The organism is Nocardioides sp. URHA0020, assembly GCF_000620705.1.
Lineage (GTDB): Bacteria > Actinomycetota > Actinomycetes > Propionibacteriales > Nocardioidaceae > Nocardioides.
Map to the genome: position 1 here is coordinate 166,274 of NZ_KK211166.1, position 105,810 is coordinate 272,083.

Consider the following 105,810-nt stretch of genomic DNA (forward strand, 5'->3'; position numbering starts at 1 on the left):
GGGGGCGTCGACGACGGTCGCCTCGGTCAGCACCGGGCTGCCCGGTGCGGCCGTCTGCTTGGCTCCTCGAGCCGGGTCGCCCACGAGGTAGACGTCCACGACCGACCCGGAGTGCACGGCCGGCGGGACCTGCTCGGACTCGACAGCCACCGGCAGCTCCACCGTGTCGGCCTGCTGGTCGGCAGCACCCACCGCTCCGCGCGGGAGCAGCTCGCCGGCGCCGACCCCGCGGACCAGCCGCAGCTCGCCCGGCAGGGTGTCGTCGACGCGGTAGTAGCCGGCGAGGTCGGAGGACTCGGCGAACCGCACGCGGTGCACCACCAGGTCGTCCTCGCTGAGTGCGGCGCCCGGCCCCGCGTCGGCGGCCACCGCCCACACCGCGACGGTGTCGTCGGCGGCCGCCAGCAGCCGCGCACCGGCCACGACCGAGACGGCGACGATCAGGAGACCCACCCAGAGCCGGAGGTCACGCCACCCCGGCGTCGTGGCCCGTGCCGCCGGCGGCACGGGCGTCGCCGCCCGAGCACCGGCCCGGCGACCGGTGTCCGGGTCGTCGTGCCTGACCCCGAGACTCACGACGACATGATCACCCCTGGGCGCTCGACCGAAACCCGCTCCTCCACAGGCGCGCGAGGCGCCGCGCGGGCCACCCAGCGAGGTGCGACGATGGGACGCATGTCCGCGTCGCCCCGCTTCCTCACGCTCGCCGACGTCGCGGAGGTGCTCAACACCTCCAGCGCGCAGGTCTACGCGCTCGTACGCCGGGGCGAGCTGGCGGCGATCAAGATCGGCGGCCGCGGCCAGTGGCGGGTCGAGGCAGCGCAGCTCGAGGAGTTCATCCAGCGGATGTACTCCGAGACGCGCACCTTCGTCGACGAGCATCCGTTCGTCGACGCCGAGCCCGAGGCGTAGCTGCCCTCAGGCTCAGGCTCAGGCTCAGGCGCAGTCGCGGCAGAGGTCCACGCCCGGAGCGTCGCGCCGGGAGTTGTGCTGCACGAGGAAGCACGACGTACAGGTGAACTCGTCGGCCTGCTTGGGCGTGACCTCGATCGAGAGCGTCTCGTGCGAGAGATCCGCACCGGGCAGCTCATACGTGTCCGCGAGCTCGGCCTCGTCCTCGTCCACCTTGCCCGAGGTCTTATCCTGCTCGCCCGAGGTGAGGCGACGTGCCTCGAGGCTCTCTTCCTTCTGCTCGTCTTCAGTCTTGCGGGACGCGTCGTAGTCCGTAGCCATATGCAGTTCCTTCCGGGGCAGAGCGCGAACCATAGCCCCGTCCGGTGCAACAACCTGCAATCGCGGCGACGTCGACCCGTCCGCAGGCGTGCCGGCGTCGTACTCGAGAGCACCTCAGGCGGCGTACTCGAGAGCAATCTGGCTCAGGTGGATCTCGGCGGTGCTGGTGGGTCGCAGGGTGCTGGGTCGTGGTGTCGGTGGCGCCGACGTGGTGATCTCGTGGCCGGTCGGGAGGATGGTGCGGATGGTGTGGGGCTGTTGAGGTGGTCCGTGGATGGGTCCGGCGGCCCAGCCGGGCGCCTGCTTGGCGTGGTTGCAGTGGGCGCAGAGGCCTTGTCCGTTGGTGGCGGTGGTCGGTCCACCGCGGGAGTGGTCCTGGGCGTGGTCGCGGTGCCGGACGGGTGCGTCGCAGTAGGGAGTGCGGCAGGTGCGGTCGCGGAGCTCGATGAACCGGGCCAGGGCGGTGGGGAACTCCCGGGCGGTGGACTCCATGGTCACCAGGGTGCCGTTGGTGGGCTTCGCGTAGAGCCTGCGGATCGCGGTCATGGAGTCGGGGCTGATGGTGTCGGCGGGGACGGGTCCGTAGCTCTGGAGCCAAGCGGGTTGGTGGTCACCGTCGAGGAGGGCTTGGTCGGAGATCACGACGTTGACGGTGACCGGGACGTTGTCGGCGTGGGCGAGTCCGGTGATGCGCTCGACGAGGGTGTCGGCCATGACCTGGCCCCGGCTTCTGGGGTCGCCGGTGGATCGGGCGTGTTCGGCGGCTCGGGTGAGGGTGGCCCACACGGCGACGCCTTGGGCGGCGGGCAGCAGGACGGAGAGCCGGGCCATGGTGTCGGGGGCGGGGCGCATGGTGACGTGCCGGTCAGCCTCGGCCCTGGCCCGGCGGTTGACGACCGCTTCGGGGTCGAGGGCGATGACGTGTCGTTGGGTCTCGGCGACCAGGCGTTGGTCGCCCCACCCCTCGAAGGGGTAGGTGCCGTCCGGCCGGCGCGCGCTGATGTGGGCGTCGACGACGGCGCGGTCCTGACGCGAGAGGCAGGAGGTCTCACGGCTGATGAGCGTCGCCCGCCACTCCGACAACTCGCCGGCGGCCATCGCGGCGTGGGTGTGGGGCTGCTCGGTCAGGGCGTGTGCGAGGCCGAGGAGGCGGCGTCCTCTGGCCGGTGACTCGCGTCGGGCGTATCCAATCAGGCCGGCGACGTCGCGGCCCTGCTGGGCGGCAGGGACCCGGGCTGCGGCGTGACGGGCGCGGACGGCCTGGTCGAGGCGCACGGTGACGGTGGCCTGGGCGGCGCACAGCGTGGCTTTGACGTCCTCGAACAGCCGGAGGGTGTCGACCAGCTCGCGTTCGGAGAGCTCGGACTGAAGCGGTGCGAGCAGCTGCTCGAGGCCCTGGCGCGCGGCCGCGGTCGGCACCGTACGAGGCGCGTCAGGTGCGGAGTGCTGGGCCATGTCTCATTGTATCGAACGTGTGTTCGAACCGCAATGGTCCAAGCGCGGGTTCCGTGCCTCCCCCGTGGTCGAACAGCGAACGTCGTCGAGACCCGGCCCGCGACCAACCCGGTGGTCGAGCAGCGAGCGCCAGCGAGCGCCGTCGAGACCCCCTCGGCGTACGCGCGTTTTCCACCCCATTGCGCGCAGAACGACGATCCGCGGGCCGCCGTCGGCCTTCCGGGGTTTCGAGGCTCGGGCCCGGCGGCCCTCACACCTCAACCACCGGTGCGCCGTACGCCTTCTCCGCCTGTTGGCGCGCGACAACCGCCCGGCCGCAGGCCGCGCTCGGCCTTCCGGGGTTTCGAGGCTCGGGCCTGGCGGCCCTCACACCTCAACCACCGGTGGGCCGTACGCCTTCTCCGCCTGTTGGCGCGCGACAACCGCCCGGCCGCAGGCCGCGCTCGGCCTTCCGGGGTTTCGAGGCTCGGGCCTGGCGGCCCTCACACCTCAACCACCGGGGGGCTCAGGCCCGGGAGGCCGACCGGGGCCCCAGCTCGCCGTACCCGCCCTCGCTGCCTGTCGGCCTGCATCAACCGCCCGGCCGCAGGCCTCCGTCGGCCTTCCGGGGTTTCGAGGCTCGGGCCTGGCGGCCCTCACACCTCAACCACCGGAACGCCCGGCCCCGGCAGCCCTCACCCACACCCGGCGCCGGTGGGGCTAGCCGACCTCGCCGTCGAGCTTCAGGGTGACGGTGCGCTCGTCGCCGTCGCGGACGACGGTGAACTTCACGGTCTCGCCGGGCTGGTGGGTGCGGATGGCGACGATCAGGGCGATGCCGTCGGTGACGCGGGCACCGTCGACCTCGGTGATCAGGTCGCCCTTGAGGAGGCCACCGTCGGCGGCCGGGGTGCCGGAGCCGACGGAGTCGACGGTCGCGCCGGTGCCGTCGGACTCACCGGTCTGCACCTTGGCGCCGATGATCGGGTAGCGCGCCTTGCCGGTGCGCAGGATCTGGTCGGCGGTGATCTTCACCTGCTCGATCGGGATCGCGAAGCCGACGCCGATGCTGCCGGACTCACCCCCGATGGAGCCGCCGGTGGTCGCGATCGCGGAGTTCACGCCGACGACCTGGGCCTGCAGGTTGACCAGCGGACCACCGGAGTTGCCGGGGTTGATGGCGGCATCGGTCTGGACGGCGTTGATGTACGACGAGTCGTTGCTCGAGTCACCCGTGGTGACCGGGCGGTGCAGCGCGCTCACGATGCCTGCGGTCACCGTGGAGCTCAGCCCGAGCGGCGAGCCGATGGCCACCACGCCCTCACCGACCACGAGCCGGCGCGAGGTGCCCAGGGCAGCGGGCGAGAGCCCGCGCGCCTTCGGGACGTAGAGGACGGCCAGGTCGTAGACGGGGCTGCGCCCCACGATCGTGGCCTTGTAGCGGTTGCCGTCCTGGTCGACGACCTGGATCGGGCCGTCGTCCTTCGCAGCATCGGAGACGACGTGGTTGTTGGTGATCACGTGGCCCTGCCGGTCGAGCACGAACCCCGAGCCGGTCGCGCCGCCTGCCTTGCCGTCGTACTCCGCGATGATCTGCACCGTGCTCGGCAGCATCTTCTGGGCGACGGCCGCGATCGAGCCGTTGTCGGCCTCGAGGGGCGGCTCCGAGACGGTGTCCACGTCGTCGAGGCCCCCGCTCACGGTGCCCGCGTCGTCACGGAGGCCCTCGTACGCCGCGCCGCCGACCAGGCCGCCGAGGACGCCGAGCACCAGGGCCAGGACGCACACGACCGGCCAGAGCCAGCCGGGCACCCGGCTGCGCCCAGCGGGCGGGCGGTTCGGCGGGGGCGGCTGCGCGCCGAAGGGGGTCGGCTGCTGCCACCCGACGTACGGCGGCGGCTGCGTCGTCGGCGGCACCCAGCTCGGCGCGGGGCCGGCCGGCGGCGGGGGCGCGACCGGGAGGGGCTGGGTCGGCTCGGCGCCGGACGGAGGGGCGTCGTCGTGGCTCACGACACCATCATGTCCCGTGACCCGAAGGCTCATGCCTCCTGGGCTACTTGCGGGGGGTCGCTGAGACCGACGAGCGGAGCAGGTGCGGGTCGCTGGTCGCCGGAACCCGGGGAGCCTGACTCTGGTTGATCGAGGCGGGGGCGCGCCGGTCGTTGGTGGGCGCGTCGGCCGGCGCGAACCCGAGCGCGAGCACGCCCACGACCGCCGCGCCGACGGCGCCGCCACCGAGCGCGACCAGGCCGACCTGACGCCGGCGGTGGTCGCGGTCGCTCGTGAGGAAATCGTCGTCGGGCGTGGCCGGGAGGGCACCCAGCAGGGAGCCCTTCAGGCTGTCGGAGGCGCTGGTGGGACCGAAGGACAGCCCGGCCAGGCTGGTCTTCACCCAGCCCTCGCGCTCGACCAGGTCACGGCAGGCGTGACAGGTGTGCACGTGCGCCCACGCCCGCTCGGTGTCGTCGGCGGAGAGCCGCCCGTCGAGCAGGGCGCTGACCTTCGTGCCGAGGTGTCCGACCGGTCCGATCACTGCACCGACCCCCAGCCCGAGAGCAGCTGGCCCGAGGCGGGGCCGGCGTACCGGACCCGGCCGGCGCTGGGCGCGCGGTGGGCCAGCGCGGTGCGGAGCATGGCGCGGCCCCGGTGGATGCGCGAGCGGACGGTGCCGAGCTTGGTGCCGAGGATCTCGGCGATCTCCTCGTACGTCAGACCCTCGACGTCGCACAGCACGACGGCCGCGCGGAAGTCGGGGGGCAAGGTCGCGAGCGCCTGCTCGATGTCGTCGTCGAAGGTGCGGTCGACGTACGCCAGGTCGGGCGTCGGCGCCGCCGAGGTGATCCGCTCGGCGCGCTCGTCGGAGAGGGCGTCGAAGCGGATCCGCTGCTTGCGGCGGGCCTGGTCGAGGAAGAGGTTGGTGGTGATGCGGTGCAGCCAGCCCTCGAACGTCCCCGGGGTGTAGGTGGACAGCGAGCGGAAGACGCGGACGAACACCTCCTGGGTGAGGTCCTCGGCGTCGTGCCGGTTGCCGGTCAGGCGGTAGGAGAGCCGGTAGACCCGGTCGGAGTGGCGCTCGACGATCTCCTCCCAGGTGGGCACGCCCTCGGTGGGACCCTCGACCACCCGGTCCTGGGGAACGTCCACCGGAGCCTCCTCGACTCGCTTGCCACGCTTGCGCGTATCCGGGAACAACGCCTTGCCTTTCGTCACCGTAGGGACACGTACTGAGAGAATCCTGTGAGGCCAGTGTCCTCGTGCCGGGCTCGATGGGGAGAACGAGCGAGCCGCGGCCGGTGTTCCCGCCCGCGGCGTCGCTGTCGCGATACGTTGGGCCGGTGAAGCCTCCCAGCTGGTCGTACGCCGAAGAGTTCGTCGATGAGGACGAGGTCGTTGCCGCCGCCCGCGCTCGGGCGGTCGAGGTCGGCGTGACGCCGATCGGCTCCGGTGGCGGCGCGGCACTGCGCTTCCTGGCCTCGGTCCTCGACGCCCGCGCGGTGGTCGAGATCGGCACCGGCACCGGCGTCTCGGGGCTCTGGCTGCTGCGCGGCATGCGCGCCGACGGCGTGCTGACGACCGTCGACATCGAGACCGAGCACCAGCGCCTGGCCCGGCAGTCCTTCACCGAGGCCGGCTTCGCCAACCAGCGGGCCCGCACCATCTCCGGTGCCGCGCTCGACGTGCTGCCCCGGCTGACCGACGGCCACTACGACCTGGTCTTCTGCGACGGGGACAAGCGCGAGTACTCCGCCTACCTCGCCGAGGCGCTGCGCCTGCTGCGACCCGGCGGGGTCGTGGCCTTCGACAACGCCCTGTGGCACGACCGGGTCGCCGACCCGGCCCAGCGCGACGAGGAGACGGTCGCGATCCGCGACCTCGGGCGCGAGGTGGCCGAGCACGCGGGCCTGGTGCCGTTGCTGCTGCCCGTCGGAGACGGGCTGCTGGTCGCGAAGAAGGAGTGGAGCCCGGACGCCGAGTAGGCGCACGCAGGCTCAGCCGGTGACCGCGGCCACCGGGTCCGGCGAGCCGAGCCACTCGAGCAGCGCGCGGGCACCGAAGCCCGTCGGGCCGGTGGTCCACTCGTAGGACTCCTCGGGGGCGTCGCCCACCGAGGCGATGTCGAGGTGGGCCCACGGGGTCTCCCCGACGAAGTGCTGCAGGAAGAGCGCGGCCGTGATCGCGCCCGGGCCGCCCGCCGCGTTGTCGGCGTCGGCGACCGTCGAGCTGAGCTTGGGCTCGTAGGTGTCGCTCAGCGGGAAGCGCCACAGCGGCTCCCCCGCCGCCTCGCCGGCCCTCGCGATCACGTCGGCGAGCGCGTCGTCGTTGGCGAAGAACCCGCCGACCTGCTGACCGAGCGCGACCTTCATCGCCCCGGTCAGGGTGGCGACGTCGACGATCACGGCGGGCTTGATCTCGCTCACGGCGTAGGCGAGGGCGTCGGCGAGCACCACGCGGCCCTCGGCGTCCGTGTTGTTGACCTCGGTGGTGCGCCCGCCGAAGTGGCGTACGACGTCACCGGGGCGCAGCGCGTTGCCGCCGACGGCGTTCTCCGCGGCGGCCACCAGCCCGACGACGCGCACCGGGCAGCCGACGGCGGCGAGGGCCGCCATGGTCGCGAGCACCACGGCACCGCCGGTCATGTCGCGCTTCATGTTGACCATCGCCTCGCCCGGCTTGATCGAGAGACCGCCGGTGTCGAAGGTGATGCCCTTGCCGACGATCACGACCGTCGGCGTACGACGGGTCGCCTTCGGCGGCGCGTAGTCGAGGCGGATCAGCCGCGGCGGGGTGGCCGATGCCTGACCGACCCCGACGATGCCGCCGAAGCCCTCGGCGGCCAGCTGCTTCTCGTCCCAGACGGTGAGCTCGAGGCCGTGCTCGGTCGCGATCGCCCGGGCCTGGTCGGCGAGCCAGGCGGGGTTCTTGAGGTTGGAGGGCACCGTCGCCAGCAGTCGCGAGCGCCAGCCTGCGCCGCCGACGGCGACGGCGCGGGCCAGCACCGGCGACAGGTCGTCCGGCACGTCGGCGAGCACGACCCGTGCGACCGGCCGGTGCTCGGGCGCACCGGAGCGCCAGTGGAAGTGGAAGGAGCCGAGCATCGCGCCCACGACGAACGGCGTCACCGCGACGTCCGGGGCGATCGCCGGGATCGACGTGGCCACCGCATCGCGGTCGCGGGTCGCGCGCGCCAGCGCGGCCCCGGCCCGACGGAAGTCCTGGGCGCGCTGGGCGCCGACCCCCACGAGCAGCACGGAGACCAGGTCGGCGCCGTCGGGCGTGCCCAGCGGCACCGGCACCGACGTCACCTCACCGGCACGGCCGGTCGCCTCGGAGAGCTCGAGGACGCCGTACAGGTCGATCCCGAGCAGGTCCGAGAGCTCGGCCGCACCGGGCCCGAGCAGGACGGCGGAGCCGTCCTCCCCGGGCAGGACCGGCAGGGCCACGACCTCCACCCCCACCACGGCGTGCGGCAGGGCCGCACTCAGGGCGAAGTCGGGAGGTGAGGCCTGGCTCGGAAGTGGTGAGGCCTGGTGTGCCGACACGGCGTCAGCCGACGACATCCTTGAGGGCATTGCCGAGAGCACCGGCTTCCTCGGCATTGAGCTCGACAACGAGGCGGCCACCACCTTCGAGCGGGACGCGCATCACGATGCCTCGTCCCTCCTTCGTGACCTCCAGCGGACCGTCGCCCGTCCGCGGCTTCATCGCCGCCATCCGCGCACCTTCCTCTACCTGTCAGGGCCAGCCGAGCCTCCGAGCGTGCTCGCTGCGCCATCGCGCAGACCATTATCCCCCATGACGCGGTGACCTGGCGCACAGGGCACACACTTGCCGACGGGGAGGGCTGGCAGACTCAGCCTATGCAGGCCCGCTCGGCACTCTTCGACGTGTACGGAGACCACCTGCGCGCCCGCGGGAGCGAGGCCCCCGTGGCGGCCGTCGTCCGGATGCTCGACCCGGTCGGGATCGCCGCCCCCGCGGTGCGTACGGCGATCTCGCGGATGGTCATGCAGGGGTGGCTGGAGCCGGTGCAGCTCAGCGGCGCTCGCGGCTACCGGACGACCGAGCGCGCCAACCGCCGGCTCGACGAGGCCGGCCACCGCATCTACCGCCGGCGCGTGCCGACCTGGGACGGCCGCTGGCAGCTCGTCTTCATCCAGGCGCCGGAACGGCCCACCCGCGCCCGCCTGCGCGCCGACCTGACCTTCGTGGGGTACGCCGAGCTCGTGGACAACGTCTGGGTGAGCCCCTTCCCCCGCGTGGAGCTCGACTCGGTCCTCGAGCGCGCCGGGGCCACCGCGCGGACCGCGTGGGCCGACCGGTTCGACCCCGAGCCGACCGGCGCGTGGGACCTGAGCACGCTCCGGTCGTCGTACGACGGCTGGCTCGAGAGCGCCGACGGCCTGGTCGACCACCACCTCGACGCCCACGACGACGAGGACGAGGCGGCCTTCGCGGCCCGCTTCCACCTGGTCCACGAGTGGCGGAAGTTCCTCTTCGCCGACCCGGGCCTGCCCGACGAGCTGCTCCCCGACGACTGGCCCGGAGGGGACGCGGCCGCGTTGTTCGCGACCGAGGCGACCCGGCTCAAGCCCGGCGCCGACCGCTTCGTCGCACGATGCCTGGGCGCCTGACATCATGCGTCCATGACCGAGTCCCCCGTGCTGCTCGACGTCACCGACGGCGTCGGCACCATCACGCTGAACCGTCCGGCGGCGTACAACAGCCTCGACATCGCCACCAAGGAGCTGCTGCTCGAGACCGTCCGCCAGGTCGCCGACGACCCGGCCGTGCGCTGCGTCGTGCTGACCGGCACCGGCAAGGCCTTCTGCACCGGACAGGACCTCAAGGAGCACGTCGAGCTCCTCGAGAACGGCGGCAGCGACGCGCTCTTCACGACGGTCGACAAGCACTACAACCCGACCGTGACCCTCCTCGCCGGCATGGCGAAGCCGGTGATCGCGGCCGTCAACGGGGTCGCCGCCGGCGCGGGCTCCAGCCTCGCCTTCGCCTGCGACCTGCGCATCGTCGCCGACACCGCGGGCTTCAACCTGGCCTTCGCCAACGTCGCGCTCTCGTGCGACACCGGCGCCAGCTATCACCTCCAGCGGCTGGTCGGTCGAGCCAAGGCGATGGAGCTGCTCTACTTCCCCAGCACGATCAGCGCGGCCGACGCCCTGGAGCTGGGGCTCGCGACCAAGGTCGTCCCCGCCGACGAGCTGACCGCCGAGGTGGGTGCCCTCGCCGCCCGTCTCGCCGCCGGCCCGACCGTCGCCCTCGGCGCGATGCGTCAGTCGGTGGCGTACGCCGCCGGGCACTCCCTCGAGGAGGCCCTGGAGCTCGAGAGCGCGATGATGACCAAGACCGGCGCCACCGCCGACCACCGGGCCGCCGTCGCCGCGTTCGTCGCCAAGGAGAAGCCGGTCTTCACCGGGGAGTGATCCGGGTGCCGCCGAAGATCCGGAGCACCTGGCGCGGCGCCCGGGTCCGCATCTGCGTGCGGGAGGGGCGGGCGCCGTACTCGACGGTGACCGCGGCGCCGTCGAACCTGCGGTTGAACCAGCCGGTCATCGTCCCGTGGCACACGCCGCCGCACGTGAAGGACTTGAGCGGGAGACCCAGCTCCCGGGCGACGTGACGGGAGTACGACGGCCTCTTGGTGTCGGTGTCGACGCCGTGGAGCGGCTGGTGGAAGCTGAGGATCCGCGTGGGCCGCAGCTTGCGCAGGAAGCGCATCATCGCCCGGGTCTCCGGCTCCGAGCCCGCACGCGAGCCGGACTCGTACGACCCGTCGAGGTCGGCCCAGTGGTAGGGGAAGTTGCGGTTGAGGTCGACACCACGGGCGTTCTTGCGGGTGCCCCGCGCCAGGCCGTCGGGGTTGTAGACCGGCACGACCCACAGGTTGAGGTCGTGGATGCGGCGCCCGTCGCGCAGCGCGTTGAGGATCTGGCGCGGCCTGCCCTCGTCGCCGTGCATGGTCGCGACCAGCAGCACCCGCTTCCCGCGGGGCTCGCCGAGGTGCCAGGCGACGATCGGCCGGCCCTTCACCGAGTGGCCGATCACCACCTTCTCGATCACCGCCGGACGCTCCCGCGGCGCGGGTGCGGCGTACGACGTCGCGGTGGTCGGCGAGGCGACCAGTGATCCGGCGGCGAGCGCGGTGGCGGTGACGAGCAGGTGTCCGAGACGCATGCCCGGCACCCTGTCACACCCGGGCGACGATGCTCAGATCCGGGAGAAGAGATAGGCCCAGGTGAAGAAGCAGACCCCGCCGAGGAGGCCGATGTGCCCCAGGACGGAGAGTGCGGGACCCCACCACGGGCCGTCGTCGCCGGGGTCGGCGTGGCGGCCCCGGGGGCGGCGCCAGCGTGCGAGCAGCATCAGGCCGGCCACCACCGTGACCCACCAGCACGCCAACGAGATGATGCCGAAGGTCGAGCTGCCGAGGAAGCTGTCCTCCGGGGCGACCAGGAAGGCCACCCAGGACGCGAGCGCGAGCACCCCGACGACGGTGTGCACGTCGACCAGTCCCCGGCCCATCTGCAGGCGACCCGCGCCCCGGCGGTCGCGGCCCAGCCGGAGTCGCGTGACCACGACCACCACCGCGGCCAGCGCGGTGAGGACGTACACGACCCTCTCGGTCACCTCGGTCGACACGGTGCGAAGTGTGCCCTACAGCGCGGCGTCGTCGCCACGCCCGGGGTCGGGCGCGGGGTCGGGCGTGGGGTCGGACACGGGGTCGGGCGTGGGGTCGGGCGCGGCCGTCTCGTGCTGCTGGGCGAGCTCCTGGGCCAGTCGGTCGAGGAGGGCGTCGACCTCCGACATCCGGTAGCCGCGGAAGGCCAGCGAGAAGCGCACGCGGCGCAGGTCGTCGGCCGCGAGCGGTCCGGTCGCGGTGACGGTGGCGTCGGGGCGGTCGTCGTACACCTCGGCCAGCGGGGTGCCGCGGCCGGCGGCGAGCAGGGCGACGCCACCGAGCGCGAGGACCACCAGGATGGCGAAGAACCAGGTCACGAGCCGTGCGCCTCTCGTGCGGAGACCATCAGCTCGACGGCCTCGTCGACGTCGTCGGTGAGGATCAGCCGGTCCAGGTCGATCTCGCTGACGGTGCCGGTGGCCAGCGCGGTGTCGCGCAGCCAGCCGAGCAGGCCCTGCCAGTACGCCGTGCCGATGAGCACGATCGGGAAGTCGGTGATCTTGCCGGTCTGCACCAGCGTCAGCGCCTCGAACAGCTCGTCGAGGGTGCCGATGCCGCCGGGGAGGACGATGAAGCCCTGGGCGTACTTGACGAACATGGTCTTGCGGGCGAAGAAGTAGCGGAAGTTGACGCCGACGTCGACCCACTCGTTGAGGCCCGACTCCCACGGCAGCTCGATGCCGAGGCCGACGCTGACGCCGCCCGCCTCGCACGCGCCCTTGTTGGCCGCCTCCATCGCACCGGGGCCGCCGCCGGTGATGACGGCGAACCCCTCCTCGACCAGGCGTCGCCCGGCGACCTCGCCGGCGGCGTACCAGGGGCTGTCGGTGGGGGTGCGCGCCGAGCCGAAGACCGCGATCGCCGGGCCCAGCTCGGCGAAGGCGCCGAAGCCCTCGACGAACTCCGCCTGCATCCGCAGCACCCGCCAGGGGTCGGTGTGGACCCAGTCGGTCGCGCCGCGCGAGTCGAGCAGCCGCTGGTCGGTGGTGCCGTGGTCGACCTGGTCGCGCCGCTGCAGGATCGGCCCCTTGCGCTTGGACATCATGACGTCAGCCACCTGGTCAGCAGCGCCTCGCAGCGCTCGATGTGCTCCACGGGCACGTGCTCCTCCTGCTTGTGGGCGAGCATCGGGTCACCCGGGCCGAAGTTGACCGCCGGGATGCCGAGTGCGCTGAACCGAGCGACGTCGGTCCAGCCGAACTTGGGGAGGACCTCGCCGCCGACGAGGTCGACGAAGGCCCGGGCGGCCGGCAGGGCGAGCCCGGGCAGCGCGCCCGGCGCGGAGTCGGTGAGGGTCACGTCGTAGCCCTCGAAGAACTCGCGGACGAAGGCCTCGGCCTCCGCCTCGGAGCGGTCGGGCGCGAAGCGGTGGTTGACCTCGACGACGCACTCGTCGGGGAGCACGTTGCCCGCGACGCCTCCGCGGACGAAGACCGCGTTGAGGCCCTCGTGGTACTCGAGCCCGTCGATGACCGGCTTGCGGGGGACGTACTCCTCGAGCCGCCGGAGCACCGCGCCGGCCTTGTGGATCGCGTTGGACCCGCGCCAGGCGCGCGCGGTGTGCGCGCGCTCGCCGGTGGTGCGGACCTCGACGCGGAGGGTGCCCTGGCAGCCGGCCTCGACGCCGGCGTTGGAGGGCTCCATCAGGATCGCGAAGTCCGCGGCGAGCAGTCCGGGGTCGGTCTCGGCCAGCCGGCGCAGGCCGTTGTGCTCGGCGGCGATCTCCTCCGCGTCGTACAGGATGAAGGTGACGTCGCGGTTGGGCTCGGGCACGGTCGCGGCGATCCGCAGGATGACCGCGTCGCCGCCCTTCATGTCGCAGGTGCCGAGGCCGTGCAGGAGGGCGCCCTCGCGGCGGGCGGGCAGGTTGTCGTTGAGCGGGACGGTGTCGAGGTGGCCCGCGATCACGACGCGCTCGGAGCGGCCGAGATCGGTGCGGGCGATGACGTTGTTGCCCCGGCGTACGACCTCGAGGTGGCCCAGCCCGCGCAGCGCCTGCTCGACGGCGTCGGCGATCCGCTGCTCGTCGAGGCTCACGGACTCGATGTTGACCAGCTGCTCGGTGAGGGAGACGGCGTCGGTCGTCAGGTCGAGGATCGTCACGGGCACCATCCAACCAGCCGGGCCGGCGCGGGCACCGTGGTGGAGTCCACACCGCAGCTCCGGGTGGACTGCTGTCCAGAGAAGTGGAACACGTTCTAGTGTGGGCGCATGCGCAACGGACTCGTCCTCTTCACCTCCGACCGCGGCATCCGGCCGGCCACCCTCGCTGCGGCGGCCGAGGAGCGGGGCTTCGACACGTTCTACGTGCCGGAGCACACGCACATCCCGGTCAAGCGCACCGCCGCGCATCCCGGGACCGGCGACGAGACGCTCCCCGACGACCGCTACATGCGGACCCTCGACCCCTGGATCTCGCTGGCGACGGCCGCGCAGGTGACGTCGCGGATCAAGCTGTCCACGGCCGTCGCGCTGCCGGTCGAGTCGGACCCGATCACGCTGGCCAAGCAGATCGCGACCCTCGACCACCTCTCCGGCGGGCGGGTCGAGATCGGCGCGGGCTTCGGCTGGAACACCGACGAGCTCGCCGACCACCAGGTGCCGGCCGCGAAGCGGCGCACGGTGCTCAAGGAGTACGTCGAGGCGATGCGCTCGCTGTGGACGCAGGAGGAGGCGTCGTACGACGGGCAGTTCGTCTCGTTCGGTCCCTCGTGGGCGTTCCCGAAGCCGGCGAGCCACATCCCGCTGATCATCGGCGCCGGTGGCGGCCCGAAGACCTTCGCCTGGATCGCGGCGAACGCCGACGGCTGGATGACCACGCCCACCCAGTCCGACATCTCGGGCCAGATCGAGGCGCTGAAGAAGGCCTGGGCCGACGCGGGACGCTCCGGCGCGCCCGACATCCGGATCCTGATCGCCTTCAAGCCCGACCCGCAGGACCTGATGGCCTGGGCCGAGGCCGGCGCCACGGAGCTGATCTGGGGAGTCCCGGACAAGTCCGAGGACGAGGTCCTCGGCTCCCTCGACCGCCTCGCCGGCCGGCTGGGCATCTCCGGCTGACGGTGGTTGAGGTGCGAAGGCGCCCTGGCGCCTGAGCCTCGAAACCAGCTAGGCCTTGGTGACGGTCAGCGTCGGCTCGCCCTCCGGCCCCGCCGTGACGTCGTACGACGTGGCGAGGGTCTCGGCGGCGATCAGCCGCTCGTGGGTGCGGGCCGCCGCCTGGACGTCCGCTCCCCCGGCGATGGTCAGCGCGATCCGGTCGGAGACGTCGAGGCCGGCGTCGCGTCGGGCCTGCTGGACCGCGCGCACCAGGTCGCGGGCGAGACCCTCGGCCGCCAGCTCGGGCGTGACCTCGGTGTCGAGGACGACGAACCCGCCGCTGCGCAGCACGCCGGTCGCCGAGTCGGCATCGGCGGAGCCGGCGACGGTCTCGAGGGCGTACTCCCCCTCCTCCAGCGCCAGGCCTCCGGACGTGACCGTGCCGTCCTCGGCCACCGACCAGTCGCCCGACTTCGAGCCCTTGATCGCGAGCTGGACATCCTTGCCGAGGCGCGGACCCGCAGCGCGGGCGTTGACGGTGAGCTTCTGCTCGACGCCGTACGACGCCGCCTCGTCCGAGTCGGCCGCGAGCAGCCGGACGTCCTTGACGTTGACCTCGTCGCGCACGATCGCCTCGAAGCCGGCGAGCGCGGCCGGGTCGGCCACGACGACGGTGAGTGCGGCGAGCGGGAGCCGGTTGCGCAGGTTGCGGGCCTTGCGCAGCGCGGACACCGCCGAGCAGACCTCGCGCACCTGGTCCATCGCCGCGACCAGCGCGTCGTCGGCGGGCAGCTCGTCGACGAGCGGCCAGTCGGCGAGGTGCACCGAGCGAGCGCCGGTCAGCCCGCGCCAGACCTCCTCGGTCGTCAGCGGCATCAGCGGCGCCGTCGTCCGGCAGACGACCTCGAGCACGGTGTAGAGCGTGTCGAAGGCGGCCGGGCTGTCGCCCCAGAACCGGTCGCGCGAGCGCCGGATGTACCAGTTCGTCAGCACGTCGAGGAAGGACCGCGTCGCGTCGCACGCCTCGGCGACGGCGTACGCGTCGAGCGTCGTGGTCATCTCCTCGACGTAGTCGCGGCACTTGGCCAGCAGGTAGCGGTCGAGCGGGTCCGTCGACGCGGTCGAGACCGAGGCGTCGTACCCCTGCCCGCTCCGGGCGGCGTTGGCGTAGAGCTGGAAGAAGTACCAGCTGTTCCACAGCGGGATCAGCACCTGCCGCACCGAGTCGCGGATGCCCTGCTCGGTGACGACGAGGTTGCCGCCGCGCAGGATCGGCGACGACATCAGGAACCAGCGCATCGCGTCGGCGCCGTCGCGGTCGAAGACCTCCCGCACGTCGGGGTAGTTGCGCAGCGACTTCGACATCTTGTTGCCGTCGGAGCCCAGCACGATGCCGTGGCTGATGCAGTTCTCGAAGGCCGGGCGGTCGAAGAGCGCGGTCGCCAGGATGTGCAGCGTGTAGAACCAGCCGCGGGTCTGGCCGATGTACTCGACGATGAAGTCGGCCGGGAAGTGGTGCTGGAACCACTCCTCGTTCTCGAACGGCACGTGCACCTGGGCGAACGACATCGAGCCAGAGTCGAACCACACGTCCAGCACGTCGGCGACGCGGCGCATCGTCGACCGGCCGGTCGGGTCGTCGGGGTTCGGGCGCACCAGGTCGTCGACGTAGGGGCGGTGCAGGTCGGGCTCGCCCTGGTGGTTGCGCGGCAGCCGGCCGAAGTCGGCCTCGATCTGCTCGAAGGAGCCGTAGACGTCGATGCGCGGGTACGTCGGGTCGTCGCTCTTCCACACCGGCACCGGGGAGCCCCAGAAGCGGTTGCGGGTGATCGACCAGTCGCGGGCGTTCTCCAGCCAGCGGCCGAACTGGCCGTCCTGGATGTGGTCCGGCACCCAGTTGATCTCCTGGTTGAGCTCGAGCATCCGCGCCTTGATCGCGGTCACCTCGACGAACCACGACGAGACGCCCTTGTAGATCAGGGGCTCGCGGCAGCGCCAGCAGTGCGGGTAGCTGTGGTCGTAGGTCTCCCGGCGCAGCAGCACCGTGCCCGGCGACACCGCCCCGGTCTCGCCCGTGCCGGCGGTCGCGGCCTTGAGGTGGTCGATCACGTGCAGGTTGGCGTCGAAGACGAGCATGCCCTCGTACTCGACGACCGGGAACGTGAACCTGCCGTCCTTGCCGACCGGCATCACGGCCTCGATGCCCTCGCGGTCGGTGACGATCTTGTCGTCCTCACCGAAGGCGCCCGCGGTGTGCACCAGGCCCGTGCCGTCCGTGGTCGTGACGAACTCGGCCGGGACCACGCGGAAGGCGTTGTCGTGGCCGGCGTAGTAGGTGAACGGGGGCGTGTAGGTGAGCCCGAGCAGGTCCGCACCGGTGCCACGCCAGGTCACCTCCGGGTCGTCGCCCAGCTCGCGGGCGTACGACGCGACCCGTGCTGCGGCCAGGATGTAGCGCACGCCTTCGACCGAGACCACGACGTACTCGATGTCCTCGCCGACCATCACCGCGAGGTTGCTCGGCAGCGTCCACGGCGTCGTCGTCCAGACGAGCAGCTTGGCGCCCTGGAACGGGCCGTCCGTCGTCACGTCGTACCCGACGGTGACCGCGGGGTCCTGGCGCATCTGGTAGACGTCGTCGTCCATCCGCAGCTCGTGGTTGGAGAGCGGCGTCTCGTCGTTCCAGCAGTAGGGCAGCACGCGGAAGCCCTCGTAGATCAGCCCCTTGTCGAAGAGCTGCTGGAAGGCCCAGATCACCGACTCCATGTAGTCGGGGTTCATGGTGCGGTAGTCGTTGTCGAAGTCGACCCAGCGGGCCTGCCGGGTGACGTACTCGCGCCAGTCGCCGGTGTACTTCATCACCGAGGCGCGGCAGGCCTCGTTGAACTTGTCGATGCCCATCTCGACGATCTCGTCGGTGGTCTTGATGCCGTTGAGGCGCATCGCCTCGAGCTCGGCGGGCAGCCCGTGGGTGTCCCAGCCGAAGCGCCGCTCGACCTTCTTGCCGCGCATCGTCTGGTAGCGCGGGATCAGGTCCTTGACGTAGCCGGTCAGCAGGTGGCCGTAGTGCGGCAGCCCGTTGGCGAAGGGCGGGCCGTCGTAGAAGACGAACTCGTTCGCGCCGTCCTCGCCGGGGTCGCGCTGGTCGATGCTGGCCTGGAAGGTGCCGTCCTGCTCCCAGTACGCGAGCACCCGCTCCTCGATCTCGGGGAAGCGTGGGCTCGACGGGACACTGCCCGTGTCGGACGTGGGGACCTTCGGATAGGTCATCGGTGGCTCTCCTGCGCTGCGTCGTCGTCACGTGAGGACGACGTGTGCCGCGGTACCACCTCACTTGCCGCCCGGGGACGGCCACTCAAACGGCTGTGACGGGCCTACCCGTCCGGTTCTACTGGGCACTCGCGTGCTGTTCTTCCGGAGGCTCGCCGCTGATGACGGCTCGGACGCCTGTGCGCACAGCGTACGGCGCGCGCGTCGTGCGGAGCCAATCGGATTGCTTCGGCGCCCCGCGGGTGATCGGGTGGGCGCATGACCGATGACGACGTGCGCGGCGAGGAAGCCGTCCTGCGCGAGTACCTCGACCACTTCCGGACGACCTTCGAGCGCAAGTGCGAGGGCCTCGACGCCGAGCAGCTGGCGCGGCGCTCGGTGCCGCCGTCGACGCTGTCGCTGCTGGGCCTGGCCCGCCACCTCGCAGCGGTCGAGCTCTCGTGGTGGCGCCGCGTGATGGGGCGCAACCTCGACCTGCCCAAGATGTGGGGCAAGGACCTGCACCGCAACGCCGACTTCGACGGCGCGGTCGCCGACGACGACGTCGTGGCCGAGGCCTGGGCGGCCTGGCGCGCGGAGGTCGCGCACGGCCGGGCGTTCCAGGCCTCCCACCCGATGGACTACCTGGGCTCGCACGACGACGGCCCGATCGAGATGCGCGAGGTCGTGGTGCACCTGATCGAGGAGTACGCGCGCCACTGCGGCCACGCCGACCTGCTCCGGGAGTGCATCGACGGGCGCACCGGCTGAGCGGCGTACGGCGCCGACTAGGCTCTGCGCCTGTGAGCGCGACACCGACGACTGCCTGGGGCTTCGGCCTGGCCACCATCGACTCCGACGGCAATGTCCTCGACGTGTGGTTCCCGTCGCCGGCGCTGGGCGAGCAGCCGGAGGGTACGACGGCGCCGGCCGAGCTCGGTCCGCTCGCGGGTGCCGACACCGACCGTGGGGTGCACACCGAGGTCCGCCTGGTCGAGGTCGCCGACCTCCAGGCCGCGCCGACCTCGACCGAGGACGTCTGGCTGCGCCTGCACCTGCTGTCGAGCCGGCTGGTGGTCCCGCACTCGATCAGCCTCGACGGCATCTTCGGGCTCCTCACCAACGTCGTGTGGACCAGCGCCGGCGCGTGCGCGGTCCAGGGCTTCGAGGCCACCCGGCTCCGGCTGCGCGCCGGCGGGCGGCACATCACGGTCTTCGGCGTCGACAAGTTCCCCCGCATGGTCGACTACGTGCTGCCCACCGGGGTCCGCGTCGCCGACGCCGACCGGGTCCGGCTCGGGGCACACCTGGCCGAGGGCACCACGGTGATGCACGAGGGCTTCGTCAACTACAACGCGGGCACGCTGGGCGCGAGCATGGTCGAGGGAAGGATCTCGGCCGGCGTCGTGGTCGGCGACGGCTCCGACATCGGCGGCGGCTCCTCGATCATGGGCACCCTCTCCGGCGGCGGCAAGCAGGTCGTCTCGATCGGCGAGCGCTGCCTGCTGGGCGCCAACGCCGGCATCGGCATCTCGCTCGGCGACGACTGCGTCGTCGAGGCCGGGTGCTACGTCACCGCCGGCACCAAGGTCACCGTCGCGGACCCGGACCTGGCGCACAGCCGCACCAAGGTCATCAAGGCCGTGGAGCTCTCCGGCGCGAGCAACGTGCTCTTCCGACGCAACTCGGTCTCGGGCGCGATCGAGGCGGTGCCGTGGAAGAGCACCGGCATCGAGCTCAACGCCGACCTGCACGCCAACTGAGGATCGCGGTGGCCTTGGGTCGCGTCCGCACACTGTCTCCATGAAGCTCCGCACGGGCGTGGCCCTGGTCGGCCTCGCCAGTGTGGGCGTCGCCGCCGCTGTCGGCTACGGCCTGCTGCGCCAGGTCGCGCCGATCCTGCGACCCGACGGGTGCACCGCGACCGTCGACGGGCGCACCGTCTCGCTCGACGTGGAGCAGGCCGAGAACGCCGCGCTGATCACCGCCGTGGCGATCAACCGGGGCATGCCCGCCCGCGCGGCCACGATCGCCCTCGCGACGGCGTACCAGGAGTCCAAGCTCTACAACCTGGAGTCCGGCGACCGCGACTCGCTCGGTCTCTTCCAGCAGCGCCCGTCGCAGGGCTGGGGCTCCGAGGACGACATCCTCGACCCGTACTACGCGACGAACGCCTTCTACGACGCGCTCGCGAGGCTCGACGGCTACGAGGGCATGCGGGTCACGGTGGCCGCCCAGCGCGTGCAGCGCTCCGGCTTCCCCGAGGCGTACGCCGACCACGAGGCGGATGCCCGCGTGCTGGCGTCCGCGCTGTCCGGCAACTCGCCGCACGCCTTCAGCTGTCGCCTCGGCGGCACCCCCGACGCGGCGACGACCAGGCTGAAGAGGTCCGGGCTGACCCCGCGCGCCGACGTCGTGCGCCGCGAGGTCGACAGCGTCTTCGGCGACCCGCCCCTCGGCGGGTTCGCGCCCGGGGGCGTCCGCAGCGGCCACATGCGGGGATCGGCCCACTACGACGGCCGCGCGGTGGACATCTTCGTGCGACCGATCAGCCGGGCCAACAAGATCCGGGGGTGGGCGATCGCGCACTACCTGGTCGCCCAGGCCGACCGGCTGGACATCAAGACCGTGATCTTCGACGACCGGATCTGGACCGCGGGCCGCAAGTCGGGGCGCGGCTGGCGCGACTACGACCCGCCCGAGAGCTCCGGTGACCGCGCGATCCTCGAGCACCGCGACCACGTGCACGTCGACGTGTACTCCTGACGACTGTGGAGAACGGCTGCGCCGACGCGATGCGCGGCGCATGCTGGGAGGGAGCGGCCGGAACGACCTCCGGAACCACTCAGGCCCCACCGACGTCCTGCCGATGGAGACGTTGACCACGCGCCCCCTGGAGACGAGATGTGCACTCACTCACCCACCTGCCCCGACCTCGCGTCCGCTGACTGCTGCACGGCCCAGGTGGTCGCCGACCACAACGGCGACCAGGGCTGGTGCCGGCTGTGCAACGGCGTCATCCTCTTCGACGACGGCCACTACCTGACGCCGGACGGGCACGACGCCCCGATCACGCTGGCGAGCTAGCCGACGAGACGGGCCACCGCAGCGTCGACGCGCTCGTCGGTGGCCGTGAACGCCACCCGCACGTGCCGCGAGCCCGCGGCGCCGTAGAACGCCCCCGGCGCGACCAGGATGCCGCGATCGGCCAGCCAGGACACGGTCTCCCAGCAGTCGTCACCGCCGGCCTCCGAAGCACGCCGGGACCACAGGTAGAGCGACGCCTCGGAGTGCTCGATCGTGAAGCCGGCCGTCTCGAGCGCCTCGCGGAGCCGGGCCCGCCGGGCGGCGTACCGCGCGTGCTGCTCGACGACGTGCTCGTCGTCGTCGAGCGCCGCCGCCATCGCGACCTGCTGCGGCCCGGGCATGATCAGCCCGAGGTTCTTGCGCACGGCGAGCAGCTCGCCGACCAGCGCCGGGTCGCCGGCGACGAAGGCGCAGCGGTAGCCGGCGAGGTTGGAGCGCTTCGAGAGCGAGTGGACGGCGAGGATGCCCTCGTGCGAGCCGCCGCTGATGTCGGGGTGCAGCACCGACATCGGCGTCGCCTCCCAGGCGCACTCCAGGTAGCACTCGTCGGAGACCAGGACGGTGCCGCGCTCGCGGCACCAGTCGACGACCTTCTTGAGGTGCTCGGGGGGCAGCACCCGGCCGGTCGGGTTGGACGGTGAGTTGATCCAGAGCAGCGCGGGCGTCTCGGGACCGAGCGCCGTCAGCGAGTCGGTGGCGACGCCGCGGGCGCCGGCCAGCGCCGCGCCGACCTCGTACGTCGGGTAGGCGAGCTCGGGCCACGCGACCAGGTCGCCCGGGCCGATGCCGAGCTGGCTGGGCAGGGCCGCGACCAGCTCCTTGGAGCCGATGAGCGGGAGCACGCCGTCGAGGCCGAGGCCGGTGACGCCGTGGCGCCGGGCCAGCCAGTCGACACAGGCCTGCCGCGTGGCAGCGGTGCCGATCGTCAGCGGGTACCCCGGCGAGTCGGCCGCGGCGCGCAGCGCGTCCTGCACGACGGCGGGCGTCGGGTCGACCGGCGTGCCGATCGACAGGTCGACGATCCCGTCGGGGTGCGACCGCGCCCGCTCGGCGTGCTCGACGAGAGCGTCCCAGGGGAAGTCCGGGAGACGCGCGGAGACCGGGTGGAGCCGGCTGATCAGTGCTCCTGGGCCTGCGGCGGCAGCGCGGCGATCAGCGGGTGGTCGTGGTCGATCTCGCCCATCTTGGCGGCGCCGCCCGGCGAGCCGAGGTCGTCGAAGAAGTGGACGTTGGCCTCGTAGTAGCTCTTGGACTCCTCGGGGACGTCGTCCTCGTAGAAGATCGCCTCGACCGGGCAGACCGGCTCGCAGGCGCCGCAGTCGACGCACTCGTCGGGGTGGATGTAGAGCATCCGCTTGCCCTCGTAGATGCAGTCGACCGGACACTCGTCAACACACGCGCGGTCCTTGAGGTCGACGCACGGCTGGGAGATGACGTAGGTCACCGGTGCCTCCTGAGGGCAAGACTGGGAGTCGTTCGGACACAGCCTAGTATCCCGACCGTGCCGTCCGCAGACCCGCCTCACGATGTGACCGAGCACATGCTTGGTCCGCACGTGGTCGGGCAGCGCGTCGTGGTCCGCCGGGTGCTCCGCGGCGAGACCGGTCCCAGCGGGGGGCCGGCACTCACCGATCTCCTGGGCACCTGCCTGTCGTGGGCCGACGGGACCTGCGTCGTCCAGCCCGAGACGGGTCCGGCGGTCGCGATCCCGGTCGCCGACATCGTCTCCGGCAAGCCGGTTCCGCCTCGCCCCTCGCCGCGGCACCGCGCCACGCCGCAGCTGGCCCAGCGGCGCGCGCTCGCGCTCTGGCCGGACCTGTCGACCGAGCCGCTCGGCGACTGGACGCTGCGGCACTCCCCCACCTCGACGGCCCGCCGCGCCAACTCCGTGCTGGCCGTGGCGCCCTCGGGCGTGGTGGACGACGTCGCCCGCGTCGTCGACTTCTACGAGGCGCGCACCGGGCGGCCGATCGCCGCCGTGCTGCCGGACTCCGCCGAGGACGAGCTCTTCCGAGGGCTGGGCTGGGTCCTGGAGAGCCACGACGCGGACACGCTCTTCCAGATCGCGCCGGTGGCGCAGGCGCTGCGCTCGCTGCGGCGCGCGGTGGACCCGGGGCCCGCCGCGCTCGCACCGCCACCGCCGGAGACGACGTACGACGAGGTCGGCGACCTGGTCACGGTGCGGCTCGGTGAGTGGGCGAGCGGCGTGGCGGCGTACGGCGAGGACTGGGTGGGGTTCCGCGGCATCGAGGTCGCTCCGGAGCACCGCCGCCGGGGTCTGGGGCTGACCGTGATGGCGGCGCTGCTCGAGTGGGGCGCCGAGCGTGGCGCGACGACGGCGTACCTCCAGGTGATCGGCGACAACACGGCGGCGCTGGCGCTCTACGAGCGACTGGGGTTCACCACCCACCACGCCTACCGCTACCTGACACCCGGCCGGGCCAGCAGGTCCGACTGACGGCCGAGGACGCGCCCGAACCTCACCAGTCGTCGGGCCGGCCCGGACCCTCCTAGGCTCCTCCCATGACCGAACCGACGTGGCTCGAGGCCGAGGGCGACCGGCTGCTGGAGTTCGCCCGGGCTGCGGCCCATCCCGACGGCGGCTTCGCCTGGCTCGACGACGACGGTCGACCGCTGCTGGACCGGCCGGTCGAGCTGTGGATCTCCTGCCGGATGACGCACGTCTTCGCGCTCGCGCACCTCATGGGGCGCCCGGACGCCGCCGCGCTCGTCGACCACGGGATCGCCGCACTGACCGGCCGGCTGCGCGACGCGGAGCACGGCGGCTGGTACGCCGCGGTGGCGGCGGACGGTCCCGTCACGCGGGACAAGACGGCGTACGAGCACGCCTTCGTGGTGCTGGCCGCCTCGTCGGCGACCGCCGCGGGGCGCCCGGGCGCGGCGGAGCTGCTGACCGAGGCGCTCGACGTCTTCGACCGGCACTTCTGGGACGAGGGCGCGGGGATGGCCGTCGAGCAGTGGGACGAGTCCTGGTCCACGCTCGACGACTACCGCGGCGTCAACGCCAACATGCACACGGTCGAGGCACTGCTGGCTGCGGCGGACGTCACCGGCGACGCACGGTGGCGCGAGCGAGCGCGGCGGATCGTCACGACGGTCGTGCACGGCTTCGCGCGGGACAACCACTGGCGGATCCCGGAGCACTTCGACGCCCGCTGGCGCCCGCGGCTCGACTACAACCGGGCCGAGCCGGCCCACCCCTTCCGCCCGTACGGCGCCACCGTCGGCCACTGGTTCGAGTGGAGCCGGCTGGCGCTCGGGCTGCGTGAGGCGCTCGGGGCCGAGGCCCCGGACTGGCTGCTCGACGACGCTCAGGCGCTCTTCGACGCGGGCGTGCGCGAGGGCTGGGCGGTCGACGGCGCCGCGGGTTTCGTCTACACGGTCGACTGGGACGGGACGCCCGTCGTACGGCAGCGGATGCACTGGGTGGCCACCGAGGCGCTCGCCGCGGCGGCGACGCTGTCACAGGTGACCCACGACCCGGTGTACGCCGTCTGCGAGGAGGTCTGGTGGCGGTACGCCGAGCAGCACCTCATCGACCACGAGCGGGGCTCGTGGCACCACGAGCTCGACCCGCACAACCGGCCGACGGCCGGCACCTGGGCGGGCAAGCCCGACGTCTACCACGCGTTCCAGGCCACCCTGGCGCCGCGGCTCCCGGTCTCGCCGGCCTTCGCCCGTGCGCTCGCCGACGGCCGCGGTGGTTTCGAGGCTCGGCGCTAGCGCGCCTCGCACCTCAACCACCGTGTCGGCCCGCCGCCCGCGCGCCTCGCACCTCAACCAGCGTGTCGGCTCGCCCCTCGCGCGCCTCGCACCTCAACCAGCGTGTCGGAGCGTCAGCCGGTGGGGGACTTCTGCTTGGGCTTCTCGCACTTGACGTTGTCGGAGGCGATGTAGCTGGTGTGGAACTTCTCGCTCTTCACGGTCGCGCTCACGTCGGGCTTGTGGAAGTAGCGGGTCACGTCGACGTCGAAGCCGTCGTACCCGACGGCCGGGAGGCAGTCGGCCGTGGTGAGGGTCTGGGTCTTCGGGGACCGGAAGTTGTAGCGGTCGGAGGTCTTGCTCGTGATGTCCCACGTCTTGGTGGACCACATCGACACCGTGACGACGCCCTTGGCCGAGCCGTCGCTGGGCGTCACGTGGGCGTGGACCAGCACGCCGTACGGCGTGTCGTTCTTGAACCGCAGGTCGACCGATCCCCAGGCCACGGTGGCCTCGCGGCCCTCCGGGTAGCGGTCGATGTAGACCGAGTGGGGCTTGTGCTCCACGTCCTCGAGGCCGGCGAAGTACATCGCGTTGAAGGTCGTCGTCGCCATCTGGGACACGCCGCCGCCGAGGTCCTCCTTGAAGAGGCCGTTGCTGATGATGAAGCCCTCGGTGAAGCCGTTCTCGCGGGTGCGCTCGCCCACGATGTCGTTGAGCGAGAAGGTGTCGCCGGGCTTGAGGATCGTGCCGTCCACGAGCTCCGCGGCCCGGCCGATGTTGATGTTGCGGTACTCGGCGTAGGGGTAGTAGGTCGTGAAGGTCGAGACCTTCTCGTCGATCTTGAGGGCCTTCGCGTCGGCGGTGGTGAACTCGGGCTCGGCGACGGTCGCCTCGACCTTCATCCTCCGCTTGCCGTCGGGCTGCGTCACGAGCTTGAGGAAGGCGTCGCTGACGTCGGCGGGGTCGTAGGTGACGCCGGGCTTCGCGGGGACCACCCGGGGCTTGCCGTTGACGAGCCTGACCGTGGCGTCGACCGGCTTGTCGTCCTCGCTGACCTCCGAGTCGACCAGCGCGGTGAGCTTGTTGGTGTCGAGGTCGGGCACGAGCGTGCCGCCCGTGGCCTTCATGCCCAGGGCGGCCGCGAAGTCGGCCGGGGCGAGCTCCACCGGCGAGTCGCCGAAGACGAGCGTCACCGGACCCGAGAGCGCCGGGTTGGCGAAGGTGTCGAGGGCCTTCTGCACGTCGGCGTCGTCGATCTCGGGCTGGACCGCCGTGGTCTCGAGCTCCGCGACCGTGTCGTCCTCGGAGAGGTAGGCGTCGAGCAGCGCGGCCTTCGCCTCGGCGGGGTCCAGTCCCTTGCCGGGCGCCGGGTCGGTCGTGACGACCCGACCCTCCTTGAAGGCGACGGCGCCGTCGGTGGGGGCGGTGCCGGCGCTCGTGGTCAGCTCGTCGAGCGCGGCCGTGAACGACGCCTCGTCGACGGTGACGACGGGATCCTGCCGGTCGCCGCCGGTCCAGTAGTCCCAGAGCCGCGCCGGCGACCAGCTGCGCTCCCCGCCGGCCTCCGCGACGGTGGCGTCGAAGTCGACCGCCAGGCCGGCGTCGCTGGGGGTCACGCTCACGGTCTTGCCGTCCACGCTCGCCGGGATCGGGCGGTCGACCCGGCCCTCGAGACCCGAGCGGAGCGCCTCCTCGGCCTGCGCGGGGGTCTTCCCCCCGATCGCGACGCCGGCGACCGTGGTGCCGCGCGGCACCTTGTCACCGGCCGCGACGTACGCCGCGGCGTACGCCCCTCCAGCGAGCAGCAGCAGGCCGCCGATCAGCAGGACCACGACCTTGCCGCCGGCGGACTCGCGGTCACTGGGTCGCTTCGTCACCCGGTCATCCTAGGGAGCGCCGGTCGCCGGACCGCGCGGGCGGGGCAGCGTGGCGAGTCCCACGACCAGCAGCACCATGCCGAGCCCGAGCACGGCGTACCCCTGCCAGTCCTGGCTGACCAGGTAGTCGCCCTCGGGCCGTGGGACCGTCAGCCAGCCGACCATCGCGACCCAGCCGACGACGAACGCGAGCCGGGACCACCAGCCCGGCGGCAGTGCGAGGACCGTCATCGAGGTCGCCGCCACGGCGAGCACGAAGCCCCAGACCAGCTCGTGGACCGCGACCGTCGCGACCGCGGTGACCGCGCCCGCGAGCAACAGCCCGAGGGCCGCGAGCAGCCTCACCCCGGATCAGACGCCGGAGAACAGGTCGGTCTCGAGCCCGTCCTCGCCCAGCTCGCCGCGGGTGCCCTTGACGATCCGGTAGTACTCGATGCCCCAGGCCGTCGTGCCGACGTTGTTGGACAGCGCGAAGAACGGCCCGTCGGTGGTGACCTGGGTGGGGTAGGCGCGCAGGGCGTCCAGCTTCTGCTCGACGTGGTCCTGGGCGTCGATGGCGGCCGACAGGTTTTCGTCGGCGGTCACGAACGGCGGCAGCGGACCGTCGGGGTCCATGCCCTCGAAGCTCGTCGAGTCGCCGGCATCGCGCAGGGACCTGAGCCCGGCCCGCATCCGGCTCTCGGACATCGCGTTCCAGTAGATCTTGGCGATGTCCCACGGCTCGCCCAGGTCGCGCCGGTACGACGGCACGGCGGCCAGCTGCGCGGCGTACATCGCGACGCGGTGGGCCTGGATGTGGTCCGGGTGGCCGTAGCCGCCGAACGGGTCGTACGTCGCCAGCACCTGCGGGCGGACTTCGCGGATGATCTCGACCAGGTAGTCGGCGGCGACCGTCAGGTCGGCGTGCCAGAACGCGTTGTCGTGGATGTCGTCGGCGGGGATCGCGTAGCCGTCCTCGTGCCACTTCATCCCGGAGTCCCGGAACCGCTCGAAGCCGCCGAGCCAGCGGTGGTCGGTCACCCCGAGGACCTTCATGGCGTCGGCGATCTCGCCCTTGCGGTGCTCGCCGAGGCGGTCCTCCTTGTCGGCGGCGAGGTGCTCGAGCTCGGGGACCAGGATCTCGCCCATCTCGCCCGCCGTGCAGGTCACCAGCGTGACGCCGCGCCCGTCGGCGACGTACTTGGCCATCGTGGCGCCGTTGCCGATGCACTCGTCGTCGGGGTGCGCGTGGACGAGGAGGAGGCGCTGGTCAGAAGACATGGGGTGATCCTAGGGAGAGGTGGCAACGGCCCGACGCCGGGACGCCACACCCCTCAACCACCGGAGGGGCGCTTGATCTTCCGCGGGCCGGTCGGCAGCTCGAGGGGTGGGACCTCGACCGGCTCGACGACCGAGCCGTCGGCGACGTCGAGCCAGCCGTCGTACTCGTCGACGAGCAGCTCCAGCACGAGCTCCGGCGCGTCGGTCAGCACGGCCCACGGGTGGTCCTCGTCGTCGTCCTCGCCGGCGAGGCGCTCCCGCTCCACCCGGGCGTCGTACCCCGACGACCGCAGCCGGCCGACGACCGTCGCCGCGTCGTCCTCGTCGAAGAAGATGCCCCGCACCTGGTCATCCTCCCAAGTGGGTGCGCAGGTGCGCGAGGAAGGGCCGGTCCGGGTCGAGCCAGTCGACGTCGTCGAGCTCGGTCACCGTCAGCCAGCGGATCTCGTCGTGCTCACGCGGGTCCGGGTCGCCGGCGGTGAGCTCGGCGACGGCGACGCTCAGCAGGTGCCGCTCGCCGATCGGCACCTCGCCGGGCAGCCAGCCGGTGACCTCGACGGCGCAGCCGAGCTCCTCGTCGATCTCGCGCGCCAGCGCCGCCTCAGGGGTCTCTCCCTGCTCGACCTTGCCGCCCGGGAACTCCCAGCGCCCCGCAGCCTCCGGCGGCGTCGTGCGACGCGCCGCCAGCACCCGGCCGTCCCGGACGATGGCGGCGCCCACCACCGCTTGCCGGGTCCCTGTCACGGTGCCGACGCTACCGTCGGCACCGTGCACCTGCGGAGGAGTCGGGACCTCAGCCCGGAGATCGACGCGCTCGCGCAGCGTGCCGGAGGTCGGGTCGGACTCCCGACCGTGCTGGGTGACCTCGACCGTCGGCTGCGGCGGACCTGGGCGCCCGGCCTCGCCGTACGACGCGCGTGGACCTGGTCGGCGGCGGACCGCCGCGACCCCGCGTGGTGGCCGCAGGGCATCTCCCCGTCGCCGGGCCCGGAGCGGGTGCTGGCGGTCAGCTGGTATGCCGCGAGCGGCGGCTCGCGGCTCAGCCTCCTGGACCTCGACGCGCGGCGCTACCGGCACGTGACGCTGGTGCGTCCGGACCGCGACGGCAACCACGTGCCGCTCCAGATCCATGCCGGCGGCATCGCCTGGCACGGTCCGTGGCTCCACCTCGCCGCCACCCGCGGCGGCTTCTGGAGCTGCCACGTCGACGACGTCGTGCGCGTGGCGGACGACTACCTGCTGCCGGTGCGCTTCCGGCACTCCGCGCCGGAGCGGCGCGACGACGACGTGCGGTTCTCCTTCCTGACGATCGACGGGGAGGAGCTCGTCGCCGGCGAGTACGGCGGCCGGAAGCAGTCGCGCCGACTCGCCCGGGTGGCGCTCGACCCCGAGACGCTGCTGCCGGTCACCGACGGTGAGGACCAGGTCGTCCCGGTCGTCACCGACCACGGCGTCGTGCGCGCCCAGGGCGTCGCGCGCGTCGACGGCCGGCTCTACCTGACGGCATCCCACGGGCCGTGGGGGCTGGGGTCGGTCTGGGCCGGGGACTCCCCCGACCTCCACGAGCACCGCTGGGCAGCGCCGATGGGACCCGAGGACCTGGCGTACGACGAGCACGGCGACTGGCTGTGGACCGTCACCGAGCACCCCCGCCGCCGCTGGGTCATCGCGATGCGGCGATCCTCCTTCGACTGACGCCGTGTGAGCACTGCCCGGTGGTCGAGGTGCGAGGGCAACCGGTGGTTGAGGTGCGAGGCGCCCAGTGGGTCGCGGCCATCCGGTGGTTGAGGTGCGAGGGCCGCCAGGCCCGAGCCTCGAAACCCCCGCAGCGTAGGCAGGGCAATGAGCGTGACCTTCGGGTCGGCTGGGCTCGGCCGCCGACAGGCTGGATACGCGGGTACGGCGAGCAGTGGCTGCGGTCGCCTCCCGGGTCCCCGGTGGTTGAGGCGTGAGGGCCGCCAGGCCCGAGCCTCGAAACCCCCGCAGCGTAGGCAGGGCAATGAGCGTGACCTTCGGGTCGGCTGGGCTCGGCCGCCGACAGGCTGGATACGCGGGTACGGCGAGCAGTGGCTGCGGTCGCCTCCCGGGTCCCCGGTGGTTGAGGCGTGAGGGCCGCCAGGCCCGAGCCTCGAAACCCCGGCAGCGAACCCAGGGCGATGAGCACGGCTCGCGGGTCCGCTCGGGTCATCCGCCGACAGGCAGCGACGCGGGTACGGCGCGCACGGGCCTGCGGCCGCTGCCGGCTTACCGGTGATTGAGGTGCGAGGGCCGCCAGGCCCGAGCCTCGAAACCCCCGCAGCGAACGCAGGGCAATGAGCGTGACCTTCGGGTCCGCTCGGGTCGGCCGCCGACAGGCTTGATACGCGGGTACCGCGAGCGGTGGTTGGGGCCGCCGGTCTGGCTGAGGGTCCCGGTGGTTGAGGTGCGAGGGCCGCCAGGCCCGAGCCTCGAAACCCCCGCAGCGAACGCAGGGCAATGAGCGTGACCTTCGGGTCCGCACGGGTCGACCGCCGAAAGGGCGATTACGCGATACGGCGCGCAGTGGTTGGGGTCGCCCGCTGGCCTACCGGTGGTTGAGGTGCGAGGGCCGCCAGGCCCGAGCCTCGAAACCCCCGCAGCGAACGCAGGGCAATGAGCGTGACCTTCGGGTCCGCACGGGTCGACCGCCGAAAGGGCGATTACGCGATACGGCGCGCAGTGGTTGGGGTCGCCCGCTGGCCTACCGGTGGTTGAGGTGCGAGGGCCGCCAGGCCCGAGCCTCGAAACCACCACCCAGAGACACGTCGTTCGCGTGGTCCGAACGCTGATGGATGCCCCTCCACAGGCACTCGATCCGGGTGTGGATGAACCCCTCGGATCGTGACCTCTTCGTGACCCAGAACCCTGTGAAAACAGGGGTTCTGAGCCTCTGACTGTCGGTGGTCAGTGCTTGGCTAGAACCATGACCACGATGACCACACCCCACCACCAGGTGGCATTGGCGACCGCGCAAATGCGTGCTGTTGCCGACGCCCTGGTGAATGCGTCGGTGTGGTCGATGAGCGCTTCCGAAGCCGCCTCCACGCTGGTCGAGCTCACGCGCCTGGAGGCCCAGGTTGTGGAGCTCAAGACCCGCGTCGCCACGCACGCCGACGAGGTCCAGGTCGGCACCGATGTCGGCGCCACGAGCACGGCGAACTGGCTGGCGCACCAGACCAGGCAGACTCGTCCGGCAGCGGCGCGCACGGTCCACCTCGGCCATGACCTGGCCACCTACGAACTGGTCCGGACAGCGCTCGCCCGCGGGAACCTCCGCCTGGAGCAGGCCGACGTGATCATCCGGTCGATCAGGGCGCTCCCGGCCGGTCTGGACCCGGAGCTGCTGATCAAGGCCGAGGAGCATTTGGTCACCGCCGCGGAGGAGCACGACGCGAAACGCCTCACCATCCTCGGGCGCCGGCTGCTGGAGGTCATCGCCCCGGACCTCGCCGACCAGCACGAGTCCGACCTCCTCGAACGTGAAGAAGCCAAGGCTGCCCAGGCGTGTCGGCTCACGATGAGCGACGACGGGCACGGGAAGGTCCACGGACGCTTCACCCTCCCCGCGTTGCAGGGAGCAGAACTGAAGAAGATGCTCCTCGGCCTCGCCGCACCCAAGCACCTCGCCGCCACCCACGGGCCCGGGATGGAGAGGCGGCCGGGTCCGGAGCGGATGGGCACGGCCTTCTGCGAGCTCATCGACCGCATCAGCGCGAAGGACCTCCCGCAGGTAGGAGGCAGGGACGCGACGATCGTGGTCACCATCGACCACGACACCCTCCTCGCCAAGCTCGAGAAGGCCGGGGTCGTCGACACCGGCGAGCGCATCAGCCCAGCCGCAGCCAGAAGGCTCGCGTGCACCGCCAAGATCATCCCCGTCGTCCTCGGCGCCGACTCGGAGGTCCTCGACGTCGGCCGATCCAGACGGTTCTTCACCAAGGCGCAGCTCACCGCCCTGTCCCTCCGCGACGGTGGCTGTGTGGCTGACGGCTGCGACTGGCCACCCTGGATGTGCCACGCCCACCACTGGCAGAGATGGACCGACGGCGGACCTTCTGACCTCGTCAACGCCGGACTCCTCTGCCCAAGACACCACGCCCGAGCACACGACCCGACGTACGACATGCAGAAGCAGCCCGACGGCAAGGTCACCTTCACCCGACGCCAATAGCGGATGACGCCGCAGTCTGCGCTCCCTACGATGAGGGTCTCGCCTCACCCCTGGGGCGGACGGGCCACGGCAGGTGCTGACCCTGTGTGGCGACCGTGATCCGTAAACAGTGGTTCGACCACATCGGCAGGGGTTGCCCGGGTGGCCCCGTCCCGGCCTCGGGACGGGTCGCTCGGTGCTGCCCGAATGTCCAGACCAGCTCTCAGGCGGGGCGCGGCTGCCGCGCGAGCTGGCGGCTCTGGGCGACCAGGCGGCCGGTGGAGTCCCAGACCTCGCAGTCCTCCTCGAACATCCCACCGGCCACGTTGCGGGTGGCGTGCCGGACCTTGAGCCAGCCCGGAGCGGGCTTCGCGCGGATGTGGGCGGTCAGCTCCAGCGTGGGCGCCCAGCCCATCAGCCCCAGGTCGAAGGTCACCGGCGGCAGGGCGTCGACGACCATCAGCAGCGAGACGGGGTCGGGCTCCCGTCCGTCGACCAGCCGGAACCAGGCGGCGATCTCGCCGCGGCCGCTGGGCTGCCCGACGACCCAGCCCACGTGGTCGGGGTGGAAGCGCATGTCGAAGCGGCCCATCATCGGAGCCATCTCGAGGATCTCCTGCGGGGACAGGGTGTTGGCGACGCACTCGTCCGGCGGTGGGAGCACCGGCTCCTCCGCGGTCGTGCGTACGTCGTCGCCCAGCCGGTCGAGGTCGCCGTACGTCGCGAGGGCCGCGATCCGGGTCTCGCCACCCTGCCGGAGCTCGACGGACGCGGTGGCGACGCTGCCGCCCTCACGGCGCACGTCGACGGCGATCTCGGCGGGGCCGGGAGTGCCGGCGGAGAGGTAGTACGCCGAGACGGCGAGCGGATCGGGCTTCGTCGGGAAGGTCGCGCGCAGCGCCGTACCGATCAGCGACAGCAGGTAGCCGCCGTTGACGCCACCGCCGACGACCCACCCCCGGTCGAGCTCGGCGGCGAAGGATCCGTCGCCGTTCGGGTGGACGGCGGTGTGGTGGTCGAACTCGTACGTCACGCCCGCGAGCCTAGACGGGGTGACATGCGGAAGGATGGGTGCCATGACCGAACGCCGACCGCACTGGGTCTACGACGCGGGGCAGGAGCCCGACCCGCGCTACACCCTCGCCAACGAGCGCACCTTCCTGGCGTGGGTGCGGACGGCGTTGGCGATGCTGGCCGGCGGTGTCGCCCTGCACGCCCTCGGACTGCCGGGCACCACCTGGGTCCGCAACATCCTGGCGATCACCCTGGTGCTCTCCGGCGCTGTCTTCACGGTCTTCGCCATGGTCCGGTGGGCGCGCGTGGAGCGGGCGATGCGCCTGCAGACCCCGCTCCCGGCGTTCAACCTCGGATTCCTGCTCACCGGCGCGGTCATCGTCGGTGCGGTCCTGCTGGCCTTCTCGTTCGCGTGACCCCACGGTCACAGGTCGGCCTGCTGGCCGCGGTAGCTGGGATCTGCCTGGTGCCCTTCGCCGGCAGGGCCCTGAGCCCCGACGAGGGCGGGCTGCTGCTGCTCGCCGAGCAGTGGGCGCCCGGCACCTCGCTGTACGGCGACTACTTCGTCGACCGGCCACCGGGGCTGATCGCGCTGGCCGCCCTCGCGGACGCCGCCGGCGGCGACTGGGCGTTCCGTGCCCTCGGCATCGTGGCCGTCATCGTCACGGTGCTGCTCAGCGGCCTGCTCGGCCGGTTGGCTGCGCCCGACCGCCCGGTGGCACCGGTGCTGACCGCGGCGACCGCCGCCCTGCTGGCCACGACACCGCTCTTCGGCGGGACGGTCGTGAACGGCGAGCTGCTCGGGCTGCCGTTCCTGCTGGGCGGCCTGGTCTCGGCGCTGCTCGCCGCCCGCGCCGACTCCCCGCGCGCCGCGTGGTGGTGGGCAGCGCTCGCCGGTGCGTCCGGTGCCGGCGGGGCACTCGTGAAGCAGAGCCTGCTCGACGTCTTCGTCTTCAGCGCCGTCCTGCTCCTGGTGAGCCGGCGGGTACGTCCGGCGCTCGGGATCGCGGTCGGCGCCGTGACGACCGTGGCGCTCGCCGTCTGGCTGTCATCCCACCGCGGCACCGACCCGGGTGAGCTGTGGGACGCGGTGGTCGTCTTCCGTCAGCAGGCGGCCTCGGTGATCGCCACCTCCGCCACCGACACCACCCAGCAGCGCCTGCTCGGGATGCTGTTCGCGCTGCTCGCCACCGGCGCCCCGCTGCTCATGGTCGTGCTCGCCCGTCGTCTGCCGTCGCGGGCGACGCCCGGCGTGCCCGACCTGCGCTGGCCAGCCCTCGCGACCCTCGCGTGGGAGCTGGTGGCGGTGCTGCTGGGCGGCAGCTACTGGCTGCACTACCTGATGGGCCTCGTGCCCGGTCTCGTGCTGCTCACCGCCGCCGCCTGCCAGCGGGCTCTCCCCGGGCGGCGCGTCCTGGGCGCGGCGTACGGCGTGATGGCGATCTCGACCGTCTCCGCGCTCGTCTACGTGGCCGTGCAGCCGATCCAGCGACCCGAGCACCCCGCCGTCGCCTGGCTCGACCAGCACACGCGATCCGGCGACACGGCGGTGATCGCGTTCGGCGCCCCGAACATCCTCCAGGCGGCCGGGCTGCGCAGCCCCTACCCCGACCTCTGGAGCCTGCCGGTGCGGGTGCACGACCCGGAGCTCCGGCAGCTCTCGGTCCTGCTGGCGAGCGCCGACCGGCCGACCTGGGTCGTGGTCGCCGGCACGTCGCTCCGCTCCTGGGGCATCGACGCATCGTCGGCCGACCGGGTGCTGGCCGAGTACTACGACCGCGCTACGACCGCCGGCGACTGGACCATCTACCGCGAGGACGCCCGGTGACCCGCACGACCGCGATGACGGCGTACGCCGCCCTGCTCCTCGCGTGGTGCCTCCTCGTGGGCATCCCCAACGACCCGGCCGGCGTGGTGCTCTGGATCTGGCTGGGGACCATCGCCTGGCAGGTCGAGGCCGAGCCCCGCGACATCTGGGAGTTCTGGCGCGACTGGTGGAAGCCGCTGCTGCTGATGGTCGTCTACTGGCTCGGCCGCGGGCTCGCCGACGAGATCGGGATCGCGCCGCACTACTTGATGCCGGTCCGCTTCGACGAGTGGCTCGGCGGCGGCATCGCCCCGACGGTCCGGCTGCAGGACGCCTGGTGCGGCGACCCGTGCGTCCGGACCCTGCCACCACGCTGGTACGACGTGCTGCTCACGACGGTCTACGCGTCGCACTTCCTCGTGGCGCTGACGCTGGCCGGGGTGCTGTGGCTGCGCAACCGCGTCGAGTGGGTGCGCTGGCTGCGGCGCTACATCACCCTGCTCTTCGCCGGGCTCGCGATCTACGTCATCTACCCGATGGCGCCGCCGTGGATGGCCGCACGCGACGGCTACCTCCCCGAGGTGCACCGGATCACCCGCCGAGGCTGGTCCGGGCTCGAGTGGCACGGGATCGACCTGCACCGACAGACGATGATCATGTTCGGCATGGGCAACAAGGTGGCCGCGATGCCCTCGCTGCACTGCGGCATCGCCTGCCTGGTGGCGCTCTACCTGATCAGCAGGCTGCGTACGCCGTACCGCTGGCTGCTGCTGCTCTACCCCGTGGCGATGGCGCTGGCCCTGACCTACTTCGCCGAGCACTACGTGATCGACGCGATCTGCGGGTGCGCGCTCGCCGGACTGGTGATGCTCGGTGTCGGCCGGTGGGAGCGGAAGAGGGCCGCCTAGCGGCTCGTCGCGCGCGAGCGACCCGTCAGGTCGCGGGGTACTCGTCGCGCAGCTTGCCCTTGACCATCTTGCCGGTCGGCGTCCGCGGCAGCTCGTCGCGGAAGTGGAACTCCCGGGGCACCTTGAAGTGGGCGATGCGCTCGCGGGCGTACGCCGTCAGCTCGGCCGCCAGCTCGTCGCCGGCCACCGCGCCCGGGGCCACCTCCACGAAGGCCACCACCCGCTCGCCCATCTCCTCGTCGGGTACGCCGATGACGGCGATGTCGGTGACCGCCGGGTGCAGGCTGAACAGGTCCTCGATCTCCTGCGGGTAGATGTTCACCCCGCCCGAGATGATCATGAAGGCCAAGCGATCGGTGAGGAACAGGTAGCCGTCCTCGTCGAGGTAGCCGAGGTCCCCGACCGTCGTCCAGCTCGGGTGGTCGGGGTGCTCGGTGGACGCCGTCCGCTCCGGGTCGTTGTGATAGCTGAAGGTCCGCTGCTCGCGCTCGAAGTAGACCGTGCCGACCTCGCCCGGGCCGAGCAGGGTGCCGTCGTCTCCGCAGATCCGGATGATGCCCATCAGCGCCGTGCCGACCGAGCCGGGCTTCTCCAGCCAGGCCTGCGAGTCGATGAAGGTGGCGCCGTTGGACTCGGTCGACGCGTAGTACTCGTGGACGATCGGGCCGAGCCACTCGATCATCCGGCGCTTGACGTCCACCGGGCACGGAGCCGCAGCGTGCACGACCACCCGCAGCGAGCTCACGTCGTACGACGTCCGGACGTCCTCGGGGAGCTTGAGCATCCGGACGAACATCGTCGGCACCATCTGCGTGTGGGTCACCCGGTGCCGCTCGATCGCGCCCAGCGCCGCCTCCGGGTCGAACCTCTCCATCATCACCAGCGTGCCGCCGAGGGTGTGGATCACGCCGCCGAAGCGGAGCGGTGCCGCGTGGTAGACCGGGGCCGGCGAGAGGTAGACGGTGTCCTCGTCGAAGCCGTAGAGGGCGCCGAAGACCGTCGGGTAGACGTAGCCGGGCTCGTCGACCGCGATCGCGGGCAGCGGTGGCTTGATGCCCTTGGGCCGTCCGGTCGTGCCCGAGGAGTAGAGCAGGTCGTCGCCGTGCGGCTGCTGGGCCAGCGGCTCGGCGCTCGCCGCGGCGAGCGCGGCCTCGTAGTCCCCGTCGAAGACGAGGACCGTCCCCACCTGGACATCGAGCTGCTGCGCCAGCTCGGCCTTGGCCGGGGAGACGAGCAGGGCCTGCGCCCCGCAGTCGCGCACGATGTAGGACACCTCCTCGGCCGAGAGGTTGTGGTTGACGGCCGTGATGTAGAGCCCCGAGCGCAGCGCGGCCCAGTACGCCTCGTACGTCTCGGGCCGGTTGTCCGACAGCAGCGCGACCACGTCGCCCACGCCGAGGCCCGCGTCCTGGAGCACGTGCGCCAGGCGCAGGCTGCGCTCGTCGAGCTGTCCGTAGGTGAGGATGCGCCCGGAGCCGGCCATCACCAGCGCGGGCTTGTCGGGGTTCTTCGCGGCCCAGGTGCCCGGATACATGAACCGAACCTAGAACACCTGTCCGCTCCCGTCTCGCCCGTTCGTCGTACAGGCGACCGATGAGTCCGCCATCCTTCGACGGTCGGACTAGGGGAAAACCCCGATGCCGACTGTCCCCACCTCCTGGAAGAGTGAGCTCCATGCACCGTCAGATCGCCGGCAAGCTGACCGGCAAGTGGACCAAGTGGTTCGTGCTCGTCGCCGTTCTCGTGCTCCTCGGGATCTTCGGCTCCCTCGCGGGCAAGCTCACGAGCGTCCAGAACAACGAGGCCGAGTCGTGGCTGCCCCAGAGCGCCGAGTCGACCCAGGCGATCCAGCGTCTCGAGGAGTTCCAGGACCCGAACGACCTGGTGACGACCGTCGTCTACTACCGCGAGTCCGGCCTCACCGACGAGGACCTCACGGCGATCGAGGGGCACGGCCAGGAGATCGCCAAGCTCGAGGGTGTCTCCGACGTCATCACGCCGCAGGGCGCCGCGACGGCGGGCATCCCCGCGCCGTACGTCTCCGAGGACGGCCAGGTCGCGAAGCTCGACTTCACGATCAACCGCGGTGACGAGCTGTGGGAGGACATGCCCGACGTCGCCGACGAGATCCGCGACCTCACCGCCATCGACGGGGTCGAGGTGTACGTCGCCGGCGCCGGCGGGACCACTGCCGACCAGGCCGCGGCCTTCGCCGGCATGGACGGCCGGCTGCTGCTGATCACGCTCTGCGCGGTCATCCTCATCCTGCTCATCAGCTACCGCAGCCCGGTGCTGTGGGCGCTGCCGATCTTCTGCGCCGTCGTGAGCCTCGGCATCGCGATGGGTGTGCTCTACCTGCTGGCCAAGTACGCCGACATGACGATCAACGGCCAGACGCAGTTCATCATGACCGTGCTGGTGATCGGCGCCGGGACGGACTACGCCCTGCTGCTCGTCGCCCGGTATCGAGAAGAGCTCCGCCGCCACGAGGACCGCCACGAGGCGATGGCGTACGCGCTCCACCGCGCCGCACCGGCCATCTTCGCCAGCGCCACGACGGTCGTCGTCGGACTGCTCTGCCTGATGTTCGCCGAGCTCAACTCCACCGCGGGACTCGGCCCGGCCAACGCCGTGGCGGTCGCCGTGACCTTCCTGGTCATGGTCACCCTCCTGCCCGCGCTGCTGGTGATCTGCGGCCGCTGGGTGTTCTGGCCGTTCATCCCGCGCTTCGGCACCGAGGAGCCCACCGAGTCCGGCTTCTGGGCCCGCACCGGGAACCGGATCGCGCCGCGGCCCCGCAAGGTCTGGATCCTCACCACCGGCGTCCTGCTGGTGATCGCGCTCGGAGCCCTGCGCCTCGACACCTCCGGCATCCCCAACGACGAGACCTACGTCGCCGGTCACGACGTCGAGTCGGTGGCCGGCAACGAGCTCCTGGTCGAGCACGGGCTGGTCGACGCGAGCTCCCCGGCCCAGATCGTCGCCAACGCGGATCAGGCCGACGCGGTCGTCGCCGCACTGAAGGGGATCGACGGCATCTCCGAGCCGGTGGTCGCCGCGCAGAAGAACGGCACCGCGCTGATCCTGGTCAACCTCACCGCCGACGCTCTCGACGACCAGTCGATCCAGGCGGTGCACGAGGTCCGCGACGCGGTGCACGCCGTCAAGGGCTCGGACGCCCAGGTGGGGGGCTGGACCGCCGTCACCATCGACATCCAGGAGGCGTCGGCCCGCGACAACAAGGTCGTCATCCCGATCATGCTGCTCGCGGTGATGCTGATCCTGATGGGACTGCTCCGGGCGCTGACCTCTCCGCTGATCCTGATCGGGACGGTCATCCTGTCGTTCGCGGCCGCCCTGGGCATCTCGGGCGTGGTCTTCGACCTGGTCTACGACCGCCCGCACACGGATCCGGGCTTCCCGCTCTACGCGTTCGTGTTCCTGGTCGCCCTGGGCATCGACTACAACATCTTCCTGATGACCAGGGTCCGGGAGGAGACGGTCGGCAAGGGGACGCGCCGCGGATCGCTGATCGCGCTCGCCTCCACCGGCGGCGTGATCACCGCGGCCGGCATCGTCCTGGCGGCGACCTTCGGAGCGCTGGCCACGATGCCGCTCACGTTCGCGCTCCAGATCGGCACGGCCATCGCGCTCGGTGTCCTGCTGGACACGATGATCGTGCGCTCGGTCCTGGTCACCGCGATCAACCTCGACCTCGGTGGCCGGATCTGGTGGCCCAGCGCGCTGGACCGCAAGCCGCCGGTCGTGCCGCCGGCGGAGCCGGCCGCGGAGGCCGAGTCCGAGCGAGTGCCGGTCTGACCATTGGCTGGGCCGGCCGTCCCCGATGGGGGACGGCTGGCTAGCCTGGCCGGGATGAGCGAGCAGCCGACTCCCCAACAGGTACGCCGGGCGCTGGCGCGCGCCGAGCGCGGTGCCGCCCTCGACCCCGCCGAGGCGACGGTCCTGCTGTCCGCCACCGGCGACGACCTCGACCGCCTGACCGCGGTCGCCGCGAAGGTCCGTGACGCCGGCCTGGTCGCCGCCGGCCGCCCCGGCGTCGTGACGTACTCCCCCAAGGTCTTCATCCCGGTCACGAAGCTGTGTCGCGACCGCTGCCACTACTGCACCTTCGTGGAGTCGCCCGGCCAGCTGACGCGGGCCGGCCACGCGATGTTCCTCTCCCCCGACGAGATCCTGGAGATCGCGCGCCAGGGTGCGGAGCTCGGCTGCCTGGAGGCGCTCTTCACCCTCGGCGACCGGCCCGAGGACCGCTGGCCCGAGGCCCGGGCCTGGCTCGACGAGCAGGGCTACGACTCGACGCTGGCCTACGTGCGGGCGATGGCGGTGCGGGTGCTGGAGGAGACCGGGCTGCTGCCCCACCTCAACCCGGGCGTCATGTCCTGGGAGGAGCTCAACCGGCTCAAGCCCGTGTCCCCCTCGATGGGGATGATGCTCGAGACCACCTCACGGCGACTCTTCGAGACCAGGGGCGAGGCCCACTACGGCTCCCCCGACAAGGACCCCGAGGTCCGGATGCGCGTGCTGGAGGACGCCGGACGGCTGTCGATCCCCTTCACCACCGGGCTGCTGGTCGGCATCGGCGAGACCCTCGAGGAGCGGGCGGACACGATCTTCGCGCTGCGCCAGGTCTCCCGAGCCTTCGGTGCGGTCCAGGAGGTGATCGTCCAGAACTTCCGGGCGAAGCCCGACACCGCGATGCGGCACGCCGACGACCTCGCCCTCGACGACTACCGCGCCACCATCGCGGTCACCCGGATCGTCCTGGGCCCCAAGGCCCGCGTGCAGGCACCGCCCAACCTGGTCGACCTCGAGGAGTGCCGGCTGCTGCTGGGTGCGGGCGTCGACGACTGGGGCGGGGTGTCCCCGCTGACGCCCGACCACGTGAACCCCGAGCGCCCCTGGCCCTCGCTCGAGCGGCTGCGCGACCTCACGGCGCGGTGCGGCTTCGAGCTCACCGCGCGGCTCACCGTGCACCCCGAGTACGTCCGGGCCGGCGAGCCCTGGCTGGACCCGCGGGTCTCGGGCCACGTGGCGGCCCTGGCCACGGACGACGGCCTGGCCCGCCCCGGCGTACGACCGGAGGGCCTGCCGTGGCAGGAGCCCGACGGTGGGTTCGCCAGCGTCGGGCGCACCGACCTCTTCGAGGCCGTCGACCGGGAAGGACCTGGCGGAGGGCGCACCGACGACCGTCGCTCGGACTTCGCCAACGTGTACGGCGACTGGGACGAGGTCCAGCACGCGGCCGATCGCACCGGAGGGCCGGCGGTCCTGCACGCCGAGGGGCGTGAGGCGTTCGCCGCCGCCGAGCGAGACCCGGGCAACCTGTCCGACGAGCACGCGCTGACGCTGATGACGGCCGAGGGCGACCTGCTGCGCGAGGTCTGCCGGCTCGCCGACGACCTGCGGCGCGAGACCGTCGGCGACGACGTGACGTACGTCGTCAACCGCAACATCAACTTCACCAACGTCTGCTACGTCGGCTGCCGGTTCTGCGCCTTCGCCCAGCGGCGCACCGATGCGGACGCCTACTCGCTCTCCCTCGACGAGGTCGCCGACCGCGCCCAGGAGGCGTGGGAGCTCGGCGCGACCGAGGTCTGCATGCAGGGCGGCATCGACCCCGAGCTGCCGGCCTCGGCGTACTTCGACCTGGTCTCCGCCGTGCGGCAGCGGGTGCCGGAGATGCACGTGCACGCGTTCAGCCCGATGGAGGTCGTCAACGGCACCGCCCGCACCGGGCTGTCGATCGAGGACTTCCTGATCAAGGCCCGCGAGGCCGGCCTGGGCTCGCTGCCCGGCACCGCCGCGGAGATCCTCGACGACGAGGTCCGCTGGGTGCTCACCAAGGGCAAGCTGCCGACGAAGACCTGGGTCGAGATCGTCAGCACCGCGCACCGGGTCGGGCTTCCGACCACCTCGACGATGATGTACGGACACGTCGACCACCCGCGGCACTGGGTCGGGCACCTCAAGGTGCTCGCGACGGTCCAGGACGCCGCCTTCGAGGCCGGTGGGGCGAGCTTCACCGAGTTCGTGCCGCTCCCGTTCGTGCACACGTCCGCGCCGATCTACCTCGCCGGCGTGGCCCGACCGGGTCCGACGCTGCGCGACAACCTGGCCGTGCACGCGATGGCCCGGATCATGCTGCACGGGCGGATCAGCAACATCCAGACCTCCTGGGTCAAGCTCGGCGTCGACGGCACCCGGGCCATGCTCCAGGCCGGGGCCAACGACGTCGGCGGCACCCTGATGGAAGAGACGATCTCGCGGATGGCCGGCTCGGAGCACGGCTCCGCGAAGACCGTCCAGGAGCTCGTCGAGATCGGGGCCGGCATCGGCCGCCCGGTCCGCGAACGCACCACGACGTACGGCGAAGGGACACGACGATGAGCAGCTCGGACAACGGCGACCAGGAGATCTACGGCGGCTACAGCGTCGACGACGAGGACCAGCCGGGCAACATCGAGGACCTCGGTGACCCGACCGTCGCCGACGAGCTCGACCGCGGCTACTCCCCGCCTGAGAACTACTCCGCCGGCCAGGGCTACGGCAACACGCCCTGGGAGGAGGAGCACCGCGAGGGCATCGACCAGCGCATCGCGCAGGAGGAGCCGGAGCCGGACCCGTACGCCGAGACCGACGACGACTTCTCCGACGACGGCGAGGTGGGCGACGTCCGGGCCGGTCGCCTGGTCGATGTGGACCAGGGGCTCGGCGAGGACGAGGAGAAGGATCTGGTGGGCACCGACATCGGCATCGACGACGGTGCCGGCTCGGCCGAGGAGGCCGCCATGCACATCGTCGGGGACTACACCGAGGGCGACTGAGCGAACGCGGTCCGGGTCGACGGCGGGCACGTCGACCCCGCCCTGATTTTGCCTACGGCCGGGACTGACTTGAGATCTGCTGGGTACAACCGTCCCTGACGCAGAGATGCTGCGTCGTAGGAGGGAAAACCCGTGGCTTTCATTCTGTGGATCTTGGCCGTCATTCTCGTGGTGGGCGGCATCGTGCAGCTGTTCCGTGGGCAGCTGCTCTTCGGCATCGTGCTGATCGTGGTCGGCCTGCTGGTGGGTCCCGGAGGCGTCAGCCTCTTCACGAAGTAGCTCAGAGCGACGACAGGGCCGGCCACTGCGTGAGTGGCCGGCCCTTCGTTGTGCGGGGAGTACCCAGCGACCGCACTTCCAACCCCGGCACGACTCCACCGGACTAGAACGCGTTCTACTGTGGCTCTAGGGTGGGCGCGTGCGCTTCGCCATCAGCACCGCCTTCCAGCCGGTCGACCACCTCATCCCCTTGGCCCGCGCCGCCGACGAGCTCGGCTACCACTCGATCGCCGTACCGGACCACGTCGTCGACCTCGAGGAGCTGGCGACGCCGTACCCCTACACGCCGGACGGTGCCCGGCGCTGGGACCACGACGCCGAGTGGCCCGACCCGTGGGTGCTCATCGGCGCCCTGTCGGCGGTGACCACCCGCCTGCGCTTCTTCACGTCGGTCTACGTGCCCTCGATCCGCAACCCGTTCCAGGTCGCCAAGAGCGTGGGTACGGCGGCGGTGCTGTCGGGCAACCGGGTCAGCCTCGGGGTCGGGATCGGCTGGTGCCGCGAGGAGTTCGAGCTGCTCGAGCAGGACTTCTCCACGCGCGGCAGGCGCACCGACGAGGCGCTGGCCCTGATGGCCGAGCTGTGGAAGCCGGGCTGGACGGAGTTCGGGGGCGACTTCTACACCGCGCCCCGGCTGGTCATGGAGCCGACGCCGACCGCGCCGATCCCGATCATCGTCGGCGGCCTCTCGGACATCGCCTTCCGTCGGGCCGCTCGCCACGACGGCTGGGTCGGCGACCTCTACTCGATCGACGAGGCCACCGACATCGCGGCCCGGCTGCAGACGGCCCGGGACGCGATCGGCGCGGAGGGCGACTTCGCCGTGATCACCGCGCTCAACGACGCCTTCCTCCCCGAGCACTTCGAGCGGGCCTGGGCCGGCGGCGTCACCGACTGCTGGACGATGCCGTGGGCGTACTACTACGGCCTGGACGCCACGCTGGAGCAGAAGCTCGAGGCGATGGGGCGGTTCGCCGCCGACGTGCTGGCGCCGCTCGACGGCCACGCCTGACCCGAAATTGAAGAACCGCCGGGGTCTCGGGTCCCCGGCGGTTCGGTGGTAACACTAGGGGCTGGGACCGGCAAAGTCCGCCTACTTGCAGAAACCTTGCGGAAAAAACCCTCGCGAGCGGTGTCCGGCCGACGTCACTCCCACTCGATGGTGCCCGGGGGCTTCGAGGTGATGTCGACCGTGACCCGGTTGATCTCACGGACCTCGTTGGTGATGCGGGTGGAGATCCGCTCCATCAGCTCGTACGGCAACCGGGCCCAGTCGGCCGTCATCGCGTCCTCGGACGTCACCGGCCGGAGCACGACCGGGTGGCCGTAGGTGCGGCCGTCGCCCTGCACGCCGACCGAGCGGACGTCGGCCAGCAGCACGACCGGCATCTGCCAGATGTCGCGGTCGAGTCCCGACCGGGTCAGCTCCTCGCGGGCGATCGCGTCGGCCTCGCGCAGGATGTCGAGCCGCTCGCGGGTGACCTCGCCGATGATCCGGATCCCCAGGCCGGGCCCGGGGAAGGGGTGCCGCCACACGATCTCACCGGGGAGGCCCAGCTGCTCGCCGACCAGCCGGACCTCGTCCTTGAAGAGCGTGCGCAGCGGCTCGACCAGCTCGAACTCGAGGTCGTCGGGGAGGCCACCGACGTTGTGGTGCGACTTGATGTTGGAGGTGCCCGCTCCCCCACCCGACTCGACGACGTCGGGGTAGAGCGTGCCCTGCACCAGGAAGGCGACGGTGTCGGCGTCGTCGCCCGTGACGGCGTCACCGAGCACCGCGGCCTCGGCGGCCTCGAAGGTGCGGATGAACTCGCGACCGATGATCTTGCGCTTCTCCTCCGGGTCGGTCACCCCCGCGAGCGCGTCGAGGAACTGCTTCTCGGCGTCCACGACCACGAGCTCGGCGCCGGTCGCGGCCACGAAGTCACGCTCGATCTGCTCGGTCTCGCCCTGGCGCATCAGCCCGTGGTCGACGTACACACAGGTCAGCCGGTCGCCGATGGCACGCTGCACGATGGCGGCGGCGACCGCGGAGTCGACGCCGCCCGACAGCCCGCAGATGGCGCGGCCGCGCTCGCCGATCTGGGTGCGGATCTTCTCGACCTGCTCGTCGACGATGTTGACCATCGTCCAGGTCTGGCGGCAGTGCGCGATGTCGACCAGGAAGTGCTCGAGCACCCGCTGACCGTGCTCGGTGTGCAGCACCTCGGGGTGCCACTGCACTCCGGCGAGACCGCGCTCGACGTCCTCGAACGCCGCGACCGGGGTGCCGTCGGTGGAGGCGAGCACGTCGAAGCCGGCGGGGGCCGCGACGACGGAGTCACCGTGCGACATCCACACCGTGTGGGCGGCCGGGAGGTCGGCGAGCAGCGTGCCGCCCTGGCCTACGGAGACGGCGGTACGGCCGTACTCACGAGCGCCGGTGGGCGCCACCTCGCCACCGAGACCACGGGCCATCAGCTGGAAGCCGTAGCACATGCCGAAGACCGGCGTACCGGCCGTGAAGACCGCCGTGTCGATCGCGGGCGCGCCGTCGGAGTAGACCGACGACGGGCCGCCGGACAGGATGATCGCCTTCGGGTTGCGCGCCAGCATCTCGGAGACCGGCATCGAGTGCGGCACGATCTCGGAGTAGACGCGCGCCTCGCGCACACGGCGAGCGATCAGCTGGGCGTACTGCGCCCCGAAGTCGACCACCAGGACCAGATCGTGTTCAGCCGCCGTCATGAGGCGAAGCCTACCGATCCCCCTCGACGGGTCCGGAGATGCATCAGGGCCCGGCCGGGGAGGGAGGTTGGCCGGGCCCTGACCGTCCCTGCAACTGCGGAACAGCGCCTGGACACGGGACCCGGCGGTGGGAGGGAGCGTGTTTGCCGGGTCCGCTGGCTCAACGAGGGCTCTCGGACCGGGTCACGGGGATTCCTGAGGTTTTTGAGGTTTCTGCGACGAGCCTCGTCAGCGGTCAGCTGACGCCGACGATCGGGAGCCGCAGCGCTCCCGGCGCGTCGGTCGGGACGACCGGCGCGACCGGACGCACCGCGTCGATCCGGCGGTACGTCGAGCCCAGGTCAGGGCGCGCGTCGACCTCGCCCCTGTTGGGCCAGAAGGCCATCGCCCGCTCCGCCTGCGCGGTGATCGTCAGCGACGGGTTGACCCCGAGGTTGGCGGTCACCGCCGAGCCGTCGGCGACGTGCAGACCGGGATGGCCGTAGAGGCGCTGGTAGGGGTCGACCACGCCGGTCTCGGGCGAGTCGCCGATCGCGCAGCCCCCGATGAAGTGCGCGGTGAGCGGCTTGTTGAAGGCGTCCCCCACGGCACTGCCCGGGAAGCCGTCCATGATGTCGGCCATCATCCGGATCGCCTCGTTGCCGGCCGGGATCCAGGTCGGGTTGGGCAGGCCGTGACCCTGCTTGGAGGTGACGTAGCGCTTGCGGGTGAAGGGGATCCGCTTGGTGTACGTCGTGATCGAGTTGTCGAGGCTCTGCATCACCAGCGCGATCACGGTGCGCTCGGACCAGTGCTTCATGTCGTACAGGTTGGCGATGTCGCGCCGCTGCGCCCACATCTCGCGCAGCCAGGTGCGCCACCGGGGCTCGTCGCCGTCACCGTCGGTCAGTACCGACTGGAGCAGCGACATCAGGTTGCTGCCCGGTCCGTAGCGCACGGGCTCGATGTGGGTGTTGGCGTCGGGGTGGAAGCTCGAGGTGATCGCGATCCCCTGGCTGTAGTCGACGCTGCTCTCGCGCGGCGCGATGACGCCGCCGATCGACTCCGAGTTGGTGCGGGACAGGTGTCCGATCCGGTCGGAGACCCGGGGCAGGTGGCCCTCGTCCTTCATCCGGTGCAGCAGCCGCTGGGTGCCCAGCGCCGAGGCCGCGAACACCACCTGCTCAGCGGTGAGGACGCGGCGCGACGTACGCCGGTTGATCTTCGCCTTGGTGTAGCGCACGTGCACGTCGTACCCACCGCCGTCGCGGGGCGCGACCCGGGTGACCGTGGTGAGGGGCAGCACCGTGGCGCCGTTGCCCTCGGCGAGGTGGAGGTAGTTCTTGACCAGCGTGTTCTTGGCGTTGTGGCGACAGCCCGTCATGCACGAGCCGCAGCCGATGCAGGTCCGGCGCTCGGGGCCCGCGCCGCCGAAGAAGGGGTCGTCGACGGTCTGGCCCATGCCGGCGCCCTCGTCGCCGAAGAAGACGCCGACGGGGGTCGCGTGGAACGTGTCGGCCACGCCCATCTCGGTGGCGACCTTCTCCATGACGTCGTCGGACGGCGTGCGGAGCGGGTTGTCGACCACACCGAGCATCCGCTTGGCCTGGTCGTAGTAGGGCGCGAGCTCGGCGCGCCAGTCGGTGATGTGGCTCCACTGGGCGTCGTCGTAGAACGCCGACATGGGCTCGTAGAGCGTGTTGGCGTAGACCAGCGACCCTCCGCCGACCCCGGCGCCCGAGACGATGAGGCAGTCGCGCAGCGCGTCGATGCGCTGGATGCCGTAGCAGCCGACCTCCGGCCGGAAGAGGTACTTCGAGACGTCGAAGGACGTCTCGGGCAGGTCCTCGTCCGCGAACCGCGCCCCGGCCTCGATCACGCCGACGCGGTAGCCCTTCTCGGTCAGCCGCAGCGCCGTGACGGAGCCGCCGAAGCCCGAGCCGATGACCAGGACGTCGAAGTCGTAGGCGCTCATGCGCGGCCGAGCTTCTTGAGCAGGCGCAGGTTGAGCGTCATCACCTTGGCGTAGAGCTCGTCGGACATGCCGTACTGCGGCCCGAGCGGCAGCACCCGCTGGGTCGCGACCGACTGCGTCTCGGTGAAGCGCAGCACCCCCTCGGCGCCCTGGCGCCGGCCGGTGCCGGACTCGCGCATGCCGCCCATCGGGGTGTCGAGGCTCGCGAAGGTGGCCGCGAAGGCCTCGTTGATGTTGACGGTGCCGCACTTGATGTGGCGGGCGATGAAGCGCGCCCGGTCGCCGTCCTGGCTGTAGATCGAGGCGTTGAGCCCGTACTCGCCACCGTTGGCCCGCGAGACGGCGTCGGCCTCGTCGTGGAAGCGATAGAGCGACACGACCGGCCCGAAGGTCTCCTTGCCGAAGCAGGTCATGTCGGGCGTCACGCCCTCGAGGATCGTGGGCTCGAAGTAGTAGGGGCCGAGGTCGGGTCGGTGGTTGCCTCCGGTGAGCACCCGCGCCCCCTTGGCGACCGCGTCCTCGACGTGGGCGACCACGGTGTCGAGCTGGGCCTGGGAGACCAGCGTGCCCATGTCGTTGCCCCACTCCAGGGTCGCGCCCAGGGTCATCGCCTGCGTGCGGGCCACGAAGCGCTCGACGAACCGGTCGTAGACCTGGTCGGCCACGAACATCCGCTCGATCGACACGCAGAGCTGGCCCGAGCTGGAGAACGACGCGCGTACGGCGCCCTCTGCCGCCTTCTCCAGGTCGGCGTCGCGCAGCACCAGCAGCGGGTTCTTGCCGCCGAGCTCCAGCGAGCTGCCGATCAAGCGGTCGGCGCAGGCCTTCGCGACCGCGCGCCCGGTGGCGGTGGAGCCGGTGAAGCAGACGTAGTCGGCGCGCTCGATGATCGCGCCGCCGATCTCGGGGCCGGGGCCGGCGACGACCTGCCAGAGGTCCCGCGGCAGGCCGGCCTCCTCGAGGAGCTCGGCGGCCAGCAGGGCGGACAGCATGGTCTGGGCGTCCGGCTTCGTGACGACGGCGTTGCCGGCCACGATCGCGGCCAGGCCATCGATGAGCGCCAGGTCGAAGGGGTAGTTCCAGGGCGAGATGATGCCGACCACGCCCTTGGGCACCCGGTTGATCTCGGCCCGCGTCAGCACCGGGAAGACGCCCGGCACCCGGCGGGTGCCGAGGTGGCGGCCCGCCGTACGCCCGTAGTAGCGAGCGGTGAGCGCGACGTGCAGCGGCTCGTCGAAGGCGTGCTTGCGGGCCTTGCCGTTCTCCCAGATGACCAGGTCGGTGATCTCCTCCTGGCGGTCGAGCACGATGTCGTGCAGCCGCAGCAGCATCGCGGCGCGGACGTCGACCGGCGTGCGCGCCCAGGCGACCTGCGCCTGCCGCGCCCGGCTGAACGCGGTGGCGACGTCCTGCGTCGTCGATTGCGGGATGTGGGCCAGCGGGGCGTCGTTGAGCGGCGAGCGCACCTCGGCGGTGGTGCCGCTCGTCGCGGTCAGGCGGGCGGTGAGCGCCGCGACGTACTCCGGCTCCAGGGCGTACGACGCGCGCGGGTCGTGCTCGGGGTCGGGCGGCCCGACGAGTGCTGGATCGCCTGCCGGGATGGGGTTCTGGGCGCTCATGTGCCGAGACTATGTGACCCGGGTCTCCCGCACTACCTATCGGTAGTTTCGTGTGGGGTCTTACACATCGCCGCGCGGTGTCAACCGTTCAGACCGGGTCGTCCGCCTCAGGCCGGTGCAGAGAGATGCCTGAGGCGGACGACTCGATCAGGGCTTGTAGATGGACTTCAGCTCGGTGTACTGCGCCAGACCCTCGGGGCCGAACTCGCGTCCGACGCCGGAGTTCTTGAAGCCACCGAACGGCGCCGCGAAGTCCATCGTGTAGGTGTTGACGCCGTACGTGCCGGCGCGCACCTGGCGGGCGACGTCCAGGCCGGCCTCGACGTCACCGGTCCAGACGGTGCCGGCCAGGCCGTACTCGGAGTCGTTGGCGATCCGGATCGCGTCGTCGACGTCGTCGAAGGGGATCACCGAGAGGACCGGCCCGAAGATCTCCTCCTGGGCGATCCGCATGCCGTTGTGGACGTCGGCGAAGATCGTCGGCCGGACGTACCAGCCCGACGAGAGCCCGTCCGGCATGCCGTTGCCACCCAGGACGACGCGGGCGCCCTCCTCCTGGCCGAGCGCGATGTACTTCTCCACCCGCTCCTGCTGGCGCTGCGCGACCATGGGACCAATCTCGGTGGCGGGGTCGAGCGGGTCGCCGACCTGCATCCCGCCGACTCCGGCGGCGAGGGCCTCCACGACGTTGTCGTAGTTGGCGCGCGAGGCGAGGATCCGGGTCTGCGCGACGCAGGCCTGCCCGGAGTTCATCAGCGCGGTGAACTTCAGGCCCTCCACCGTCGCGGCCAGGTCGGCGTCGTCGAGGACGATCGCGGCGGACTTGCCGCCGAGCTCGAGCGAGACCCGCTTGAGCTGCTCGCCGCACACGGCGCCGATCTTGCGGCCGGCAGCCGTGGAGCCGGTGAAGGCGACCTTGTCGATGCCGGGGTGGGCCACGAGGTGCTCGCCGACCTCACGGCCGGCGGCGACGATGTTGACGACACCGGCGGGTACGCCGGCCTCCATCAGCAGGTCGGCCATCAGGTAGGTGTCGAGCGGGGTCTCGGGCGCCGGCTTGATGACGATCGTGCAGCCCGCGAGCAGCGCCGGGATCAGCTTGGACATGATCGTGAACTGCGGGACGTTCCACGGCGGGATCGCCGCGACGACGCCGACGGGCTCGTGACGCACGATGACCTCGCCGAGCGAGCCGGCGCGGGCCTCCTCCCACGGGAACGCGCGGGCGATGCCGAGGAAGGCCTCGATCTGCATCCAGGGGGCGGGGGCCTGCGCCAGGTTGGAGAAGGACAGCGGCGAGCCCATCTCCGTCGAGATGATCTCGGCCATGTCGCCCATCTTGCCGGCGTACAGGTTCGAGAAGCTCTGCACGACGTCGATGCGCTCGGCCGGGCTCATCCGGGGCCACGGGCCGGAGTCGAAGGCGCGGCGGGCCGCGGCGACGGCGGCGTCGATGTCGGCCTTGCTGCCCTCGGGCACGGTCGCGACGACCTGCTCGGAGTGGGGCGAGACGACCTGGAGGGTGTCGCCGGTCGCGGGCGAGGCCCACTCACCGTCGATGAAGATGGTGCTCTGGTCGAGGCTCATGACGATCTCCTGCTGTGCGGATGGATGGGGCGGTCAGGGCGCGAGGGTGAAGAAGTCCGGGAAGCCGGAGGGATCGTGGCGGCCGATCATGCCGTGCTCGAAGAGCCCGAAGCCCTCCGTGCCGTCGCAGGTCGCGCGGCCGACGTGGTCGATCACGCCGAACATGAACCTGCCCTGGACGGCCTGGTCGGCCAGGTCGTACGTCAGGCGCTCGGCGAACCCCTCGCCCTTCCAGGCGCCGTGGGTCCAGTCCGGGTCGCCGCCGTACCCACCACCGACGTGGAGAGGTACGGCGAGCCGCGACTCGACGTCGAACACGAGCGGCTTGCCCTCGGGCGTGGTGCACCGGATCTGGGCGTGGGTCGGGGTGCGCGTGCCGGACGCGTAGCTGATGTCGACCTGCGGCCAGCCGAGCTGCTCGACGCGGCCGTCGTTCCAGACCCGGGTGCAGTCGTTGAGGGTGCGGAAGCCGTCGGGGCTCTCCTGGATGATCAGGCAGATGGCGTAGTCGTCGAACTGCATCGGGACGTAGAGCCAGTACATGCCCTCGAAGGGCGGGTCCGCCGGGGCCCCCGGAGGTTCCGCCTCCCCCACGGGGCGGATCCCCCAGGAGCGGTCCCGGCTCCCGAGCCAGGTGGCGGGATCGACGACGATCTCCTCGCCGTCGACCACGATCGTGCCGCTCCAGGTGCCGAGCTGCGCGAAGCGCTGGGCGTCGAGCGTGACCCGGCTGCCGGAGCGCATCACGTGGGGCTGCTCCTGCACGACCTCGCAGGTGCCCTCCCACGTCAGATCGACCGACATCCCCTCGGTCTCCTCGAGGACGATGCGGACCTTTTTGAGCGGGTCCGGGACCTCGATGCGGTAGGCGCCGACGTGCGGGTTCAGCCGGTCCTGGTCCACGACGTCGGAGAGGTGGACCGCGGTCTGCTTCCCGTTGCGCGCGACCAGGACGAAGGCGTCCTTGGTGCCGAGGTTGGGGTAGTAGCCGAGCCCCGTGATCACCATGATGTCGCCGGTGCGGTCGTGGGCGTTGAAGTAGGAGCGGTCGTAGAAGTTGCGGTCGCTGCTGTCGGCCCACGCGAGCGGCAGGGGCGCCTGGTGCAGCGGGAACTCGTCGAGGGGGCTGATGCCACTCACGTCGTCACGCTCCGGCTTCGTCGAGGAGCCGCTCCATCAGCGGCTTGTGGTGGAAGAGGCTCTCGATGTCGTCGGGCCGCTCGATCTCGCCGAAGTGGATCTGCCGGGCCCCGGTGCGCATGAAGACGATGCACCACTCGACGGCGTTGTAGACGTGGTACCAGTGCAGGTCGCCGAGCTCGACGCCGGTGAGCTCCTCGTACGTCGCGACCACGTCGGCCTCGGCCAGGAAGTGCGGCATGCCGGGCATCTCGAGCATCCCGGTGATCGTCTCGAAGACCTGGTGGGCGAAGAGGATCCAGCTGACGTCGAGCTCGCGCGGCCCGATGGTGGCCATCTCCCAGTCCAGCACGGCGACCGGCTCGAAGTCCTGGTACATCACGTTGCCGATCCGCGCGTCACCCCAGACCAGGACGGCCTCGTCGGTCGCGGGCAGGTTGGCCTCCAGCCAGCCGAGACCGCGCTCGACCAGAGGGGAGCGGCCGATGTCGGGCACCGCGAAGTCGTACCAGGCGCGCACGTGGGCGAGGTTCTTCTCCAGGAGGGTGCTGCCGGCGTGCCGCGGCTCGAGGAACCCGAAGGTCGTCGCTGCGTCCGGGATCGCGTGCAGCTGGGCAAGCACCCCGACGCTCGCGCGCTGCAGGCGGGCCTGGTCCTCGGGGGACGCGTCGTGCAGCCAGTTGTCGCCGAAGTTGTAGGGCAGCACGTCCTGCGGGACGACCCCGTCGATGCGGTCCATCAGGAAGAACGGCGTGCCGAGCACGGCTCCGGTGGACTCCATCCAGCGCACGGCCGGCACCGGCACCTCGGTCCGCTCACCGACGATCCGCATCGCGTCGTACTGGTCCTGGAGCGCGTAGCCGGGGAAGACCGGCAGGTCCTCCGCCGCCGGGGCGACGCGCGCGACGTACTCCCCGGACCGGGGCTCGCCGTCCTCGGTCCACGCGGCGTCGAGGATCAGGGTCTCCGACGACATGCCGTTGGTGTCGATCCCGCTGTGCAGGGTGACGACCGGGTCGGCGCCCGGCGGCAGGACCGTCGCCAGCCACGCGGCCAGGCGAGCCGGCAGCGTGCTGGCATCGCGGCTCGAGCGCTGCATCTTCAAGTCGGCCGGCGGCGGCGCCTGCGTCACGTGTCCCTCCCAGGATCGCGTGTGACCCCGATCTCACACATGGGGCCCAGCATCGGTGGAACACGTTCTAGTTGTCAATGAAGCCGGGACGAATCCGCGTCGGCGCGACCACCGCATGTCCTTCTCGGGCGCACCCGTTCGTCTCTAGGTTGAGAACGGCGAACCCGCCGCTCCCGGACCGAGGAGACCCCATGCCCCTGTACGCCACCATCATCTACAGCCAGGACGTCGACTGGAGCGCCCCCGAGCACGCCGGGGACACGGCCGAGTACAGCGAGTTCAGCCAGTCCGCCGCGGCCATCATCCGGGGCGGTGCCGCGTTGTACCCGACCTCCACCGCCACCACGGTCCGCGTCGAGGCGAAGGGCGGCGCCCCGATCAGCACGGACGGGCCGTACGCCGAGACCAAGGAGGTGCTGACCGGCTTCTTCCTGCTCGAGTGCGCGGACCTCGACGAGGCCGTCGCGGCCGCCGCCCGGATCCCGGCCGCGTGGAACGGCGCCGTCGAGGTGCGCCCCGTCCTGCCGCTGATGTGAGCCCCGACCCGTCGGAGGCCGAGGCGCGTCGCGCCCTGACCACGCTGGTGCGTGAGTCGGGTCGCGACGTGCTCGCCACGCTCGTGCACGTCACCGGTGACCTCGCCCTGGCCGAGGACGCCGTCCAGGACGCGGTGCTGCGGGCTCTGGAGGTCTGGCCCCGGCAGGGCGTCCCCGCCAACCCGGTGGCGTGGATCCGACTCACCGCACGTCGGCGCGCGATCGACCTGGTCCGCCGCGAGGCGGCCAGGTCGGGCAAGGAGCAGCGGTCGATGGAGCACCCCGTGGACGGCCTCGACGAGGAGCCCTCGCCCTCGATGGTCGAGGACGACCTGCTCCGCCTGGTCTTCACCTGCTGCCACCCCAGCCTGGCCCCGGCGACGCAGGTCGCCCTGACCCTGCGCGTGCTGGGCGGCCTGACCACCGCGGAGGTGGCCCGCGCCCTCCTGGTCAGCGAGGCGTCGATGGCCAAGCGGCTGACCCGGGCGCGGCAGAAGATCAAGGCCGCGCACATCCCCTACCGGGTGCCGCCGGACCACGAGCTGCCGGACCGCTGGTCGGCCGTGCTGGCGACGGCGTACCTGATGTTCAACGAGGGGTACGCCGCCACGTCGGGTCCACGGCTCGTACGCGAGGAGCTGGTCGACGAATCCGTCCGGCTGACCCGGCTCCTGGTCCGTCTCCAGCCGGACGACGCCGGCGCCCTCGGGCTCCTGGCGCTCGAGCTGCTCCAGGACTCCCGCCGGGACGCCCGTGTCGACGCCGACGGGCGCCTGGTGCTGCTCGCCGACCAGGACCGCAGCCGGTGGGACGCACGGCTGGTCGGCGAGGCGGTGCCGCTCGTCGGCGAGGGCCTGCGCCGCACGCCGGCACGCCCCGACCGCTACGTGGTCCAGGCGGCGATCGCCGCGTGCCACGCCCTCGCCCCGTCGTACGAGCTGACCGACTGGGCGGCGCTCGTGTCGTGGTACGACGTGCTCCTCACCATCGACCCCGGGCCGGTGGCGCGCCTCAACCGCGCCGCGGCCGTCGCCGAGCGGGACGGGGCCGACGCCGGTCTGGCGCTCGTGGACGAGATCGAGGGGCTGGAGGAGTACGCCCTGTGGCACGCCAGCCGCGGCGCCCTGCTGCGCCGGCTCGGTCGCGACGACGAGGCCGCTGCCGCGGAGGAGGCGGCTGCCGGCCTGCCGATGAACGACCCGCAGCGGCTGCTGCTGGGCGCCTGATCAGACGATGTCCGCGACCTTCACCCGGGCCTCGTCGGCCTCCTGGTCGGTGGGCATGAGCTGGCTCTGCCGCTCGGCCTCGACGCGGCGCAGGTAGTGGTCGACCTCCTCCGCCGTCCGGGCCGGGTCCCACCCGAGCTCGGCGGCCATCAGCCGAGCGGCGACCGGGGCGGCGCCGACCCCGCGGTCGAAGGTCTCGATCGAGATCCGGGTGCGACGGGTGAGGACGTCGTCGAGGTGCCGGGCGCCCTCGTGGGTGACCGCGTAGACCACCTCCGCGGCCAGGTAGTCCTCCGCACCCTCGAGAGGTACGCCGAGGGTCCGCCGCGTGGCGATCAGGTCGAGCACGTCGTCGACCAGGCCGCCGTACCGTCCGAGCAGGTGGTCGATCCGGGCGACGTGCAGGCCCGACCTCCGGGCCAGCAGCACCCGCTGGTTGGAGCGGGTCTCCCAGTCGGCGGCACCGATCAGGGGCACCCGGTCGGTGATCGAGTCCCGGACCGTCAGGTCGACCGTCGTCTTGAGCGAGTGGGCGGCGGCATCGACGGCGTCGCGGCCCATCACGCGGTACGTCGTCAGCTTGCCGCCGGCGATCATCACCAGGCCGGGCACCGGCGTGACGACCGTGTGCTCGCGGGAGATCCGCGAGGTCGGCTCCGACTCCCCCGACAGCAACGGGCGCAGGCCGGCGTACACGCCCTCGACGTCCTCGTGGTCGAGCGGCTCGCGCAGGATCGCGTTGACGTGGTCGAGGATGTAGTCGATGTCGGCCCTCGAGGCCGCCGGGTGCGCCTTGTCGAGCGACCACGGGGTGTCGGTGGTGCCGATGATCCAGTGCCGTCCCCAGGGGATCACGAAGAGCACCGACTTCTCGGTGCGCACGATGAAGCCGGCCTCGGACCGGATCCGGTCGCGCGGCACGACGAGGTGGATGCCCTTCGACGCCTGGACGTGCAGCGACCCTCGGCCGCCGACCATCTCCTGGATCTCGTCGGTCCACACGCCGGCGGCGTTGACCACAACCCGGGCGCGGATCTCGAGGTCACGCCCGGGCGAGCCGGGAGGAGCCTCCAGGTCGCGAGCGCGTACGCCGACGACGCGCTCGCCCTCGCGCAGGAAGCCGGTGACCTGGACCCGTGTCGCCACATGGGCGCCGTTGGCGGCCGCCGTGCGGGCGATCGTCAGCGCCAGTCGCGCATCGTCGACCTGGCAGTCGTAGTACTTGATCGCGCCACTGATCGTCTCGGTCTTGAAGTCGGGTGCGATCCGGGCGACCTGGCGCCGGAAGAGGTGGCGGTGCCGCGGCACGCCCATCTCGGACTTGCCGATCATCGCCATGCCGTCGTAGAGCATCAGTCCCGCTCCGACGTACGGCCGCTCCCAGCCGCGGTGCGTCAGCGGGTAGAGGAAGGGCACCGGGCGCACCAGGTGCGGCGCGAGCCGGGTCAGCAGCAGTCCGCGCTCCTGCAGCGCCTCGCGGACCAGGCCGAAGTCGAGCATCTCCAGGTAGCGCAGGCCGCCGTGGACCAGCTTGCTGCTGCGGCTGCTGGTGCCGCTCGCGATGTCGCGCTGCTCGAGGAGCCCGGTGCTCAGTCCCCGGGTGACCGCGTCGAGCGCGGTGCCGACCCCGACGATGCCGCCGCCGACAACCAGGACGTCGAGCTCGGGCTGCCCGCCGACCCCGGCCATCGCCGCGAGTGCCTCGTCACGAGCCTGGGGACCGAGAGCACTGGAGCGGTTCATGCGAGCAGTCTTGCAAACGCAGGTGTCGGCGACATGTCCGCGTCGGGGCTGCGGCGCCGCTGACCGCTCACACGTGGACGCGCTCGCCCAGCGTCGTCCGGTGGTCGGCCAGCATGGTGTGCACCGCGCGGGTGGCGGCCACCACCTCGGTGTCGATCTCGGCGACCGCGAGCCCCTCCTCCTCGCCCAGCCGGGCGAGCGGGCGACCCTCCGGGTCGTAGACCGCTGAGCCGCCGATGAACTCGTACGCCCCGCAGCTGCCGGTGAGACCCGCGAGCACGACGTACATCCCGTTCTCGACCGCGCGGGCGGCGTAGTAGAGGTCGCGGCGGTGCGCACCGCCGGGGAAGTACGCCGCTGAGCTCAGGTAGCCGACCGCCCCGTCCGTGGCCGCCGCCTGCGCGTGCTCGGGGAAGCAGCCGTCGTAGCAGATCGACAAGCCCAGCTGGACGTCGTCGACCGTGATCGAGGTGCCGTGGTCGCCGGTCGTGAACACCTGCTTCTCGAGGCCGTCGAGGTGCTGCTTGTCGTACGGCGCGGTGACGGTGCCGTCCGGGCGCACCACGACCTGCGAGAGCCGCCGCACCTCACCGCGGCGCAGCGCGGTGCCGACGACGACGGTGACGCCACGCTCGGCGGCCAGCCGCAGCGGGTCGAGCCACCCACCGAGGTCGGCGGCGTCGGGCAGGGCGGCGTCGAACGCGGCCGCGTCGTACCCCGTCAGGAACGCCTCGGGCAGCACGAGCAGCCGCACGCCCCGGTCCGCGGAGAGGACGGTCAGCCGGGCCGCGGTGGCGACGTTGGCGTCGAGGTCACCGGAGAGCGCGACCGCCTGGCCCGCAGCGACCCGCAACCGGCTCACGACCCGGTCCTCAGCTCCTTGGCGGCCTCGACCGCCTCGATGAGTCCGCGCGCCGCCAGCCGGTCGGCGCGCTCGTTGCCCGCGTCGCCGGCGTGGCCCTTGACCCAGTGCCACTCGATGTCGTGCCGCTCGCAGGCTGCGACCAGCTCCTGCCACAGGTCGACGTTCTTCACCGGCTGCTTGGCCGAGGTCTGCCAGCCGTTGCGCGACCAGCCGGCGACCCACGTCAGGATGCCGCTGCGCACGTAGGTGCTGTCGGTGTAGATGTGCACGACCGAGCGACGCTTGAGGGCCTCGAGCGCCTTGATCGGCGCGGTCAGCTCCATCCGGTTGTTGGTGGTCTGACCGGCCTCGCCGCCGCACAGCTCGAGCTCGCGGTCGCCGTACCGCAGCAGCGCACCCCAGCCGCCAGGTCCCGGGTTGGGGATGCATGCGCCGTCGGTGTGGATGGTGACGGGCGCGGGCGTGGGGTCCGGGTCCGTCACTCGACGACGACCTCGACCCGCTGGAACTCCTTGAGCTCGGTGTAGCCGGTCGTGGCCATCGATCGGCGCAGCGCGCCCACGAGGTTCATGGTGCCGTCGGCGACGCGCGACGGACCGAAGAGGATCTCCTCCAGCGTGCCGACGGTGTCGAACCGGACGCGCTGGCCGCGCGGCAGGTCGTGGTGGTGCGCCTCGGTGCCCCAGTGGAAGCCGCGACCCGGGGCGTCGCTCGCCCGCGCGAAGGGCGAGCCGACCATCACGGCGTCGGCCCCGCACGCGATCGCCTTGGCGACGTCGCCGGACTTGCCGATCGAGCCGTCCGCGATCACGTGGACGTAGCGGCCGCCGGACTCGTCGAGGTAGTCGCGCCGCGCGGCGGCGACGTCGGCGACCGCGGAGGCCATCGGCACGGCCACGCCCAGCACCGTGCGGGTCGTGTGGGCCGCTCCCCCGCCGAAGCCGACGAGCACGCCGGCGGCGCCGGTGCGCATCAGGTGCAGGGCGGCCTGGTGGGTGGCGCACCCACCGACGATGACCGGGACGTCGAGCTCGTAGATGAACTCCTTGAGGTTCAGCGGCTCGGACTGCGAGGAGACGTGCTCGGCCGACACCGTGGTGCCCCGGATGACGAACATGTCGACGCCCGCGTCCACGACGGCCTTGGCGAACTCCTTGGTGCGCTGCGGCGACAGCGAGCCGGCGACCGTGACGCCGGCGTCGCGCATCTGACGGAGTCGCTCGGTGATCAGCTCGGCCCTGACCGGCTCGGTGTAGATCTCCTGCAGCCGACGGGTGGCGTCGACGCCCTGGAGGCCGGCGACCTCCTCGAGCAGCGGGTCGGGGTCGTCGTACCGGGTCCAGAGTCCCTCGAGGTTGAGCACCCCCAGGCCGCCGTACTGCCCGAGCGCGATCGCCGTCGCCGGCGACATCACCGAGTCCATCGGCGCGGCCAGCACCGGGATCTCGAACCGGTAGGCGTCGATCTGCCAGGCGGTGCTGACCTCCTCGGGGTCGCGGGTGCGCCGCGAGGGCACGATCGCGATGTCGTCGAAGGAGTAGGCACGGCGCGCGCGCTTGGCCCGGCCGATCTCGATGTCCGTCACGCGGCTCAGACTACCGAGGCTCGACATCTCTCACGCAGGGGCAACCATTCGTGGTGCCCACCTGGTCCGACAGGGTATGGAAGCCCTGACCGGATCCCGGTCGACCACGATCTCGGGGGACACGGTGGAGACGAAGGCGGACTTCGACGAGTTCGTCGCCGCGCGCTCCGGCCGGCTGCTGCGTACGGCGTACCTGCTGACCCGGGACCACGCGCTCGCCGAGGACCTCCTCCAAACCGCCCTGACCAAGGCCTGGTTCGCCTGGTCCCGGATCGACGGCGATCCCGAGCCCTACGTGCGCAAGATCCTGGTCAACACCTTCGCCTCCTGGTGGCGGCGCAAGTGGAACGGCGAGCACGCGTTCGCCGAGCCGCCGGAGCCGCACCCCGGGCCGGGCGGGCACGACGACGCCGAGCAGCGCCAGGACCTGTGGACGGCGATGGGCCGTCTCCCCCGCCGCCAGCGCGCGGTCGTCGTGCTGCGCTTCGTCGAGGACCTCACCGAGGCCGAGACCGCCCGCCTGCTGGGCGTCTCGGTCGGGACCGTGAAGAGCCAGACCAGCAAGGCGCTCGCGAAGCTGCGGATCGACCCCGCGCTCGCGGCCGACACCACCACGACGACGGAGGACCTCGCATGAACACGCTCCACGACCTCCGCTCGACCCTCGACCGGCACGCCGAGGGCCTCGACGACACCGAGCGCTACGTGCGGCCCGTCGCGGTGCGCGCGAGGGTCCGCGCCGTACGCCGCCGTCGCGCCGGCGTCGCCGGGGTGGCCGCCGTCCTCGTCGTCATCGCCGGGATCGCCGCGGCCGACGTGATGAGGGGTCCGGACCGGATTGCGCCGGCCGACCGCGTCGTCGCGGGCGTCGACGTGCCGGGGAGCATCGAGCTCCAGGGCTTCCCGTACGACCTCACGGACCTCGTCGACCTCACCGACGACCCCACGCACGTCGAGCCGGCCGACCATGAGGAGGCGGTGCTGCTCGCCGCCAGCGGGCTGGGCCCGGGCAGTGCCACGCTCTACTCCGACGGCCAGGCCGTCGCGCGGGTGCGCGGCGATGAGCAGATCTCGGTCGCCTACCCCGTCGGCGACGGTGGGACCGGGCTGCAGGTGCGGCTCCACGACGCCGACCCGGGCGCTCGCGCCGGGGTCGCCGTCTACGAGGCCACCGGGGCGCTCGCGAGCGGCATCGACAACGGGAGCGTCGTCTTCCGCGACGAGTACGCGGGCGAGCCGCTGCTCGGGGCCGCCTTCGCCGAGCCCGGCCGGTCGAGCGTCGAGTTCCAGGCGCGTGGCGCCGCGATCATGCGCTACGTCTTCTACTGCGACGGCCCGGACAGCCTCTTCATCAACGTCGACGTCGACGGCAGGCCCGGACTGGCCAGCAGCTGCGGCAGCTCGGGGGTCGACGCCGCCAACGGGACGTCCGGCACGCTCGACGGCCTCGACCCCAGCCGGGACCACGCCGTCCGCGTCTACCTGACCCGGGGGTCGGACGGCCCGGAGGTCGCTCCGTCGGACGTGACGTTCGGCGCCGGGGTCTACGCGAGCGGGTACGCCGGGCAGCGGGTGCAGGGCCAGGACGTCGCCCGCGCAGTCGAGTACGCCGGTCGCACCTGGGTCCTCGACTCGGCGGAGGTCGCGCCTCTGGACATCGACGCCCCGGACGACGTGCTGATCGGCGTCATCGGCAGCGGGCCGGCGCTGCGCGCGACCTGGACCGGCCGGCTGAGCCACGGCGGGTCGAGCAGCATCAGCAGCCCGGACCGCGGCACCAGCACCCTCGGGGGCGTGCTGCTCGGCGGCGACCGCTACGACGTCACGCTGCGGGGTGGCGAGGGACGGGTCCTCGTCTACCGACCGGAGTAGTTCGGGGCCTCGACCGTCATCTGCACGCCGTGCGGGTGGCTCTCCTGCAGCGAGGCCTGGGTGATCCGCACGAAGCGGCCCTTCTCCTGCAGGTCCGGGACGGTGGCGGCGCCGACGTAGAACATCGACTGGTTGAGGCCACCGATCAGCTGGCGGGCGACGGCCGCGAGCGGTCCGCGGTAGGCGACCTGACCCTCGATGCCCTCGGGCACGAGCTGGTCGTCGCTGGTGACCTCGGCCTGGAAGTAGCGGTCCTTGGAGTAGGACTTCTTGCCCCGGCTGGAGAGCGCGCCGAGCGAGCCCATGCCCCGGTAGGACTTGAACTGCTTGCCGTTGACGAAGACCAGGTCGCCCGGGGACTCCTCGCAGCCGGCCAGCAGCGAGCCGATCATGACGGTGTCGGCGCCGGCGACCAGCGCCTTGGCGATCTCGCCGGAGTACTTCAGGCCGCCGTCGGCGATGACGGGCACGCCGGCCGGCTTGCAGGCCAGGGACGCCTCGTAGACGGCGGTCACCTGGGGCACGCCGACGCCGGTGACGACACGCGTCGTGCAGATGGACCCCGGGCCGACACCGACCTTGACGGCGTCCGAGCCGGCGTCGACGAAGGCCTGGGCGCCCTCGCGGGTGGCCACGTTGCCGCCGACGACCTGGACGTGGCGGGTGGCGGGGTCGGTCTTGAGGCGCCTGACCATGTCGAGCAGGAGCTGCACGTTGCCGTGGGCGGTGTCGGCCACGAGCACGTCGACGCCGGCGTCGATCAGCGTGGTCGCGCGCTGCCAGGCGTCGCCGAAGTAGCCGATCGCGGCGCCGACCATGAGCCGGCCCGCGCCGTCGTACGACGCGTTGGGGAACTGCTCGCCCTTGACGAAGTCCTTGACGGTGATGAGGCCGGTGAGGTGGCCCGCGTCGTCGATGAGCGGGAGCCGCTCGCGCTTGTGCTGGCGGAGCAGGACGGTGGCGTCCTCGCGGCTGATGTCGGAGGGACCGGTGATGAGCGGCATCGGCGTCATCACCTCGTCGACCTTGGTGGTCGCCCACTCCGCGACCGGGGTGAAGCGCAGGTCGCGGTTGGTGATCATGCCGATCAGCCGGTTGTCGGCGTCGACGACCGGGAAGCCGGAGATGCGGAACTCGCCGGCGAGCTTGTCGAGGTGCTCGAGCGTCGCGTCGGGGTGGATCGTCACCGGGTTGGAGATGATGCCGGTCTGGGTGCGCTTCACCAGGTCGACCTGGTAGGCCTGGTCCTCGATCGAGAGGTTGCGGTGCAGCACCCCGAGGCCGCCCTGGCGGGCCATCGCGATCGCCATCCGGGACTCGGTGACGGTGTCCATGGCTGCGCTGACCAGCGGCACGCGCAGCGAGATCTCGCGCGTCAGACGCGAGGTCATGTCGATGTCCGCGGGCGCGAGGTCGGAATGACCCGGCAGCAGCAGGACGTCGTCGTAGGTCAGGCCCAGCGGGGCGAACTTCTCGGGCAGCTCCACGCCTCCAGCCTACCGGCGGGGCCGCCCTACAGACGAAGTGGCTTGAGGTCGCGGACGGGCACGCGGACGGTGAGGGTGTCGGCGGCCATCCGGATCCGGCCCCGCAGCCCCGCGGCCATCACCATCGGCAGCACGGCCTGGTTGTCGGAGCGGGTGGTGAGCAGGATCTCGGTGGCGCCGAGCGCGTTGGCCAGCCGGGCCGCGTCGACCAGCAGCCGGGTGCCGATGCCCCGACGCTGCCAGGCCGGGTCGACCCGCAGCGTGACGGGGCGTACGGCGGGCTCCTCCGCCGCGGGCCGCACCACGGCGAGACCGACCGCCTGGCCGTCGATCAGGGCCGAGACCGAGTCGCCCTCGACGACGTACTCCGGGGTCGCGCCGCCGCCGACGCGGCGTCCCATGCTCGGCGTCATCGCGCTCTCGCGCGTGCGCTCGAGGACGTCGGAGACCAGGTCGGCGATCGCGGCGGCGCGGGCGTGCTCGGTGGCGGTGAAGGGCGCCGAGCGCCGGACCTGCACCTGGACGTCACCGACGGTCATCTCCATCACGTCGAGGCTGCGGTCGCGCTCGGCGACCGGGTCGGACTCGGCGTCGAAGAGCCGGGCGACGACCTCCGGGAAGGACGCCGGCTGGGCCAGGATCGTGCGTGCCGCCTGGACGTAGCGGGTCGGCTGGTCGCTGAGCGCCGCCTCGGTGCAGGGACCGGCGCTGACCGAGAGCCCGCCGGAGCGGCCGACCAGGTCGGCGAGGTCCGCCGCCGTCCAGTCGTCGGGGGTGCTGAGCACCAGCTCGTCGGTCACCGACTCCACCCCGGGGAAGATCTGGAGCCCCAGGATGTTGACGCCGGCCTCCCCGCAGGTGGCGGCCAGCATCGCCAGGGCGCCCGGGCGATCGGGCAGCGTCGTACGAACCCTCCACAACATGGACCCAGCGTGCGCGGGCGACGTTGCCGGACGGCAACCGGAGTGTTTCGGCGGTGCTACGTCGGCACGGCGGGACCTGAGAGGGTAGGGGCGTGCGGGGCGGGGAGACGGTGCGTGGGTTCGCCCAGCGCCACACGGTCGCGATCGCGGTCGCCGTGACCGTGCTCGCCCGACTGCCCGCGCTCACCCGACCGGTGCGTGCCGACGAGGCGGGGTTCCTCCTGGTGGCGCACGCGTGGGACCCGCGGCCCGACAGCCTCTTCGGGCCCTACTGGGTGGACCGGCCGCCCCCGCTGATCGCCGTCTTCAGCGCCGTCGACGCGCTCGGCGGCGTGACCACGCTGCGTCTCCTGGGCGCCGTCGTCGCCGGACTGGCGGTCCTGCTGGCCGCCGCCGTCGCCGGCACCGTCAGCGGACCGCGGGCGACGGTGTGGACCGCGGTGCTGGTCTCGGCCCTGCTCTCGAACCCGATGATCGACGTCGTCGCGGTGAAGGGCGAGCTGCTCGCGCTGCCGCTGGTGCTCGGGAGCATCCTGCTGACCCTGCTCGCCGTACGACGCCGGGCCTGGCCGCTCGCGTTCGCCGCCGGGGCGGCGGCCGCCCTGGCGGTGGGGCTGAAGCAGAACCTCGCGACCGGGCTGGTCTTCGCGGGCGTGCTCCTGCTGGTGACCTGGCGGACCGGGCGGCTGCCCGGTCGCTCGGTGGCCGCCCTCGCTGTCGCCGGAGCGGCCGGTGCGGCCGTGCCCGTGCTCGCGACGGTCGCCTGGGCCGAGGCCGCCGGGGTCCGGCTCTCGACGCTGTGGGACACCGTCTACGGCTTCCGGGCCGACGCCGCGCGGGTGATCGCCGCCGGGACGTCCGACGCCCCGGAGCGACGGGCGTGGATCCTGCTGGCGATCGCACTGGCCACCGGGCTGCTCCTGGTGCTGGCCGGACCGTTCGCCCGGCTGCGCGAGCTGTGGCACGACGACCCGCCGGTCCTGGCGGCGACCGTCGCCGTGGTGGCGGTCGACGTGGCCTCGCTCCTGGCGGGGGGCAGCTTCTGGCAGGACTACCTGCTCGCGCTGGTCCCTGGCGCCGCCCTGAGCGCCGCACTGCTCGCCGGACGCGAGGACCGCTCGGGACGGACCATGCGCGGCCTCGTCGTCGCCGCGACGATCTCGGCGGTGGCCGCGATGGCCTGCTGGCTGGTGTGGAACGCCACCGGCCACCAGGAGTTCAACGAGGTCCGCACCGGTGAGGCGGTCGCCCGGTCGGCCGAGCCCGGCGACACGCTCGTGGTCTTCGGCGGGCGCGCCGACCTCCAGCGGGTCAGCGGCCTCGGCTCGCCGTACCCCTATCTCTGGAGCTTGCCGATGCGCACCCGGGACCCCGAGTACGCCGACCTCACCGCGCTGCTGTCGGGCCCCCGGGCCCCGACCTGGCTGGTCGAGTGGGTCGACCTCGACGCGTGGGCCGACGCCGGCGTGCCGGAGCTGCGCGCGGCGATCGACGAGCGCTACGTGCGGGCGGGCACCACCTGCGACGACCACCCGGTCTACCTGCTCCGCGGTGTCGACAGGCCGCCGGTCGCCCCGGATTGCTGATCCCGTGCAACCGATCGTCGGCTCACCTCGTTGTGGGGGCATGGATCGAAGCAGCCGGGACGCGGACTTCTCGGAGTTCGCGGCGGCCGCGCACAGCCGGCTGCGCAGCACGGCGTACCTGCTCTGCGGTGACTGGGAGCGCGCGTCGGACCACGTGCAGGAGGGCCTGATCCGGGTGTACGTCGCCTGGCCGCGCCTGGTCCGGCGCGGCGGCGAGCTGGCCTACGCCCGCAAGGCGGTCGTCAGCGCGTTCCTCGACGCCAGCCGCAAGCGCTCCAGCACCGAGCGGCCCAGCGAGGTCGACAGCGAGCGGCCGTCCGGCGAGGACGTCGCGGCCCAGGTCTCGGACCGGGCGGTCCTGATGGCGGCGCTCGCCCGGCTGCCCGAGCGGCAGCGCGCGTGCGTGGTGCTCCGGTACTTCGAGGACCTCGACGTCCGCGACACGGCGGTCGCGCTGCGCTGCAGCGAGGGCACCGTGAAGAGCCAGACGTCCCGGGCGCTCGCGTCGCTGCGGTCCATGTTCGAGAGCGCGTCCCGAGACGAGCTCGCCGTGATCGGAGAGGGGAGCCTGCCGTGGTGAACGACCTCAAGCAGCTGCTGCGCGACAACGTCTCGTCGCCGCCGGGCGACGGCATCGACCTCGGCGAGGTCCTGGCGTCGGGGCGGCGGCGCGTACGCCGGCGGCGGGGCGTCGTGGGGCTGGGTGCCGTCGTGGCCGCAGCGACCGTGGCCGTCGTCGCGGTCGGCCTCCCGGGGCTCGGCTCGGACCGGGCCGGTCCCGCAGCGCAGCGGCCGCGCCCCGACGCCCCGACGATCCGGCTCTCCGACGCCCAGCGGGCGAGCGTGGGCCGCGACTACGAGGTGCTGGCGACGTACACGAACCGGGATCTGGACGCGGCCAACGGTCAGTACTTCGACGGCGTCACCGACGACGGGCTGATCCTCTTCCAGGACGGCCCCCGTGACGGCACCCGCTTGCGCACGCGGCTGGCCCTGATGGACCCGGCCACCGGGACCAAGGACTGGCTGCCCGATGCCGGCCTCGGACAGGACAACATCCGGCCGGTGCAGCTCGGCAGGCACCGGATCGTGCTGCTCAGCGACAACGGCACCGCCGAGCACTGGACGGCGTACACCTTCGACCGCGAGACCCGGAGCTGGAGCACCACCGACTGGCCGGGCCTGCCGCGGACCGTCGAGCTCGACGGCGCCCAGCTCGGCCCCGACGGCCGGCTCTACGTCCGGTCGCTCGTCCGAGCGGGCGAGATCCCCGACGGTGGCTGGCCGAAGCAGGAGGACGGCGACGCGGAGGACGCCGACGCCCAGGGCGACGGCTACCACCTGTGGTCGGTGTCCCTGAGCGACGGGTCGGACGTGCGCGACGAGCAGCTGAGCGTCGGCGCGATCGCCTTCACCGACGACGCGATGCTCTGGACCGACCGGGCGGACGGCGACGCCGGCCGCGTCCACGTCCGCGACCTGGCCACCGGGACGGAGCACTCCTTCGACCCCCACCTGGGCGCGCGCTGCAACGTGCTGGGCTTCACGGCGAGCGGCGACCGGATCGTCATGAGCGAGTACTGCGGCACCTACGGCAAGGTCCGGGACGACCGGTTGCAGATCCTGACGACCAGCGGCGACCAGGTCGTGACCATCCAGGACGACGGCGTCGCCGGCGGTGTGGGCGCGGACAGCGACGTGGTCGTCGCGGACGGCTACCGGCAGGGCGACGACAGCGGCACCTACCTCTACGACCTGCGGACGAACCGCTTGCTGCACATCGCGCACCGGATGTCGCACTGGAGCGTCGGCGGCCCGACACGCCGCAACGAGTTCTTCTGGCACACGCCGGTGAACGGCGGCCGGGGCGCCACGTGGTGGCTCGGCAAGCTGCTGGACTGAGCCCGGAAATGCCGAGTCGGCGCCAGTTTCGTGGAAACTGGCGCCGACTCGGCGTTGAAGCGGTGACTCAGTGGCCGTGGCCGTGCCCGTGGCCGCCAGCGGCCGGGGCGTCGTCGTCCTCTTCGGGCTTCTCCACGATCAGCGTCTCGGTCGTGAGCAGCATGCCCGCGATCGAGGTGGCGTTGACCAGCGCGGAGCGGGTGACCTTGACCGGGTCCAGGACGCCCTGGGCGACCAGGTCGCCGTACTCCTCGGTCGCGGCGTTGTAGCCGTTGCCGAGGCCGAGCTCGCGGACCTTGGTGGTGACGACGTAGCCGTTGACCCCACCGTTCTCGGCGATCCAGCGCAGCGGCTCGTCGGCGGCCTTGCGCACGATGCGCACGCCGGCAGCCTCGTCACCGGTGAGGCCGAGGTCGTCGGAGAGGACCGACACCGCGTGGATGAGCGCGGAGCCACCGCCGGGGACGATGCCCTCCTCGATCGCGGCGCGCGTCGCGGAGACGGCGTCCTCGATCCGGTGCTTCTTCTCCTTGAGCTCCACCTCGGTGGCGGCGCCGACCTTGATCACGCAGACGCCACCGGCGAGCTTCGCGAGGCGCTCCTGGAGCTTCTCGCGGTCCCAGTCGGAGTCGGTCGACTCGATCTCGGCCTTGATCTGGTTGACGCGACCCTCGACCTCGGCGCCGTCACCGGCACCGTCGACGATGGTGGTGTCGTCCTTGGTGACCACGACGCGCCGGGCCTGGCCCAGCACCTCGAGACCCACCTGGTCGAGCTTGAGGCCGACCTCGGGGGCGACGATCTGGCCGCCGGTCAGGGTCGCGATGTCCTGCATCATCGCCTTGCGGCGGTCGCCGAAGGCCGGAGCCTTGACCGCGACGGCGTTGAACGTGCCGCGGATCTTGTTGACGACCAGGGTCGACAGCGCCTCGCCGTCGACGTCCTCGGCGAGGATGAAGAGCGGCTTGCCCGCGGCGATGACCTTCTCCAGCAGCGGGAGCAGCTCGGAGACCGACGAGATCTTGCCCTGGTGCAGCAGGATGTAGGGGTCGTCGAGGACGGCCTCCATGCGCTCCGGGTCGGAGACGAAGTACTGGCTGATGTAGCCCTTGTCGAACTGCATGCCCTCGGTGAACTCGAGCTCGGTGCCCATCGAGTTGGACTCCTCGACGGTGATGACACCGTCCTTGCCCACCTTGTCGAAGGCCTGCGAGAGCAGGTCGCCGATCACGGCGTCGCGGCTGGAGATGGTGGCGACGGACGCCATGTCCTCCACCGACTCGACCTCGCGAGCAGCCTCCTTGAGCGCGTCGCCGACGGCCTCGGCCGCGGCGTCCATGCCCCGCTTGAGGCCCATCGGGTTGGCACCGGCGGCCACGGCGCGCAGGCCCTCGTGGACCATCGCCTGGGCGAGCACGGTCGCGGTCGTCGTACCGTCACCGGCGATGTCGTTGGTCTTGGTGGCGACCTCCTTGCACAGCTGTGCGCCGAGGTTCTCGAAGGGGTCGTCGAGCTCGATCTCACGGGCGACGGTCACACCGTCGTTCGTGATGGTCGGCGCGCCCCACTTCTTGTCGAGGACGACGTAGCGGCCCTTGGGGCCGAGCGTCACCTTGACGGCGTTGGCGAGCTTGTCCACGCCGCGCTCGAGGCTGCGGCGGGCGTTCTCGTCGAACTCCAGGATCTTGGGCATTGCTCTCCTCTAGAACGAGTTCGGGTCGTGAGCCCCACCGGGCGCGTCAGCGCTCGCTGGGACTCACGACCCGGGAAATCAGGAAACGATCGCGAGGACGTCGCGCGCCGAGAGGATGAGGTACTCCTCGCCGGCGTACTTGACCTCGGTGCCGCCGTACTTGCTGTAGATGACCTTGTCGCCGACGTTGACGTCGAGCGGGACGCGGTTGCCGTTGTCGTCGATGCGACCGGGACCGACGCTCAGGACCTCGCCCTCCTGGGGCTTCTCCTTGGCGGTGTCCGGGATGACCAGGCCGGAAGCCGTGGTCTGCTCGGCCTCCAGGGCCTTGACGACGATCCGGTCCTCGAGAGGCTTGATGTTGACCGACACGATGTCGACCTCCACTTTCTGGCACTTCGATGGTGGGTGATGCACGTCTGGCGCCTGCGCTGGAGGTACGCCGTCGCGGGGGTCGTACCGGACGCAGGCGCTGGCACACTCGCGGGGAGAGTGCCAGATCTGAAACTAGCACTCTGCCCGACGGAGTGCCAGAGGGCCCCCGCCCTGACAGGATCGGGCCGTGGACCTCGATGCCTTCCGGTGGCTGCTGACCGACGACGGGCAGCGGCTCCTGGCCGCGGCCGGCGAGGAGCTGCGGAGCGCGGGCGACGACTCGCTGGCGGTCCAGACCCGGCTGCGGCGTACGGCGGACCCGACCCACGTCGCGACCGCGCTGACCCAGGCCACCCTGCGGGTCCGGGCGCGCGCGAAGTTCGCCGACCTCGCCGACCGGATGTACTTCACCTCCGAGGGGCTCGAGCAGGCCACCCGCCTGCGGGTCGCCGAGCACCGGGCGGCGCGCCTGGTCGCGTCGTCGGCGCACACCCTGATCGACCTCGGCTGCGGCATCGGCGGCGACCTGGTCGCCGCCTCGCGCGCCGGCCTGACCTGCGCCGGCGTCGACCTGGACCCCGTGCGGGTCGAGGTGGCCCGCGCCAACATCGACGCCCTCGGGCTGGCGGGGGCGGTCGAGGTCGCGGACGCGACCACGATCGACCCGTCGCCCTTCGACGTGGCCTTCGCCGACCCGGCCCGGCGCAGCGCCCGCGGCCGCAGCTTCGACGTCGACGACTGGACGCCGCCGTGGTCGTTCGTCGAGCGGCTGCTGACCGGCGACGCGTGCGTGAAGGTCGCGCCCGGGATCCCGCACGGCCTGGTCCCCCGGACCGTCGAGGCGGAGTGGGTCAGCGACCACGGCGAGGTCAAGGAGGCCGCCCTGTGGTCCGGCCGGCTCGCCACCACGGTGCGGCGCGCGACGGTGATCGCCGAGACCGGCCTGGCGACGCTGACCGACGAGGACGCTCCCCCACTCGGGACGGGTGGGGTCGAGGTGCGACCGGTCGGCGAGTACCTCTACGAGCCCGACGGCGCCGTGATCCGGGCGGGCCTGGTCACGGCGGTCGCCGCCGGGGTCGGCGGCGGGCTCGTGGACGAGCACATCGCCTACGTGACCTCCGACGAGTCCTTCCGTACGCCGTTCGCGCGCGGCTACCGGGTCCTCGAGGAGCTCCCCTACCGGGAGAAGCAGCTCCGCGCGGCCCTGCGCGAGCGCAACGTCGGCCGGCTCACGATCAAGAAGCGCGGCGTCGACGTCGTGCCGGAGGAGCTGCGCAAGCGACTGACGCTGCGCGGTGCCGAGGAGGCGACGATCGTGCTGACCCGGGTGGCCGGGTCGGGCGTGGCACTGCTGGTGCAGCCCTTCTGACCCGGACGTGCGACCGCGCCGGACGGCGTGAGCCGTCCGGCGCGGTCGTGGTCGGTCAGGCGGTGGCGGGCACCGGCGTCGGTGCTCCCGCGACCACCTCGGTGTCCCGGGTGCGGCGAGCGTGCCAGATGCCGAGGGCGAAGAGCGCCAGCAGGATCGCGGCACCCGCGAAGGAGAAGATCGCGGCGATGCCGGCGATCGTCCCGATGGTCGCGAACGCGTAGCCGTACAGGAGCAGGCCGCGCAGCGTGTTGCCCATGAAGAGCGTCTGCCGGAGACCAGCGAGCTCCTGACCCTCGGGCGAGGCCTTCTGCTCGTCGGTCATCGAGACGTACTCACCACTGACCTCGCTGTAGGTCTTGCCGGACGATGCCTCGTTCATGTGCACGAGGATGTAGTGGTCGGCGTAGGCCTTCGCCTCCGGTCCGGTGTCCATCGGGCTGCCGGCGTAGGGCTCGAGCGCCTTGGCATCGGCCTCGGGCAGCGAGCTCAGCGCGTCGCCCTCCGGCATCGTGATGCCCTGCATGGTCAGCTGGTCGTGGACCTGGTCACCGATGAACGTGTTCGCCCAGGTGAGCAGGATGCCGGCGACGACGAGCACGGCTGCCAGCGCGAGACCCGTCCACGAGATGAGCTTGTCGAGTACCGAGCGCATGAGGCGCCTCCCTCTTCCGGCGGGGATTCTCTGATGGTCCTCGCTTCACCTCTGACGTTAGGGAGACGCTCGGGTGGCGATCAGGGCCGGAAGCAGCCACTGCGTGGGACGAAGGTCCCTCAGCCCAGGGCGACGCGCTCCGCACCGATGGTCGTGTCGTCGCCGTGGCCGGTGTGCACGACGGTGTCGTCGGGCAGCGCGAAGAGGCGGGTGCGGATCGAGTCCTTGATCAGGTCGCTGTCGGAGTACGAGCGGCCGGTCGCACCCGGGCCTCCGTTGAAGAGGGTGTCGCCGGTGAAGACGCACCCCAGGTCCGGCGCGTAGAGGCAGACCGCACCCGGGGCGTGGCCGGGGGTGTGCAGGACCTGCAGCGTCGTACCGCCCACGTCGATCGTCACCCCGTCGGCGAGGTCGAGGTCCCAGAGGTAGTCGGTGTGCGTGAGCTCCCACAGCACCTTGTCGTCGGGGTGCAGCATGATCGGCGCACCCTGCCCGCCGTTGACCGTCTCCCGCAGCTCGGGGGCGACCCGGACGTGGTCGTCGTGGGCGTGGGTGCACACGATCGCCTTCACCCTGCGGTCCCCCACGACGGCCAGGATGTCGGCCACGCTGTGCGGGGCGTCGATGACGACGCACTCGCTGTCGTCGCCGACCACCCAGATGTTGTTGTCGACGTCGAAGGTCTCCCCGTCGAGGCTGAACGTGCCGGACGAGACCGCGTGGTCGACGCGCGCTTCCCCGGAGGCGGCCATCAGAGGATCACGACCGAGCGCAGCACGTCGCCGTCGTGCATCTTGTCGAACGCGGCCTCGATGTCGTCGATCCCGATCTCCTCGGTCACGAACGCGTCCAGGTCGAGCCGGCCCTGCTGGTAGAGGTCGACCAGCATCGGGAAGTCACGGTCGGGCAGGCAGTCGCCGTACCAGCTGGACTTCAGCGACCCGCCGCGCCCGAAGACGTCGATCAGCGGGAGGTCGGGCACCTTCATGTCCGGCGTGGGTACGCCGACGAGCACGACCGTGCCGGCGAGGTCGCGGGCGTAGAAGGCCTGCTTCCAGGTCTCGGGACGTCCAACCGCCTCGATCACCACGTCGGCGCCGTCGGCACCGTCGTAGGTCTCGGCACAGATCCGCTTGATCTCCTCGATCGCGTCGACCTGCGAGGAGTCGACCGTGTGGGTCGCACCGAGCCGCTTGGCCGCCTCGAGCTTCTTGGCCGAGATGTCCACGGCGATGATCGGCGACGCACCTGCGAGGGCCGAGCCGGCGATGGCCGCGACGCCGACCCCACCGCAGCCGATGACGGCGACGGACCTGCCACGAGTGACACCGCCGGTGTTGATCGCGGCGCCGATGCCGGCCATCACGCCACAGCCGAGCAGACCGACCGCGGCCGCCCGCGCCGACGGGTCGACCTTGGTGCACTGGCCGGCCGCGACCAGTGTCTTCTCCGCGAAGGCTCCGATGCCGAGGGCCGGCGACAGCTCGGTGCCGGCATCCGGTCCGTCAGCGAGCGTCATCTTCTGGGTCGCGTTGTGGGTGTTGAAGCAGTACTGCAGGTCGCCGCGCTTGCACGCGCGACACTCACCGCACACGGCGCGCCAGTTGAGGATCACGAAGTCGCCGGGAGCGATGCCCGTGACGTCGGGCCCGACGGCCTCCACCACGCCCGCGGCCTCGTGGCCGAGCAGGAAGGGGAAGTCGTCGTTGATCCCGCCCTCGCGGTAGTGCAGGTCGGTGTGGCAGACGCCGCAGGCCTGGACCTGCACCAGCGCCTCGCCCGGACCCGGGTCCGGCACGTTGATCGTGACGAGCTCGACCGGCTGACCCTTGGCGCGCGCGATGACGGCCTTCACCTGTTGCATGCAGCCAGCCAACCGCATCACGCAAGAATTGCAACCATCGGGCAGGGCTGGGGTCTGGAGGTGGTGTCGGTGATGCAGACGCGGTGATCGGGGCGAGTTTCATCGGCCGGCCGATGAAACTCCCGCAGCCCTCGAGCAGATGACGGCTTTGTAGCCGAAAGTCGGAAGCATCCGGACACCGATCGTCGGTACGTTCCTGAGCGTGTTCGCCTTCCTCGCTCATCTCGCGTCCCGTCGTCCGTGGTGGATCATCGCCAGCTGGGTCGTCGTCACGATCCTGCTGGTGCTGTTCGCGCCCAAGGTCGAGTCGACGACCGACCAGGCCGACTTCCTGCCGGACAAGTACGAGTCGATCAAGGCCTACTCGCTCATCGACAGTGCCTTCCCGCAGCAGCAGGACGCCGGCGCGACCATCGTCTTCGACCGCACCGACGGCGACCCGCTGAGCGACGCCGACACGGCCGCGATCCAGAACGTCGTCAGTGGCCTGGACCTGCCGCCGGTCTTCACCAAGGCCGAGGACCCGCAGGTCTCGCCGACCAAGCAAGTGGCGATCGTCAACCTCGCGCTGGACCCGGACGCCACCGGTCAGGACCCCGACGAGTACAACCAGGTCGAGGACCTGCGCGACGGTCTGGCCGCGGCCACCAAGGGCACCGACCTGCGCGCGCAGACGACCGGCAACCTGCCGCAGACCTACGACCAGGCGGAGTCGGGCAGCAACGCGGAGGCGATCGTCGGGCTCGCGACGGTGGTGCTCATCCTGGTGCTCCTCGGCATCATCTTCCGCAGCGTCATCATCGCCCTGATGCCGATCCTGGCGGTCGGCCTCATCCTCTCGCCGGTGTCGTCGGCGCTGATCAACATCGCCGCCAAGCTCTTCGACCTGCAGAAGGACGACTCGACGACCGTCATCCTGATCGTCGTCCTCTTCGGCATCGGCACCGACTACATCCTCTTCTTCCTCTTCCGCTACCGCGAGCGCATGCGGGCGGGCGACGAGCACAAGGTGGCGGTGGAGCAGGCCCTGAAGCGCGCCGGCGAGGCCATCGCCTCGGCAGGGGCCGCGGTCTTCGTCGCGTTCATGACGCTCGCCCTCTCCTCCCTCGGCATCTTCCGGTCCATCGGCCCGTCGCTGGCGATCGCCGTCGGCGTCACGCTGATCGCGGCCCTCACGCTCTTCCCCGCGCTGGTCTCCGTGCTCGGTCGGGCGCTCTTTTGGCCCTCGAAGAAGTGGAAGCAGCCCTCGACCGGGACCCGCTTCGGCAAGATCGGGGACTCCCTCGGCAGGCACCCGGTCCGGTACGCCGTGGCGTCGGGCGGCACCCTTGCCCTCCTCACGGTCTTCGCCTTCAGCTTCAACCCGACCTTCGACCTCGGCTCCTCCTCGTCGGCCGCCAACGTGGAGTCGGCCGAGGCCACGAAGACCCTGGAGGACGGCGGGTTCTCCGCCGGCGCGACCCAGCCGACGCCGATCGTCCTGCACTCCTCGGGGGAGCTCACCCAGGCCACGGTGGACCAGTTCGCGGCCGGCCTCGAGGACGTGGACGGCATCGGCCAGGTGCTCGGCGGCCAGGTGTCGCCCACCGATCCCTCGACCGCGATCGTCATGACGGTCCTCGACGTCGACCCGACCTCCGACGCCGCCCTGGCGTCCGTGCGCGACACCGTCCGGCCGAAGGCCCACGACCTGGCGCCCGAGGGCACCACGGCGTACGTCGGCGGCATCACCTCGGTGTTCGTCGACTTCCAGTCGGCCATGAACCGCGACTACGCCGTCGTCTTCCCGGTCGCCGCGCTGATCATCATGCTGATCCTCGCGCTGCTGCTGCGCTCGCTGGTGGCCCCGCTCTACCTGATGCTCTCGGTGGGCCTCGGGTTCGGTGCCACCCTCGGGGCGTCGGTGATCGTCTTCCAGCACGTGGCTGGGCATCAAGGCCTGATCTTCCTGCTGCCGATCTACATCTACCTGTTCGTGGTCGCGCTCGGCACCGACTACAACATCTTGATGATCGCTCGGTTGAGGGAGGAGTCGCGCGAGGGCAAGCCACCGCGCGAGGCCGCGGCGCAGGCCGTCCGGCACGCCGGCCCGACGGTCGCTGCCGCCGGCCTGATCCTCGCCGGCACGTTCGCCTCGCTCATGCTCGCCGGCAACTCGCTGCTGGTGTCGATGGGCTTCGCGATCTCCTTCGGCATCGCGGTGTCGGCGTTCGTGATGGCGATGTTCTTCACGCCGTCGATCACCGCCCTGCTGGGCCACGCCGCCTGGTGGCCCGGGCACGGCGACGAGACGTCCACGAAGGAGCTCGCCGACGAGCCTCCGGCCGGGGAGGACACCCCGGTCGCGCCGTAGCCCCGGCATAGTCCCTGACGCGTCGGGCCTGGACGCGCCCCGAAGGGGCCGCGAACGTCAGGGACTATCCCGGCTCAGACCAGGACGGTCGTGATCGGCTGCGAGGAGTCGGCGGGCAGGTCGAGGGCGGACGGCGTACGGCCGCGGGCCACCATCTCGGCGCCGAGGGCGGCCACCATCGCGCCGTTGTCGGTGCACAGCCCCGGTCGTGGGACCCGCACCCGGATGCCGGCGGCGGTGGCGCGCTCGGTCGCCATCGCGCGCAGACGGGAGTTGGCCGCCACCCCGCCGCCGATCAGGATGTCCTCGATGCCCTCGCTGCGCGCGGCGTCGACCGCCTTGCGGGTGAGCACGTCGCAGACGGCCTCCTGGAAGCTGGCGGCGACGTCGGCGACCGGCACCGGCTCCCCGGACCGCTCCCGCGCCTCGACCCAGCGCGCGACGGCGGTCTTGAGCCCCGAGAACGAGAAGTCGAAGCGGTGCCGCTCCAGGTCGCGCCGGGCGGTCAGGCCGCGGGGGAAGTCGACGTACACGCTGTCCCCCTCGCGGGCGACGCGGTCGATGTGCGGCCCACCGGGGAACGGCAGCCCCAGCAGGCGCGCGACCTTGTCGAAGGCCTCGCCGGCCGCGTCGTCGATGGTCGCCCCCATCGGGTCGACCCCGACGGTGACGTCCTCGACGCGCAGCAGGCTGGAGTGACCGCCGCTGACCAGCATCGCCAGGCAGGGCTCCGGCAGCGGGCCGTGCTCGAGCTGGTCGACGGCCACGTGGGCGGCGAGGTGGTTGACGCCGTAGATCGGCTTGCCCAGCCCGACCGCCAGCGCCTTGGCCGCGGCGACGCCGACCATCAGCGCCCCGGCGAGACCGGGCCCGCTGGTGACCGCGATCGCGTCGACGTCGGTGAGCCGGATGCCGGCCGTCTCGCAGGCGCGCTCGATGGTCGGCACCATGGCCTCGAGGTGCGCCCGGCTGGCGACCTCGGGCACCACGCCGCCGAAGCGCGCGTGCTCCTCGACGCTGCTGGCCACCGCGTCGGCGAGCAGCGTGTGGCCGCGCACGATGCCGACCCCGGTCTCGTCGCAGGACGTCTCGATGCCGAGGATCAGGGGCTCGCTCACGGGTTCCTCACGGGATCATTGTGCCGACCGCGCGTACGCCGTGGGGGTGACCCCCAGCAGCCGGCGGAAGTGTCGGGTCAGGTGGGCCTGGTCGTGGAAGCCGACGGCGACCGCGACGTCGGCGGCGCGCTCCCCCGACAGCAGCAGCCGGCGGGCCCGGTCGAGCCGGCGGCCGGTCAGGTAGCGGTGCGGCGGGATCGCGAACTCGGCGCCGAACGCCCGCACCAGGTGGGTGGGGTGCGCGCCCAGCGCGCGGGCCGCGACCGGCAGCGAGAGACCCTCGACCACGGCTGCGTCCAGCAGCTCACGCAGTCGGTGGGCCAGCGGCGGGTCCCGGCGTACGACGGCCGGGGTGCTCGCGCCGTCGAGCCGCTGCCGCAGTCCGTCGACCACGAGCTCGAGGCGCACCTCCGCCTCCAGCTCCTCGCCGACCCGCTGGAGGGCACCGTGCAGCCGGTGGACGGCGCCGCGCAGGGCAGGGTCGGCCCACCCCGGTCGGTCGACCGCGGCCCCGATCCGCGCGACGTCCAGCACGCCCTCGTCGAGGTAGACCACGCGCTTGCGGAAGCCGGTCGCCTCGACCGACCGGCCGTCGTGCGCGACGTGCGGCGGCAGCAGCGTCACCCGGTCGCCGAGCGCGCCGTGCTGGTGGCGGTCGAGGTCGTAGCGGACCGTGCCGGTGTCGACGAGCAGCAGCGTCCAGGTGCCGTGCGTGTGGGAGGGGTAGGCGTGCTCCGGGAAGTGCGCGTGCAGCACCTCCGACACCCCGGCGACGGGCGGGTGCCAGGCCCGGATGGTCGGCCGCGCAGGCATGTCAGAAACGTACAAGACGGCGGCGTACGCCGAGCGTCACGGTGGACCCCATGGCCGACGAGACCAAGCGGGACACCAAGCCCGACACCAAGATCGCGATCCTCCTCCGCGACGACCTCGAGACGTGGCAGCGGCTGAACGCGACCGCGTTCCTGGTCAGCGGCATCACGCACGCGTGGCCGCAGCTGGTCGGCGAGCCGTACGGCGACGCCGACGGCACGGCGTACCTCGCGATGCTGGGCCTGCCGGTGATGGTCTTCCAGGGCGACGCGGCCATGCTGCGCACGGCCCACGAGCGGGCGGTACGACGCGGCGAGACCGTCGGCGTCTTCACGACCGACCTCTTCCGCACCGGCAACGACGAGGACAACCGCGCCGCGGTGGCCGCCGTACGTGGCGACGAGCTCGACCTGGTCGGGCTCGCCGTGCACGCCCCCCGCAACGCCGTCGACAAGATCCTCAAGGGCGCGACGCTCCATCCGTGACGGTCGGGGGTATCTTCGGGTGGTCCAGACCACCTGACCGCCCAGGAGTGTCCATGCCCGTCTCGGGACGCATCGCCGCCTGCTCCCTCGTCGCCACGACCGCCGTGGCCCTCGTCGTCGCCGGGACCGTGCCGGCCGCCGAGGCCGGGCGCGCCCATCATTGGGAGCGACTGGCCCCCCACACGCACTTCACCATGGCCGCCGACGGCTCCACCGGCGCCCGGGCCAGCGGGGAGGACATCCCCAACATCGACTCGGTGAAGTCCACGATCCGCGTCTACTACAACGCCACCAACGGCATCGCCGACAAGACGAGCTCGCCGTACATCTCCGAGCTGGCCGGCATCACGTCCCGCGCTCTCTCCCACCTTCCGGCCGTCGACCCGTCGGCGCACCGGGCCGTGGTCCTCGACGCCGACGACACGACGCTGTGGACCTACGACATGGAGGACGCGGCGATGCACTTCAGCTTCGACCCCGCGCTCCAGAACGAGTGGGTGCAGGGCGAGCGCTTCCCCGCCACCCCCTCGATGGTCGACTTCGTGAGCGCTGTGCGGGCCAAGGGGTACGCCGTCTTCGGACTCACCGGCCGCGGCGCCGCCCAGGAGGACGCGACGCTCCGCAACCTGAGCCGGGTCGGCTACACCGGCTTCGACAACGCCAACTTCTTCACCAAGTGGGCCACGCCGGCCGACCAGCCGGCGTACGTCACCTGCGTCGCGACCTGCACGACGGTCGAGTACAAGGCGGGCACCCGCAAGCACATCGAGCAGGACCTGGGCTACGACATCGCGCTCAACGTCGGCGACCAGTGGTCCGACCTCCAGGGCGGGTACGCCGACAGGACCCTCAAGCTGCCCAACCCGACGTACTACCTGCCGAGCGCCGACCTCGCCGGCGCACCCCGCAGCGACCGTCGCCTGACGCCCCGCACGCACTTCACGATGAGGCCCGACGGCTCGAGCGGTCGCACGCAGGGCGGCGAGGGCATCCCCAACATCGACTCGGTGAAGTCCACGATCCGCACGTACTACCGGGCCACCAACGGGATCGCCGACAAGACGAGCTCGCCGTACATCTCCGAGCTCAGCACGCTCACCCAGCGGTGGGCGGGCAAGGTCCAGCAGTCGTGCCGCACCGCCACCAGGCACCACCGCAAGGCGGCGATCGTCCTCGACGCCGACGACACCACGCTGTGGACCTACGACATGGAGGACGCGGCCATGAAGTTCAACTTCCACCCGGCCCTGCAGGACGTGTGGGTCCAGGAGCAGCGCTTCCCGGCGACGCCGACGATGTCGCGCGTCGTGAGGGCGGCACAGCGGGGCGGCTGCAGGATCGTCGGCCTCACGGGGCGCAACGACAACCAGAAGGCCGCGACGATCGCGAACCTCAACAGGCTGTACGACGGCGCCTTCACCCCGGGCCTCTACTTCACCAAGTGGACCGGCGTCGGCGCGAGCCAGCAGCCGGCGTACATCACCTGCGCGGCCGCGAAGTGCACGACGATCGAGTACAAGTCGCAGACCCGCAGGCACGTCGAGCGCGACCTGGGACTGAAGGTCGTGGCGAACTTCGGCGACCAGTTCAGCGACCTGATCGGCGGCCACGCGCAGCGGTCCTACAAGCTGCCGAACCCGACGTACTACCTGCCCTGACCGCCGCAGCCGTGGCCCAGGCCGCGGCGCATGACCACGGCCGTGGCGCCGTCGCGGTAGTAGCGGCGGCGCCGGTCGACCTCGACGAACTCGCGGGCGGCGTAGAACGCGATCGCGCCCGCGTTGTCCTCGCGGACCTCGAGCAGCAGCCGGTCGGCGCCGCCCGCCCGGGCCACGGCGACCACGGCGTCGAGGAGCTCCGAGGCCAGGCCGGTACGCCGGTGCGCCGGATCGACCGCGATCCGCTGGAGCTCGGCGATGTCGGCGACCACGCTGGCGGTCGCGTGACCGACGACGGCGCCGTCCGCCTCGGCCACCAGGTAGCTGATGGTCGGCAGGTTGCCGAGCACGCCCTCACGCACCAGGCCCTCCGACCAGGCGTCGGCCCCGAGGTTGTCGACCTCGAGGTCGGCGATGGCGGGCACGTCGTCGGGGGTCGCGGCCCGGACCCTCACGAGACGGTCTTGGGCGCGTGTGCCGCGACCGCGTCCGGGCGGCGGAGGTAGAGCGGCTCGGGGTCGCTCAGCTCGGCCCGCTCCTCCGCGACGCACCGGGCGAGCCACCCGGCGTTCGGCGCCTCCGGGCCGACCCGGTGCGGGAACGCCTCCGGGTAGAGCAGCGCGCCCTGTCCGACCACGGGCCCGTCGGTCGCGAGCGCCGCCGGCTTGTCGACCAGCGGGCCGTCGAGGCGGGCGCCGGCGCCGTCGTACCGCGCGAGGTAGACCTCCTTGCGGCGCGCGTCGGTCGCGACGACGAAGTCGCCGGTCACGGCACCCGTCTCGACGGCCTCCACCGCGAGCGCGTCGAGGGAGCAGACGCCGTACACCGGGACGTCGAGCACGAAGCCGAGGGTGCGCGCGGTGACCAGGCCGACCCGCAGGCCGGTGAAGGGGCCGGGGCCGATGCCGACGGCGATCGCGGTGAGGTCCTGGCGGACGATGCCGGCCGTGGACATCGCGAGGTCGATGAGCGGGGCCAGCTGCTCGGCGTGCTTCATCGGGCGTGCGGCGAGGTGCTCGGTGACGACCCCGCGGATCACCCCGTCCTCATCCGGGTCCGCGTCGTACAGGGCCACGGAGACCAGCGGGGACGCGGTGTCGAAGGCGAGCAGCACGCCCCGAATCTAACGTGTTGCCGAACCCTTGCCCTCTTGTGGATCTCTTGTGGCCGCGTTGTGAGAGTCCGGGTCCTAGTCTTCTGGATGTAAGACCGGCCGTCGCGGGACATGGGGATCCGCGAGCTCTGGGGGGAGCGCTCGGCCGGTTCCGGAAGACCCGTACCGCGCGCTCGGCCTCGGCCCTGAAGGCGGACGGGTCTTCTGTCATCTCGGGGTGTTCTAGACCAGCCCTCAGGTCCGGTCGCGGCCGACCGATGGTGTGGTCATCGGTCGCAGGGGCGACTCCCTCGCCCCGGACGCTCGGGGGCGTGCGACCACCCCGCAGCAGCCCGTTGCCACGCGCTCGGAGCCACCTCCCCCGAGGTCGGTCCGCGAAGGTGGCAGCGGGCTGCTGTGATCTCACCCGCCACCGGTCAGCGGTGCGTCACCGCTTGTCGGTGGCGGAGCCACCCGTGGGGAAGCCGTGCTCGACACCCCAGGCCACGGCCTGGGCGCGCGTGGTGGCCCCGATCTTGCGGTAGACCGACCGGATCACGGTCTTGACCGTGTTGATGCTGAGGAACAGGTCGTCGGCGACCTCGCCGTTCGAGAGCCCCCGGACGATCAGGCTCAGGACCTCCCGCTCACGCAGCGACAGGTTCACGCCTCGGCCGAGCTGTCGGCGCCGGTCCGCCTGGTTGTCGAGGTCGGCCTGAGAGCCGTCCGCGAGGTGCCCGGCAGCGAACGCCTCCACCGCCTCCACCAGCTCCGCGTCGTCGATGCCGAGGGACACCGAGGCGACCGCGCCCATCTCGAGCGCCCTCGCGGCCAGCCCGGGCTGGAGCTCACGAGAGATCGCGAGCACCCGGCCCGGGTGCGCCTTGACCGCCTTCTCCAGGTCGCGGTCACCGCCGCGGTGCAGACCCAGCACGTCGTACAGCACCACGTGCGCCTCGCCGAGGTCCGAGTTCGGACCGATCTCGACCAGGGTCACCCGGTCGGCGTACGGGCCGAGAAGGCTGCGCACGCCTGCGCGCACGATGGACTGGTCGGAGATCAGGCCCACGCGCACGGTGCAAGAAGGGCTGGCCGGAGAGGGCATCGACATCACCTCGTCGGGTCGATCAGGGCATACACAGGTGGGATGCCCGGGCTCTGCTGGACCGAAACCTGGCCTCGCTCACCCGTAGGGGTGAGTGGGGCTAGTCGCGCCTGTTGCCGTCGGCGTCCCAGTGGGAGTCGACCTTCTTGCTCGGCTGCACCCGGGGCGGCTCACCCGGCATCTTGGGATAGTCCGGCGGGAAGCTGAGCTCGCCGCCGGGCAGCTCCTCCCACAGCGCCAGCAGCGGATCGAGCGAGTACGCCGTGTCGTCGATGCTGGCCCACGGGTCCCCGTCGGCCACCCGGTCGGGCACCGTGAAGAGGTTGAGCTCCCGGGGGTCCTTGAGGTCGGCGAGCTCGGCCCAGGTCACCGGGGTGGAGACCGGCGCACCGGGCAGCGGGCGCAGGGAGTACGCCGAGGCGATGGTGCGGTCGCGGTTGTTCTGGTTGAAGTCGACGAAGATCCGCTCACCGCGCTCCTCCTTCCACCACTCCACCGTCACGCCGTCGTCGCGGCGCGCCAGCTCGCGGCCGAAGCCGATCGCGGCGTGCCGCAGGTCGGTGAACTCCCAGCGCGGCTCGATCCGCACGAAGACGTGGACACCGCGGTTGCCCGACGTCTTGGCGTAGCCGGTGATGCCGAGCTCCTCGAGCAGCTCCTTCGCCACCCCGGCGACCCGGACCGCGTCCGCGAACGTCGTGCCCGGCTGGGGGTCGAGGTCGATCCGCAGCTCGTCGGGGTGGTCGACGTCGGCCCGGCGTACCGGCCAGGGATGGAAGACCAGCGTGCCCATGTGCGCGCACCACACCGGCACGGCGATCTCGGTCGGGCAGATCTCGTCGGCGGTGCGGCCGGAGGGGAACGTGACCTGGACGGTCTCGAGGTAGTCGGGAGCGCCCTTCGGGACCCGCTTCTGGTAGAAGGCGTCGGCATCCTTGTCCTGGGGCCCGGTGGCCAGACGCATCCCCTCGCGTACGCCGGACGTCCACCGCTCGAGCGCGGTCGGCCGGTCGCGCAGGGCCCGCATCAGGCCGTCGTCGACGCTGGCGAAGTACTCCGCCACCATCAGCTTGGTGACCGCGGGCGTGCTGTCGGTGGCCTCGTAGATCACCCGGTCCGGGCTCGAGACGCGAACGGCGCGGCCGCCCGCGTCGACCTCGGCTGCGGGAGTCTTGGGCATGGACCCACGCTAGCCGGGTCAGCGGTCACAGCAGCGAGTTCGGCTCGAACCTCGGTCGCCGGTCGACGTCCTCCGTGGCCGGTCGGACGAACTCGAACCCCGCGGTCCGGACGAGCTGGGTCGAGTCGTCTAGCAGGCCGTCGGCGCAGTCGACGTGCAGGGGCGGCAGGTGGAAGGCGTTGCGGCCGACCTCCTCCGCGGTCCCGACGAAGGCGATCGGCCGGCCGAGCGGTCGCCCGCAGACGCCGCAGATCCGGCTGAGCGCGCACTGGGTCACCCACGCGCGGTCCATCGTGCGGGGGGTCGGGTGGCGACTCGCGTGCACGCTCATGCCGACTGGCTCCGGTAGTAGCCGCCGGTCTCGGTACGCCGTCGCGGTCGCTCGGCGTCCGTGCGACGACGTCGGTCGACGGACGGCGACGGCGGCTCCGGCTTGTCCGAGGACGTCATCGAGTTCGGCAGCGAGAGCTTCATGATGGTGCGCAGCGCCTGGCCGTACTGGTGGTGCAGCGGACCGGTCGTGTACGGGATGTCGTACTTCTCGCAGAGCGCCTGCACCTTGACCGCGATCTCCGGGTAGCGGTTGCTGGGCAGGTCGGGGAAGAGGTGGTGCTCGATCTGGAAGCCGAGGCTGCCGGACATCACGTGCAGGAGCCGGCCGCCCTCGAAGTTGGCCGAGCCGAGCATCTGGCGCAGGTACCACTCCGCCCGGGTCTCGTCCTCGAGCTCCTCCTCGGTGAAGTGCAGCGCTCCGTCGGGGAAGTGTCCGCAGAAGATGATCATGTAGGACCACAGGTTGCGCGTCAGGTTGGCGGTCGCGTTGGCCTTGAGCGTCGACCTCCACTGCCGGCCGCTCAGGGCCGGGTAGACGACGTAGTCCTTGAGCACCTGGTTGCGGCCCTTGCGCGCGATCTGGCGCAGCTGCCGCCTCATCTCGACCGGGTCCTTCTTGCCCGTGCGGATCGCCTCGAGGTCGAGGTCGTGCAGGGCGACCCCCCACTGGAAGAGGCCGGCGAGCAGTGCGTTGAAGACCGGCTGCCCGAGGTAGACCGGGTGCCACCTCTGCTCGCGCGCCATCCGCAGCACGCCGTACCCGATGTCGTTGTCGTGGCCGAGCACGTTGGTGAACTGGTGGTGGATGTAGTTGTGCGAGTGCTTCCACTGCTCGGCCGGCTGGGCGGTGTCCCACTCCCAGTTGGAGGAGTGGATCTCCGGGTCGTTCATCCAGTCCCACTGGCCGTGCATGACGTTGTGGCCGATCTCCATGTTCTCCAGGATCTTGGCCAGTCCGAGCAGGCCGGCGCCCGCTATCCAAGCCGGTGTGCGCGTCCTCCTCGACTGCAGCCCGGCGAGCAGCGTGAGCCGACCGGCCGCGGCCAGGCCGCGCTGCACCCTGATGACCCGGTTGATGTACGCCGCGTCCGCGTCGCAGCGCGACTCCTCCACCTCGGCACGGATGGCGTCGAGCTCGCGTCCGAGCTGCTCGACCTCCTCCTCGGTGAGGTGGGTGTACTCCTTGACGTCCGAGATGGCCATGTCGCTCCTAGATGTCGAGGGTGCAGTCGCCGACCGGGACGGTCACGCAGGTCTGCACCTGTTCGTTGGGCTGGGAGAACTCGTTGCCGTTGCGCAGGTCGCGGATCGTGCCCGAGACGAGCGTCAGCGTGCAGGTGTGGCAGATGCCCATCCGGCAGCCGTACGGCATACCGACGCCGGCGGTCTCCCCCGCCTCGAGGACGGTCGTGGCGCCGTCGACCTCGGCGGTGCGGCCCGTGGTCCGGAAGGTGATCGTGCCGCCCTCGCCGCCGTCCCCGCCGAGCTCGAGCGAGAACCGCTCCAGGTGCAGCCGGTCCGCGAGCCCGGCCTGCTCCCAGTGGGACTCGACCGCGTCGAGCATCGGCGCCGGGCCGCAGGCCCAGGTGTCGCGATCGCGCCAGTCGTCGAGCACGGTGTCGAGCGTGCTCAGCGAGAGCATCCCGTCGGTGTCGGTGTGCAGCCGGTGGACGGTGAGCGACGGGTGCCGCTGCTCCAGGTCGGCCAGCTCCTCGCGGAAGATCATCCGCTCGGGCGTCGGCGACGAGTAGTGCAGGACGACGTCCGGCATCGCCCGGGCGTTGCTGCGGGCCCGCCGGTCGAGGGTGCGCAGCATCGCCATCACCGGCGTGATGCCGCTGCCGCCGACCAGGAAGAGCATCTTCGCCGGCGGCGGCTCGGGCAGCACGAAGTCACCGCTGGGGCTCGCCAGCCGCACGATCGTGCCGGGCGCCAGGCCCCGGACCAGGTGGTCGGAGAGGAACCCCTCCGGCATCGCCCGCACCGTGATCGCGATGGTGCGTCCGCGCCGCTGCGGCGGCGAGCTGACCGAGTACGAGCGCCAGTGGAACTTCCCGTCGAGCTGCACCCCGATGCCGACGTACTGACCGGGTCGGTGGTCGTAGCGCCACCCCCACCCGGGCCGGATGACCAGGGTGGCGGCGTCCTCGGTCTCGGGGATCACCCGCTCGACCCGGCCGCGCAGCTCGCGCTGGGTCCACAGCGGGTTGAGCAGCCGCAGGTAGTCGTCGGGGTGCAGCGGCGTCGTGAGCTTGGACCCGGCGTCGCGGAACCGGTCCCACGAGACCGTCCTGGTTCCTGCCACGTTGTTCAGTGAACACATGTTCTCCCAACGCGTCAACGCCCCGGAGGTGACGCCTTGGCCACGGAAACTAGGATCTGCTCATGGCCTACAACGTGGAGAAGACCGACGAGGAGTGGCGCCAGGAGCTCTCGCCGGAGGAGTACGCCGTGCTGCGGCAGGCCGGGACCGAGCGCGCCTTCGTCGGCGAGTACACCGACACCGAGACCACCGGCGTCTACCGCTGCAAGGCCTGCCAGGCCAAGCTCTTCGAGTCCGACACCAAGTTCCACTCCGGGTGCGGCTGGCCGTCGTTCTACCAGCCGATCAGCGACACGATCGAGTACATCGAGGACGTCTCGCACGGCATGAAGCGGGTCGAGGTGCGGTGCGCCAACTGCGGCTCGCACCTGGGCCACGTCTTCCCCGACGGCTACGGCACGCCCACCGGCGACCGCTTCTGCATCAACTCGATCAGCCTGACGCTGGAGCCGGCCGACCCGAAGTAGCCGGCAGGCGCCGGGTCCCGGCTACGGGAGGCGGTCGACGAGCTCGCTGATGCCGACGCGGGCGCCGGTGTAGAACGGCACCTCCTCGCGCACGTGGCGACGGGCCTCGGAGCCGCGCAGGTGGCGCATCAGGTCGACGATGCGCGAGAGGTCGTCGGCCTCGAAGGCGAGGATCCACTCGTAGTCGCCGAGCGAGAAGCTGGCCACCGTGTTGGCGCGGACGTCGGCGTAGTCGCGCGCCATCTTGCCGTGGTCGGCGAGCATCCGACGGCGGTCGGCGTCCTCGAGGAGGTACCACTCGTAGGAGCGCACGAAGGGGTACACGCTGACGTGCCTCTTGGGCTCCTCGTCGGTGAGGAACGCGGGCACGTGGCTCTTGTTGAACTCGGCCGGGCGGTGCAGCGCCATCTGCGACCAGACCGGTGCGAGGCGCTGGCCGAAGGTGGTGCGACGGAAGCGGTTGTACGCCGCCTGCAGCTCCTCCGACGTCGTCGCGTGCCACCAGACCATCAGGTCGGCATCGGCGCGCAGGCCGGAGACGTCGTACACCCCCCGGACGACCACGTCGGCCTCGGCGAGCTCGGCGAAAAGCTTCTCGACCTCCGCGCCCTCGGCACGGCGGTCGGCGTCCTCGTCGTCGGAGAGCGTGTACTCGAGCCGGAAGACCGACCACATCGTGTAGCGGATGGTGTCGTTGATGTCGCGCGCCTGCTGTGCCTTGCTAGCCATGGGCTCATTCTCCCCTCGCGCCGAAATGACCGGACGCCCGGGGACCCTCGTGAGGTCCCCGGGCGCCTGACCCAACGGAAGGGTCTACTTGGACTGGGTGTTGACGGTGATCGTGGCGATCCCGACGAGCAGCCCGGCCGTGACGGCGTCGGTGTTGAAGGTCTGGTTGAGGAGCGGTGCGGCGTCCGCCGAGATCTCGACCTTGGTGCCGGTCAGGACGGCGTTGCCACCCTCGGTCTTGAGGGGCTCGAGCGTCCGACCGTCCAGCTGGAAGAGGAACGCGTTGGTCGCGGCGACCTTGCCGTTGACGCTCACGTCACCGTAGACGCGGGAGACGCCCGGGTCGACGTTGAAGTTGGTCAGCTCGACCTTGGTGTCGCCAGCGGTCAGCGAGAGGCCGGAGCCCTCGTGCTGGATCTGGCCGATGACGTACGGCGAGACCTCGCCCGGCTTGAAGACCGTGACGTTGCCGCCGGTGATCGGGAAGATCAACGAGCCGGACTCGAGCTTCGCGGTGCCGACGACACCGGGCGTGAGCTTGAGGCTGGTCAGGGCGTCGGTGAAGCCCTTGTCGAGGGCGATCGCGGTGGTCTCTCCCTGGAGAGCGTCGATCGAGGCAACCGGCTTCGGGGCCGACTTCGTCGAGCTCGACGCCGAGCTCGAGGAGTCACTGTCCGAGCTGCTGCACGCGGCGAGCGGGGTGGCGACGAGTGCGGCCATGGCGAAGGCGGCGAGGGTGCGCTTGGCGGTGAACTTCTTCGTGGTGCTCATGATGGGAACCCATCCTCCGTTGAGGTTTCTCAATCTCTGGTCGGAGGGTCATTCGGCACCGGACGTCTACCGGATTGGACCGATCTCGGCGGCGGCGCGATGGGCGGACGCGATCACGGCCGGGATGCCGACCCCGTCGTACGCCGCTCCGCACAGCGCCAGCCCGGGGACGCGGTCGACGGCGGCGCGGATCCGGGCGACCCGGTCGAGGTGCCCGACGGCGTACTGCGGCAGGCCACCGCCCCAACGCTGCACGTGGGTGTCGATGGGGTTCGTCGTGATGCCGACCGCGTCGCGCAGGTCCTCGAGCGACCAGGCCACGAGCTCCTCGTCGCTGGCCTGGAGGGCGGCCTCCTCGCCGTACCGACCGAGCGACGTGCGGAGCAGCAGCAGGCCGTCGCCGGCGCCCAGGACCCAGCCCCACTTGGCGAAGCTGAAGGTCGCGGCCTTGATCCGGCGGCGCTCGACCGGGGGCACGAGGAAGCCCGACGAGCCGGTGGCCGCCAGGTCCGGGACCGACGAAGCGGCGAAGGCGAAGGTCACGACGACCATCGACGCGGACTCGATGGCCGCCAGCTCGGCTGCGGCCGCCGGCGTCACGGAGGCGAGCAGCCGGGCGGTGGGTGCGGCGGGCGTCGCGAGCACCACGGAGTCGGCGGACACCAGCTCGGGGGCGGTCGTCGGGCCGACCTTCAGCGCGAACCCGGTCGCCGTGGTCACCACCTCGCGGACGGTCGCGCCGGTGCGCACGTCGAGGCCGTGGGCGAGCGCCTCGGGGAGCTGTCCCATCCCGCCGGGGATGCCGGCGAAGACCGGTAGGTCGTACGTCGTCGGGAGGCTTGCGCCCTGCTGCAGCACGGATCCGCGCTCGGCGTACGCCACCAGCTGCGGCACCGCGGCCCGGGCCGAGATCAGTCGCGCGTTGCCGGCGTACACCCCGCCGAGCAGGGGCTCGACGAGCCGGTCGGTGACCTCGGGTCCGAACCGTCGGTCGACGAGCGCACCGACGGAGACGTCGTCGACGACGACCTCGGGTGGCAGCGACGGCTCCTGTCCGGCGCGCTCGAGACCCTCCGGCGAGAGCACCCCGGACGCGGCGAGCTGGTCGAGGTCGAGCGGCACCCCCATCAGCGAGCGCGGCAGCGGGCGCAGCGAGCCGCGCGTCCAGATCCGCGACGACGCGATGGTCGGGTGCTCGATCGCCAGGCCGAGCTCGCGGGCGAGGTCGACTCCTTCGGGTCGGCGGTTGAGCATCGCCTCGGCCCCGACGTCGACGGTCACCCCGGCGACCGCGGTGCGCAGCACCTTGCCGCCGATCCCGGGGCCCGTCTCGAGGACGAGGACGTCGTGGCCCGCGGAGGCCAGGTCACGAGCCGCGGTCAGCCCGGCGACGCCGGCACCGACGACCACGACCTTGCCCATGGCCCCCACTCTGCCAGGGACGTCAGCCGGCGATGCGACCGAACCCGCTGCGGTGGAAGACCAACGGCTGCGCGGTGTCCGCGTGCGTGACGGCGTGCAGCTGCAGCAGCACGAGCGTGTGGTCGCCGGCCTCGACCTCGCGGTAGATCGTGCAGTCGAACATGGCGAGCCCGTCGTCGAGCGTCACCGCCCCGTCGGGCGTCGCCGTCACGGCGAGGCCGTCGAAGCGGTGCGCGACCGGGCCGGCGAGCTGGCGGCAGACGTCACCGTGGTGGTCGGCGAGGATCGTGACGCCCAGGTGCGCGGCCCGGCGCAGGGTCGGCCAGGTCTTGGACGTGTTCGCGACCGAGAAGGAGACCAGCGCCGGCTCCAGGCTGACCGAGGTGAAGGAGCTCGCGGCGAGACCGATCAGCTCGCCCTCCACCTCGGAGGCGACGGCGACGACGCCGCTCGGGAAGATCCCGAAGGCCTCGCGGAGCCGGGCCGGGTCGAGGTCCTGGTTGGTGGTCAGCGGGCCTGCCGTCACGCGGACGCACCCGTCCGGCTGGCGAGGAGGGCCGTGACAACGGGGCGGGAGAGCTCGAGCCACGGCGCGTACGCCGACGGGTCGTCGTGCGCCGAGTCCACGACGTACAGGCCCCTCGTGGCGACGGTGCCGCCGATCTCGGTGAGCACCGGACGCAGCGTCAGCTCCGGCGCGAGGGCGTGCCCGGGGCCGGCGCCGAGCATCAGGGGCACGGCGACGCCGCGGACCCCGTCGGTCGCGAACCGGTCCAGGAAGAGCTTGAGCAGCCCGGTGTATGTGCCCTTGTAGGTCGGCGACGCGAAGACGACCAGGTCGGCGGCGCCGACGGCCGCGACCAGCTCGGCGACCTGCGCGTCCTTCCAGTCGAGCAGGCCGGCGCCGAGCTCGGCGAGGTCGACGACCAGGTCGGGCGCGTGTCCGGAGAGCTCGGTGGCGACGTACGTCGCGGCCACCAGCGTGCGGCTCTGCGGCTTGGGGTTGCCCACCACGACGGCGACGCGGCTCGCGACCCCGCTCACGGCCCCGCTCATGACGCGGCCTTGCGACCGGCGCCGAACGGCACGGCGGCCGTGGCCGGGCGCTGGGGGGCCGGGTGCTCCCAGAGGCCGCGGCGGGCCAGCTCGGGCAGCACGCCCTCGCCGAACCAGTAGGACTCCTCCAGGTGCGGGTAGCCGGAGAGCACGAACTCGTCGATCCCGACCGCCTGGTACTGCTCGATGAGGTCGGCGATCTCGGCGTGGCTGCCGACCATCGCCGTGCCGGCGCCCCCGCGGACCAGGCCGACACCGGCCCACAGGTTGGGGTGGATCTCGAGGCCGTCCTTGGAGCCCTGGTTGAGCTGGAGCATCCGGGCCTGGCCGACGGACTCGCTCCTCTTCAACCCCTCCTGCACCCGGGCGATCTCCTCCTCCGAGATGCCGGCGAGCAGCCGGTCGGCCTCCGCCCACGCCTCCTCGGAGGTGTCGCGGGCGATGGTGTGGAGCCGGATGCCGAAGCGGATCCGGCCCTCGCGACCCTCGGCTGCGGCGAGCCTGCGGATCCACTCGACCTTCTCGGCCACCGCGGCCGGCGGCTCGCCCCAGGTCAGGTAGACGTCGACGTGCTTGGCGGCCACCCGACCGGCGGCCGGTGACGAGCCACCGAAGTAGATCTCGGGCAGGGGGTCAGGGACCTGGCTGAGGACCGCGTCCTCGACGCGCAGGTGCTGCCCCTCGAAGGTCACCGGCTCACCGGTCCACAGCCGGCGGACGATCGTGAGGAACTCGTCGCAGCGGTCGTAGCGGCCGTCTTTGTCCAGGAAGTCGCCGAACATCCGCTGCTCCTTGCTCTCCCCGCCGGTGACGACGTTGAGGGCGAGGCGGCCGCCGGAGAGGTTCTGGAAGCTGCCCGCCATCTGCGCGGCGAGGTACGGCGAGGCCAGGCCGGGACGGAACGCCACCAGGAACTTCAGCCGCTCCGAGACCTGGCTGAGCATCGCCGTGGTCACCCAGGCGTCCTCGCACCAGGCGCCGGTGGGCGTCAGCGCCGCCTCGAAGCCGAGCTGCTCCGCGCTCCGGGCGATCTGGCCGAGGTAGGGCACCGACGCCGGTCGGCCGGACGCGCCGACCTCGACGCCGTGGCCGCCGCCGACCACCTGCCGGCCGTCGCCACCGTTGGTCGGCAGGAACCAGTGGAACTTCAGCTTGCTCATCAGGCGCCCCTCGCGTCGTCACTTATGTCTATCAGAGTGCGCGACTTAAGCCGGAGATGCAAGGCGGACCAGGTCACCGCACGCACGGTTCCGACGACGGGGTGATAGGCGCTACCTTTCACCGATGCGGATCGAGCAGCTGGAGTACCTCGCGGCCGTGACCCAGCACGGGTCCCTGCGCCGCGCGAGCGAGCAGCTGCACATCTCGCAGCCGGCCCTGAGCGAGGCCGTCACCAAGCTCGAGCGCGAGCTGGGCGTGACCCTCCTGGACCGGCGGCGCTCCGGCGCGCGGATCAGCCAGCGCGGCAGCGAGCTGCAGGAGTTCATGGTGGAGGTGCTGGAGGCCGTCGACCGGCTCCGTACGGCGGCCGGCGACCAGCAGGCCGGCCACCCCGTGGTCCGGGTCGGGACCGTGAGCACCGCGACGTCGACGCTGCTGGTGCCGGCGGTGCGCGAGTTCCGCGACAGCCACGGCGCGAGCACGGTCGAGGTGCTCAACCTCCAGCAGGCCGAGATCGACCAGGCGCTGCGCGAGGGCAGCCTCGACCTCGGCCTGGTCAACGTGCTCGCCGGCGACGACCCGCCCGCGGATCTCGTCGGCACCACGCTGGTCCACGGCCGACCGGTGGCGGTGCTCCCGGCCGGCCACCCGCTCGCGGCGTACGACGAGGTCAGCACCGACCAGCTGCGTGCGGAGCCGTTCGTCGCGATGCGGGCCGGCTACCTGATGCACCGCTTCGTGCACCGCCTCTTCGGGGCGGAGATGCCGGCCATCTCCTACAGCACCGACGGCGCCGAGCTCGGCAAGGTGATGGTCGCCGAGGGCCTGGGCCCGACCGTGCTGCCGGACTACAGCGTCATCGGCGACCCGATGGAGCGAGCGGGGCTGATCACCTACCGGCCGCTCGCCGACGACCGGACCTCGGTCAGCCTGGTCCTGCGCCGACGCCCCCAGCAGCACGTGCCGCGCGCCGTGCGCGACCTCGAGGCGGCCCTGGTGGCCCAGGCGCGCCGCACGGACCTGGACCTGCGGGAACCGAAGCGCCGCCGCTGACGTCCCAGCGAGCATGAACCTGACTCGCGCTCGCGTCCTGATCCCGGCGGCCGTCCTGACGGCGCTCGCCCTGACCGGCTGCTCGGGCAGCGGCAACGACGGTGACTCCGGTGGCTCGGGTGGCTCGGGTGGTGATGCGTCGTACGCCGGGGAGGCACCGGCCGCCCGCGACGGTGACGTCGCCCCCGAGGCACTGGCCGGGGGCGGGACCGCCGGCTCTGTGACCGACCCCGTGACCGGCTCGGCCGCCGGCTCCGACGACAGCGACGCCGCGGCGGAGCCGGGATCCGCCGACGGGACGGAGCCGCTCAGCACGCAGGAGCAGTCCCTGATCCGCACCGGCAACGTGGCGCTCCGCGCCGACGACGTCGGCCGGGCCCAGATCAGGGTGCAGAAGGTCGTCGACCGCTACGCCGGCCAGGTCAGCGACGAGGACACCCAGTCCGATGACGACGGCACGCCCACCTACACCCGGATGGAGCTGCGGATCCCGACGAAGGACTTCGACAAGGCGGTCCGCGAGCTCAAGGGCGCGGGGGACCTCGAGTCGGCCACGACCAAGCAGCAGGACGTCACCGACCAGGTCATCGACGTGCGGACGCGGCTGGCCGTGCAGAAGCGCAGCATCGCCCGGATCACGGTGCTCTTCCAGCAGGCCAAGACCATCCGCGACATCATGGCGATCGAGGCCGAGCTGTCACAGCGGCAGGCGGAGCTCGAGTCGCTCGAGCAGCAGTCGGCCCAGCTCGCCAACGTCACGTCGATGTCCACCATCGTCGTGAGCATCGACGAGACCCCGACCGACAAGCCCGCCCGGGACGACACGACCGACGACGCCGGCTTCCTCGCGGGGCTCAGCGCCGGCTGGGGTGCGCTGGCGACCTTCGCGGTCGGCGCGGCCACCGTCGTGGGAGCAGTGCTGCCGTGGGCGGTCGCGCTCGCGGTCGTCGCGATCCCGGTCCTGCTGCTGGTGCGGTCCGCGCGACGCCGTACGCCGTCCGTGGCCGTCGAGACGTCTCAGCCGAGCGAGTAGGCCTGGACGAAGTCGGTCAGCCGCTTGAGCTGGTCGGGGTCCGTCGACGGCAGCACGCCGTGGCCGAGGTTGAAGACGTGGCCGCGGGCGGCGCGGCCGGCCTCGATGATCTCGCCGGCGCGGGCCGTCATCACCTCGGTGGGGGCGAAGACGAGGGTCGGGTCGAGGTTGCCCTGGACCGCGCGGTCGCCCACGCGCCCGATCGCGTCGTCGAGCGGGGTGCGCCAGTCGACGCCGACCACGTCGGCGCCGGCCTCACCCATCAGCGCGAGCAGGTTCGAGGTGCCGACGCCGAAGTGGATGCGCGGCACACCCAGCGCGCCGGCCCGCTCCAGCACGCGGGTCGAGTGGGCCATCACGTGCTCGCGGTAGTCGCGGGGGGTGAGCGCACCGGCCCACGAGTCGAAGAGCTGGATCGCCGAGGCGCCGGCGCCGACCTGCACCTCCAGGTAGGACGCGGAGATGCCCGCGATCTTGCGCATCAGCGCATCCCAGACGTCCGGGGCGCCGAACATCATCGCCTTGGTCTTCGCGTGGTCCTTGGAGGGACCGCCCTCGACCAGGTACGACGCCACCGTGAACGGCGCGCCGGCGAACCCGATGAGCGGCGTGCCCCCGAGCTCCGCGACCAGGCCGCGGACGGCCTGGGTGATGAACGGCACGTGCTCGGGCGTCAGGTCGGGGATCGCCTCGACGTCGGCCAGGGTGCGCACCGGCTCGGCGACGACCGGACCGACCCCGGGCTTGATGTCGAGGTCCACGCCGACGGCCTTGAGCGGCAGCACGATGTCGGAGAAGAAGATGGCCGCGTCGACGCCGTACCGGCGGACCGGCTGGAGCGTGATCTCGATGACCAGGGCCGGGTCCATGCAGGACTCGAGCATGCCGACACCCTCGCGGATGGCGAGGTATTCCGGCAGCGACCGACCAGCCTGGCGCATGAACCAGACCGGGGTGTGCGGCACCGGTTCGCCGCGCACGGCCTTGAGGAAGGCACTCTCGCTGAGCGGCGCGGACGGAACGTCGTGCGGGTCGGGCATGTGTGAAGCCTCGCAGGTCGGTCGGCGTGTTCCCACATCGGCAATGCGCGGACCGACCTACTGTGAGCACATGGTGGTCGGTCAGGAGACACACCCGGCGACGGGTGCGAGCACGGCTCCGGTCGAGTTCCGGGAGGCCGTGGCCACCATGCACGCCGCCCGGCTGCGCCCGGAGATCCTCTGTGAGGAGATGCCCGCGCCCCAGCGGATCGCTCCGTGGGCCTCCGCGCTGTCGGCCGACGTCACCGTCGACGACGTCGACATCGGGACCGGCCGGATCATCCTGCTCCACGACCCCGCGGGCAACGACGCGTGGGCGGGCACCTTCCGCTGCGTCGCCTACGCCCGCGCCGAGGTCGACCTGGAGCTGATCACCGACCCGATGCTGGCCATGGTCGGCTGGACCTGGCTCACCGAGGCGCTCGACGAGCACCACGCGTCGTACGTCGCCGCCTCCGGCACGGTCACCCGGGTGGCCACGGAGAGCTTCGGCGGCATGGCCGACGAGGGCGGGACCGCCCAGATCGAGATCCGGGCCTCCTGGACGCCGGTGCCGCCCGAGGACGCCTCGGACCTGGCGCCGCTGGACCTCGCGCCCCACGTCGAGGCCTGGGGTGAGCTGCTGTGCACCTCGGCCGGGCTGCCGCCTGTGCCCGACGGGGTCGCCGTGATGCCCAGTCGACGCGGTCAACGGGGCGGCGGACGCTGACCCGATGCCCGACGAAGACGACACCACCCCTGTCCCGCCCGCTGCACCTGCACCGCCGATGCTCACGCTGCGCGACGGCATGCCCCCGCTCATCGAGACCGCACCCGCGCTTGCCGAGATGTGCGAGAAGATCGCCGCCGGCACGGGTCCGGTGGCGATCGACGCCGAGCGCGCGTCCGGCTACCGGTACTCCTCGCGCGCCTACCTGATCCAGCTGCGCCGTGAGGGCGCCGGCTCCTTCATGGTGGACCCGATCGGGTTCGACTCGCTCGCGCCGCTCCAGGACGCACTCGAGGGCACCGAGTGGATCCTGCACGCAGCGACCCAGGACCTGCCCTGCCTCAACGAGGTCGGCCTCTACCCCACGGCCCTCTTCGACACCGAGCTCGCCGGTCGCCTGCTCGGCTACCCGCGGGTCGGGCTGGCGACGCTGGTCGAGACGCTGCTCGGCTACCACCTCGCCAAGGAGCACTCCGCCGTCGACTGGTCGACCCGGCCGCTCCCCACGCCGTGGCTGGAGTACGCCGCCCTCGACGTCGAGGTGCTGCTCGAGCTGCGCGAGCTGATGGTCGCCGAGCTGGCGGAGACCGGCAAGACCGAGTGGGCTCGCCAGGAGTTCGACTACCTCCGCAGCTTCACGCCCGCCGTCCGCACGGAGGCCTGGCGGCGTACGTCGGGCGTGCACCGGGTCCGCGGACGACGCTCGCTCGCCGCCGTACGCGAGCTCTGGGAGACCCGCAACGAGATCGCCGAGCAGCGCGACGTCAGCCTCGGCCGGATCCTCCCGGACGCCGCGATCGTGGTCGCCGCCCAGGCACTGCCGACCGACCGCGACGCGCTGATGGCCACCAAGGGCTTCCACGGCCGCGGCGCCGACCGCTACGCCCCGCGCTGGGTCGCCGCGCTGGCCCGCGCAGCCGCGCTCGACGAGGACGAGCTTCCGACGCGCGCCCCCCGCGGAGACGGCCCGCCCCTCCCCCGCGCCTGGGCCGAGAAGGACCCCGTCGCCGCTCGGCGGCTCACGTTCGCCCGAGAGGCCCTGCTGGCCCTGGCCGAGGAGCAGCACCTCCCCGTCGAGAACGTCCTCACCCCCGACTACCTGCGCCGGACCCTCTGGACGCCGCCAGCAACCCGCGACCCGGCGCAGCTGGCCACCGCCGTCGCCGACCAGCTCGCGGCGTACGGCGCTCGCCCCTGGCAGATCGGCCTCGCCGGTCCGGTCCTGGTCGACGCGATCCTGAACGCGGACATCGAGCCGGAGGTCGAGCCGGCAGCGCCGGAACCGGTCGCCGAGGAGACCCCCTCCGAGGAGTGAGCCCCCGCCGGACTTCGCGGCGATCGCTGCTCGTCGGCCTGATCGGTGGAGACCTCCCTTCGAGAACTTCTGCCGACAGTCGTCGGCAGGTGGACCGTCATGGGCCGGGCCCGGAGCCGATCACCTGGCTTATTGGCGTCGCGTGAAGGTGACCTTGCCGTTGTGGTGCTTCTCCATGTCGTAGGTCGGGTCGTGGGCTCGGGCGTGGTGTCTTGGGCAGAGCAGCCCGGCGTTGTCGAGGTCGGAAGGGCCGCCGTCGGTCCACCTGGTCCAGTGGTGGGCGTGGCACATCCACGGTGGCCAGTCACAACCCTCAGCCACACAACCACCGTCGCGGAGGGACAGGGCGGTGAGCTGCGCCTTGGTGAAGAACCGTCTGGCCCTGCCGGCGTCAAGGACTTCGGAGTCGGCGCCGAGGACGACCGGGATGATCTTCGCGGTGCACGCCAGCCGACGGGCTGCGGCTGGGCTGATGCGCTCTCCGGTGTCGAGGATCCCGGCCTTGTCCAGCTGTCCGAGGAGGGCGTCGAGGGCGATCGTGACCACGATCGTCGCGTCCCTGCCCCCGACCTGCGGGAGGTCCTTGGCGCTGATGCGGTCGATGAGCTCGCAGAACGCTCGGCCCATCCGCTCCGGACCCGGCCGCCTCTCCACCCGGGGGCCGTGGGTGGCGGCGAGGTGCTTGGGGGCGGCGAGCGCGAGGAGCATCTTCTTGAGCTCTGCTGCCTGGAGGGCGGGGAGGGTGAAGCGTCCGTGGACCTTGCCGTGGCCGTCGTCGCTCATCGTGAGCCGGCACGCTTGTGCCGCTTTGGTCTGTTCTCGTTCGAGGAGGTCGGACTCGTGCTGGTCGGCCAGATCCGGGGCGATGACCTCCAGCAGCCGACGCCCGAGAATCGTGAGGCGCTTCGCGTCGTGCTCCTGTGCGGCGGTGACGAGGTGCTCCTCGGCCCTGGCCAGCAGCTCCGAGTCGAGACCGTCGGGGAGCGCCCTGATGGAGCGGATGATCACGTCGGCCTGCTCCAGGCGGAGGTTCCCGTGGGCGAGCGCTGACCGGACCCGGTCGTAGGTGGCCAGGTCGTGGCCGAGGTGGACCGTGCGCGCCGCTGCCGACCGGGTCTGCCTGGTCTGGTGCGCCAGCCAGTTCGCGGTGCTGGTGGCTCCCACGTCGGTGCCGACCTCGACCTCGTCGGCGTGCGCGGCGACCCGGGCTTCGAGTTCGATCACCTGAGCCTTGAGGCGGCCCAGTTCCATCAGCGTGGTGGCTGCTTCGGGAGCGCTCATGGACCACACCGACGCCTCCACCAGGGTGTCAGCGATCCCGCGCATCCGCGCGGTCGCTTCCGCCACCTGGTGGTGAGGTGTGGTCATCGCCGTCATGGTCCTAGCCAACCTCGACCAGCCGACATCTGCATCCGTGCTCCGCGCGACTGTGGACGGCGGTGTCACCAGGGATCCTGTGAACGAAAAGTGGCCACGAGAGCTCCTCGACACCGCCGCGGTGGGTTGGTCGCCCGCTGGTCCGAGAACCTCGGTGGTTGAGGTGCGAGGGCCCCCAGGCCCGAGCCGCGAGACCACCCACCCAGAGACGACTCGGTGGTTGAGGTGTGAGGGCCCCCAGGCCCGAGCCTCGAAACCACCCAGCCGGAGAGGTCCAGGTCAGCTCGGTGGTTGAGGTGCGAGGGCCGCCAGGCCCGAGCCTCGAAACCACCCAGCCACAGAGGACCAGGGCGGCGATACGCGGCGTAGCTGACTGTCGGCGCCCGACCCGAACGCACCCGCAGGCCGCGCTCATCGCCCTGCCTTCGCTGCGGGGGTTTCGAGGCTCGGGGCTGGCGCGCCTCACACCTCAACCACCGGGTCGCAGGCCGCGCTCACTGCCGCTTCTCCGTTGCAGGGGTTTCGAGGCTCGGCGCTAGCGCGCCTCACACCTCAACCACCGGGGTCGCAAGCCCTGCTCACTGCCTTACCGCTGCGGGGGTTTCGAGGCTCGGCGCTGGCGCGCCTCACACCTCAACCACCGGGGCGCCCTCGCAGCTCGACCCCGCCCGATGTCAGCCGGAAGGGGTGGGGGAATCCGAAGGGCTGGGAGAGTCGGAGACGGAGTCGGGGTCGAGGATGGCCTTGGACTCGTCGTCGACCTGGGTCGTGAGGGCGTCGAGGTCGAGGACGCCGACGCCGTAGACCATCTGCTGGAGAGCGGGGGCGACGGTCTCCTCGAGCTTCGGGAGGGTGTCGATCAGCGGCGGGACCGACATGGAGCGCACGCTGCTGTTGAAGAACGCCGCGTGCTCGGGCCGCCGGCCGGGCTGCAGGAAGTCGTCGGAGAGCGCGACCTCGACGTTGGCGGGCTGCAGGTAGCCGGTGGCCGCGACCAGGCCGACCCAGTCAGCCGAGAGCTCGTGCAGCATGAAGTCGGCCGACAGGCCGGGGCTCTCCGTCTTGGCCGACATGCACAGCGCGGTGACGTCTCCCACGGTCGCGGCCCCGTCGAGCCGGGGCATCGGCATGACGTCGAAGTCGAGGTTGCTCCTCTCGCGCAGGGTCGGCGTGAGGGACCGGTCGCCGACGATCATCCCGAGCCTGCCGCGCAGGAACCACCGCAGGGCGGACGCCTGGCTGAGCTGCGTCTCGTCGAGGGTCACCTGCGGGTTGCGCAGCAGCTCGAGGGTCCGCTCGAGAGCGTCCTTGCTGCCGTCGCTGGAGAACGTCAGTGACGTCGGGTCCTCGGGGTCGTCGAAGACCGTGCCACCACCGGACTGGATGAACGGCGAGAGCCCCTGGATCGTGGGGGCGATCTGGACACCCTTGGTGTTGCGCGCGGGCCGGCTCGCGAACTCCGCGGCCGCGGCGAACTGGTCGAAGGACCAGCCCGAGGCGTCCGCGTCGGGAACGTCGAGGCCGCGCTCGCGCATCCGGTCGAAGTCGACCAGGCGCTTGTTGTAGTAGATGACCTGCGGCGTGACGCCGTACGGCATGCACTGCAGACGGTCGTCGGCGCTCAGGGCCTCGAGGGCGTCGCGGGAGTAGGTGTCACCGAACTCGACGCCGCGCTCGTCGAGCAGCTCGTCGACCGGCTGGGTGTAGTCGTTCTCGAGCAGCCACGACAGGTCGGCACGCGAGGCCATGAAGACGTCGGGGAGCGGCGCGCCCGCCTCGACATCGGTGCGCATGGTGGCGCGGTCGGCCCAGCTCTTGATGACGACGTCGATCCGCTCCGGGTCCAGGTTCCAGGCATCGACGGTGGCCCGGAACGCCCGCTGGACGGGCGCCGGACCGACCACGCCGAACGTGAGATTGGCCGGCGCGGCCGCGGTGCTGGTCGTCGGCGACGGGGTGGGGTCGGCATCCGACGAGTCGCTCGTGCAGGCTGCGGTGGTCAACACCGACGCCACGGCGACACCCGCCACCAGTCCTCGGCTGAACCGCACCTGACCTCCTCAGACCCGCACCATGACGACGCCCGGGCAGGCCCGGGCGCCGCCCACCATATCGACCCCGGCGTGAGGTGCGCTCACCCCGACCGGCTCAGGCCAGCGGGTGGAAGGACCGGGCCGCGGCGATCACCCGGTCGAACGTCGCCCGGTCGAGCGCGGCGCCCTCACGTCGTACGGCGGACGGAGCCAGCCGGATCAGCCGGTCCAGCCGGACCTCGCTCGGTCGGCGCTGCCGGTCCCACGCGCCGGTTCCGACGTCCATCCAGTGGCGCCCCCGCCGGGTCTCCTGCTCGACGTCGCGGTCGTGGTCCTTGCTGGTCAGCATCAGCCCGAGGAGCTGCCGGCCGTCGCGGCCGATCAGCAGCACCGGCCGGTCCTTGCCCTGCTGCGGGTCCTCCTCAAACGGGACCCAGCCCCAGACGACCTCGCCGGGGTCGGGACGACCGTTGGCGCGGGGGGCGTAGGAGACGCGCAGGGTCCCGGAACTGGCGGGACGGCGGAAGAGTCGCCGGAGGAGTCGCATGGCCCGAGAGTAGGAGATGGAGTACGCCGGACCGGGAGCGCCTCACGGCGCGTGGCCGCTCTAGGCGGCTAATTTTGGGACCCGGGGCTGCCACGGCCCGACGTACTCCACACAGAGTCTAACCGGGTCAGGCCAGCCCTTGTTCCAGTTCGAGGTGACCGGCTTCCTCGAGCTGCTCGGAGAGCACCAGCATCCGCTGCACCTGCTCCTCGGTCGGGCCGCTCAGCGACGCGCGGCCCGTGGCCACGACCCGCGCGAAGGCGGCCGCCCGCAGCAGCACGTCGGCGAACTCGCTGCCGGCGATGCCCCGCAGCACCTCGTCGATCATGGCCTTGAGCTGCTCGGGCCCCGGCGGGTCCGCCACCCCGGCCACGACCCGCGCGACCTGCGCGCTGCGCCGTCCGGCGTCGAACTCCCGCGACACACCGAGCGGGTCGGCGTACACCCACGAGCGCAGCAGGTAGAGCCGCCACAGGCAGCCGGCCAGCGAGTCCGCGGGCGAGCCGGACCAGACCTCGGCGATCGTCTCGATGCCCTCGGTGTCGGCCAGGTGCAGCAGCCGCTCGGCGACCTCCGCGTCGGCCGCGTCCCTGCTCCCGCGCACCAGCAGGTGCGCCGCCCGGTCGGCGGCCTCGCTCACGAGCGCGGGGTCGGTGCCCCCGACCAGCGCCTCGAAGAAGTTGCCGCCCGGCGTCATCGGTCGGTGGTGGATCCGATCTGTCACGCCTGAAGGCTACGTCGGATCCGTTGGTCGCTCACGGGGTACGGCGTGCCGAGCTGCTGGGCCCACAGCGAGACCCGGTACTCCTCCAGCATCCACCGCACCTGGCGCAGGTGCTCCCCCGGCGGTCGGCCGGGCGGCAGCGCCGCGAGCTGGTGCAGGTAGGCCTCCTGCAGATCGGCGACCTGGTCCATCAGCTGGCGGTCGCGGTCGAGCTGCGACGGCAGGCGCTCGCGGCGCAGCTCCAGCGCGGTGAGGTACGTCGGGTAGCGGCGCAGCTGCGCGGCCCCGGCCTCGCCGACGAACCCCGCGTGCACCAGCCGCCCGAGCTGCGCCCGCATGTCGGTCAGCGCCGGCAGCATCAGCATCTCGGCGCGACCGCTGAGCGCCTTCTCCGCCTGCCGCCAGCCACCCAGCACCCGGATGACGTCGGACATGGTGGCGCGCAGGTGCGCCTCGTGCTCCCGCGCCGCCTCGGCCAGCAGCGCGTCGTACGCCGCCCGTTCCCGCACGGTCGGTCGCGCGTCGACGACCGCCTGCACCACCGCGGCCCGGCAGTCCTCGAGCAGGTCCGCGACGGTGGCGTACGGCGAGCCGGCCAGGCCGAGCTTCTCGACGTTGGTCAGGTCGCGGAGGATGGCCGGCACCGGCGACGGGATCGCCAGGAGCAGCAGGCGTCGTACGCCGGACCGGTGCCGGGCCTCCTGCTCCTCGGCGGAGCCGAAGACCTGGAGGCCCACGGTCGACCCCTCGTCGACGAGCGCCGGGAAGACCCGCACCTGGTGGCCGGCGCGCACCTGCTCGAACGACGCCTCGATCGGGTCGAACACCCAGGACGTCTCGCCGCTGCGCGCGAGCCCGCTGTCGGTCGCGACCTCCGCGATCGCCGCGGCGAACTGCGGGCGCAGCGGCTCCTTCAACGCCTCCAGGTCCTTGCCGCGGGCCTGCTCGTGGCCGTCCTCGTCGACGACGCGGTACGTCGGGCGCAGGTGCTCGGCGACCTTGGACCAGTCCCAGGCCTCGCGCGGGACCACGACGCCGGTGGTCGAGCGGCACCAGCGCTCGAGGGCGTCGAGCAGCGGCTCCTCCCCCGGCGGCACGGCGGCCAGGAACTCCCGCGCCTTGTTGGGCGCCGGCACGAAGGTGACGCGCAGCGCCTTGGGCAGGCTGCGGATCAGGCTGGTGACGAGCTCCTCGCGCAGGCCGGGCACGTTCCAGGAGAAGTCGTCGGCCTCGACCCGGTTGAGGGTCGCGACCGGCACGTCGATGGTGAGCCCGTCGTCGGCCGCGCCCGGCTCGAAGTGGTAGCTGATCGGGAAGGTCAGGCCGCCGCCGTCCCAGGCGGCCGGGTAGTCGCCGGCGGTCACCTCGCCGGCGGTGTCGTGGGTGAGCATCGAGGGGTCGAAGTCGAGCAGGTCGGGGCGCTGGCGCCGCTCCTGCTTCCACCACTGGTCGAAGTGCGCACCGCCGACCACGCCGGGTCCCACGCGCGCGTCGTAGAAGTCGAAGAGCGTGTGCTCGTCGACCACGATGTCGCGACGACGGGCCCGGTGCTCGAGCTCCTCGGCCTCCTCGAGCAGGCGCCGGTTGGTCTCCATGAACCGGTGGCGGGTGTGCCACTCGCCGTACACGAGGGCGTGCCGGATGAAGAGCTCCCGGGCGAGCGCGACATCGACCTTGCCGTAGGAGATGAGGCGGTCGGCGACGAGAGGTACGCCGTACAGGGTGACGCGCTCGTAGGCCATCACGGCCGCGCGCTTCTTGCTCCAGTGCGGCTCGGAGTAGGTGCGCTTGGCCAGGTCACCGGCGAGCTGCTCGGCCCACTCGGGCTTGATCGCGGCGTTCTGCCGGGCCCAGAGCCGGCTGGTCTCCACGAGCTCGCCGGCCATCAGGAACTGCGGCTGCTTGCGCGCCAGCCCGCTGCCGGGGAAGATCGCGAACCTCGCACCGCGGGCGCCGAGGTACTCGCGCATCGGCCGCCGGCCCCCGGTCCTCTCCTTCTCGCGCTCCTCCAGCAGGCCGATGTGCGACAGGAGCCCCGAGAGCAGCGCCTGGTGGATCCCGTCGGCGTCCGGGAGGTCGGCCACCTGCCCGACGTCGATCTTCATCTCCTTGCACACCTGGCGCAGCTGGGACTCGAAGTCCTGCCACTCCCGGACGCGCAGGTAGTTGAGGTACTCGCGCTTGCACATCCGGCGGAACGCCGAGGACGACAGCTCCCGCTGCTGCTCCTTGACGTAGCGCCACAGGTTGAGCCAGGTCAGGAAGTCACTGCCCTCGGCCTTGAAGCGCGCGTGCTGCTGGTCGGCCTGCGCCTGCTGCTCCGAGGGACGCTCGCGCGGGTCCTGCAGCGACAGGGCGGCCGCGATCACGATCACCTCGCGCACGCAGCCGAGGCGCTCGGCCTCGAGGATCATCCGCGCGAGCCGCGGGTCGATCGGCAGCCTCGCGAGCCGCCGCCCGACCTTGGTCAGCCGGACGTCGCCCGGCGAGAGCGCGCCGAGCTCCTCCAGCAGCTGGACGCCCGCCGAGACGTTGCGCTTGTCCGGTGGCTCGACGAACGGGAACCGGCCGATGTCACCGAGCCCGAGCGAGGTCATCTGGAGGATGACGCTGGCGAGGTTGGTGCGCAGGATCTCCGGGTCGGTGAACTCCGGCCGGCCCTCGAAGTCCTCCTCGGAGTAGAGACGTACGGCGATGCCCGCCTCGACCCGGCCGCAGCGACCCGAGCGCTGGTTGGCGGAGGCCTGGCTGATCGGCTCGATCGGCAGCCGCTGCACCTTGGTGCGCACCGAGTAGCGGCTGATCCGCGCGACGCCGGTGTCGACGACGTACCGGATGCCCGGGACGGTCAGCGACGTCTCGGCGACGTTGGTGGCGAGCACGACACGGCGTACCGACGCCCCGTGGGAGGAGAAGACCCGGTGCTGCTCGGCGGCCGAGAGCCGCGAGTAGAGCGGCACGATCTCGGTCCGCGGCAGCTCGCCCAGCGCGTCGGCGGTGTCGCGGATCTCGCGCTCACCCGGCAGGAAGACCAGGACGTCCCCAGGCCCCTCGGCCGAGAGCTCCTTGACCGCGTCGACGATCGCCTCGGTCTGGTCGCGCACGACGACCTCGCCCTCCTCGTCCTCCTCGTCGAAGGCCATCAGCGGGCGGTAGCGCACCTCGACCGGGTACGTCCGGCCGGAGACCTCGATGACGGGGGCGTCGAAGTGCTTCGCGAACCGGTCCACGTCGATGGTCGCGGAGGTGATGATGAGCTTGAGGTCGGGGCGGCGCGGCAGCAGCCGCTTGAGGTAGCCGAGCAGGAAGTCGATGTTGAGGCTCCGCTCGTGGGCCTCGTCGATGATGATCGTGTCGTACTTCTTCAGCATCCGGTCGCGCTGCAGCTCGGCCAGCAGGATGCCGTCGGTCATCAGCTTGACCCGGCTCGACCTCGAGGTGCGGTCGGTGAAGCGCACCTGGTAGCCGACCAGGTCCCCCAGCTCGGTGCCCAGCTCGCTGGCGATCCGCTCGGCCACCGAGCGCGCCGCGATCCGGCGCGGCTGGGTGTGCCCGATCAGTCCGCCGCCGTCCTTGCCGCGCACACCGCGGCCGAGCTCGAGACAGATCTTCGGCAGCTGGGTGGTCTTCCCGGAGCCGGTCTCGCCGGCCACGATCACGACCTGGTGGTCGCGGATCGCCTCGGCGATGTCGTCTCGGCGCTGGCTGACCGGCAGCTCCGGCGGATAGGAGATCTGGAGCTCGTCGGTCATGGCGGATCCATTGTGCCGGGATCGTCCACAGGGTGTGCACTTAGAACCTGTTCTACTATCGCGCCATGACCGAGGAGCGCGAGTACGACGTCGTCGTGGTGGGTTCGGGCGGCGGGGCGCTGACGGGGGCGTTCCTGGCCCAGAGGGCCGGCCTGACGACGGTCGTGGTCGAGAAGACCGCGCTGCTGGGAGGCACCTCGGCGTACTCCGGCGGAGCCTGCTGGCTGCCCGGCAGCCAGGTGCAGCAGCGCGCCGGGATCTCGGACTCGACCGCGGGGGCCCGTGACTACCTCGCCGCCGTGCTCGAGGACGCGGACGAGGCGAAGGTCGAGGCGTTCCTGCAGCATGCCCCCGAGCTCGTCGCCGACCTCGAGGCGGACCCGGCGATCGACTTCGAGTGGCTGCCGTTCCCGGAGTACTACGCCGCGCCCGGACGGGTGCCCTTCGGCCGCTCGATCCAGCCGACCAACGTCAAGCGTGGCGAGCTCCCGGCCGCGGTCGGCGACCTGGTCCGGCCTCCGGTCGAGCGCGACCGCGCCGGCGAGGGCGGCCGCAACACGCTGTCCGGCGGCCAGTCGCTGATCGCGCGGCTGCTTGACGGGTTCCTGCGCGACGGCGGCACGGTGCTCACCGAGCTCCCCGTGACCGGGCTGGTCCTGGACGACGACCGGGTCGCCGGGGTGGCCGCGATGACGCCGGAGGGGCCGGTCGAGATCCGCGCCCGACGCGGCGTGCTGATCGCCGCCGGCGGCTTCGAGGGCAACGCCGAGGAGCGCGCCGCGCACGGCGTACCGGGTGACGTGGCGTGGACGATGGCCCCGGCCGGCACCAACACCGGAGAGCCGATCCGGGCCGCCGTGGCGATCGGCGCCGCGACCGACTACCGCGGCATCGGGTGGTTCTGCCCCGGCCTCGAGCAACCGGACGGCGGCGGGTCGTTCACCCTGGGCTTCCGCTCCGGCCTGATGGTCGACTCCTACGGCGAGCGGTACGCCAACGAGGCGCTGCCCTACGACCGGTTCGGGCGCGAGATGGCCAAGGCCCCCGAGCGCATCCCGTCGTGGTTCGTCTTCGACTCCCGCGAGGGCGGCCGGCTGCCGGCGATCGCGATGCCCGAGGGCGACCCGGCCGCCCACCTGGCCGCCGGCACCTGGGTGCGGGCGGACACCCTCGAGGAGCTGGCCGGCCTGATCGGCGTACCCGCCGAGGCGCTGCTCGCGACCGTCGAGCGCTTCAACGCCTTCTGCGAGAGCGGTGTCGACGAGGACTTCGGTCGCGGGGAGGACGAGTACGACACGTTCTTCGCCGGTGGCACCGGGCCCAACAAGGCCCTCACCGCGTGCTCGGAGCCGCCGTACGTCGCCGCCCGGTTCGTGCTCTCCGACCTCGGCACCAAGGGCGGCCTGGTCACCGACGTCGCGGGGCGGGTGCTGCGCGAGGACGGCTCCCCCATCCCGGGGCTCTACGCCTCGAGCAACAGCACGGCCTCCGTCTTCGGGCAGCAGTACCCGGGCCCGGGCGCCCCCCTCGGCTCCGCGATGGTCTTCGCCTCCCTGGCCGTCCGGGACCTGCTCGCCTGAGCAGATCGCAGGCCCGGTGGTCGCCGCCGGTGGTCGAGCAGCGAAGGCGCCCTGGCGCCTGAGCGTCGTCGAGACCCCCGCAACCCACACGCGACGCCGGGCGACGCGAACGACGC

99 protein-coding genes (1 of these 99 running past the window's edge) are annotated in these 105,810 nt (G+C 71.9%); 38 read left to right on the top strand and 61 right to left on the bottom strand.

All coding sequences use genetic code 11. The features are described from left to right. Positions 1-576 carry the 5' portion of a hypothetical protein gene (locus N542_RS0105235; RefSeq protein WP_051551417.1) on the bottom strand. It extends 138 nt beyond the left edge of the window, so only the first 576 of its 714 coding nucleotides appear in the window; it begins with the start codon at positions 574-576; its stop codon lies off the left edge, out of view. A gap of 99 nt (positions 577-675) precedes the next feature. Between N542_RS0105235 and N542_RS0105240 the strand changes: the two genes are divergently transcribed. After that, positions 676-912: a helix-turn-helix domain-containing protein gene (locus N542_RS0105240; RefSeq protein WP_028643020.1), complete on the top strand. Its 237-nt coding sequence runs from the start codon at positions 676-678 to the stop codon at positions 910-912. Positions 913-936: 24 nt separating this feature from the next. Here N542_RS0105240 and N542_RS0105245 read toward each other — a convergent pair whose 3' ends face one another. The 5 genes from N542_RS0105245 to sigE form a co-directional block, all read right to left on the bottom strand. Continuing rightward, entirely contained in the window at positions 937-1,233 is a 297-nt protein-coding gene (locus N542_RS0105245) for a DUF4193 domain-containing protein (RefSeq protein WP_028643021.1), read from the bottom strand. Between the two features lie 114 nt (positions 1,234-1,347). Continuing rightward, entirely contained in the window at positions 1,348-2,688 is a 1,341-nt protein-coding gene (locus N542_RS0105250; protein ID WP_081795027.1) for an HNH endonuclease, read from the bottom strand. Between the two features lie 699 nt (positions 2,689-3,387). Next, entirely contained in the window at positions 3,388-4,677 is a 1,290-nt protein-coding gene (locus tag N542_RS23520) for a S1C family serine protease (RefSeq protein WP_036506515.1), read from the bottom strand. A gap of 43 nt (positions 4,678-4,720) precedes the next feature. Further along, complete coding sequence (locus N542_RS0105260) at positions 4,721-5,200, bottom strand: zf-HC2 domain-containing protein (RefSeq protein WP_028643023.1); 480 nt, start codon at positions 5,198-5,200, stop codon at positions 4,721-4,723. Then, positions 5,197-5,811, bottom strand: coding sequence for an RNA polymerase sigma factor SigE (gene sigE, locus N542_RS0105265; protein ID WP_051551419.1), 615 nt, complete (start codon positions 5,809-5,811; stop codon positions 5,197-5,199). The genes N542_RS0105260 and sigE overlap by 4 nt, the downstream gene beginning before the upstream one ends. Positions 5,812-6,002: 191 nt before the next feature. Here sigE and N542_RS23525 point away from each other — a divergent pair, with 191 nt between their 5' ends. Further along, the gene (locus tag N542_RS23525) at positions 6,003-6,644 is read left to right on the top strand and encodes an O-methyltransferase (RefSeq protein WP_036506519.1); all 642 of its coding nucleotides are present in this window, start codon (positions 6,003-6,005) and stop codon (positions 6,642-6,644) included. Between the two features lie 12 nt (positions 6,645-6,656). On the opposite strand, the gene N542_RS0105275 is transcribed toward N542_RS23525, so the two are convergent. Both N542_RS0105275 and N542_RS27055 read right to left on the bottom strand, forming a co-directional pair. After that, positions 6,657-8,207: a leucyl aminopeptidase family protein gene (locus tag N542_RS0105275; RefSeq protein ID WP_028643025.1), complete on the bottom strand. Its 1,551-nt coding sequence runs from the start codon at positions 8,205-8,207 to the stop codon at positions 6,657-6,659. Positions 8,208-8,211: 4 nt separating this feature from the next. After that, a complete protein-coding gene (locus N542_RS27055; RefSeq protein ID WP_081795029.1) occupies positions 8,212-8,379 on the bottom strand; it encodes a DUF3117 domain-containing protein in 168 nt (55 codons plus the stop codon). Between the two features lie 146 nt (positions 8,380-8,525). Between N542_RS27055 and N542_RS0105285 the strand changes: the two genes are divergently transcribed. Both N542_RS0105285 and N542_RS0105290 read left to right on the top strand, forming a co-directional pair. Then, a complete protein-coding gene (locus N542_RS0105285) occupies positions 8,526-9,299 on the top strand; it encodes a PaaX family transcriptional regulator (protein ID WP_028643026.1) in 774 nt (257 codons plus the stop codon). Positions 9,300-9,311: 12 nt separating this feature from the next. Further along, positions 9,312-10,106, top strand: coding sequence for an enoyl-CoA hydratase-related protein (locus N542_RS0105290; protein WP_028643027.1), 795 nt, complete (start codon positions 9,312-9,314; stop codon positions 10,104-10,106). Here N542_RS0105290 and N542_RS26430 read toward each other — a convergent pair. From N542_RS26430 to dapE, 5 genes are read right to left on the bottom strand one after another with little or no spacing between them, the layout of a single operon-like run. Beyond that, a complete protein-coding gene (locus tag N542_RS26430) occupies positions 10,093-10,857 on the bottom strand; it encodes a M14 family zinc carboxypeptidase (protein WP_051551420.1) in 765 nt (254 codons plus the stop codon). The genes N542_RS0105290 and N542_RS26430 overlap by 14 nt on opposite strands. 33 nt (positions 10,858-10,890) lie before the next feature. Then, the gene (locus N542_RS0105300; RefSeq protein WP_028643028.1) at positions 10,891-11,322 is read right to left on the bottom strand and encodes a hypothetical protein; all 432 of its coding nucleotides are present in this window, start codon (positions 11,320-11,322) and stop codon (positions 10,891-10,893) included. Between the two features lie 15 nt (positions 11,323-11,337). Next, entirely contained in the window at positions 11,338-11,679 is a 342-nt protein-coding gene (locus N542_RS23535; protein WP_081795030.1) for a DivIVA domain-containing protein, read from the bottom strand. Continuing rightward, entirely contained in the window at positions 11,676-12,407 is a 732-nt protein-coding gene (locus tag N542_RS0105310; protein ID WP_051551519.1) for a TIGR00730 family Rossman fold protein, read from the bottom strand. Before N542_RS0105310 ends, N542_RS23535 begins: the two co-directional genes overlap by 4 nt. Further along, positions 12,404-13,474 carry a succinyl-diaminopimelate desuccinylase gene (gene dapE, locus N542_RS0105315; protein WP_197025865.1) on the bottom strand — a complete coding sequence of 357 codons (1,071 nt, stop codon included), beginning with the start codon at positions 13,472-13,474 and terminating at the stop codon, positions 12,404-12,406. The genes N542_RS0105310 and dapE overlap by 4 nt, the downstream gene beginning before the upstream one ends. A 99-nt stretch (positions 13,475-13,573) precedes the next feature. On the opposite strand from dapE, the gene N542_RS0105320 reads away from it, so the two are divergent. Then, positions 13,574-14,422, top strand: coding sequence for an LLM class F420-dependent oxidoreductase (locus N542_RS0105320; protein ID WP_028643031.1), 849 nt, complete (start codon positions 13,574-13,576; stop codon positions 14,420-14,422). 48 nt (positions 14,423-14,470) lie between these two features. Here the strand turns inward: N542_RS0105320 and ileS are convergent, their stop codons facing one another. Further along, positions 14,471-17,671 carry an isoleucine--tRNA ligase gene (gene ileS / locus N542_RS0105325; RefSeq protein WP_028643032.1) on the bottom strand — a complete coding sequence of 1,067 codons (3,201 nt, stop codon included), beginning with the start codon at positions 17,669-17,671 and terminating at the stop codon, positions 14,471-14,473. A gap of 258 nt (positions 17,672-17,929) precedes the next feature. Here ileS and N542_RS0105330 point away from each other — a divergent pair, with 258 nt between their 5' ends. The 4 genes from N542_RS0105330 to N542_RS0105345 all read left to right on the top strand — a co-directional run bounded on the left by N542_RS0105330 (position 17,930) and on the right by N542_RS0105345 (position 20,737). After that, complete coding sequence (locus tag N542_RS0105330) at positions 17,930-18,421, top strand: DinB family protein (RefSeq protein WP_028643033.1); 492 nt, start codon at positions 17,930-17,932, stop codon at positions 18,419-18,421. Positions 18,422-18,453: 32 nt separating this feature from the next. Then, positions 18,454-19,413, top strand: coding sequence for a 2,3,4,5-tetrahydropyridine-2,6-dicarboxylate N-succinyltransferase (gene dapD / locus N542_RS0105335; protein WP_028643034.1), 960 nt, complete (start codon positions 18,454-18,456; stop codon positions 19,411-19,413). Between the two features lie 40 nt (positions 19,414-19,453). Further along, positions 19,454-20,416 (top strand): hypothetical protein, encoded by a 963-nt coding sequence (locus tag N542_RS23540; protein WP_036506527.1) that lies wholly within the window; start codon positions 19,454-19,456, stop codon positions 20,414-20,416. A 138-nt stretch (positions 20,417-20,554) separates the two neighbouring features. Then, entirely contained in the window at positions 20,555-20,737 is a 183-nt protein-coding gene (locus N542_RS0105345) for a DUF5999 family protein (RefSeq protein ID WP_028643035.1), read from the top strand. Here N542_RS0105345 and dapC read toward each other — a convergent pair. Then, positions 20,734-21,855 (bottom strand): succinyldiaminopimelate transaminase, encoded by a 1,122-nt coding sequence (gene dapC, locus N542_RS0105350; RefSeq protein ID WP_036506833.1) that lies wholly within the window; start codon positions 21,853-21,855, stop codon positions 20,734-20,736. The two genes, N542_RS0105345 and dapC, sit on opposite strands and share 4 nt — an antisense overlap. Beyond that, positions 21,855-22,181 (bottom strand): ferredoxin, encoded by a 327-nt coding sequence (gene fdxA, locus N542_RS0105355; RefSeq protein ID WP_028643037.1) that lies wholly within the window; start codon positions 22,179-22,181, stop codon positions 21,855-21,857. Before fdxA ends, dapC begins: the two co-directional genes overlap by 1 nt. 57 nt (positions 22,182-22,238) lie before the next feature. Between fdxA and N542_RS23545 the strand changes: the two genes are divergently transcribed. After that, entirely contained in the window at positions 22,239-23,195 is a 957-nt protein-coding gene (locus tag N542_RS23545) for a GNAT family N-acetyltransferase (RefSeq protein ID WP_197025866.1), read from the top strand. A 65-nt stretch (positions 23,196-23,260) separates the two neighbouring features. Then, positions 23,261-24,481: an AGE family epimerase/isomerase gene (locus N542_RS0105365; protein WP_028643038.1), complete on the top strand. Its 1,221-nt coding sequence runs from the start codon at positions 23,261-23,263 to the stop codon at positions 24,479-24,481. A 113-nt stretch (positions 24,482-24,594) separates the two neighbouring features. On the opposite strand, the gene N542_RS23550 is transcribed toward N542_RS0105365, so the two are convergent. From N542_RS23550 to N542_RS28015, 5 genes are read right to left on the bottom strand one after another with little or no spacing between them, the layout of a single operon-like run. Further along, a complete protein-coding gene (locus N542_RS23550) occupies positions 24,595-26,340 on the bottom strand; it encodes a VanW family protein (protein ID WP_051551422.1) in 1,746 nt (581 codons plus the stop codon). A 9-nt stretch (positions 26,341-26,349) separates the two neighbouring features. Further along, complete coding sequence (locus tag N542_RS0105375; RefSeq protein ID WP_028643039.1) at positions 26,350-26,685, bottom strand: DUF6113 family protein; 336 nt, start codon at positions 26,683-26,685, stop codon at positions 26,350-26,352. A gap of 6 nt (positions 26,686-26,691) precedes the next feature. Further along, positions 26,692-27,600 carry an N-acetyl-1-D-myo-inositol-2-amino-2-deoxy-alpha-D-glucopyranoside deacetylase gene (mshB, locus tag N542_RS0105380; protein ID WP_028643040.1) on the bottom strand — a complete coding sequence of 303 codons (909 nt, stop codon included), beginning with the start codon at positions 27,598-27,600 and terminating at the stop codon, positions 26,692-26,694. Positions 27,601-27,653: 53 nt separating this feature from the next. Continuing rightward, the gene (locus tag N542_RS0105385; protein WP_028643041.1) at positions 27,654-27,944 is read right to left on the bottom strand and encodes a hypothetical protein; all 291 of its coding nucleotides are present in this window, start codon (positions 27,942-27,944) and stop codon (positions 27,654-27,656) included. A 4-nt stretch (positions 27,945-27,948) separates the two neighbouring features. Next, entirely contained in the window at positions 27,949-28,344 is a 396-nt protein-coding gene (locus tag N542_RS28015; protein ID WP_028643042.1) for a (deoxy)nucleoside triphosphate pyrophosphohydrolase, read from the bottom strand. Between the two features lie 24 nt (positions 28,345-28,368). Here N542_RS28015 and N542_RS28020 point away from each other — a divergent pair, with 24 nt between their 5' ends. Further along, the gene (locus tag N542_RS28020; protein ID WP_028643043.1) at positions 28,369-29,295 is read left to right on the top strand and encodes a hypothetical protein; all 927 of its coding nucleotides are present in this window, start codon (positions 28,369-28,371) and stop codon (positions 29,293-29,295) included. 1,342 nt (positions 29,296-30,637) lie between these two features. Continuing rightward, a complete protein-coding gene (locus N542_RS26435; RefSeq protein ID WP_231482458.1) occupies positions 30,638-31,789 on the top strand; it encodes an HNH endonuclease signature motif containing protein in 1,152 nt (383 codons plus the stop codon). A gap of 202 nt (positions 31,790-31,991) precedes the next feature. Here the strand turns inward: N542_RS26435 and N542_RS0105405 are convergent, their stop codons facing one another. Beyond that, the gene (locus N542_RS0105405) at positions 31,992-32,801 is read right to left on the bottom strand and encodes a thioesterase family protein (protein WP_028643045.1); all 810 of its coding nucleotides are present in this window, start codon (positions 32,799-32,801) and stop codon (positions 31,992-31,994) included. Between the two features lie 43 nt (positions 32,802-32,844). On the opposite strand from N542_RS0105405, the gene N542_RS0105410 reads away from it, so the two are divergent. The 3 genes from N542_RS0105410 to N542_RS23560 are packed head-to-tail and all read left to right on the top strand — an operon-like array spanning position 32,845 to position 35,497. After that, positions 32,845-33,198, top strand: a complete 354-nt coding sequence (locus N542_RS0105410; RefSeq protein WP_231482461.1) for a YidH family protein — start codon at positions 32,845-32,847, stop codon at positions 33,196-33,198. After that, positions 33,195-34,610: a hypothetical protein gene (locus N542_RS0105415; protein ID WP_036506531.1), complete on the top strand. Its 1,416-nt coding sequence runs from the start codon at positions 33,195-33,197 to the stop codon at positions 34,608-34,610. The genes N542_RS0105410 and N542_RS0105415 overlap by 4 nt, the downstream gene beginning before the upstream one ends. After that, positions 34,607-35,497: a phosphatase PAP2 family protein gene (locus N542_RS23560; protein ID WP_081795033.1), complete on the top strand. Its 891-nt coding sequence runs from the start codon at positions 34,607-34,609 to the stop codon at positions 35,495-35,497. The genes N542_RS0105415 and N542_RS23560 overlap by 4 nt, the downstream gene beginning before the upstream one ends. A gap of 25 nt (positions 35,498-35,522) precedes the next feature. Here N542_RS23560 and N542_RS0105425 read toward each other — a convergent pair whose 3' ends face one another. Beyond that, on the bottom strand, positions 35,523-37,031 hold the full coding sequence (locus N542_RS0105425; RefSeq protein WP_028643048.1) for an acyl-CoA synthetase: 1,509 nt from the start codon (positions 37,029-37,031) through the stop codon (positions 35,523-35,525). Positions 37,032-37,171: 140 nt separating this feature from the next. On the opposite strand from N542_RS0105425, the gene N542_RS23565 reads away from it, so the two are divergent. From N542_RS23565 to N542_RS0105450, 5 genes are all read left to right on the top strand, one after another. Beyond that, complete coding sequence (locus N542_RS23565) at positions 37,172-39,316, top strand: MMPL family transporter (RefSeq protein ID WP_036506534.1); 2,145 nt, start codon at positions 37,172-37,174, stop codon at positions 39,314-39,316. Positions 39,317-39,370: 54 nt separating this feature from the next. Beyond that, positions 39,371-41,905 (top strand): bifunctional FO biosynthesis protein CofGH, encoded by a 2,535-nt coding sequence (locus N542_RS0105435; RefSeq protein ID WP_028643049.1) that lies wholly within the window; start codon positions 39,371-39,373, stop codon positions 41,903-41,905. Continuing rightward, positions 41,902-42,342: a DUF5709 domain-containing protein gene (locus N542_RS0105440; protein WP_028643050.1), complete on the top strand. Its 441-nt coding sequence runs from the start codon at positions 41,902-41,904 to the stop codon at positions 42,340-42,342. Before N542_RS0105435 ends, N542_RS0105440 begins: the two co-directional genes overlap by 4 nt. A 132-nt stretch (positions 42,343-42,474) precedes the next feature. Beyond that, a complete protein-coding gene (locus N542_RS27780) occupies positions 42,475-42,621 on the top strand; it encodes a GPGG-motif small membrane protein (protein WP_197025867.1) in 147 nt (48 codons plus the stop codon). Positions 42,622-42,760: 139 nt separating this feature from the next. After that, positions 42,761-43,633: a TIGR03619 family F420-dependent LLM class oxidoreductase gene (locus N542_RS0105450; RefSeq protein ID WP_028643051.1), complete on the top strand. Its 873-nt coding sequence runs from the start codon at positions 42,761-42,763 to the stop codon at positions 43,631-43,633. 134 nt (positions 43,634-43,767) lie between these two features. Here the strand turns inward: N542_RS0105450 and guaA are convergent, their stop codons facing one another. The 6 genes from guaA to N542_RS0105480 form a co-directional block, all read right to left on the bottom strand. Beyond that, entirely contained in the window at positions 43,768-45,348 is a 1,581-nt protein-coding gene (gene guaA, locus N542_RS0105455; protein ID WP_028643052.1) for a glutamine-hydrolyzing GMP synthase, read from the bottom strand. Between the two features lie 235 nt (positions 45,349-45,583). Continuing rightward, positions 45,584-47,302, bottom strand: coding sequence for a GMC oxidoreductase (locus N542_RS0105460; RefSeq protein WP_028643053.1), 1,719 nt, complete (start codon positions 47,300-47,302; stop codon positions 45,584-45,586). Continuing rightward, positions 47,299-48,921, bottom strand: coding sequence for a succinic semialdehyde dehydrogenase (locus tag N542_RS0105465; protein ID WP_028643054.1), 1,623 nt, complete (start codon positions 48,919-48,921; stop codon positions 47,299-47,301). Before N542_RS0105465 ends, N542_RS0105460 begins: the two co-directional genes overlap by 4 nt. Positions 48,922-49,068: 147 nt before the next feature. After that, positions 49,069-50,508 (bottom strand): aldehyde dehydrogenase, encoded by a 1,440-nt coding sequence (locus tag N542_RS0105470; RefSeq protein WP_028643055.1) that lies wholly within the window; start codon positions 50,506-50,508, stop codon positions 49,069-49,071. Positions 50,509-50,541: 33 nt separating this feature from the next. Continuing rightward, positions 50,542-51,648, bottom strand: a complete 1,107-nt coding sequence (locus N542_RS0105475; protein WP_028643056.1) for a hypothetical protein — start codon at positions 51,646-51,648, stop codon at positions 50,542-50,544. Between the two features lie 4 nt (positions 51,649-51,652). Beyond that, entirely contained in the window at positions 51,653-52,780 is a 1,128-nt protein-coding gene (locus N542_RS0105480) for a phosphotransferase family protein (RefSeq protein ID WP_028643057.1), read from the bottom strand. Positions 52,781-52,971: 191 nt separating this feature from the next. On the opposite strand from N542_RS0105480, the gene N542_RS0105485 reads away from it, so the two are divergent. Then, on the top strand, positions 52,972-53,316 hold the full coding sequence (locus N542_RS0105485; RefSeq protein ID WP_028643058.1) for a YciI family protein: 345 nt from the start codon (positions 52,972-52,974) through the stop codon (positions 53,314-53,316). Further along, on the top strand, positions 53,313-54,542 hold the full coding sequence (locus N542_RS0105490; protein WP_051551424.1) for an RNA polymerase sigma factor: 1,230 nt from the start codon (positions 53,313-53,315) through the stop codon (positions 54,540-54,542). Before N542_RS0105485 ends, N542_RS0105490 begins: the two co-directional genes overlap by 4 nt. Here the strand turns inward: N542_RS0105490 and N542_RS0105495 are convergent, their stop codons facing one another. The 4 genes from N542_RS0105495 to N542_RS0105510 all read right to left on the bottom strand — a co-directional run bounded on the left by N542_RS0105495 (position 54,543) and on the right by N542_RS0105510 (position 58,735). Next, positions 54,543-56,285, bottom strand: a complete 1,743-nt coding sequence (locus tag N542_RS0105495; RefSeq protein ID WP_028643060.1) for a glycerol-3-phosphate dehydrogenase/oxidase — start codon at positions 56,283-56,285, stop codon at positions 54,543-54,545. A gap of 67 nt (positions 56,286-56,352) precedes the next feature. Next, entirely contained in the window at positions 56,353-57,147 is a 795-nt protein-coding gene (locus tag N542_RS0105500) for a carbon-nitrogen hydrolase family protein (RefSeq protein ID WP_028643061.1), read from the bottom strand. Then, on the bottom strand, positions 57,144-57,632 hold the full coding sequence (gene rnhA, locus N542_RS0105505; RefSeq protein ID WP_036506538.1) for a ribonuclease HI: 489 nt from the start codon (positions 57,630-57,632) through the stop codon (positions 57,144-57,146). Before rnhA ends, N542_RS0105500 begins: the two co-directional genes overlap by 4 nt. After that, complete coding sequence (locus N542_RS0105510) at positions 57,629-58,735, bottom strand: GuaB3 family IMP dehydrogenase-related protein (RefSeq protein WP_028643063.1); 1,107 nt, start codon at positions 58,733-58,735, stop codon at positions 57,629-57,631. The genes rnhA and N542_RS0105510 overlap by 4 nt, the downstream gene beginning before the upstream one ends. Before the next feature lie 124 nt (positions 58,736-58,859). Here N542_RS0105510 and N542_RS0105515 point away from each other — a divergent pair, with 124 nt between their 5' ends. Further along, positions 58,860-59,372 carry a SigE family RNA polymerase sigma factor gene (locus N542_RS0105515; RefSeq protein WP_051551522.1) on the top strand — a complete coding sequence of 171 codons (513 nt, stop codon included), beginning with the start codon at positions 58,860-58,862 and terminating at the stop codon, positions 59,370-59,372. Beyond that, complete coding sequence (locus N542_RS0105520; RefSeq protein ID WP_028643065.1) at positions 59,369-60,607, top strand: hypothetical protein; 1,239 nt, start codon at positions 59,369-59,371, stop codon at positions 60,605-60,607. The genes N542_RS0105515 and N542_RS0105520 overlap by 4 nt, the downstream gene beginning before the upstream one ends. Here N542_RS0105520 and guaB read toward each other — a convergent pair. Further along, positions 60,592-62,094, bottom strand: coding sequence for an IMP dehydrogenase (gene guaB, locus N542_RS0105525; protein ID WP_028643066.1), 1,503 nt, complete (start codon positions 62,092-62,094; stop codon positions 60,592-60,594). The genes N542_RS0105520 and guaB overlap by 16 nt on opposite strands. 26 nt (positions 62,095-62,120) lie before the next feature. Continuing rightward, the gene (locus N542_RS0105530) at positions 62,121-63,017 is read right to left on the bottom strand and encodes a GNAT family N-acetyltransferase (RefSeq protein ID WP_028643067.1); all 897 of its coding nucleotides are present in this window, start codon (positions 63,015-63,017) and stop codon (positions 62,121-62,123) included. A gap of 92 nt (positions 63,018-63,109) precedes the next feature. Here N542_RS0105530 and N542_RS0105535 point away from each other — a divergent pair, with 92 nt between their 5' ends. Genes N542_RS0105535 through N542_RS0105545 form a run of 3 tightly spaced genes read left to right on the top strand, consistent with a single transcriptional unit; the run spans position 63,110 to position 66,505 of the window. Beyond that, positions 63,110-64,603: a hypothetical protein gene (locus tag N542_RS0105535; RefSeq protein WP_028643068.1), complete on the top strand. Its 1,494-nt coding sequence runs from the start codon at positions 63,110-63,112 to the stop codon at positions 64,601-64,603. 40 nt (positions 64,604-64,643) lie between these two features. Beyond that, positions 64,644-65,183: a SigE family RNA polymerase sigma factor gene (locus tag N542_RS23570; protein ID WP_051551425.1), complete on the top strand. Its 540-nt coding sequence runs from the start codon at positions 64,644-64,646 to the stop codon at positions 65,181-65,183. Next, on the top strand, positions 65,180-66,505 hold the full coding sequence (locus N542_RS0105545) for a hypothetical protein (RefSeq protein WP_155992859.1): 1,326 nt from the start codon (positions 65,180-65,182) through the stop codon (positions 66,503-66,505). The genes N542_RS23570 and N542_RS0105545 overlap by 4 nt, the downstream gene beginning before the upstream one ends. A gap of 67 nt (positions 66,506-66,572) precedes the next feature. Here N542_RS0105545 and groL read toward each other — a convergent pair whose 3' ends face one another. Beyond that, on the bottom strand, positions 66,573-68,198 hold the full coding sequence (groL, locus tag N542_RS0105550) for a chaperonin GroEL (protein WP_028643070.1): 1,626 nt from the start codon (positions 68,196-68,198) through the stop codon (positions 66,573-66,575). Between the two features lie 78 nt (positions 68,199-68,276). Beyond that, the gene (gene groES / locus N542_RS0105555) at positions 68,277-68,570 is read right to left on the bottom strand and encodes a co-chaperone GroES (RefSeq protein ID WP_028643071.1); all 294 of its coding nucleotides are present in this window, start codon (positions 68,568-68,570) and stop codon (positions 68,277-68,279) included. Positions 68,571-68,760: 190 nt separating this feature from the next. Between groES and N542_RS0105560 the strand changes: the two genes are divergently transcribed. Then, the gene (locus N542_RS0105560; protein WP_028643072.1) at positions 68,761-69,945 is read left to right on the top strand and encodes a class I SAM-dependent methyltransferase; all 1,185 of its coding nucleotides are present in this window, start codon (positions 68,761-68,763) and stop codon (positions 69,943-69,945) included. 55 nt (positions 69,946-70,000) lie between these two features. Here N542_RS0105560 and N542_RS0105565 read toward each other — a convergent pair whose 3' ends face one another. The 3 genes from N542_RS0105565 to N542_RS0105575 all read right to left on the bottom strand — a co-directional run bounded on the left by N542_RS0105565 (position 70,001) and on the right by N542_RS0105575 (position 72,464). Then, the gene (locus N542_RS0105565) at positions 70,001-70,600 is read right to left on the bottom strand and encodes a hypothetical protein (RefSeq protein ID WP_028643073.1); all 600 of its coding nucleotides are present in this window, start codon (positions 70,598-70,600) and stop codon (positions 70,001-70,003) included. Positions 70,601-70,719: 119 nt separating this feature from the next. Further along, on the bottom strand, positions 70,720-71,352 hold the full coding sequence (locus tag N542_RS0105570; protein ID WP_028643074.1) for an MBL fold metallo-hydrolase: 633 nt from the start codon (positions 71,350-71,352) through the stop codon (positions 70,720-70,722). Further along, entirely contained in the window at positions 71,352-72,464 is a 1,113-nt protein-coding gene (locus N542_RS0105575) for an S-(hydroxymethyl)mycothiol dehydrogenase (RefSeq protein ID WP_028643075.1), read from the bottom strand. The genes N542_RS0105570 and N542_RS0105575 overlap by 1 nt, the downstream gene beginning before the upstream one ends. A gap of 202 nt (positions 72,465-72,666) precedes the next feature. Between N542_RS0105575 and N542_RS23575 the strand changes: the two genes are divergently transcribed. Continuing rightward, positions 72,667-74,817 (top strand): MMPL family transporter, encoded by a 2,151-nt coding sequence (locus N542_RS23575; RefSeq protein WP_036506543.1) that lies wholly within the window; start codon positions 72,667-72,669, stop codon positions 74,815-74,817. Positions 74,818-74,891: 74 nt separating this feature from the next. Here N542_RS23575 and tsaD read toward each other — a convergent pair whose 3' ends face one another. Then, entirely contained in the window at positions 74,892-75,935 is a 1,044-nt protein-coding gene (gene tsaD, locus N542_RS0105585) for a tRNA (adenosine(37)-N6)-threonylcarbamoyltransferase complex transferase subunit TsaD (RefSeq protein WP_028643076.1), read from the bottom strand. Positions 75,936-75,950: 15 nt separating this feature from the next. Continuing rightward, positions 75,951-76,748, bottom strand: a complete 798-nt coding sequence (locus N542_RS0105590; RefSeq protein WP_028643077.1) for an AraC family transcriptional regulator — start codon at positions 76,746-76,748, stop codon at positions 75,951-75,953. Positions 76,749-76,798: 50 nt separating this feature from the next. Here N542_RS0105590 and N542_RS0105595 point away from each other — a divergent pair, with 50 nt between their 5' ends. Next, positions 76,799-77,233, top strand: coding sequence for a DUF2000 domain-containing protein (locus N542_RS0105595; RefSeq protein ID WP_028643078.1), 435 nt, complete (start codon positions 76,799-76,801; stop codon positions 77,231-77,233). Positions 77,234-77,286: 53 nt separating this feature from the next. Then, a complete protein-coding gene (locus N542_RS23580; protein WP_051551426.1) occupies positions 77,287-78,891 on the top strand; it encodes an HAD family acid phosphatase in 1,605 nt (534 codons plus the stop codon). On the opposite strand, the gene rimI is transcribed toward N542_RS23580, so the two are convergent. The 7 genes from rimI to N542_RS0105635 form a co-directional block, all read right to left on the bottom strand. Then, positions 78,879-79,346, bottom strand: a complete 468-nt coding sequence (rimI, locus tag N542_RS0105605) for a ribosomal protein S18-alanine N-acetyltransferase (RefSeq protein WP_028643079.1) — start codon at positions 79,344-79,346, stop codon at positions 78,879-78,881. The two genes, N542_RS23580 and rimI, sit on opposite strands and share 13 nt — an antisense overlap. After that, a complete protein-coding gene (gene tsaB / locus N542_RS0105610; RefSeq protein ID WP_028643080.1) occupies positions 79,343-80,005 on the bottom strand; it encodes a tRNA (adenosine(37)-N6)-threonylcarbamoyltransferase complex dimerization subunit type 1 TsaB in 663 nt (220 codons plus the stop codon). The genes rimI and tsaB overlap by 4 nt, the downstream gene beginning before the upstream one ends. Before the next feature lie 427 nt (positions 80,006-80,432). After that, complete coding sequence (locus tag N542_RS0105615) at positions 80,433-81,089, bottom strand: helix-turn-helix transcriptional regulator (protein ID WP_028643081.1); 657 nt, start codon at positions 81,087-81,089, stop codon at positions 80,433-80,435. Positions 81,090-81,189: 100 nt separating this feature from the next. Then, complete coding sequence (locus N542_RS0105620) at positions 81,190-82,269, bottom strand: DNA polymerase domain-containing protein (RefSeq protein ID WP_028643082.1); 1,080 nt, start codon at positions 82,267-82,269, stop codon at positions 81,190-81,192. Positions 82,270-82,294: 25 nt separating this feature from the next. Beyond that, a complete protein-coding gene (locus tag N542_RS0105625; protein ID WP_155992861.1) occupies positions 82,295-82,600 on the bottom strand; it encodes a hypothetical protein in 306 nt (101 codons plus the stop codon). Beyond that, positions 82,597-83,805, bottom strand: a complete 1,209-nt coding sequence (locus N542_RS0105630) for a fatty acid desaturase family protein (RefSeq protein WP_028643084.1) — start codon at positions 83,803-83,805, stop codon at positions 82,597-82,599. The genes N542_RS0105625 and N542_RS0105630 overlap by 4 nt, the downstream gene beginning before the upstream one ends. Before the next feature lie 7 nt (positions 83,806-83,812). Beyond that, positions 83,813-84,907 (bottom strand): ferredoxin reductase, encoded by a 1,095-nt coding sequence (locus tag N542_RS0105635; protein ID WP_197025868.1) that lies wholly within the window; start codon positions 84,905-84,907, stop codon positions 83,813-83,815. A gap of 80 nt (positions 84,908-84,987) precedes the next feature. Between N542_RS0105635 and msrB the strand changes: the two genes are divergently transcribed. Further along, positions 84,988-85,392, top strand: coding sequence for a peptide-methionine (R)-S-oxide reductase MsrB (gene msrB / locus N542_RS0105640; RefSeq protein WP_028643086.1), 405 nt, complete (start codon positions 84,988-84,990; stop codon positions 85,390-85,392). A 21-nt stretch (positions 85,393-85,413) separates the two neighbouring features. Here msrB and hemQ read toward each other — a convergent pair whose 3' ends face one another. The 6 genes from hemQ to N542_RS0105670 form a co-directional block, all read right to left on the bottom strand. Next, on the bottom strand, positions 85,414-86,121 hold the full coding sequence (gene hemQ, locus N542_RS0105645; RefSeq protein ID WP_036506548.1) for a hydrogen peroxide-dependent heme synthase: 708 nt from the start codon (positions 86,119-86,121) through the stop codon (positions 85,414-85,416). An 84-nt stretch (positions 86,122-86,205) separates the two neighbouring features. After that, the gene (locus tag N542_RS0105650; protein WP_028643088.1) at positions 86,206-86,892 is read right to left on the bottom strand and encodes a hypothetical protein; all 687 of its coding nucleotides are present in this window, start codon (positions 86,890-86,892) and stop codon (positions 86,206-86,208) included. A 66-nt stretch (positions 86,893-86,958) separates the two neighbouring features. Next, entirely contained in the window at positions 86,959-88,314 is a 1,356-nt protein-coding gene (gene hemG, locus N542_RS0105655; RefSeq protein WP_036506551.1) for a protoporphyrinogen oxidase, read from the bottom strand. 22 nt (positions 88,315-88,336) lie between these two features. Continuing rightward, complete coding sequence (locus N542_RS0105660) at positions 88,337-88,840, bottom strand: flavin reductase family protein (protein ID WP_028643090.1); 504 nt, start codon at positions 88,838-88,840, stop codon at positions 88,337-88,339. Further along, positions 88,837-89,370 carry an NADPH-dependent FMN reductase gene (locus N542_RS0105665; RefSeq protein WP_051551428.1) on the bottom strand — a complete coding sequence of 178 codons (534 nt, stop codon included), beginning with the start codon at positions 89,368-89,370 and terminating at the stop codon, positions 88,837-88,839. Before N542_RS0105665 ends, N542_RS0105660 begins: the two co-directional genes overlap by 4 nt. Further along, a complete protein-coding gene (locus tag N542_RS0105670) occupies positions 89,367-90,530 on the bottom strand; it encodes an LLM class flavin-dependent oxidoreductase (protein WP_028643092.1) in 1,164 nt (387 codons plus the stop codon). Before N542_RS0105670 ends, N542_RS0105665 begins: the two co-directional genes overlap by 4 nt. 124 nt (positions 90,531-90,654) lie before the next feature. Between N542_RS0105670 and N542_RS0105675 the strand changes: the two genes are divergently transcribed. Together N542_RS0105675 and N542_RS0105680 are read left to right on the top strand one after the other, a co-directional pair. Continuing rightward, complete coding sequence (locus tag N542_RS0105675) at positions 90,655-91,584, top strand: LysR family transcriptional regulator (protein ID WP_028643093.1); 930 nt, start codon at positions 90,655-90,657, stop codon at positions 91,582-91,584. Positions 91,585-91,597: 13 nt separating this feature from the next. Further along, positions 91,598-92,617 carry a DUF4349 domain-containing protein gene (locus N542_RS0105680; protein ID WP_028643094.1) on the top strand — a complete coding sequence of 340 codons (1,020 nt, stop codon included), beginning with the start codon at positions 91,598-91,600 and terminating at the stop codon, positions 92,615-92,617. Here N542_RS0105680 and hemE read toward each other — a convergent pair. Beyond that, positions 92,602-93,657, bottom strand: coding sequence for a uroporphyrinogen decarboxylase (gene hemE / locus N542_RS0105685; RefSeq protein WP_028643095.1), 1,056 nt, complete (start codon positions 93,655-93,657; stop codon positions 92,602-92,604). The two genes, N542_RS0105680 and hemE, sit on opposite strands and share 16 nt — an antisense overlap. A gap of 70 nt (positions 93,658-93,727) precedes the next feature. On the opposite strand from hemE, the gene N542_RS0105690 reads away from it, so the two are divergent. Both N542_RS0105690 and N542_RS23585 read left to right on the top strand, forming a co-directional pair. Continuing rightward, a complete protein-coding gene (locus tag N542_RS0105690; protein WP_028643096.1) occupies positions 93,728-94,366 on the top strand; it encodes a DUF3000 domain-containing protein in 639 nt (212 codons plus the stop codon). Positions 94,367-94,370: 4 nt separating this feature from the next. Next, complete coding sequence (locus tag N542_RS23585; protein WP_051551429.1) at positions 94,371-95,681, top strand: HRDC domain-containing protein; 1,311 nt, start codon at positions 94,371-94,373, stop codon at positions 95,679-95,681. A gap of 129 nt (positions 95,682-95,810) precedes the next feature. Here the strand turns inward: N542_RS23585 and N542_RS26440 are convergent, their stop codons facing one another. The 5 genes from N542_RS26440 to hrpA form a co-directional block, all read right to left on the bottom strand. Then, entirely contained in the window at positions 95,811-97,049 is a 1,239-nt protein-coding gene (locus tag N542_RS26440; RefSeq protein ID WP_231482464.1) for an HNH endonuclease signature motif containing protein, read from the bottom strand. A 683-nt stretch (positions 97,050-97,732) separates the two neighbouring features. Next, positions 97,733-99,109, bottom strand: coding sequence for an ABC transporter substrate-binding protein (locus N542_RS0105705; protein ID WP_155992862.1), 1,377 nt, complete (start codon positions 99,107-99,109; stop codon positions 97,733-97,735). A 97-nt stretch (positions 99,110-99,206) separates the two neighbouring features. Further along, the gene (locus N542_RS0105715; RefSeq protein ID WP_051551430.1) at positions 99,207-99,638 is read right to left on the bottom strand and encodes a type II toxin-antitoxin system PemK/MazF family toxin; all 432 of its coding nucleotides are present in this window, start codon (positions 99,636-99,638) and stop codon (positions 99,207-99,209) included. 127 nt (positions 99,639-99,765) lie between these two features. Continuing rightward, positions 99,766-100,362, bottom strand: a complete 597-nt coding sequence (locus tag N542_RS0105720; RefSeq protein ID WP_028643101.1) for a hypothetical protein — start codon at positions 100,360-100,362, stop codon at positions 99,766-99,768. After that, positions 100,359-104,114, bottom strand: coding sequence for an ATP-dependent RNA helicase HrpA (gene hrpA, locus N542_RS0105725; RefSeq protein ID WP_028643102.1), 3,756 nt, complete (start codon positions 104,112-104,114; stop codon positions 100,359-100,361). The genes N542_RS0105720 and hrpA overlap by 4 nt, the downstream gene beginning before the upstream one ends. A 65-nt stretch (positions 104,115-104,179) precedes the next feature. Here hrpA and N542_RS0105730 point away from each other — a divergent pair, with 65 nt between their 5' ends. Further along, positions 104,180-105,694, top strand: coding sequence for an FAD-dependent oxidoreductase (locus N542_RS0105730; RefSeq protein ID WP_028643103.1), 1,515 nt, complete (start codon positions 104,180-104,182; stop codon positions 105,692-105,694). Positions 105,695-105,810 lie beyond the last annotated feature (116 nt).

Coding starts and splice junctions, on each gene's coding strand:
- N542_RS0105240 (WP_028643020.1), top strand. CDS start 676: ATGTCCGCGTCGCCCCGCTTCCTCACGCTCGCCGACGTCGCGGAGGTG.
- N542_RS0105245 (WP_028643021.1), bottom strand. CDS start 1,233: ATGGCTACGGACTACGACGCGTCCCGCAAGACTGAAGACGAGCAGAAG.
- N542_RS0105250 (WP_081795027.1), bottom strand. CDS start 2,688: ATGGCCCAGCACTCCGCACCTGACGCGCCTCGTACGGTGCCGACCGCG.
- N542_RS27055 (WP_081795029.1), bottom strand. CDS start 8,379: ATGGCGGCGATGAAGCCGCGGACGGGCGACGGTCCGCTGGAGGTCACG.
- N542_RS0105285 (WP_028643026.1), top strand. CDS start 8,526: ATGCAGGCCCGCTCGGCACTCTTCGACGTGTACGGAGACCACCTGCGC.
- N542_RS0105290 (WP_028643027.1), top strand. CDS start 9,312: ATGACCGAGTCCCCCGTGCTGCTCGACGTCACCGACGGCGTCGGCACC.
- N542_RS26430 (WP_051551420.1), bottom strand. CDS start 10,857: ATGCGTCTCGGACACCTGCTCGTCACCGCCACCGCGCTCGCCGCCGGA.
- N542_RS0105310 (WP_051551519.1), bottom strand. CDS start 12,407: ATGATGTCCAAGCGCAAGGGGCCGATCCTGCAGCGGCGCGACCAGGTC.
- dapE (WP_197025865.1), bottom strand. CDS start 13,474: ATGGTGCCCGTGACGATCCTCGACCTGACGACCGACGCCGTCTCCCTC.
- N542_RS0105320 (WP_028643031.1), top strand. CDS start 13,574: ATGCGCAACGGACTCGTCCTCTTCACCTCCGACCGCGGCATCCGGCCG.
- ileS (WP_028643032.1), bottom strand. CDS start 17,671: ATGACCTATCCGAAGGTCCCCACGTCCGACACGGGCAGTGTCCCGTCG.
- N542_RS0105330 (WP_028643033.1), top strand. CDS start 17,930: ATGACCGATGACGACGTGCGCGGCGAGGAAGCCGTCCTGCGCGAGTAC.
- N542_RS23540 (WP_036506527.1), top strand. CDS start 19,454: ATGAAGCTCCGCACGGGCGTGGCCCTGGTCGGCCTCGCCAGTGTGGGC.
- N542_RS0105345 (WP_028643035.1), top strand. CDS start 20,555: ATGTGCACTCACTCACCCACCTGCCCCGACCTCGCGTCCGCTGACTGC.
- N542_RS0105365 (WP_028643038.1), top strand. CDS start 23,261: ATGACCGAACCGACGTGGCTCGAGGCCGAGGGCGACCGGCTGCTGGAG.
- mshB (WP_028643040.1), bottom strand. CDS start 27,600: ATGTCTTCTGACCAGCGCCTCCTCCTCGTCCACGCGCACCCCGACGAC.
- N542_RS26435 (WP_231482458.1), top strand. CDS start 30,638: ATGAGCGCTTCCGAAGCCGCCTCCACGCTGGTCGAGCTCACGCGCCTG.
- N542_RS0105410 (WP_231482461.1), top strand. CDS start 32,845: ATGACCGAACGCCGACCGCACTGGGTCTACGACGCGGGGCAGGAGCCC.
- N542_RS0105425 (WP_028643048.1), bottom strand. CDS start 37,031: ATGTATCCGGGCACCTGGGCCGCGAAGAACCCCGACAAGCCCGCGCTG.
- N542_RS23565 (WP_036506534.1), top strand. CDS start 37,172: ATGCACCGTCAGATCGCCGGCAAGCTGACCGGCAAGTGGACCAAGTGG.
- N542_RS0105435 (WP_028643049.1), top strand. CDS start 39,371: ATGAGCGAGCAGCCGACTCCCCAACAGGTACGCCGGGCGCTGGCGCGC.
- N542_RS0105440 (WP_028643050.1), top strand. CDS start 41,902: ATGAGCAGCTCGGACAACGGCGACCAGGAGATCTACGGCGGCTACAGC.
- guaA (WP_028643052.1), bottom strand. CDS start 45,348: ATGACGGCGGCTGAACACGATCTGGTCCTGGTGGTCGACTTCGGGGCG.
- N542_RS0105460 (WP_028643053.1), bottom strand. CDS start 47,302: ATGAGCGCCTACGACTTCGACGTCCTGGTCATCGGCTCGGGCTTCGGC.
- N542_RS0105465 (WP_028643054.1), bottom strand. CDS start 48,921: ATGAGCGCCCAGAACCCCATCCCGGCAGGCGATCCAGCACTCGTCGGG.
- N542_RS0105470 (WP_028643055.1), bottom strand. CDS start 50,508: ATGAGCCTCGACCAGAGCACCATCTTCATCGACGGTGAGTGGGCCTCG.
- N542_RS0105485 (WP_028643058.1), top strand. CDS start 52,972: ATGCCCCTGTACGCCACCATCATCTACAGCCAGGACGTCGACTGGAGC.
- N542_RS0105495 (WP_028643060.1), bottom strand. CDS start 56,285: ATGAACCGCTCCAGTGCTCTCGGTCCCCAGGCTCGTGACGAGGCACTC.
- N542_RS0105520 (WP_028643065.1), top strand. CDS start 59,369: ATGAACACGCTCCACGACCTCCGCTCGACCCTCGACCGGCACGCCGAG.
- N542_RS0105530 (WP_028643067.1), bottom strand. CDS start 63,017: ATGTTGTGGAGGGTTCGTACGACGCTGCCCGATCGCCCGGGCGCCCTG.
- N542_RS23570 (WP_051551425.1), top strand. CDS start 64,644: ATGGATCGAAGCAGCCGGGACGCGGACTTCTCGGAGTTCGCGGCGGCC.
- groL (WP_028643070.1), bottom strand. CDS start 68,198: ATGCCCAAGATCCTGGAGTTCGACGAGAACGCCCGCCGCAGCCTCGAG.
- N542_RS0105565 (WP_028643073.1), bottom strand. CDS start 70,600: ATGCGCTCGGTACTCGACAAGCTCATCTCGTGGACGGGTCTCGCGCTG.
- N542_RS0105570 (WP_028643074.1), bottom strand. CDS start 71,352: ATGGCCGCCTCCGGGGAAGCGCGCGTCGACCACGCGGTCTCGTCCGGC.
- N542_RS0105575 (WP_028643075.1), bottom strand. CDS start 72,464: ATGCAACAGGTGAAGGCCGTCATCGCGCGCGCCAAGGGTCAGCCGGTC.
- N542_RS0105590 (WP_028643077.1), bottom strand. CDS start 76,748: ATGCCTGCGCGGCCGACCATCCGGGCCTGGCACCCGCCCGTCGCCGGG.
- N542_RS0105595 (WP_028643078.1), top strand. CDS start 76,799: ATGGCCGACGAGACCAAGCGGGACACCAAGCCCGACACCAAGATCGCG.
- N542_RS23580 (WP_051551426.1), top strand. CDS start 77,287: ATGCCCGTCTCGGGACGCATCGCCGCCTGCTCCCTCGTCGCCACGACC.
- N542_RS0105615 (WP_028643081.1), bottom strand. CDS start 81,089: ATGCCCTCTCCGGCCAGCCCTTCTTGCACCGTGCGCGTGGGCCTGATC.
- N542_RS0105620 (WP_028643082.1), bottom strand. CDS start 82,269: ATGCCCAAGACTCCCGCAGCCGAGGTCGACGCGGGCGGCCGCGCCGTT.
- N542_RS0105625 (WP_155992861.1), bottom strand. CDS start 82,600: ATGAGCGTGCACGCGAGTCGCCACCCGACCCCCCGCACGATGGACCGC.
- N542_RS0105630 (WP_028643084.1), bottom strand. CDS start 83,805: ATGGCCATCTCGGACGTCAAGGAGTACACCCACCTCACCGAGGAGGAG.
- msrB (WP_028643086.1), top strand. CDS start 84,988: ATGGCCTACAACGTGGAGAAGACCGACGAGGAGTGGCGCCAGGAGCTC.
- hemQ (WP_036506548.1), bottom strand. CDS start 86,121: ATGGCTAGCAAGGCACAGCAGGCGCGCGACATCAACGACACCATCCGC.
- N542_RS0105650 (WP_028643088.1), bottom strand. CDS start 86,892: ATGAGCACCACGAAGAAGTTCACCGCCAAGCGCACCCTCGCCGCCTTC.
- hemG (WP_036506551.1), bottom strand. CDS start 88,314: ATGGGCAAGGTCGTGGTCGTCGGTGCCGGCGTCGCCGGGCTGACCGCG.
- N542_RS0105665 (WP_051551428.1), bottom strand. CDS start 89,370: ATGAGCGGGGCCGTGAGCGGGGTCGCGAGCCGCGTCGCCGTCGTGGTG.
- N542_RS0105670 (WP_028643092.1), bottom strand. CDS start 90,530: ATGAGCAAGCTGAAGTTCCACTGGTTCCTGCCGACCAACGGTGGCGAC.
- N542_RS0105675 (WP_028643093.1), top strand. CDS start 90,655: ATGCGGATCGAGCAGCTGGAGTACCTCGCGGCCGTGACCCAGCACGGG.
- N542_RS0105680 (WP_028643094.1), top strand. CDS start 91,598: ATGAACCTGACTCGCGCTCGCGTCCTGATCCCGGCGGCCGTCCTGACG.
- hemE (WP_028643095.1), bottom strand. CDS start 93,657: ATGCCCGACCCGCACGACGTTCCGTCCGCGCCGCTCAGCGAGAGTGCC.
- N542_RS0105690 (WP_028643096.1), top strand. CDS start 93,728: ATGGTGGTCGGTCAGGAGACACACCCGGCGACGGGTGCGAGCACGGCT.
- N542_RS23585 (WP_051551429.1), top strand. CDS start 94,371: ATGCCCGACGAAGACGACACCACCCCTGTCCCGCCCGCTGCACCTGCA.
- N542_RS26440 (WP_231482464.1), bottom strand. CDS start 97,049: ATGACCACACCTCACCACCAGGTGGCGGAAGCGACCGCGCGGATGCGC.
- N542_RS0105715 (WP_051551430.1), bottom strand. CDS start 99,638: ATGCGACTCCTCCGGCGACTCTTCCGCCGTCCCGCCAGTTCCGGGACC.
- hrpA (WP_028643102.1), bottom strand. CDS start 104,114: ATGACCGACGAGCTCCAGATCTCCTATCCGCCGGAGCTGCCGGTCAGC.
- N542_RS0105730 (WP_028643103.1), top strand. CDS start 104,180: ATGACCGAGGAGCGCGAGTACGACGTCGTCGTGGTGGGTTCGGGCGGC.